Source organism: Caecibacter sp. AF58-12pH5A (genome assembly GCF_027681725.1).
Taxonomy (GTDB): domain Bacteria; phylum Bacillota; class Negativicutes; order Veillonellales; family Megasphaeraceae; genus Megasphaera; species Megasphaera hominis.
The window spans coordinates 115,344-230,686 of the sequence record NZ_JAQDBC010000001.1 but is presented as its reverse complement, the minus strand read 5'-3'; the positions used below and the strand labels follow the sequence as shown (position 1 = coordinate 230,686).

Here is a 115,343-nt window from a genome sequence, read left to right as displayed (position 1 = left end):
GTGGTGTGACGGCTCCCCATATCAGCACTATAACGGCATTATCTGTGACGGTTCCATTCGTGCCGGTAAGACGGTCGCTATGGCGCTGTCGTTTATCTTCTGGGCTATGGAGCGCTACGATCAGATGAATTTTGCCATGTGCGGAAAGACGGTAGGCGCGTTTCGCCGGAACGTCTGGAATTGGCTGTCTGGCGTTCTCAGAGCGCATGATTACATCATAGACGAACAACGTACTCTGAATCTCGCTGTCGTGCGTAAAAACGGCAAAATCAACTATTTTTACTTTTTCGGCGGCCGGGATGAAAGCAGCCAGGACTTAATACAGGGTATGACACTCGCGGGCGTCTTTTTCGATGAAGTGGCGCTGATGCCTGAATCCTTCGTAAACCAGGCGACGGGCCGTTGTTCTGTAGATGGTGCAAAGCTGTGGTTCAACTGTAACCCGGAAAGCCCGATGCATTGGTTTTTGAAGAACTGGATAAAAAAAGGCGACGTAAAGAGGCTGTTACATATCCATTTCACCATGGACGACAATTTATCACTCTCAAATAAAGTGCGGGAATGGTACAAGACCAGTTATACCGGTGTCTTCTACCAACGATTTATTCTGGGCCTGTGGGTGATGGCACAAGGCTCGATATACAAAGACTGCTGGAGCGATGAGCTGTATTTCGACGAACAGAAACGGAACTGGATATACCAAAATAAGCGCATGTTCCGGCGATACATCTCAATTGACTATGGGACGGTAAACCCTATGACATTTCTGGATATCTGGGACGACGGCGATACAGCCTGGGTAATGCGTGAATACTACTGGGACAGCCGCAAAGACGGTAACTATGAAAAGGATAACGGCCAGTATGGCGACGACCTGATGGAGTTTATCAAGGCCGGGGACCATATGCCCACGGCGGTAATTATCGACCCGTCGGCAGAGAGTTTCAAGGCAGAAATGCGCAATAGAGGATTACGGGCTAAAGAAACGGTACCGACGATTAACGCGGATAACAGCGTCTTAGAGGGCATACGCAACGTAGCAAAGCTATTAGCACGGCGCAAGATACGGATATACCGGGAAGATTGCCCTATGCTGGTACACGAAATGACGGCCTATGTATGGGACGATAAGGCCATACAGCAGACTGGCAAAGAACGGCCGCTGAAAATGGCAGACCATACCTGCGACGCCCTGCGCTATTTTGTAAACACGGTAGTGAGAACGAGGAGATTGGCGAATGCGTAAACGATATAAGCAGAAAAAAGCATACGCGGCACGAACCGCGGCAACACACCCGGTACAAGACAGCGGCGATGCAGTACGCGCAAGGGCTAACGACGTGTTTTCAAATGCGCTGGCACGTCTGGGTGCTGGTACGCCCAACCTGATGGAGGGGACCGAATACCATTTAGAGCGCCTGACGCGTAATTACGGGCTATTGACGACGCTGTACCGGGAACACTGGATTATCCGGCAGATTATCGATATTATCCCGTCGGATATGGTCAAGAACTGGATTAGTATTCAGACGGAGCTATCACCGAACCTGCTGAAACGAATCGACAAAGAAATTCGTAAAATGCAGCTGATTCAAAAGATAAAGACAGGGCTGCAATGGGGCCGGCTCTATGGCGGCGCCGTCGGTGTCATGATCGTAGCCAATCAAGGCTATGATTTATCGCAGCCGCTCGATATGACGATGCTCATGCCCGGCGACTTTTGCGGCGTCATGATTTACGACAGGTGGAACAGCGTGTCGCCAAGTACGGAGGTAGTTGATGATATCCGGGACCCGGAGTTCGGGCTGCCTAAGTACTACAACATCACGGACAACACGAACAATGTCATGGTAACAGTACATCATAGCCGCGTGTTACGGTTTACCGGCGACGATTTGCCATACTGGGAATCGGCGGCAGACCAGAACTGGGGCGCAAGCGTCATTGAAAGCGTATTCGAGGAGCTAAAGAAACGCGATAATGTATCGTGGAATATTGCACAACTGACCTTTATGGCAAGCCTGAGAGTGCTGAAAATGAGCGATTTGGGGCAGACATTAGCCGCCGTAGACGAACAGTCTAAGGATGAGCTGTACAGGACGGTACAGGCCCAAAACTGGCTCATGAGCAATATGGGCTTGCAAGTGATTGATGCGGCCGATGGCATTGAATCTCATCAATACACGTTTGGAGGCCTATCGGACGTATACCAGCAATTCATGATGGATATAGCCGGTGCCGCGCGTATTCCGCAGACAAAACTATTCGGACGCTCCCCGGCGGGGCTTAATGCTACAGGCGACAGCGATCTACAAAACTATTACGATATGATAGCGCAGGAACAGGAATCTAAATTGCGGCCGGTCCTGAATAAGCTGTTGCCGGTATTGTTCATGTCTACTTTTGGCGCGGTGCCTGATGATTTAGATTTCGAGTTTGACCCGGTAAGCGAACCGACGGACCAGGAACAGAGCGACCTTGCCAAAAGCGGCACCGAAAACGTAGTAACAGCCTTAAACGCCGGCCTGGTAAGCAAGCGGACAGCCCTGAAAGAGCTGAAACAGCAGAGTGAACGCACCGGCGTATGGACCAATATTACCGACGAGGATATCATGAAAGCGCCTGACGATATCGAAGAAGAAGGCGACATGCCCGGCGGTATGGGTGGTATGTTCGGCGGCATGGAAGAAAACGCCCCAAAAACGTCTAAAACCACAAATGACAATAACCTTTTCAGTGCAGCTTTTGATGATGCAGATTTTGAAAGCAAACATCCTCGAAGGAAGGATGGAAAATTTGGCACAGGGGGCGGCAGAAAAAGGTTTAATCCTTCTAAGAAACGTGGTACCATTAGACTTGGAAAGAAAGAGTATGCAAAGGTTATGCATGCGCTAAACACGGATTTTGACAGACTTCCAAAAGAAGAACAATTTACGAAATGCATAGACCCATACGTATATGTCATCGTCGCGCATGGTTTTGGTGAATACGAAATCTTGTTCAAAAAGAAACTGGAATGAGGATAGATAAGTATGAAATATCGACAGCCCAAAACACCCACAGAGAAAGAAATGGTCACGCTTTTAAAAGAAAAATTCAGTGACGATCCTGATTTCTTAACAGGCATTATGACATTTCTGGAAACAGAAGATGAAAGACAGTCTATGATTGATGAAATCGAAGCAGGACACGTATCTACAAGAGAACATGTAGTCATGTTTGCGGTGCAAATGGATGAAGAACGAGAGGAATGAGGGAGACCGAGATGGACAACATACGAATCATCTACAAAATCCTGCACACACTAGAGATTAGCATGGACTACGAAGAGTTCGACGATAAGATGATCTCCTCGTCGACGCTGGGCATATCAGAAGCGCGTCTTCTGTCTATTTTGCGCATGCTGCTTATAGCTGGTCTTATCGAAGGCATTGCCGTCGACACCGACGCAGCAGGAAATTTCCAGGTCAGCAAGGGTAGGCCAAGATTAACTCTCAAAGGTCTGGAATATTTAAACGAAAACGGAATGATGCAGAGAGCAATGAAAATGGCGAAAGGCATTAAGGATAGCATACCAGGTTTATAATGAGCCACTTGCAGAAATGCAGGTGGTTTTTTCATGCCCTGAAAGGAGCCATATGAATCAACGATTTAAGCCGCCGCGCCGGGTAGAACGGCAGTATGAACGGGCAATTAACCGCTTAATCAACGAGCTACGGCGACGGTTACGCGGCATCAAAAGCCCGGCGCGCATGGTAGAGGCAATACGGGGCTTTGCCCGGTCCCCGAACTTTAAAAGAGAATCCAGGAGAATTGCGATGGCCATGGTGACAAGCCTGTTCGTGGACGGCGCGAAGACGTGGCGGGAGGCCGCAGCCAAAGGGAGCAAAGGGGACCTGATCTATAAAGCCTTGAAAAAGGAGCTGAAATGGTACCCGGTCTATCATGAGATTATCGAGCGGAATAGTAAGCTCATCAAGTCATTGTCTGATAAAGCCGCAGAACGGGCCTCTAAGCTGGCGGCAGAACGGGGCCTGAACGGTGAACGGCCCGAATCCATGATAGCGGCCATCTTACAACAGGGGCCGAATTTGACACGGGCACACGCCCGGCTCATTGCCCGGACGGAAACAGCAAAGGCGGCTACAGCCTTAACCCGCGTACGCTCCGAAGGCGCCGGCATATCGTGGTATGTATGGCGCACCAGCGACGATGCCCGGGTACGGTCCAGCCATCAACACATGGATGATGTAGTATGCGCCTGGAATGACCCGCCGTCGCCGGAAAAGCTCATCCATAAAAAAAGCTATGGCAACTATGCACCGGGTGAGATTTTTAATTGCCGTTGCTATGCAGAGCCATTAATTGATGATACCGACGTGCAGTGGCCGCACAAGGTATACCGGCACGGCAAAATACAATATATGACGCTGGCACAATTCCGGCGCATCAATCAATAGAAAGGGGTGAATGACAGTTGAAAGCATTTTTTGGGAGCCGCATCAGTGACCATATGATACGCACTCCCGAGGGCTATTTAGTATGCCGCGATGTACCCATAGCCCGAACAGGTATACAGCAGTACGCCGGCTCTGAGTTTGGCGGCGAAGAGCCGGAAAAGGTCTACAACGTCAAACGCCCGGAAGAGGAAGTATTTAATAGAACGGCATTGGTATCTTTTGAAGGAAAGCCCGTCGTAGATGAACACCCGGACGAAGATATCAGTGCTGACAATGTATTAAAGTACATCAAGGGCACATGCCGCAACGTACGGCGCGGCGACGGTCCCTTATCGGACTGTATCATTGCGGATTTGATTATTTATGACAGCGACTTAATCCACAAGATAGAGGAAGGCAAGCGCGATATTTCTTGCGGCTATGACTGTTTATGGAACCCGGAAGGCGACGACGGGTACATACAACGGGAAATACGCGGCAATCATGTCGCCGTTGTAGACCGCGGCCGTGCCGGCCATAAAGTAGCCATTAGAGACGCCAATACAACACCCATTAGGAGGAAAAATATGAAAAAAGACAGCTTATTCGGCCGCATGCTGCAGGCCTTTGCAGCCGACGCAGACACAACGCCGGAAGATATGGAAAAGGCGGCGAAATTAAACCCGGATTGTGCAAAAGACGACGGTGAAGGCAATCAGCCACAGCCGCCGCAGAACACGCCACAGGACGGTAAACAGAGCGATTTAGAAGAACGCTTATCCCGTATCGAAGACGGCATCGCAGAATTGCGCAACGCCCGCGGCTTTAAACGCCCGCCGGTAGAGGATGACGACGATTGGGACGACGAAGACGACGACGGCCCGGCATACGCTCCGTATAAACCGCAACAGCAGAAGCCGGACGCACTGGACGACCTCGAACAGGAACTCAAGGGCAAAAAGCCGGCACCGCAGCCGCAGCCACCGCAGCAGGAAGAACCGGAAGATTACCAGGTGGAAGACGATGACGAAAATGTGCCGGACGATGAAGGCAACGTAAACCCGGACTATCTCAACAAAATCAACGGAGAAGCAGATGATGATGACGACGTAATCCAGCCGAACGGCGCCGTTGCAGAAAGTATCAAGAAAAACGCCCTGGAAATCATCAAGAACATCAAGCCGTTGCTGGCCGCACTCCCGCAGGAACAGCGCACGAAGGCCGCTGATTCCATGGCCGCGTTATTGCGCTCTAATTTGCCCGATACGCAGTATACATACCTGGCAAATGCGAAACGCTACGGCCACAAAGCCAAAGACAGCAAAATCATGGACGATGTAGCCTATGGCAAGATGATCCGGAATAAATTTAATCCCCATTACAACAAAAAGCACTGATTTGATATAAGGAGGCACATATAATGAGCGGTAAAGCAATCGGAATTTCTATGACCTACGGTTTCCCGGGTACCTATGCACGTACACCGGATGATATTGTCACGTCCCGGCAGTTAAAGGAAGGCTCCGCAGATGTGGCATACGGCCTGGCACTCATGGCCAACACAGACAATACCTATTCCCCGGTAGATGCAACGTTTACAGCCGATAAATTCGGCGGCGTCGCCTTGCGCGTCGTCAAACAGGCCGTAAGCTATGACACTCAGAACGAAATGGCCTATAAAGCCCTGGACCTGGTAAGCGCCATCAACCGCGGCGCCGTCGTCGTAACGTGCAATAATGGCACACCGACAGCCGGCGGCCCGGTATACGTCCGTATCAAGGCGAACAGCGACATCGTAAATGGCATTGTGGGCGGCTTTGAAGCGGTTGCCGATTCCACAAATACGGTCAAACTGACAAATGTGCAGTGGACCAACGGCTATGTAGACGCAAATGGCGTCGCAGAAATCACTATTTTGACGCGGGCTAATGCCTAACCGAAAGGAGCTACACAATGGATACCAACGCATCGTTTTTTACACCTAATTCCAGCATGTTTAATGCGGCCAACATGGCCATGAAATCCGGCGGCCGTCAGGCGTTTTACGGGAATGCCTTTGATGCCGCTGTATCGTCCGGTATGGCTTACCTCGTCGGCGAACTGGAAAAGACAGACCCCAAAGTAAGAGAACCGCTCTCGGCCGTTACATGGCAGCGTGATATTGTTGCCAAAACCGGCGGCGGCTGGGTAGAATACACGTCTACGTTTGACATGGATTACGGCACGACCGGCCCTAACGACTTGTCTATCGTCGGCACCGGTACAACAACGGTCCCTGTTATGCAGGTAAATACGAACAAAAACATGTTCAAAGTATTTACCTGGATGCATGCTATGCAGGTGCCTTTTATTGACCAGGCAAAACTGAAACAAATCGGCCGCTCCCTCGAAGACCTGCTGAATAAGGGTATCCGGCTCAACTATAACAAGACGCTGGACCTTAATGTCTATAAAGGCTTTGAAAAACTCGGCACAACCGGCCTTTTGAATGACCCGAATGTCACGATTGCCGAAGCTGCCAACGGCGCAGCCGGTACAAAGACCTGGGCCACGAAAACGCCGGATGAAATCCTCGACGACTTGAACCAGGCCATTACGGATGCCTGGGTAGCGTCGGAATATGACCTGGAAGGCATGCCGAATCATATTCTTATCCCGCCGAAACAGTATACTTTGCTTGTTACGCGCAAAGTATCCGAAGCCGGTAATATCTCCGTCCTCGAATATTTGAAGAACAACAACATCGCCAACAACCAGGGCCGTGAAATTGAAATCCAGCCGTGCCGGTGGTGTGTACAGGCCGGCGCCGGCAAGACTGATCGTATGCTTGTCTATGTCAACGACGAAGATAAGGTCAACTTTGATATCACGGTACCTATTACGCGCGCTATGACGCAGCCGGTAGTAGATAAGGCGGCCTATCTCACGCTTTATGCGGCACAGATTGGCCAGGTTAAATTTAATTACTACCAGCCGGTACGCTATGTAGACGGTATCTAAGTAAAGGAGAGAGTGCAATATGATTATTATGTCTAAAAAGAAATTCGAATTCCGCAACACGGACGGCGACGTATACACGACAAAAGGCTTTATGAACATGGAAAACGCCCCGGAATGGATTACAAAGGCCCGTTTGTACGCCCTGGCCGTCGCTGACGGTGATATTATCGCCGTGAATGGTGCCGGGACGGACAAAGACGCTGCAGAAGCTGCCGAAGCGGCAGACACTACAGAAGAACACTCAGAAGCTGCAGAAGCGGACGCAGCAGACGCAGCCGAACCGGACAAAAAGACAGCCAAAACAGGCAAATAAAGAAGGGAGGGACCGTACATGATAACAGGCATTACCGGCCAGGCATCCAATATTAAGAAGCCGGACCATCCGGCATACACTAAAGACGATTTTTTCGCCATATACCCGCAATTTAAAAGCACGATTCCCGAAGCCGTGGCCGACATGTACGTTACTCTCGGCCTGGATACGGTCAATTATACCCGGTTCGGTAAGGCCTGGCGTGTGGCTATCGGCTTATTTATTGCTCATTTTTGCACTCTTTACTTACAATCCATGCAACCGGAAGGAACAGCGGCCGCGTCCGTCATTGCGGCCGCATCTTCCGCCGGTATGATTACAGGCGAGAGCGCAGACGGCGTATCATACAGCCGGGACAACTCGGCCACGGCTGATCTGAATGGCTGGGCCGCGTTTAAAATGACAACATTCGGCTTACAATTTGCATCTCTTGCAAAAAGGTATGTGAGAGGCGGGATGTATGTATGGTAGTAAAGGCAAAGGTAGAGAAAAAAGACATAAACGGCGGCCTTGCGGGCGTCGTAAAACGGCTGTTACAGCTCAAAAAACGGCATATCTACGTCGGTGTACCGAATAACAACAACGCGCGCGAAGAAGAAGGCACGGCGGCCGATATCGGCAATGCGGAATTGGTATATATCCATACGCACGGCATCCGGGCCTGGCCTATGCGGCAAGAAATGAATATCAACATGGCTAAAGGCGCGAAATACTCCGAAGCATACAGTATGTATATTGCATCGCACGGTTCCCCGTTGTGGCAAGCACCGCCGCGGCCTATCATTGAGCCGGCCATAGAGGCCAACAAAGCCCAGATTGCGGAGAAATTCAAGAAAATCTATATTGCGGCAGAGCACAACGACCCGAAGGCCATGGACGCGGCTATAAATAGTGTGGGCTTGTATGCACAAAACAAGGTCCGCGCTTGGTTCCGGGACCCGCGCAACAATTGGGCACCGAACAGCCCATTAACCATCAAGCTAAAAGGAAGTAACCGGCCGTTGATTGATACAGGCGCACTCCGGCAGTCTATCACGTACGTAGTAAGGGAGGATTAAATGATACATTTAGGCAGTGTGGTCCATTCGGGCATGCTATCCCAGATGATCACGATAGAACGCTCTTCCGGTACGTGGGAAAACGGCGTATACACCAAAGGAGAGCCGGAAACCATCACGACGCGGGGCATCGTTACCGTTGCCAGCCCCAGACAGCTAAATGGAGTAAAGGAAGGGGACCGGCAAAGCGGCGGTATTCGTATTTTAACGACGGAACGCGTCTATGTGACCGGTGAATCCAGTGAATCCGGTTACTCTGACGTGATTGTGTGGCACGGTGAGCGGTATAAGCTCCAATCTGTTACCCCGGACAACGATTACGGCTTTTATAGGGCAATTGGTACCCGTATTCGCAAAGGGGGCTAAAAAGTGGCAAATCAGACGAAAAAAGAGCTGTTGCAAGCCGCGTATAGAGCAACCATGAAGGCGCTAGGCTACGACCCGGACAAAAATTACGGCAGTACCCCGCCGCCGGTACGGATCAGTTACCCGGCCGAAGGGCAACCGGACTGGACCGCAGACGATGACGTAGTTTTTATCGCTTTTGAGGACGTCCCAGGAGACGACACGACGCAACCGGTGCATGAAGAATGGGAAACGAAAGGCGACAAGTTACGCAAGACACACTATTCTAACCGCGTGGTACGGTTTACCTGGACTGCATACGGCCCCCATGCATACGACAATATGATACAACTCCGTCATACGCTCTTAGATGGCGCAGACGCACTCAGAAAAGCAGGACTGTATATCATCCCCAGCCCGGAAACGCCGCGGTATGTACCGGAATTATACGGCGGTTTATGGTGGGAACGTGCAGACCTGGCATTTTCGTTTAACAATATGCTGGTTTGGGACGAAACGGTAACGCCAATCGAAACGGTACCGGTAGACGTACACGACAACCCAGGCACAAGCGAACACACGATTGAAACGACGGCACAGGTGGGGCCGTATGGCATTATCATCATTGAAGATTAAAAAGGAAGGATGAATAATATGAATTTATCGCTAAAGACGATTGTCAATATATCCGTCAACCTGGCGACCCGTTCCGCGGCCCGGAAAGGCTTTAATGTAGCCTTGATACTCGGCACGTCTACAGTCATTCCGCAGGAAGAACGGGTACGCGTGTATACCTCGACGGATGCCATGATTCAGGACGGCTTTTCTGTTGACAGTGCCGAATACAAGGCGGCACAATTGTATTTTTCCGCGACCTCGTCTCCGGTTAAACTGGCCGTTGGCGCAAAATACACCGGTGATGCGGACTTACTGGCAGCCGCACAGGCATGCCGCAACAAAAACTCCGAATGGTATGTGCTGATTCCGCTCGGCGCAACTAAAGCAGAAATTCAGACGCTGGCGGCATGGGCAGAAACGGCTACACCGGATACCCTGCTTGCGTATACGACAAATGACGAAAACAATTTAAGCCTGGTAGATAAAGACAGCGCAGAAGACGATACAGACGGCATTTTTGCTTTGCTGAAAGCTAAGGGCTATCGCCGTTCGTTTGGCCAGTATTGCGGCCGGTCTGATACACCGGACGCTGTAGCGGCAACGATGGGCTATGCCATGGGACAAAACCGCGGCACGTACAATTCGGCGTATACATTAGCCTATAAGAATCTTCCGGGCGTTACCACGGACGATCTCACGGAAACGCAGGTGGAATATGTATGCGGCTCGTCTACGACAACCGGCGTCAACGGCAACGTATACATTACCCGGGCTGATTCGTACGACGTATTACAGCAGGGCCTTATGGCGGACGGCACGCATTTCGACGAAATCATTAATCTCGACATGTTAAAAAATGACATTGTATTGAGCATTATGGATTTGCTGGTTAGCACGCCCAAAATCCCGGCGACAGAAGCCGGCGTAACCGCGATTACGAATGTTATTGGCACGGCTTGCGACAAGTACGTTACAACGGGCTTTATTGCCCCGGGTGTATGGCGCGGCGGTGATGTACTGGATTTGACCAACGGGACCGCATTGGCTAATGGTTATTTGATTCAGAGCGGCTCTGTAGATGACCAGTCGGCTGCAGATCGCGATGCCCGCAAGTCGCCTCCTATTTATGTATGTGTCAAGACGGCCGGCGCAATCGAATTTGTAACCGTAGAGGTTGACGTAAACAGATAAGGAGTTGAAATAAATGGCAAAATCGACGTATTCCTTTTTGGATGTAACCGGCTCTATTCATTCTGAATTGGCAGGAGATTATATTTTTACCGGAGAAGGCGCCGGCTCTATCAGCATTTCTAAATCGACAGACCGGACCTCGCATGACGTGGCCGCAGACGGTTCTGTTATGGTATCGAAAATTGCCGGTAACAACGGCACAATTACAATCGAAGTACAGCAGACCTCCCCGCTCCACAAATGGCTCGAACAGTGGTATACACTGATCTGGAATGGGGCAACAAGCCATTGGGCAGACACTACAATTTTAATTCGTAACAGCACGATGAATATTTCCCATTACTGCACCGGCGTATCGCCACAAAAAGAACCGGACACGCCCTATCAATCGCAGGGCCAGCGCGTCACGTGGACGCTTATGTGTGCGGATATTACGAATGTACTTTTATAAGAGGTGATACTATATGGCAACTAAACCAGAAAAACCTAACAAAAAAACTAAAGTTATTGAAGTAAGCGGCAAACAGTACCGCTTAAATAAATTAGATGCTCGTTCGGCCTCGTATTTGGCCATTAAAGCAGCATCTTTATTTGCCCCTGCACTGTTTGCCGGGGAGGAAATCCCGAATCAGTTAGACGGCATTGGTACTGCATTAAACAATATTCCCCGCGCAGAGTTTGATGAAATCCAGAATATGTTGCTGGCTACGGTGTATAGACTGAATGACATTGACGGGCAACAGGTACCGGAACCTGTTATTAAATCTAACGGAGAGTTTGTTGATAGTGATATGAACTATGACGTTACCGCGGTTATCACGTTGACAGCCCAGGCATTCGCGTTTAATGTCGGCAGTTTTTTCAACGTACCCGGGTTGATGCAGGCAGTGAAAAAATAAGGTTAAATTTTAGCCCTATGTCCTATCCAACGATTGATACGTTTGCTTATGCCCCGGTAATTGCCGGAATGTGGCAACAACACGAAGTATTTGATGGAACATATGATTTAGACGATTTATTGGACGCGCATGAAATACTCTTTGTAAAAGCGGAAAATGAACGGCGGGCTATGGAGGCAAGCAAAAGTGAAAGGGGTGAGTAAATGAACCCGGGAGAAGTTATTAGTGAATATCTGGTGCGCCTATCTGCTGATATTGACAACAATTCGTTTAATTCTGCGACAACTTCACTGAAACAGTTGGAAGGGATTCTGCATAATATAAAAGGCTTTGCGGTCCCCGCGGCTGTAGTAACCGGCCTTGCGGCCGTCGCTAAGCAAACGGTAGGAATTATAAAAGGCGTTGCCGATACGGACATGCAATATCAGAAACTGGCAACGCAGATGTGGACGACTACGGAAACAGCAAAAGCCTTGAACGTTGCTATGAAGACCATGGGCGCGTCCGAACAGGATATTGCATGGGTCCCCGAACTTCGCGAACAGTTTTTCCGTTTGCGTGCAGAAATGAACGAACTAGCCACGCCGGAAGACGCGGGAGAACAACTCCGGTACATTCGTAGTATTGGCTATGAAATACAGTCATTACAAGTTAAGCTGCGGATGCTGAAAGAATGGATTACATACTATCTGATTAAGTACCTGGCTCCATTCATTAGGCAGTTTAAGGAATTTATTGAAAGTATGAACCGCGGTTTAGGGAATCGGATGCCGGAAATTGCAAAAAAAATAGCAGAAATACTATCTCGCATGTTGTCTATCGGGATATCGGCGTTCCAGGTCATTCGCTCTGTTTTTGGTGCCGTGGTTGATTTTGTAGAAAGTCTGCCAACATTGGTTAAGAAATGGGCCGCCATTTTTGCCGTTGTCGGGGCCGCGATTATGTCCGGCCCGTTCGGCTTGATGATTATGGCAATCGGCGGCGCACTGCTTTTGATTCAGGACTTTGTTTATTACATGAACGGCTGGAATTCTTCAAAGACATTAGCTCCAGTCTGGCAAAAGCTGCTTGATTTATCGAATAACAGCACTATTACAGATATAAAAAATCTGATTATACGGGCCTTGTATGAGGTTTCCTCGGCGTTGCAATGGATGTACAGCAATGTTCTCACGCCGGTCCTGCAAATGATTAAAAATATTGTTTTATGGACAGTACAGGGAATCGATTGGGAATCCATTAAGGCCACGTGGGGAGGCGCATTGCTCTCTCTTAGTGATGGCTTTGGCAAGTTGTACAAAGACGCCAAAACTTTCTTTAAATATTTGTTTGGAGTAACTGACAAGAAAACGGAAAACGGGATCAAAGGCTTCTTTAACTCGATTGGTAAGGTCATTACTATTGTTATTCGTACTCTTGGCGTGATGGCCTTTATTTTAGGCCGCGTTGCAGATGCATTAGACGCTTTGATTCATAAAGATTTTACAAGAGCGGCGCAGATTTTCGGAGATATGGCAAAAGACGTAGCAAGCGGCAAGGCTTGGGACGGCACGGCAAATGCAACCGGAGTAGGATCTGGGGAAGTTTCGACGGATGAAAAATTCAAATCCGGCAGAGCATCGACTATGATGGCAGACTTCATGGGGAATGGTTTTACCCGTGAGGGTTCTGCTGTTATGGTCGCACGGGCAATGCATGAATCGCAGTTAAAACCAGGCGCTATTTATGGTGACCCGGATAATACTACGTATGCCAAAACAGTCGATAAGGATACATTTATTAAAGACGAGGTTGCTTTTGGGTTGTTCCAATGGAAAGACTATAGAAGAAAAGCGGCATTGTGGGATTTACACGAAAAGACGGGACTACCTTTAGATAGCTATCAGTTGCAGATGATGTTTGCATTAATGGAGTTAAACGGACAATTATATAATGGTTATTACAAGCCGGCTGGTGATGAAATGCGAACACCTGGCAGTATTCGAAATAAAGCCTATCAATTTACCGCAGATTTTGAGGGAGCATCCGGCCAGGGAGAAGAAGAAACAATAGAAAATGCGAATATGATTTACAAACTCGGCGATCCTAGCTATCAAAGCACATATGGCTATAGCAATATGATTGGAAATGGGCTGGTAAGTATGGGACCGCAGCTTTACGGAAATTATAACAATAACAGCAACAGTACAAACATCGGCTCTATTACCATTAATGCTCCCGGTATTACGCAGACAGGCGAACAATTGGCGGGAGACTTGACAAGAACCTTGCAGGCACGGACTGGGAGCAATCTGGGAGGCGGTGTAGTATGAGCGTCTTAGGAACCATACGCGGGACGTTATCGTCCCTTGATGTGATAACGAACGGTGCGCTACAGGAAATTTTAGGAAAAATTGATGCCTATGAAGCGGGCGGGAAAAGTGATGTATTCGTACTAAAAGATGGCTTGTCCGGGTACCGCCCGCGACAATGGGGCATGCAACCGGTACAGCAAATGATATTATGCAAGACAAATGTAGGCGGGCTGTTTTTTGATGCGGTTTTGAAGGTTACAACAGATCATTCGGCTACAATTACATCTCATCCGGTACAGGCTGGGGCAAATATCTCTGACCATATGTACATGGAACCGATAAAAATTAATATGGAAATTGGCATGAGCGATGCAATGGCCTCTATGGCTTTCGGGCAATGGTCCGGCGCTTATACAAAATCGGTATCCGCTTATCGAATGTTAGTAAGTCTACAAGAATCACGAACGCCGTTTAGCGTGCTTACAAGGCTAAATAAATATGACAATATGGTTATTCAATCCATTTCTGTCAACGATGATGCAAACACACTGTACGGCTTACGGGCTAGTATTTCCATGCAACAAATTATCATGGCAACAGTGGCCACGGAAAAAATATCGGCTCGGGCATGGTCTACAGCTAGTAGTACAAATAAGTCAGAAGCGCAGCCGGTAGAAAAACCAACATCAGAAGCAAGGCGCATAGAAGAAGGTCTGGGGGTGTAACATGTCTTATTGTACAATTCCTATCGATACAACGCCGGATTCGATACAGACGTTTAAGCTATCCTTAGAAGGCGGCGCCCGAAACATAAACATCCGATTAAGCTTACACTATAGCGACATATTCGGTCTATGGCTTGCAAAAATCGTAGACAATACCAGCGACGCCGTCTTGCTTGATTCGTTACCGCTTGTTCCCGGTATCAATCTCCTAGGGCAGTATAAATATCTCAATATCGGAGAGGCTTACATCGTCGCAACGACAAGTACAGACTTAATGATGCCGGACAATACGACACTGGGGAGTACATTTGTTTTGGTGTGGGGTGATAACTCGTGACAATGCCAGCGGGCGCGTTATGGCTACGCAAATATAAAATACTCGTCGTAGACGCCAACGACAACGAGGCGCTTAATGTTTCGGACCTGCACTGCACATTCGAAGTACATAAAAGCCGGGCAAAAAATGGCTTTTATGCGACAGTACGTATCTACAATTTGACGGCAAAGACGGAAAACAAGCTCGTAGAAGAAGGGGACCGGCTTATTATCGAAGCCGGTTATACCGGAAAAGGTAAAAAAGACGTAAAACAGGCCGACGGGACAACCAAAGAGGAAGATGTAGACCTGCAATACGGAAAGATATTCGATGGGAAAATTGTTTGGCCCAGCCGCTCCCGTAATAGTAATACAGATTATGTGTTGACGCTCATGGCTATTGACGGCGATAATCCGTTAAACAAAAATTTCATCGCTAAAACAGTCAACCGGGGCATGAACGCCCGAAAGGTAGTAGAAACGGCAGCACAAGACGCGGAAGTAAAGACAGACGTGGGCAAAGTATCAAACGGCCTATCACAACAGAAGTTACCGCGCGGCAAAGTGTTTTTTGGCAATCCGTATAACTACATCGCGGACGTGTGCCGCGGCAATGCCGCTAATTACTATGTTGAGAATGGCACATTAAACGTCGTTAAATTGACAGACCCGTCCACAGATGAAGCGATTGTAATTTCTCCGTCTACCGGCCTTATCGGGACGCCGCAACAGGTACAATCGGGGATGAATTTTAAAATCCTGCTGAACCCGTCAATCCATTTAATGTCTATGATACAACTGAAAGATGTACAGGCGAATGAAATATCAGCAACACCCGGCCAGCCTATCATGCCGATAGATGACGAATGGATCTATCAGGTGGCCGGCCTGGTACACCGCGGCGACACGCGCGGGAATGACTGGTACACGGAGATAGAGGGAATATCCCGGTACGGAAAGGGGGCATTACCGGCGATTTTGGCCAATAGCGGACAAAATGCAAACGGTACGTAATTATGATATCAATGAACGAATTAATCCCGGTGGATGAAATCAACGAAGAGAACCGGGCCAGGTCCCGGGCGATCAATCTCCGCGTTGCATGCCCAGGCATTATCACGGCCTTTGACCCGGACGAACAGACCGTAACGGTACAATTAGCACTACGTGAAAAGCGGCGCGACGGCGACGGAAATGAACAATGGGTAGATATCCCGCAATTGGTAGATGTGCCGTTAGTATTGCCCCGCGGCGGCGGTTATGTCCTTACCTTGCCGGTACAAGCCGGAGATGAATGTTTAGTCGTATTCGGTGATGCCTGTATGGATGCCTGGTGGCAGAGCGGCGGCGTACAAAATCAGATTGATTGCAGACGCCATGACCTATCAGACGGCTTTGCTGTTTTGGGTGTATGGTCACAGCCGCAACGGGTGCCGCAGTATTCCACAACGGCGGCCGAACTCCGCAGCCTGGACGGCGGCGCTGGTATCTCTATTTCCGGCTCTACTATTACCATTCGTGCGTCAAACGTCAATATTACCGGCACAACGACAATTGAAGGCCGGAGCTTTTTGCAGCATACGCATACAGGGGTAGAAAGCGGCGGCGACAAGACGGGAGGCGTGGACTGATGATATACAGACAATTAGACGACAACGGCGATTATATCTTTGGACGCGGCAAACAGGCCTATTTATCCGGCGTGGAGGCGTGCGCCCAGGCAATTAAAACGCGGCTCTTGCTGCTGTACGCGGAATGGTGGGAAGACCTCGAAGACGGCTTACCCTTATTTGAACAGATTTTAGCGTCGCCCGGCAGTGACCGGAATATACAGGCCGTGGATCTGATTTTTAAGGACCGGATTGTAAACACGACGGGTGTGCAGTCTCTCGCATCCTATGAATCCAACTACGAGAACCGGCAATATAAATTTACATGCGTTGTAGAGACGCAGTACGGAGAATTAGTGGTATCTAACACGGGAGGTGTGTAAATGGCCTATTTTACCCCTTATATAGACGCGTCGGGCCTGCATATCCCGACCTATACTGATATTTTAAACGACATGATTGCATCGATGAAGGAGATTTACGGCAATGACATTTATCTCGAAAATGATAGTGCAGATTATCAGTTTTTATCTATACTTGCGCTTAAAGTATCCGACAGCTATCAGGCGGTCCAGTATGCGTATAATTCCCGCAGCCCGGAAACAGCCATCGGCGCGGCATTAGACAGTGTAGTCAAGTTAAACGGCATTTACCGTAAGCCGGCCGGCTATAGTACGTGCCAAGTCGTGCTGACCGGTACAGCTTTTACGGAAATCAAAAACGGCAGTGTAAAAGATACTACCGGCACTGTATGGAATCTCCCAGCATCGGTCATTATCGGCTCTGACGGGACGCTTACCACAACGGTTACATGCAGTGTAGCCGGTGCCGTGACAGCTATTGCCGGCGATATCAAAAAGATTAATACACCGACATATGGCTGGACCTCTGTAGTTAATAATGTTTCGGCCGTGCCAGGGAATGCCATTGAAACAGACGGCGAATTGCGCGCCCGGCAGACCGTATCGATTGCCAATCCGTCGCAGACCATGTTATCCGGGACGTTAGGTGCTATCCGGGCATTAGACAACGTGGAACGCGTGTCCGTGTATGAGAATGATACCAATGTATCCGACGTAGATGCAGACACCAACCCCTTTGGGCTGCCGCCCCATTCCATTACGTGCGTCGTAGAAGGCGGCGACGATACAGAGATAGCAGAGGCTATTTTGTACCATAAAGGCATCGGCTGCTACACGAACGGCACCACCGAAGTAGCCATTACAGATCAGAACGAATATATCAACAAAGTACGCTTTTATCGGCCGTCTTATGTGCCGGTACATGTCAGCCTAAAAATCAAAAAGTACACGGGCTATATATCCAGTTTAAGCCAGGATGTACGGGAGGCTATTTACACGTATTTAGAGGGCCTGGAAATCGGCCGTGATGTATCCGTGTCTATCCTGGCCGGTGTCATTGTTGGCTGTAACCCGAACCCGGCAAAGCCGCTGTTTGGTATCGCCTCGCTTACAATCGGCCGTTCCGCGGACAGCCTGGCGGCGGATGATATGACGATTAATTTCAACGAGCTTGCAAGCCCCAGTTATGACGATATCGAGGTGACGCAGTAATGGCAACGCCCGAAATCCCAGATAAAGAATACTATCGGAACCTTATCACGTCAGAATACCGGCTGGCGCCTAAATTTAATACGATGGTACGGCGCATGGTGGATTATAACTGTACCTTAGATACGCTCTTGTTGAATATGGTAGAGAAATTTGATTTAGACACTGCTACAGGGGAGCAATTAGACGTGTTAGGGGCTTGTATCGGCGTATCACGTGACTTAACATTCGAGCCGACGCCGGCGGGCCGTGGTGAGCTGATATCACCGACGGTAGACGAATTACAGGCAGATACAGACCCGTCGCAGTACATGATTTATCAGACACCGGGGAGTACTACCGTATCATACGCTGATACTATCCGGGGCTACGCGGCGGCAGATTTAAACGACGCGCCGCTTATTACAGACGATGTATACCGTATCATGATAAAAGCCCGTATCATCCAAGATATTTGGAAAGGGAACGTCCTGGACCTGTACGATATGTGGCACAATTTATTTCCTGAATCGTTAGGCATACAGATACAGGACTTGCAGGACATGTCATTTAATATCGTTCTCGTCGGCCGCTATACGGGATTGATGCAGGAACTGATTTTACACGGCTACATTATCCCGAAGCCCGAAGGCGTGCGCATCAATATGCTCTCTTTTGTCGATACGGACGGCTTGCCTATCTTTGCATACGATTACGACACACTCAATTACAGCGGCTATCAATCACACTGGTTACAGGCCAGGGAAACGGAGTAATATATGGCAACTAGTAATTTTCTCATCTTTGCCGAAAACGTCGAAGATGAAAACATGGAAACCGACACGGATTACGAGGTGGATACACAACGCATGACCGGTGTTGTGCCGGGGATTGCCGTGCCGAAAATGCATAATAAGCTGTATCGGCAGTCTACCATCATGACGGCGGCCATTGCCCAATCTATTGTACAGGCCGGTTACAATGCCTTAGACAGTGATTACAGCGGCCTTGTGGCCAACTTGCGGCGGACCTTTGCCGGCTCTGTAAATGGTGTACGGCCGGACGCAACGGGCAATATTGACCTGACAGACGTACTCAATACAATCAAAGAGTATGCAACGCCCTCTATTGGGCAAATCATCATTACCAAAGACCCGGCCAGCCCGGCGCAAAAGTACACCGGCACAACGTGGGAATTGGTAGAAGAAGGGACCTTTATCATGGCCGCAGGGAAAACAGCGGCGCCCGGCTCTACCGGCGGCAGTAATACCCATACGATTACTATCGCGGAAATACCAGAACACAACCACGGCGCCACAGAATCCCCGGCCGCTGGCCATAATCACACAGGGAATACCAACAGTGTGGATTTATCCGGCAATTTTAGGAGCCGGTCTAATATGTTTTATGATGTAAACAAAGGACCCTCTCAAACACTGGGCACCGCCAGTACAAGCGGCCGCTTTACGGTAAAAGAATCGGGACTTAGGGCAGACGGGAATGCAGACGATAATAGATCAGACTATATCGTGCACTTTGACGGCAACCACAATCACAGTTTTACCACGTCGTTTTACCCGGCCCATAAGCACGATATATCTATAAGCAACACCGGCGGCGGGCAGAGTTACGATTCCCGGCCAAAATACATGGCCTTTTACATCTGGGTTCGTACCGCGTAGAGGAGGGATACAATGGCAATTACAAATGCGCGTATACAGTTTTCGTCTGATACGGTCACGCAATGGCAGAAAGTAAATCCGAAACTCCGGGAGGGAGAAATGGCCGTTGCAAAGCGTGACAGCGGAAAATTTTTAATCAAGGTAGGTAGTGCCGGCGGCTCTACCTATAACGAATCTATCACCGTATGGGACCAAGAAACAGCAGAATCTCTGACCGCGGCATCGGCTGCATCAGCGTCCGCGGCATCGGCATCGCAGACAGCGGCGGCAGCCAGTGCCAGCGCAGCCAGTGCCATCCAGACGGCGGCTAAAGCGTCCGAAACAGCGGCGAAATTAAGCGAAACGAACGCCAAAACCAGCGAAAGAAACGCCAAAGCCAGCGAAACAGCGGCGAAATTAAGCGAAACGAACGCCAAAACCAGCGAAACAAACGCGGCGGCATCGTCTACAAGTGCCAGCGCCTATGCGTCGGCGGCAAAAACGTCTGAAACGAACGCGAAGAACTTTAGTAATTCCATTATGGCACAAATTCAAAACGCGGCATCTAGTGCGACAGAGGCCGGAGATTATGCCAACGCTGCCGGTGTATCTGCACAAGCAGCAGCCGATAGCCAGACAGCGGCATCAAAAAGCGAAATTAATGCATCCTCGTATGAACAGCAGACAAAAATCTATGCTGATAATGCCAGCGAAAGTGCTAGTGCAGCAGCTGAAAGTGCAAAATCCATTACGGAAGATAAATTTTATACGCAAGCGGAGATGGATGCTAAATATCTTATATCCAAAACAGAACCATCTAATCCGAATGACGGGAGCCTTTGGTTTGATACCGGAAATATGTTAATAAAAGCCCGTATTAATGGCGCCTGGGTTTCTTTTGGTGCTGTATATAGTGGATAAACGAAAGGATATGAAGAGATGAATCGAAAGAATAAATTTCTAAATAGAAATATTAATACGATTTTTATTATGTTAGGGAACGAATGCAATCTTAATTGTAAATATTGCTTGCAACATCCATTAGTGGAACATCCTATCTCTCACGAAATTAACCCAGATATCTATGATTTCATTGAAGAGGTTAGCAACGAAATTAGTGATGGAAATAAATTAAGATTACAATTTTTTGGAGGCGAGCCGCTTTTATTTTGGGATAATATCAAAAAAATCGTTGCTGAAACGCAAAAACGTAACTTGCCGGTCGAATATTCCGTAATGACAAATGGTAAGCTCATAACGCAGGAGATGGTGGAGTTTTTTAATCAATATGATTTTTGGGTATGTGTATCATGGGACGGGTTCAATGTACTGCAAACAAGAGGATTCGATGCGTTTGCCCCGGGATCTGAACAAAGGGAACTAATTTTAAAAATAAATCAATTGGGCGTATCCGCTGTATTAAGCGCATATGCCTATCCCATTGATATTTGTGATGCATTTCAGATGATTGAAAATGCATACTACCCAATTCATAAACATCATTTATATATGAATGTAGATGAAATTATGGATACTGGTGGCATTCCGCAAGATTTGACGCATTTTGACTATGATAGATTAGTTGCAGAGATATCAGCTCTTACTGATGAATATTTAGAAGAACGTAAAACCGGAGATGTACCGAATGATAAGTACGCGAGAAATGTATATATCCATGAGAAATACGACCGGTTACGATGGTTTTATATGAATGAATATAATAACGGTGAGTATAAGGGTATCACTTGCTGTTGTGGCAATGGGTATACTACGTATAATTTAGGATTAGATGGTTCGTTATATCCTTGTCATAATACATCTATCAAAGCAGGCTCTATTTATGATTCTTATATGAATTATATGAATAATATTATAAGCGGGGATACTACGAAAGAACGCAGAGATATATGCAAGGAATGCCCTGCTGTTGCTTATTGTTGCGGTGGCTGTAAGTTAATCTCTCATGATGCAAGACAACAGACATATTGTAAACTAAAGCGTTCAGTTTTTATTCCGGTACTCAGGAAAGTACAAGAACTGGGGAAAAAGGTGATGAGTGACGATGGCTGTTAATGGGGCAATTACAAAAACAAATTTTACAGACGCAACCAATTTAGCAACCGGTGTAGAAACGAAAGTAAAAGCCATCCATATCACGGAACTACGAACAGCAATTGCTAAATTAGAGCAGTATGCGACACATGTCGATAATTGCGGTTATGCTAACTGTTGTGAGAGCTGTCAGGATGCATGCTCCTGTCAATCTTGTCAATCCTGTCAGAGGTGTCAAAGCTGTCAGGATGCATGCTCCTGTCAATCCTGTCAGTCTACGCGGTGCCAGTCCTGTCAGCTTAGGGAATGTTGATGGTTTTAAACAAGATAACGCAAGGCGAAAGAGGTGGTATTCATGGCATACACAGACGGAACATTAAATAGCTCTGTCACAATAAAACGCACGCATGTATCGGAACTAGCAAATGAAGTAAATACAATCATATCGAATGCAAAACTAACAAGTGCCATATCTACCGGCACTATGGACTACAGCACAATAAACAAAAATAATATAACTAACTTACAAAAGGCCATTAATGCATTAGAAGGCAGCTTTAGCAATAACTGTTGTGAATCGAACCATTGTCAGACTTGCCAATCTGACCGATGCCAATCCTGCCAAGGGTGTCAAAATGCATGTACATGTCAGTCTTCTCGATGTCAAAGCTGTCAGTCTTGTCAACAAGATTGTTCATGTCAATCACAGTGTTATCCCGGTAGCTCCTGTTTCATTTCCGGTACGAAGGTTCTTATGGCAAACGGTGTATGGAAGCCTATTGAAACAATACAAATAGGCGAATATGTACAAGGACCCGCCGGTGTCAACAAGGTTATTGGTACGCAGTATACGCATCTAGGGAATAGACGTTGCATATGGACTTTTAGCGATAGGAGCATCTACTTTTCAGGGGAGCATTTATTCTGGGTACGGAAACAAGAAACCGAATTTTTCGGCGTGGCAGATATGACACAACACATATTAGAAAAAGACGTGGTGCTTTGCCCGCAATATAAAGGGCTGACGCTTAGTCAGGACGTACTTGTTATTGATCGGCCAGTTGATTATGCAGTAATAGATGGATGGAAACACGATGAACCGATGATTGCCAGAGAATACGGTACAGATACAGAATTATACGAGCTGGTAATTGATGGCAGTCATATGATGTTTGCAAACGGGTACTTAGTTGCCGCAAATGCACATGATGATGATTTTGATTACAGTACAATTTGCTGGAATGGGTTAAAAAATACCGGTAACAAGAAAGGAGTGATGTAAATGGATGAAGTTATTAAGGCAATGCATATTTTACAAAAAAATTGTTCCAGCCCTAATTGTACAAATTGCCTGTTTTATCGTCCTCCCAGATTTTTTGCAGATAATACCTGTAAAATAAACAATCCGCATACCTGGGAAGCAGAAATACCGGAACAAAAAAACAACAGGAAAGTTAAAAAATAGTAAAGGAGGTACGCATGGAGGGTTTACTGGCACTAATCCGGCACATTGTACCGGGAGAAATTGAGATCACATGGGGAGGGATAACGGCATTGGTAGGCAGTATACTAACCACGTTCCTGGGCTGGGACAAGACAATCGAGGTACTGCTATTTGCCATGGTCATTGATTACATGACGGGCGTGCTGGCAGCTTATATCAACCCCAATATGGCACTCAATAGCACAAAGGGATTTAGGGGCATTTGTAAAAAAATCATCATTCTGCTACTCGTGGCACTAGCGCACGAGCTGGACAAAATAACCGGACAACCGCTCATACAAACGATGGTTGTCTGGTTTTTTATCGGTAATGAAGGGCTTAGTATTGTCGAAAACGCAGCCAAAGCGGGCTTACCTATCCCGCAGAAACTACGTGATACATTAGAGCAATTAAGCGCAGAGAAGGGAGAAGTGAAGAAATGAAAGTATTTATTAATCCAGGACACGCACCGAACGGCAACCCGGACCCGGGCGCAGTCAACGAAACAACCGGCCTCAGAGAATCGGATGTAGCGGCTCATGTAGGCGAATCCGTCGCGCAGTACCTGGCGGCCGCCGGCGTAGATGCCGAAGTATTTCAAAGCGACGATTTGGCCACGATTTGCGCCACAGCAAATGAAAGCGGTGCTGATCTGTTTATTTCCATTCATTGCAATGCAGCTGACGCAGAAAGCGCGCTGGGTACGGAAACGTACTGTTACCCCGGTTCTAAGGCCGGCTATGCGTTGGCAAATGCCGTACAACAGCAAATTGTAACGAGCTTACACACGGTAGACCGCGGCGTCAAAGAGGCTGTACCGGGCCGTAACGGCCTGTATGTACTCAATAATACGGACATGCCGGCAATCTTGGTTGAATTAGCCTTTATCAGTAATGCGCACGACGAAGAGCTTTTATCCAAACGACAGGAGGCCTTTTCCCGTGCCATTGCTAGAGGAGTAACAGACTATCAGTGCGCGCTGTAACCGGGGGAGGTGATCTTTTTATCTGCGCGCCTTTTTACCTATTTATAAAAAACAGGAGGAAAACAGTATGAGTAAATGGACAGAAGTTCGGGATGCCCTGGTGGACGCATTAAGCGTCGAAGACGTAGCCGCAACAGCAAAGGACCAGCTGACGACAAGCCTGGCGACAGACGGCATGGAGGCTATTCAGGGCGTAGCCGACAAATTTATCACAGAGATTCAGAGCCAGGCGGCCACAGAAAGCGGTTGGTCGGCAATCCGTGACAAGATTGTATTGCCAGTATTGATTAGCGGCGGCCTTTGGATCGCAAAAGTGGTTGTTGCAAAAAGTGCAACAACCGACAACAAGGACGTACAGTAACAGTAGTAACCTATAGTAACTCAAAGTAACTCAGAGTAAGATACGGCAAAATCGGAGCCGGTATGTGCCATCGCATACCGGCTCTTTTTTTATAAAAGAAGGAGGGATATATATAAATTGGGAGAATTAAAGCCGGTCATCAGATGGGTTGGCTGCAAAGAGCGTGTTATGTCGTATATACTGGACCGTGTGCCAAAATCATATCGTACATACTGGGAACCCTTTGTGGGGGGGGCATCGGTTCTTTTAGCACTACAGCCTAACGCGGCACATATCAACGACCGCAATACACAACTAATGAACACATACAGATGTATTAAAGATTGCCCGGAAGCGCTTATCACGGCATTACAGGCATTAGCGGCCGGTGGATGCACGAAAGAAAAATACAATGCACTGCGTGCGCGATATAACGACAAGATGACGGCAGACGAAAACGACGTAGAAGAGGCGGCGCTTTTAATTTATCTAAATTTTTACTGCCATCATCGTATGTATCGGACAAATAAACGCGGCCTGTTTAACTCTTCGTATAACTACACCACGCGCGATTTCTCAGTTACCGCGGAACGAATACAGGCATTATCTCAATACATGAAAGCAAGTGACGTACAAATCAAAAACACGAATTTTGATACTTTCCTTGCGGATGTATCAGCCGGCGATTTCGTCTATATGGATCCGCCGTATTTACCAGTAACGGAATCTCTTAAATTTAACGAATACACCGCTCATAAATTTAACTATGACGACCATGCCCTTTTAGCACAGGTATTCCGCCGTCTGGATGCCATCGGTGCCTATGTCATGGTAAGCAATAGCAACGTGCCGGCAGTCTATGACTTATATAGTGGCTATAACATACAGCCGGTAACGGTGCGGCGCGTTTTCCAGGTAAAAAATCAGCGGCAAGATACAGAGCTGTTAATTACAAATTATTAAAAAGGCCGGGGCATATGCTCCGACCTTTTTGTATGTTGCTATCAGGCGCACCGCAAGACGGAAACCGCGAAGTACTCACTACTCACATAGATAGTACAAGAGTTCGCACAATAGCTCAAATGGTTCACCACATGAAACGCCTGCAGCATTTTGTTGCAGGCGTTTTTTTTTGAATAGGCGAAGCACCAAAGCTCCATAGGCTACCACCTGTGGGGATTGGGGTGCAGTTCACTCTAGGAGGCAGCAGGAGGAACGAGAAAATGGCAAAAGAACGAGATGAAGATTTGTTGTGTCCAGTTTGCAAGAAACATTATTTTGAATTTTATGGTGATTTTGATGAATGCCCTATTTGTGGCTGGACGAATGACGTTGTTCAAAAAGATAAGCCGGACTGGGAAGGTTGCGGTAACGACATGAGCTTGAACGAAGCCAGAGAAGCCTATAAGCACGGAAAAACCATAGAATGAAATGAGGCGTCGTCTATGTACAAAGAAAAGCTAAGAAAAACACTGAAAACATATCGGGACGATAAAGAATGGCTAGATGGTTTTATGGGGTTGATTGATACGGAAGATGAGGCCGAAGAACTTCTATATGCCATTGAACATGGCTGGGCTAACACACCCGGTGATATTTTAAGATATCTTGTTAGTATTAAGAATGATGCCCCATTTGTAGAAGAAGATTAATAAAATCGTAACACCGACCACCTGCAGCAATGCAGGTGGTTTTTCATGCCTTTACATTTTCCTTCTCTGTGCTATAGCAATCAATAGTTAATCAACCAAAAAAAGGTGATTGCATCAATCCATCGTGTCAGGAGTTATCCTATGCGACGTGGCGTTGAAGGGGAAACGCAGTATATACGCTCTCGTTGCCCCTTATTTTACATACTTACAGTCGTTACGGTTTGCTCTTAACGACTTTTTTTATAATATCTTTTACGATTTGCGTAGCCGGTGTGACGAATTGTTGTTTTTGCGTGGCAAGGCCGATCGTACGATACGGGTTATTTTGAATATCTAAAATTTGGATATTGCCGTGAACTAATTTTAAAACGAGAGAAGGTAATATGCTGATTCCAAGGCCGCTTTCCACTAACGCGACAATAGACGAGTCGTTGGCCAGCGTATGGGGCGAAAACAAGGGTATATGATTGGCGGAGAAGAAAGGCTGAATATCGTACGTATAACCTCCCGGCGAGGCGACGAGATTATAGTTGGAGATTTCTTCAATTGTGATGAGCCCTCCTTGTTTAAACGTATATTCTAACGGGGCAATGCAGACCATTTTATCTAAATACAGGGTTTCGTAATCCAATATATCCGTTTGTATAGGAGGCAAAAAGGAAATATCCAGCGTACCGTTTTTCATATTGCTTTCCAATTCCGGGTATTCGCCTTCATGAACGATAAGCTGTATTTCCAAGTGATTCTTTTTCAGTTCCTGGAAGACTGAGGGAAGCCAGTAGCAGCATGTACTGTTGTAGGTGCCGATATGCACTACGCCATGCTGTATATTCTGCAGGATTTCTAATTCTTTATGTATTTTTGAATGTAATGCCAAAAGATTTTGAATTTGCGGCAATATTTCCCGCCCATATGTAGTAAGGATGACATTATTTTTAGAACGGATAAATAAAGGAAATCCGACGTCTTTTTCCATTTTTGTAATGGCGTGACTGATGGCCGACGGGCTTAAATACAGGCTGCGGGCTGCTTTTGAAAAATTTCCTGTCGTTGCTACGGCGTTGAATATGCGATACGAAGAAAGTTCCATTGTATTCCTCCTATAAGAATAACGTGAATAACATTCAAATATAATGTGAATATTATGATGTTTACTCATTTATGTATTTAGGATATCATATACATACGAAATTGGAAAGCATCCAATCGAGGCGTATTTGAATGGAAATAATATTTTTATAATATCTTTCAAGGAGGTAAGGTAAGATGCGTGTAAAAAAGTATAAATCAATGGACGGTAATACGGCGGCGGCATATGCGTCGTATGCGTTTACAGATGTGGCGGCTATTTATCCGATTACGCCGTCTTCCGATATGGCGCAGCATATCGACGAATGGGCGACGGAAGGAAGAAAGAATATTTTTGGGGAAGTCGTCAATGTATTGGAAATGCAGTCGGAAAAGGGCGCATCCGGCGCGGTGCACGGTTCGCTCCAGGCTGGCGCGTTGACGAGTACCTATACATCGTCGCAGGGTTTGATGCTCATGATTCCCAATATGTTTAAAATTGCCGGCGAGCTGCTTCCGGGCGTATTTCACGTAGCGTCTCGCTTAGTCGCTTCGAATGGGTTAGGCATATTTTGCGATTATTCCGATGTACTGACGACGCGTCCTACAGGCTTTGCTCTGCTTTCATCGGCTAGCGTACAGCAAGTGATGGATTTAGCAGCAGTAGCTCATCTGAGTGCGATTAAAGGGCGGGTTCCCTTCCTGCACTTCTTCGATGGATTCCGCACGTCTCATGAAATCCAGAAAATCGAAGTCTTAGATTACGAAGACCTAAAAGGGCTGGTAGATATGGATGCTGTCAACGCGTTCCGCCGCAACTCCCTGAATCCGGATCATCCCTGCGTACGGGGCACTGTACAAAACGCGGATATTCACTTCCAGCAGCGTGAGGTTACGAACCATTATTGGAATGATTTGCCAGATATCGTCGAGCACTATATGGATGAAATCGAAAGGCTCACCGGCCGCCGGTATCATCTTTTCGATTATTATGGGGCAGACGACGCCGAACGGGTTATCATCTGTATGGGCTCTATGAGCCAGACGGCTGAAGAGGTCGTCGACGCATTGACGGCCAGAGGCGAAAAGGTAGGCGTCGTCACAGTACATCTGTATCGTCCGTTCTCGCTGAAGCATTTCTTTGCCGTTATTCCGAAAACCGTGAAAGTTATTACGGCGCTAGATCGCGTAAAAGAAATCAATGCCCAAGCGGAGCCGCTGTATATGGACGTCAAGACGGCTTTCTATAATGCCGACGTTAAGCCTATCGTAGTCGGCGGCCGTATTGGAATCGGTGGGAAAGATATCCGGCCGTCTCACATAAACGACGTATTTGAAAATATGAAGCAAGATGCGCCTAAGGATCATTTTACCGTAGGTATTATCGACGATATGAACGGCACGGGATTGCCCCATAATGAAGACGCTATTCAGATTAAGCATCCGCAAATCAGCGAATGTAAATTCTGGGGGTTAGGATCAGACGGAACGGTGGGAGCCAATAAGAGTGCCATCAAGATCATCGGCGATAACACGAATAAATACGCGCAAGCCTATTTTGCTTATGACTCTAAAAAATCCGGCGGTATTACTGTATCCCATTTGCGGTTCGGCGATATTCCCATTCGCCTTACCTATCTCGTCGACCAAGCCGATTACGTATCGTGTTCGCAGCAGTCGTATGTCTATAAGTACAATATATTGAACGGATTAAAGAAAAAGGGCATTTTCCTGTTAAATACGATTTGGAAGCCTGAAGAATTAGAGGAACGCCTTCCGGCGTCTATGAGGCGGTACCTTGCGCGGAAGGAAATACAATTTTATACGTTGAACGCCGTAGAGCTCGCCCGTGAAATCGGCCTCGGCAACCGCACGAATATGATTATGCAGGCCGCTTTCTTTACATTATCCGACATTATTCCCATTGAAGACGCCATAACGTATTTGAAAAACTCGGTGCAGGTGACGTACGGCAAAAAGGGCGACGACGTCGTGGAAATGAACTTTAAAGCGATTGAAAAGGGCGTAACGGAATTGGTAAAAATTGATGTTCCCGACGCATGGGCTGACGCTGTTGATGTGAAGCGTCCGACGGAGGAAGCTGTCCCGGCTTATGTCAAAGACTTCCTCATTCCGGTGAATCGTCTGGAAGGTGACGAGGTGCCCGTCAGCGGCATGATTCCCATGGAGGACGGCTCCTATCCCGTCGGCACGGCAGCCTATGAAAAGCGCGGCGTATCTATCTTTGTTCCCAAGTGGGATGCGGCGAAATGTATTCAATGCAATCAATGCGCTATGGTTTGTCCGCACGGTTGCATCCGCCCGATATTGCTGACGGCCGACGAAAAAGCGGCGGCTCCAAAAGCTATTGCAACGAAACAGGCCGTCGGGGCGGCAAATTATGAATTTTACATGGCGATTTCCGTACTGGACTGCACGGGATGCCAGAACTGCGTCAACGTATGCCCAGCGAAAGAAAAAGCGCTTTCTATGCAGATTCTTTCAGAAGAGAGCGAAGAAGCTGTCCTTTGGAAGTACACGGCCGGGCTGCCACAGAAGGCCAATCCGTTCAGCAAATGGACCGTCAAAGGCAGTCAATTTGAAAAGCCGTTGTTTGAATTCTCCGGCGCTTGCGCAGGCTGCGGCGAAACGCCGTATATCAAGCTGCTGACGCAATTGTACGGCGACCGCATGTTGGTAGCGAATTCTGCCGGATGCGCTCATGTATTTTCCGGCAGCGTGCCGGCCTCGCCGTATACGACAGATGCTAAAGGCCACGGACCGGCTTGGAATAGCTCGCTTTTTGAAGATACGGCGGAATTTGGCTTAGGCTTATTCAGTGGCACGCAGCAGATCCAGCGGCAGATGGCTTCGGCGGCCCGCGCTGCTATCGCGCTGCATCTCAGCGATGAGTTGGATCAGGTGTTGTCGGATTGGCTGGAGCATCAGCACGTATCGGAAGGGACGAGAGAGCGGGCTGAAAACGTATTGGCAGCTATTCGTAAAATAGAGAATTTGCCAAAGCCTTTGCAGGATTTGGCAGACAATAAGGATTATCTCGTAACACAAAGCCAATGGCTCATCGGCGGCGACGGCTGGGCTTACGACATCGACTACGGCGGCTTGGATCACGTATTGGCCCAGGGGAAAAATATTAACGCCCTCGTGCTCGATACGGAAGTCTACTCCAATACGGGCGGTCAGGCTTCCAAATCTACGCCTTTTGCAGCCATCGCCAAGTTCGCCGCCGGCGGCAAGGCGACGAAGAAGAAAGACTTAGGACGCATTTTCATGTCCTACGGCTACATATACGTCGCGCAGATCGCTATGGGCGCGGACAAGGCCCAGACCCTTAAAGCACTGGCTGAAGCGGAAGCCTATCCGGGTCCGTCTATCGTCATCGCCTATTGCCCGTGTATTAATCACGGCATCAAATCGGGGATGAACAGCAGCCAGAAAGAGCAGAAAAAAGCCGTCGAATGCGGCTATTGGTCGTTATATCGGTATAATCCTTTGCTGGCGCAGGAAGGGAAAAATCCCTTTAGCATGGATTCGAAACCGCCGACGGGAAACTTCCGCGAATTCCTGATGAACGAAGTACGCTTTGCTTCTCTCATGAAAGTAAAACCAGATGCAGCGGAAGAATTGTTTAAAAAGACAGAGCAAGACGCCATGGATAAACTCGCTTATTATCAGTCGCTGGTTTCAAAATAATAGTAAAGAAGAATCGGCGCTACCGTCGTTGCGGGATGAGGACGGCGCGCCGGTTCCCTCAGTATCGTTTGAGAGAGGATGGTATCTATGTATCACTTTGCAGATCGATGGTCGACAGAAGCCATGGAAAAGACAGGCGTTATTTTGAATAATTTATTCAGCGCTATGAGCGACCCTACGTTAGTCTCGTTTGGTGGCGGATCGCCAGCGAAGGAAGCGCTGCCCGTCGAAATTTTGCAGCGTATTTCCCAAGCTGTATTCCGACGGGAAGGCAGGGGCGTAGAAGCCTTGGCGTATGGACAGACTCAGGGATTGACGGACCTGCGCGAGATCATTGTCACGCAGTTGTTGGCGCCTAAAGGCGTGCAGACGAAGATTGAAAACGTCATGATTACCGCCGGCGGATTGGAATCTATGAATCTCATGTGTCAGGTATTCATCAATCCGGGCGACGTTATTCTGGTGGAAGATCCGACATTCGTGCACTGTACGATGATTTTTCAGATGTTTGGAGCCAAGTGCGTTCCTTGCCCGATGGATGACCATGGACTGGTAATGGAAGAGGTAGAAGAAAAAATCAAGCAGTATCATCCTAAATTTATCTATACCATCCCGACATTCCAAAACCCGACGGGCATTACGTTGTCGCAGGAACGGAGACAGAAGCTGGCCGAATTGGCGGAAACGTACGATGTCATAGTCCTTGAAGACGATCCGTACCGCGATATTCGCTACAGCGGCCATGACTTATTGCCTGTTAAATCCTTTGACAGGGTAGGAAACGTGGTGCTGGCCAATAGTTTTTCTAAGATTTTCTCGCCGGGCAGCCGCCTTGGCTACATTGTTGCCGACGAACAAATTATGGCGAAGCTGTTCGACGCTAAAATGGCGACCAATTCGCACTGCAGTAAAATTTCCGAAGTCCTTTGCGCCGAATTTTTTAAGCAAGGGTATTATCCTGAACATTTGAAGAAGATATGCCAAATATATCGGGAGCGACGCGACGCCATGATGGAAAGCCTGGATGCTTATTTCCCGGCCGGCACGAAGCATACCTATCCGGACGGCGGTTTGTTTACCTGGGTTGAATTGCCGGGAGGCATCAATACGACGGAACTCTTGGCGGAATCAGTCAGACATTGCCGCGTGGCCTTTATTGTCGGAGAAGGATTTTTTGTAGAGGGAAACGGAAAAGGCAGCAATGCCATGCGCATGAGTTTCGGTAACGTTCCTGTCGATGTTATCCGCAGTTCGATCAAGACGCTGGGAGACTATATTTGCGCGAAGTTGTAAGCTTTGATGATTTAGAATTGAGGATACCTTGTTAGCATCAAGAAAAACGCTCTATTTGTAGAAGAAGAAAATTGAACTAAATCGCAACAAAGACCACTTGCAGCGATGCAGGTGGTCTTTGTCATGCCTGACAGGGAGGCTACTGATGAACAAAACAAAAGAAAATCTCCGGCGGCTTCATGCCCTCGTTCGTGTCGGTACCCAATAGGCCCCTGATCCGAAGTATTGACGGATGATGAAGGGCGTAAAGTTGCCATTTAAACAAAATAGCAACTTTGTCATATAAAATACCTCCTCACAGTGGCTCATATGCCTGTTGTGAGGAGGTATTTTTGTTATTCTTTATTATTTTTCCATTTCATCCCGCGAGAGATTTACTTCTTCTAAGGGGATTAGCTTGGTATGGTTTTTTACCTTGTGCCAAATGAAGATGGCTAAGAATACAGGGATGCCAATGTAGGCAACACTGGCACCGTACCAGTCGATTTCAGCACCGGTAAAGGCTGAGTAATTCTGACCTGCCGTAACGATGATACACATGATGAGGGCCAGGATAGGTCCAAAGGGAAAGAGTTTTGCCCGGTAGGGAAGATCCTTCAAATCCTTATGCTGTGCCATATAGGCACGACGGAACCGGTAATGACAAATGGCAATACCAATCCAGGTAATGAAACCGGCCATGCCGCTGATGTTGACGAGCCAATCGTAAGCTTTCCCTTCACCAATGAGGGATGTCAGGAAGGCTGCCAGGCCAAAGACTACAGTGGCAAAGAGGGCATAGCTCGGTACACCGCGTTTGTTTAATTTCAGGAAGCATTTTGGCGCTTGGCCTGTTTCTGCCATTGCGTAGAGCATACGCGTAGAAACGTACAAACCGGAGTTGCCTGCCGAGAGTACTGCTGTCAGAATGACGGCATTCATGACGGAAGCGGCGGCGACGAGACCAAACCGTTCAAAGACGAGTGTAAAGGGGCTGACGGAAATGTTTTCGATTTCTGTATTGAGCAGGTTTGGATCCGTATAGGGAATGAGGAAACCGATGACGACGAAGGCACCTAAGTAAAAGAGGAGAATACGCCAGAAAATCGATTTAACTGCACGCGGCACGTTCTTTTCCGGATCTTCACTTTCACCGGCAGCGATGCCAATCATTTCCGTACCCTGGAAGGAGAAGCCGGCGACCATGAAGATGCTCAGCATGGCCGTGAAGCCACCGACGAAGGGCGCATCGCCAATGGTCCAGTTCGTAAAGCCCGGCGACGGTTCAGGCCCAAGGCCCAGGATGAGGAGGGCGCCGGCAAAGAGGAAGACGATGACCGTCAGTACCTTGATACCGGCAAAGATGAATTCGCTTTCGCCGTAGGACCGGGTGGAGAGATAATTGAGGACAAATAGGATGACCAGGAAAATAGCACTCCAGACGGCAGCCGGCGTATCCGGGAACCAGTACTTCATGATCAGGGCACCGGCTACGAGTTCTGCTGCGACCGTAATGGCCCAGTTGAACCAGTAGTTCCAGCCCAGGGCAAAGCCCAGGGACTTGTCGACGTAGCGGTTGGCATAGGTTTCAAAGGAACCACTGACCGGCAAATAGGCGGCCATTTCACCGAGACTGGTCATGAGGAAATATACCATGATACCGATAAGCGAATATGACAATAATGCACCGCCAGGACCAGCCGTACTGACAGTTTCCCCGCCAGCGACAAATAAGCCTGTACCAATGGCGCCGCCAATAGCAATCATATTCATATGACGTGCTTTTAAGCTTCGCCGCAGGCCCTTATTCTGTTGTTCTTCATTACTCATTGAATCACGACCTTATTAGATAATATAGTATATAAAGGCCAACAGGTACACCCTGTCGGCGTGTGTCTGTCACAAGGGATATTGCCCTTGTGGATCCCTGTTAAACTGGCTGCTCGTGCAGTCAGGCAGCGACAAGTGCCGGATCAGTGCTGTTGTCACTGCAGAAATAATGTATTCCTGTCACCTTCGTTCTTACTGCATAGGCTTTCTGTATCGGAAAACAGGCGTCCGGATTACGGATATTGTTTTCGTATGGTATGGATGGCCCCCGTATTCTTTGCCGGGGCCGCAGACGGCTTTGCAATAAAGTAAAATATAGGAAAATAAATATGTACTTATATATTATACCGAATGTTTAACATACTGACAATTCATACTGTATGAGTTTGTCATATTAATTAGTAAACGCCAACACTACGTCCTCCCAGTTCACGCAAGCTTTAGGGATATACAGGCTAAAAGTGCCATACATAGCGTAGCCTTGTCAGTCTCATAGCCGTAGGCATCATTCTTCATCAGATGTGTGGGGCAGGAACGGGATGCTTCCCGGAAAATATTGGCTCCTGTTTCCCAGCCTCACGCAGAGAAGACGCATAGCCTCTTATCTCTTTTTGTGATACAATCAATCATAAGGCAGACGTATGATCTGGAATGGCAGTACTACTCATGTTCCCCTGCGGTATGACTCGTTCTTGCCGCCTATCACTGATTGGACTGGAAGCAGAATTGGGAGGGACCTATGGAATCGCTATTTAAACTTGTGAAATTTTTGACCCGTTATCTTACGCTTTGGATTATTCTTTCGGCTGTCGTCGCCTTTCTTATGCCGGCACCCTTCATGCACGGCGACTGGATTCCGTATCTCATCGGCTGTGTCATGCTGAGCATGGGCCTTTCTATGACTCCCGGTGATTTTAAACTGGTATTGACGAGACCCCGTGATGTCATCTTGGGAATCATCGTCATCTCCGTCTGTATGCCTCTTGTAGGCCTGGGAATCGGCACTCTTTTGGGTCTGCCACCGATGCTGATCGTAGGCCTCATCCTGGTAGGCTGTACGCCCTCCGGAGCGACATCCAATGTTATGACGATGATTTCTAATGGCGATAAAGCTCTTTCCGTTACGACATCAAGCCTGGGTACCCTTATTTCACCGTTTGTTACACCGGCGCTGCTTATGTTTTATGTCGGCCGTTACATGCCTCTCGATGCGTTGGCTATGTTCGTAGGCATTATTAAAATCGTCATTATTCCAATCGCCCTTGGCCTTCTCATCCGCAAGGTATTTTCTAAACAAATGGATACGGTTTTAAAGCTGGCGCCTTTATTGACGGTGGCTGCCGTGGTCGTAGTTATTGCCGTCGTCGTATCCCTCAATGTGGAACGAATAAAATTAGTAGGCGTTGAAATTGCCCTGGCCTGCGCATTCTATACCATTTGTGGAATGATCATCGGTTATGTGGCAGCCCGCATCTTTCATATGGAATTAAGCCGGAGAAAGGCTATGACCTTCCTCATAGGTATACAAAATACGGCTCTTGCCGTATCTCTGGGGATTACCTATTTTGATCCCTTAGCGGCTGTACCTGGTGGTGTATTAATCGTTTGGGCTAGTGTCTTAGGTACCTTAGTGGCTTCCTTCTGGGCTGGCAAGACGCAAAACACGGTTACAGAAACGTAAAAGATTAATAATCTGCACGAAAAAAGTAAAATACCAACGTAAAACTTCCGTTGCGATAAAGTGTCTGGAAGATACTTTGAAAATTTACTTATGCCGTATAGTGACAAGCAGTTCCTTTTTTTCCTATATAGCTTGACTTATGTGTTATTTTTCTATAAAATATAACATATAATAAAATAGTTATGTGTCGATGAGGACTCATTTGTTGTACGCTTTTGTGCGCGCAAAAATGGGTCCTTTTTTCCTTAGAAAGGGAGATGATCTTATGGAGCTATTGAATTCAATTGTATCAAGTATTAATTCATTCTTATGGACGTACATTATTATTACGTTGTTGGTTGTAGCGGGTTTTTACTTTACGTTCCGCTTGCGTTTCGTGCAGCTGCGCTATTTTACCAATATGTTCAGCCTCATCGTGTCCTCTGTGAACACGAAGACCAGGGGAAATGAAATCTCTCCATTCCAGGCATTTTGCGTTAGTACGGCATCCCGTGTCGGCGTAGGGAACATTGCTGGTATTGCCATCGCTATTACGACCGGTGGTCCTGGTGCTATTTTCTGGATGTGGTTTATTGCCATTATCGGTTCGGCTACGGGTTTTGTCGAAAGTACGCTGGCTCAGATTTACAAGGTGCCGGCCAAGGGCAAACAGGGTGAAACGACCTTCCGTGGCGGCCCGGCATATTATCTAAAAAATGGTCTGGGTCATGGTATCTGGGCTGCCGTATTTGCTGTCTTGATTTCCATTACCTACGGTTTGATTTACAACTCCGTACAGGCTAATACGATTGCCTTGTCCCTCAATGCGGCTTTTGGCATTGATAAAACGATCATTGGTATTGTCGTCATGGTCCTTTCTATTGCCGTTATCTGTGGCGGCTTAGGCCGTATTGCCCGTGTAACGGAATGGATGGTACCGCTCATGGCCGGTCTTTATATTATCGTTGCCTTAGGGATCATGATTTATCATATCGATCTCTTGCCGACGGCGTTTGGTATTATCTTCCGCGATGCCTTTGATTTCCAGGCTGTCTTTGGCGGCGGCATGGGTGCTGCTGTTCTTACAGGCTTCAAGCGCGGCCTCTTCTCTAATGAAGCCGGTGAAGGTTCCGTTCCTAACGCAGCGGCTACGGCTGATGCCGATCACCCGGTCGTACAGGGCCTGATTCAGGCTTTTGGCGTTTACGTAGATACGCTCTTCATTTGCTCGGCTAGTGCCTTTATCGTGCTCCTTAGCGGTTCCTATGAAAGTTCGGGTCTGACAGGGGTAGAATTGATCCAGTGGGATCTGTCCCAGTATTTCGGCAGCATTGCACCGACGGCTGTATCAGTCCTGATTTTCCTCTTTGCCTTCAGCTCCATCATTGGCAACTACTACTATGGTGAAATCAACATCGGCCATTTAACACAGAATAAATGGGCTATGCATGTCTTCCGTTTCTTCATTGCCGTCATGATTTTCTTTGGTTCCGTTGCTGAGCTGCCCTTGGTTTGGAATCTGGCTGACTTATTCATGGCCTTCCAGGTACTGACGAACGTCACGGCTATCCTCATTCTTTTCCCGAGAGCAAAGGAAGCACTGGACGATTATGAAAGACAGCGCAAGGCTGGTGTTAAAACACCAGTATTCTTCAAGAATGCCCTTTCTAATGTTAAAGGTGTTGTTTGGTGGAATAAAGACTAATCTGACGATCTTGTTAATTGCTGTACCTGATGTAATACATCCTGAACCGCATGCCCCGGGCTTGCGGTTCAGTTTATTTTATGGGGAGCCTATAGTACGTTATGAATTACACAGCCATATAGTGAAAATACATTCTGCATTACGAAATACAAATGCGAATAATACGTATAACGCATATGCATGGTATTGGCTAGTACAAATTCATATACATCTTCTGGAAATGGTTATTTGTATACTGTGAATAGACTTGTTGCTATTTTATAATTTTATGACTATAAAACTTAACATTATGACCTCTTTTTATTTCGTTAATAAAGTGACTTTTGACGTGTAAATTAAAGAAGAGGGGCCCTCTATGAGAGGAAAATTAAATCGTCTTTATATCTCTTGACAGTGGATATGTTTGATTGTATATTGAGGGCAAAAGAAGTACCGTAGGGCGTGGCACAAACGAATAGGAGAAAGCAGAAACGGTAAACGGCTGCGCACTCATTTATTTCAATTTGTCGATTTTTAAAGAGGAGTGATGGTTGATGGAACAAGTTACGTTAAAAATGGTACAAGAAGCACAGGAACGGCTCAAAGGTGTAGCCCAGAAAACAGGCTTATCGTACTCCAATTCTGTGAGCAAGCTCTCTGACTGCAAGGTATATTTGAAAATGGAAAACCTGCAGCGCACAGGGTCCTTTAAATTACGCGGTGCCTACAACAAGGTGGCCTCCCTGACGCCGGAAGAGAGGGAAAAAGGTGTTATTGCTGCGTCGGCAGGCAACCATGCTCAGGGCGTTGCCTTAGCGGCCAGCGTCTACGGCTGCCAGTCCACGATTTGTATGCCGAAGCACGCACCTTTGATGAAGGTAGCTGCGACGAAGGGCTATGGTGCCAATGTCGTTCTCTACGGTGATTTCTTTGATGAAGCCGCTGCTAAGGCAGAAGAACTGACAAAAGAACATGGCTATACCTTCGTACATCCTTTCAACGATCCGGAAGTCATTGCCGGCCAGGGGACCATTGCCCTGGAAATCATCGAACAAATGCCTGACGTAGATGCGATTGTCGCGCCTATCGGTGGCGGCGGCCTCATTTCCGGCCTGGCTGTAGCAGCTAAGAGCGTCAATCCGAAGATTAAGGTTATCGGCGTGCAGACGGCTAACATGCCTTCTATGAAGAATTCTATCGATCACGGCAAAATCCTGACCTGTAATGGCAAGGCGACCCTGGCGGACGGTATTGCCGTTAAGACACCTGGCGATTTAACCTATGACATTTGCAGCCGCTATCTCGATGATATTGTCATCGTCGACGAAACGGAAATTGCCGGTGCTATTCTCTGGCTCCTCGAACGCTGCAAGGCTGTTTCCGAAGGTGCCGGTGCGGTCCCGGTGGCAGCCCTCATGAACGGCAAGATTTCCGGCCTTCATGGCAAGAAGGTAGCTGCCCTCATCAGTGGCGGTAACATCGACGTCAATAATATGACGCGTATCATCAACAGCGGGCTCCTGCGTTCGTGGCGGAAAGTATTCTTCTCGACGATCATCCCTGATCAGCCTGGCGAACTGGTCAAACTCTTGTCCCTCATTGCCGAAACCAATGCCAACGTTCTTTCTGTTACGCATGAACGGAGCCAGCACGGTGTCGGCATTGGCTATACGGCCGTTTCGTTTGAACTGGAAACAGCCAATGAAAAACACGTAGAACATCTGATGGAACTCCTGCGTGACCAGCACTATCAAGTCACTATTAAATAATCTACCTGCTATACCTAGTTTTATACTACTCTAACAGATAGGAGAGAAATGACTTATGGAAGAGAATGGAAAAATGGAGCGTGGTTTAAAACCGCGCCACGTAGAAATGATTGCCTTAGGCGGTACCATTGGCGTCGGCCTGTTTATGGGTTCGGCCAATACGATTATGATGGCTGGTCCGTCAGTCCTTTTGTGCTACGCATTGACGGGTGTCGTCATGTTCTTCATCATGCGCATTATGGGGGAAATGCTCTATCAGGAACCGGTAACAGGCTCCTTTGCAACGTATGGTCATAAATATATTAGTCCCTTTGTAGGGTATCTTACAGCCTGGAGCTATTGGTTTATGTGGGTCGTCGTCGGCCTTTCCGAAGTAACGGCTGTCGGCATTTACGTACACTATTGGTTCCCCGCTGTGCCACAGTGGATTTCAGCTTTTGGCGGCATGCTCATCGTTGCTATTGCCAACATGGCAGCGGTCAAGTATTATGGTGAGTTTGAATTCTGGTTTGCCCTGATCAAAGTTACGACGATTATCGTCATGCTCGTCGTCAGTGCAGCGGTCATCCTCATCGGCTTTGGCAACGGCGGCGTCCCCGTGGGCTTTGAAAATCTCTGGATCAACGGCGGCTTTATGCCTAACGGCTTTGGCGGTATGCTGGCTGCCATGTGTGTAGTTGCCGCATCCTTCCAAGGTGTCGAGCTCATCGGCATTACGGCTGGTGAAGCCCAGGATCCGAAAAATACGCTCCGCAAGGCAACGAAGAACATCGTCTGGCGTATTTTGATCTTCTATATCGGCTCTATCTTTGTTATCCTTTGTATTTATCCGTGGAATCAGGTCAGCCTCATTGGCAGTCCTTTCGTCATGACCTTTGCCAAGGTTGGTATTACGACGGCAGCGGGCATCATCAACTTCGTCGTTCTGACAGCGGCACTTTCGGGCTGCAACAGCGGTTTGTACAGTTCAGGCCGTATGCTTTATACACTGGCTCAGAATGGCCAGGCACCGAAGATTTTTGCCAAGCTCTCCAACTCCGGTGTACCCCGTAACGGCATTGGCGTCACCATTGGCTGCCTCATCGTAGGCGTAATCCTTAATTATCTCATTCCCGATTCCAAGTTGTTCCTCTATCTTTACAGCGCGTCTGTATTCCCGGGCATGATTGCCTGGTTCGTACTGGCTTATTCACAAAAGAATTTCCGTAAATACTGGGGTAAGGACGTCATGGCGGCCCATTCGTTCAAATCGCCGCTCTTCCCGTACGCCAACTGGTTCTGCATTGCCTTCCTGGTTCTCGTCACCATTGGCATGCTCTTTAATCCGGATACGCGTATGTCCCTCTTCTCGTCGTGGGCTTATATCGCCGTCATTACAGCAGCCTATTTCCTGAGTGGCTGCAACAAGAAAAAGTACGATCGTGACGGCCATCTCATTACGGAACCGGTACAACAAGAAGTGATGCATCAAGACGTGATTGAAGATTAAGGTATCCATTCCCAGCCGGCCTGTATGGCCGGCCGGGGATTATGTCTGATGGCAGGGTGGAAAATTATGCCGTTATGACATATAATAAATATATACTAAAATTATTTGATGAAGGAGATGTAGTGTATCATGGCAGTAAATGTAATCAGTACAGAAAAAGCACCAGGTGCAGTAGGCCCATATTCACAGGCTATTCAGGCAGGGGATTTCCTCTTTGCCTCCGGCCAGATCGCCATTGACCCGGAAAAGGGTAAAGTCGTTGGTGGCGGCGTCGTCAACCAGGCTGAACAGTGCATGAAAAACGTTGGCGCAATCCTGGCAGCTGCCGGTGCTTCCTATGATAACGTCGTAAAGACGACAGTGTACATTACTAATATGAATTTCTTTGGCGCTGTAAACGAAGTATATGGCAAGTATTTCCAGAAAATGCTGCCGGCCCGTTCCTGCGTAGAAGTAGCTTCCTTACCGAAGGATGCGTTAGTTGAAGTAGAAGTAACAGCGTACCTCGGCAAATAAGTGGCCGTATATAAAAAGGTAGTACCGTGGCAATAGTATTGTCATGGTACTACCTTTTTAATTTTGTCTTAGTCCGCTGCCGGAGCAGCTTCTTTGGGCCGGATAATAGGCAGTATTTTGCTGCCTTCGTCGAGTAAGCGGGCCCGGCCGTTCGTACTGTTCGTCAGGGCCTCTTGAAAAGCGGCGGCTTTTTCTTCCGGTACCTGCATGGTAAAAGTCACGTCGGCACCGAACGAGCGGTCCGTAATGGTGCCACTGTAGCTTTCCATGAGCCGTTCGATGGTGCTGATGTAGGGATAGCCAAATTCGTAGATCAGGACTGTATAGGGGAGGTAGTCGGCAATATCAGCGGCGTCTAAGGCGACGATGACACTGTGGCCGTAGGCACGGATGAGGCCGCTGGCACCGAGTTTGACACCGCCGAAATAGCGGGTTACGACGGCGACTGTATTCGTAAGGCCTCGCTTTTTCAACGTTTCCAGTATAGGCTTGCCGGCTGTACCGGCTGGTTCACCGGCATCGTTTGATTTTTGGACTTTGCCGCCTAGGCCGATTTGCCAGGCATAGCACGTGTGATTGGCATCCCAATATTTCTTCTTTAGCTCTTCTACGTAGGCGGCGGCTTCGTCTTCACGCCGGACTTCTTTGACATGGGTGATAAAGCGCGATTTCTTGATGACGTATTCTGCCTCGGCACTGCCATAGACAGAGGTGATATGCGGTGCTGTCACGACGATCCCTCCCTGTATAAAAAAAATCCGCCGAGTAATCGGCGGATATACATTCAATGGTGGGAATAGTTGAATTCGAATCAACGACCTTCACGATGTCAACGTGACGCTCTAACCAACTGAGCTATACCCCCATGCGACTATATAAATATATCATAAGATAGAGCACTTGTCAACAGAATAATTAAAAATAATGCCGTTCAGGCAGAGCGTTTTTTTTGCAATGTAAAAATGATGCGGCTCGGGACCTGGGCTGAAAAGATACCGATGGTCATGAGGACGCAGCCCAGGAGCTCCCGGGGCGTCATGGTTTCACCCAAGAAGGCATAACCTGCAAGGGCACTAAATATCATTTCAAAGCTCAGGAGAAGGGATGCTTCCGTAGGCGGTACCTTGCGCTGCCCGAGAATCTGAAAGGTATAGCCGACGCCGCTGGAAAAAATACCGCAGTAGAGGATGGGAATGGCCGAAGCGGCGATAGCAGACCAGGTCAGCGTTTCTCCTGCTACGGGCACGGAGAGGAAGCTGTAGAGGCCGCAGAAGAAGAATTGCCCTGCTGCCAGGTAGACGCCAGAAAAATAGCGGACGAAGCGGTCGATGACCAGGATGTGGAGCGTCCAAAAGACAACGCTGACGAGGATGATGAAATCGCCCGTACGAAGCAGCTCGCCGCTGCCGTGCCAGGCCAGGAGCCAGACGCCGAGGAGGGCCGTCAGGCAGCCCGTAATGTGGGTCAGGCGCAGGGGATTGTGAAAGAGGATGCCCACGAGGGGGACGGCGACGATATAGAGTGCCGTAATAAAGCCGGCCTTGCCGGCTGTCGTATAAAAAAGACCCAGCTGTTGCAGACTGGAACCGGCGAATAGGACAAAGCCTAAAATAGCACATGCCAGGGGCAGGGAAAGCCAGGCTGGCCGATCCGGTGCTTCGTCAGATTTGGTCTGTCTGCGGATCCATAAGGCGACGGGCAAGACAGCCAGCGCACCGAGCCAAAAACGGAGACCGTTGAAGGCAAAGGCACCCATCGTGTCCGTACTGACCCGCTGGGCCACGAAGGCGCAGCCCCAAAAGACAGTAGCCGCCAGGAGAAATAAGCGATCTTTTATCATTTGTATCGTCCTCGCTTGATATATAGTATATAAGAAAAAAACAAAAGCATTACAAGTTTTTTCATTATAACACAGGTGGAGAAAAAAAGAAGCCATTAGGAGAAAAATATACTGTTTTCCTGTCATGACAGACGTCAATGTACATTGTCAAGAATTACGAGAATATTCGTTGGCGTATACTACTTTTTAATGTTATAATAGGTACAATATGAGTGGGAGGCGAGACTATTGTATACGAATGCTTTGCTGACTGATTTATACCAGCTGACAATGATGCAGGGCCTGTATTTTGAAGGAAAACACAGCCAGGCCTGTGTGTTTGACCGTTACTACCGGCATAATCCTTTTTCCGGCGGCTATACGGTCGTAGCCGGTTTGGATCATCTGATTGAGTACGTCAAAAATATTCACTTTTCTGACGACGATCTGGCTTATTTAAAGAGTACTGGGAACTTCCGCGATGAATTCCTGGATTACTTGAAGAAGTTTCACTTTACAGGCAGCATTTATGCCATGCCCGAAGGCACCGTTGCCTTTCCGCAGGAAGTGTTGCTGCGCGTAGAAACGACGAAAAATGAATCACTGCTTTTGGAAACCTGCATGTCTATGATCATGAACCACGAAAGCCTCATTGCGACGAAGGCCCGCCGTGTACGCTGTGTAGCCGGTACACAGGATACGCTTATGGAATTCGGCCTGCGCCGGGCACAAGGTGCTTCGGCCGGTGTCTACGGCGCCCGTTCGGCTATGATTGGCGGGTTTAACGGTACGAGTAATATGCTGGCCGGCGCCAGGTTTGGCATTCCCGTCATGGGTACTATGGCGCACAGCTGGATTATGAGCTTTCCGACAGAGCTGGAAGCATTCCGCTGCTATGCAAAGCATTATCCGAACAGCCTGATCCTTTTGGCTGATACGTATAATACGCTGAAGCAGGGCGTCCCCGACGCGATTACGATTTTCCAGGAAATGAAAGATGCCGGCACGCTGCCGCCTTTTTATGGTATCCGTCTCGATAGCGGTGACCTGGCTTACCTTTCTAAAGAAGCCCATAAGATGTTTGCCGCTGCCGGCTTTCCTGATGCGGTCATTGCCGCGTCGAATGATCTCGACGAAAACCTTATTGCCCAGCTGAAGCTGCAGGGCAGTACGATCAGCTCCTGGGGTGTCGGTACAAATCTGATTACGGCCAAGGACAGCCCATCTATGGGTGGTGTCTTTAAAATGGCCGGCCAATATGAAAACGGCACGTTTGTACCGAAAATTAAGATGAGCGATAATGCCGAAAAAATTTCTAACCCTGGCCGTAAGAACGTTCTGCGTATTTACGATAAAGTGACGGGCAAGATGAAGGCAGATATTATCGTTCTCGAAGGCGAGACGATCGATGAAAGCCAGGATTTACGTTTATCCAGTGATATTACGCCGTGGCGTTTCCGTATTATCCCGGCCGGCTCCTATACAGTACGGACTATGCTGCAGCCCATTTTCCTGCAAGGGGAACTCGTCTACCAGCAGCCGACACTAGCGGAAATCATCGACTATGCCAACGACGAAATCGACACGCTCTGGCCGGAATACAAGCGCCTTGTCAATCCGGAAATGATGTGGGTACAGCGCAGTGAAACCTTGTCGAAGCTGCGTCATGAAGTGCTCTCGGCCGAAGCGGCCCATTTCCAATAAGGCGCAAAAATAAGCAAAAACCATTGCAGTTTATAAAACAAGTAAATATAATGAACGTATAAAGGAAAAAGCATAAGGGAATTGCCTTTATGCTTTTTCTTATTTTAAGAAGGAAGTGACCTCTATGAATTCACTCATCAGCCCTGACAACACGTGGATGCTCCTGTCGATCATGCTCATTGCTGTTGCTGTATCTGTTTATTTGGAACAGAAGTACGTCTGGGCTTCGAAGCTTTCCGGAGCCATCATTGCCCTGATCTTTGCCCTGGTATTGGTCAATACGAACGTCATTCCCTCCCATGCGCCTGTTTATGACGATATCATCTGGGGCTACGCCGTGCCTATAGCCATTCCGCTCTTGCTCCTGCAGGCCAATATGAGCAAAATCTGGCGGGAAACGGGGCGGCTCCTGTTTATTTTTCTCATCGGTGCAGCCGGCACGGTATGTGGCGCTGTCGTCGGTACGCTCCTTTTGGGCGGCTACGTAGAAGGGTTGCCTAAAATCGCGGCCATGATGACGGGCTCGTATATTGGTGGCGGTGTCAATTTTACGGCCCTGGCCGATGCTTTCAAGCCCAGCGGCAGTCTTGTGTCAGCGGCGACTGTAGCCGATAACCTGAACATGGCCATATATTTTCTGGCTCTTTTAGGCATTGCGGGCAACGCCTTTTTCCGCCGCATTTACACGCATCCTCATATTGACGACGTAGAAAAAAACGGCATTAGCGACGAAGGCAAAACCTTGGCGGCGGCCTATTGGGGACGCAAGAATATTTCCTTGAAGGATATTGCCATGAACATGATGTACGCTGTTGTCGTCGTTACCGTATCGAAATTGATCGGCGACGCCTTGACGGCAGTTATTCCAATGGACAATGGCTTCCTAAAAATGTGCAACACCTTCTTCGGCAGCCAGTATGTATGGATTACCCTTATTTCTATGGTCTTTGCTACGTATTTCGATAAACAGGCAGCGGCTATGAATGGGGCCCAGGAAATCGGTACCTTTTTTATTTATATGTTCTTCTTTGTCATTGGCGTACCAGCGTCGATCATGAGCATTATCATGAATGCGCCACTCCTCTTCGTGTTCTGCCTTTTCATGGTCATTGTGAACATGCTTTTTTGCCTCATTGGCGGCAAGCTCTTTCATTTCGACCTGGAGGATATTATCATTGCTTCTAACGCCAACATTGGTGGCCCGACGACGGCGGCAGGTATGGCCATTTCTCAAGGCTGGACGAAGCTCGTCGGACCGGCGATGCTCGTCGGTACCTTTGGTTACGTGATCGGCACATATTTGGGCATCATTGTGGGCAGTCTCTTAGGAGCATGATATATGTCATAGAATGATATTCAATTATGTATATGATAGATATTAAACGGTGTTTTCCGCTTTTTTTATCGCATCTATGTATGCTATAATAGGAACGATTCTAATTTGCTGTCTAAAACGGAAGGTGGCCAGGCCATGCTTTGGGGAACGATTATTGGTGATCTTGCAGGCTCTCTCTATGAAGCTGAGTGCGCCAATGGCACAAAGGTTGTGCCGCCACCGGAAGCACCCTTGTTTCCGGCAGGCGCGCATATCACAGACGACACGGTGACGACGCTGGCCGTTGCTGCGGCAATCAGGGAAAGCAAAGCCACAGCTGACGGACTGACGACGTGCGTTGCCCGGCAGCTGCGCTATTGGTGCCACCGCTATCCCGGTATTGGCTATGGGCCCTTATTTATCCGTTGGTACGAATCTGATACGGCCGGACCCTATGGCAGTCTTGGTAATGGTGCTGCTATGCGCGTCGCTCCGGCGGCCTGGGCCGGCCAGTCTCTCAGAGAGGTGCTGGCCTTGGCAGAATTGACGGCTGTTGTGACGCATAATCATCCGGAGGCCATCCGCGGTGCCCTGGCCGTGGCTGCGGCCATTTATCTGGCCAGAAAGGGTACGTCACAGCGTGATCTGCGTACGTACTTACAGCACTATTATCCCTTGCAAACGCCCTTGGCAGCGATTAGAAGGGACTATCATTTTTCGGCTTGTACTGCTGACAGCGTGCCAGAGGCGCTGGAAGCCTTTTTAGCAAGCCACAGCTTTGAGGACGCTATCCGCAATGCCCTTTCCCTCGGTGGCGACACGGATACGCAGGCTGCCATTGCCGGCAGCATTGCAGAGGCATACTACGGTGTGCCTCTGGCGCTTAAGACCGAGGCTGCTTCCTTTTTGCCTGATCCGTTAGCACAGGAGCGGCAGCGGTTTGAATGCTTCATATAAAATAATAAATGAAAGAAGAGGATACACATGGTAACAGCGGAAACGAAAGAACGCTACAATAAACTACGCACAATACTGAAAGACATGGGCAGTGTAGTCATCGGTTTTTCCGGTGGCGTAGACAGCACCTTCCTTTCTTATACAGCCCATGATGTACTGCATGATAAAGCCTTGGCTGTAACGGCGGTCTCGCCGACGCTGCCGCACAGCGAAGAAGAAGATGCCGTTTCTATGGCCAAACAAATCGGCATCCATCACCTCGTCGTCCATTCGACGGAGTTTGATGATGAAGAATTTGTCAAGAATCCTATGGACCGTTGCTATATTTGCAAGAAAATCCGTTTTTCAGCTCTCGTAGAGCTGGCAAAGCAGCAGCATTACCAGTGGGTTATCGATGGCGGTAACGTCGATGACTTGGGTGATTTCCGTCCAGGCATGAAGGCCCTGGAAGAACTGTCTGACGCTGTGCGCAGTCCCATGATTGAAGCGGGCCTCACCAAGGCTGATATCCGCGCTCTGTCGAAAGAGCTGGGCCTGCGTACGTGGGATAAGCAAAGCGCCGCCTGTCTCGCCAGCCGCGTGCCTTATGGTGTCGAACTGACGCCGGAACGGCTGCACATGGTAGATGAAGCAGAAAGCGTTATAGCTCCGTACATCAAAGGCTCCCTGCGCGTACGCTATCACGGTGATATTGCCCGCATTGAAGTGGGTGAAGACGAACTGCCTGTAATCTTAGAACACCGCCAGGAAATTGTACAAAAATTGCGTCAATGCGGATTTGTCTACGTTACTTTAGATTTGGGCGGCTATGAAATGGGCAGCCTGAATGAGGTCATTGATACAAACGAGGCGAAATAAATGAAAGTGACCAAAAAAGTGAAGGACGAAATGCTCCAGCGCTTTCAAGACCAGTACGGCATTATGAAGCCAGCCCTGCATTACTCCACACCCTTTGAGCTCATGATTGCCGTTATCTTGTCAGCTCAATGTACGGACGAACGGGTTAACATCGTTACGGCTCAGCTCTTCCCGGAATACAGCAGCCCTGAAAAGATCCTTACCCTGGGTCTTACGGGACTGGAGGAAAAGATCAAGACCTGTGGTCTCTATCACAGTAAGGCCAAGAATATCCTGGCAAACTGTGCCATCCTCTGCGAGCAGTATGGTGGGGAAGTGCCACGGACCTTTGACGAACTGGTTAAGCTCCCCGGCGTAGGCCGCAAGACGGCGAACGTACTCGTGAGCATTCTCTTTGATACGCCGGCCATTGCTGTAGACACGCACGTGTTCCGTGTGGCGAACCGTTTGCAGCTGGCCACGGGTAAGACACCCCTCGAAGTAGAAAAGGGATTGCAAAAGGCCATCCCTAAGGAATGGTGGAGCCGTGCCCATCACTGGCTCATTTGGCATGGCCGCCGCGTCTGCAAGGCCAGAAAACCCTTGTGCGACCAGTGCTTTTTAGCCGATTTATGCCCTGGTAAAGAAGGGTCTTAAGGCCTATGCCGGGAGTGCAAACGCTGACAACGGTATGCTATATGCGTATTTGACAAAGACCTTATATTTATGTAGTATAGAAGGGCGCAGTATTTTCTGGGCGCACGTTACTTTATAAGGGCGGAGGGTTCAGTCATATGAGCTTACAATATGTAAAAGGCAGTTACATGGATGAAATCATGTTTGGTGATAAACCTGTGTTATTTACGCTGGAAGGGCTGGACGAGAAGGACCATGATGAAGCTGTCCGTTACAGTAAAGAAATTTGGGACTGGATTTTACAGCATCATGCCCGCGTCTTGGCTCATGCGCCGCTTATTGCAAACTTTAAAAATAAGAAATGGCGCTCTGATGGTGAACGGGAAATCTCGGCTGATGAGATCAGAGGCTATTTAAATCAGATTAATTCCGTATATGTAAACTATAAGGGCGGCTTCGATATTTTCTTCGATACGAATGAGCTTTTTCAGGAACGATCCATCGTTGTCCGCGTAGGAAGAAATTTCGTTTTTGAAGGCTTCAGCCTTTTGTAATTGTTGTAGAAAGTACGTTTCTATGGTACAATAAAATCAGTTCTAATGAAGAGGTGAATACCATGGCAAAACACATCATTACAATCAATACAGAATCGATTCAGAAAACTGTACAGCATGCAGGCTGCAGCGAATGCCAGACATCCTGCCAGTCCGCTTGCAAAACATCCTGTACTGTAGGCAATCAGATCTGCACGAAGTAAGAATGAAATGACATAAGGGGACGCCCTTTACCGGAAGGTAAAGGGTATTCTTTTTGTATGGAGGAACTATGGCTAAGATACAACCAATGATTCATAAATATTGCCAGAATGGCACATATATGCTGCTCGACGTCAACAGCGGTATTATTAACGTCATCGATAAAATTACGTACGACATCCTCGATACCTATAAAGGGGACAACAAGGATGACGTCTACGCAGCCCTTGACGGCACGTACAGCCGGCAGGACCTGGATGAATCCCTGGCAGAACTGGATGAACTCATTGCCAAAGAAATGCTCTTTGCACCGATGTGTGAAACCTTCAAGGTCGTCGCAGAAGAAGAACCGGTCATTAAATCGCTCTGTCTTAACATTGCCCACGACTGTAATCTGCGCTGCCAGTACTGCTTTGCGTCCCAAGGCGACTACGATACGCATCGCCGGGAGCTCATGAGCTTTGACGTAGCCCGCCGTGCTGTCGATATGCTCATTGAAAGCACCAAGGGCAAGCGTCAGCACTGCGAAATCGATTTCTTCGGCGGCGAACCGCTCATGAACTTCGACGTAGTCAAGCAGACCATCGAATACATCCGGGAACAAGAAAAGATCCACGACAAGGTATTTAAACTGTCTCTGACGACGAACGGTATGCTCCTCGATCCGGCAAAGGTGAAATATTTGACGGATAATCACATCAGCCTCATCTTGAGTCTCGATGGCCGTAAGGAAGTACACGACCGCATGCGTCCTAATGCAGGCGGCCAGGGTTCGTACGAAACGTGTGCCCGCAACCAGGTCTATGCAGCCAAGCACCGCAACGGCGAAGAATATTACGTACGTGGCACGTACACCAAATACAACCTGGATTTTACGAAGGACGTAGAACACATGGCTGACCTGGGCTTTGAAGGGCTTTCGATGGAACCGGTTGTTGGCGATGATCTGTCCTATGCGATTACGGAAGAAGACCTGCCGCGCATCTTTGCGGAATATGAAAACCTGACGGACCTCTACCTGAAACGCCAGCTCGAAGGCCACCCGTTCATTTATTATCACTTCATTATGGATCTCTACCGCGGCCCCTGTATTGCTAAGCGCCTGCGTGGTTGTGGTGCCGGTCATGAATACATGTGCGTTGTACCGAACGGTGACATTTATCCGTGCCATCAGTTTGTTGGCCAGGATGGCTACGTTATTGGCAACGTCTATGACGGCGTGACCAATACGCAGCTGCCGGCCCTCTTTAGGGACATGCACGTTCTCAATAAACCGGAATGCTGTAAGTGCTGGGCGAAGTTCTTCTGCAGCGGCGGCTGTCATGCCAACAACATCAAGTACGGCGGTGATATCCGGACGCCATATGCGTTGAGCTGCCAGATCCAGAAAAAACGTATTGAATGTGCCATGTACATTCAGGCCACGCTGGCCCTGCAAAAACAGCAGGCGCAAGAGGCAGACGCATGACACGCAAGATCAATATTTTTCTCTGGTGTGTTGTTTTTTTCTATCTCATATATGCCATTGCTGTGGAAGGACCGACGGCGAAGCTACTCGTGTTATTGCTCTTAGCCGTCTTCGCTGCGGCAGGTCAGCTGGTCCACAGTAAAAGAAAAAGGTAAGCCTGGGACTGCGCATGCGCAGTCCCTTTTTACGCCAATTTGTTTTTTTAGAAAAAAATAGTCAAATAGCACCAAAATAGTTGACTTTAACTGCATAATGGAGTAACCTTATGTGTAGTTAAAAAGTATACATTTACAATATACCAGGCTCGGAAACGAGTAGTCTCATAGGAGTGATAAAAATGAGTGAATTATTAAGAGTAGAAGGATTACATGTTGCTGTAGAAGGCAAAGAAATCCTCAAAGGACTCGACATAACGATCAATACGGGGGAAACACACGTTATCATGGGCTCGAATGGCGCTGGCAAGTCTACCTTGTTCAATGCTATTATGGGCAATCCTAAATATGTAGTCACAGCCGGGAAAATCTTCTTTGAAGGCCAGGATATTACGGAAGCACCGGTCAATGAACGTGCCAAAGCCGGTATCTTCATGGCCTTCCAGCAGCCTATTGCTGTACAGGGGATTTCTGTAGAAAACTTCATTCGCAACGCGAAGAGCACCGTTTCCGGTGAACAGCAGCGCATCATGCCGTTCCGCAAAAAGCTTCACAAACAGATGGAACAGCTGCGCATGGACCGCTCCTATGCCGAACGCTATGTCAACGATGGCTTCTCCGGCGGCGAACGGAAAAAGACAGAAATTCTCCAAATGTGTATGCTTGAACCGAAACTGACCATGCTCGATGAAATAGACTCGGGTCTCGACGTCGATGCTGTCCGTATTGTTTCTGAAACGGTCGAACAGTATCACAATGAAACCAATTCGATTCTCGTTATTACGCATCACAGTGAAATCCTGCAGAATCTGAAACCTGACTTCGTTCATGTACTCATTGACGGCAAGATCGTTAAGACCGGCGATGCCTCCCTGATCCAGGTCATCGAAGCCAACGGGTACGATGCATTCAGAGGACAGGCCTGATAGGAGGTACGACTATGGCTGATGAAAGAGAAAACATCATTGAAGAACGGGAAAAGAAATTAAATGACGAACGCCAGAAAATAGAAACCTTTTCTGACTTCGGCAATATCTATAACTTTAAAAATGATTTTACCTATTCCTATAAAACAGATGCCGGCCTGACGCCGGAAATTGTCCGCGAAATTTCGGAAAAGAAACATGAACCGCAGTGGATGCTCGATTTCCGTCTGAAATCGCTGGATTTGTTTTATCGCATGAAATTCCCTACGTGGGGGCCCGATATTAGTGAACTCGATATGGATAATATCGTCACCTACGTCCGCCCGAACTCGCAGATGCAGGGCAAGTGGGAAGACGTGCCGGAAGATATTAAAGACACGTTCGACCGCCTGGGTATTCCGGAAGCAGAAAAGACATCCCTCGCCGGTGTCGGCGCCCAGTATGACTCGGAAGTTGTCTACCACAGCATTCAGGACGAACTGGTAGAGCAGGGTGTTATTTATACGGACTTTGATACGGCTCTGGAAAAATACGAAGACGTCGTTAAAGCTCACTTCATGAAGCTTGTACCGCCGTCGGACCATAAGTTTGCAGCCCTCCACGGTGCTGTCTGGTCTGGTGGTTCCTTCGTGTACGTGCCGGCCGGCGTCGATGTTTCTATCCCCTTGCAGAGTTACTTCCGTCTTAATGCACCAGGGGCTGGACAGTTTGAACACACTATGATTATCGTCGAAAAGGGTGCAAAGGTACACTTTATCGAAGGCTGTTCCGCACCGAAATACAATGTAGCCAACCTGCACGCCGGCTGTGTTGAATTGTTCGTCGGCGACGACGCTACGCTGACCTATTCGACCATTGAAAACTGGTCCAAAAATATGTACAACCTGAATACGAAACGGGCTATTGTCGGCAAGAACGGTACGATCAACTGGGTTACCGGGTCCTTCGGTTCCCATACGTCCTGCCTCTATCCTATGAGTATCCTTCAGGGTGAAGGCGCACACTGCGAATTTACAGGTGTTACTTTTGCCGGTGCCGGCCAATATCTCGATACAGGCTCTAAGGTCGTACATAATGCACCGCATACATCGAGCAATATTAACTCCAAATCCATCAGTAAGGGCGGCGGCGTCAGCATTTACCGTGGCTGTGTCGTCATCAACCCGAGAGCAGAAGGAGCCAAAGCCAACGTCAGCTGCGAATCCCTGATGCTGGACGAACAGTCCCAGTCCGATACGATCCCGGCTATTGTCGTCAAGAACGACAACATTGACCTCGGTCATGAAGCCTCTATCGGCCGTATTTCTGATGAAGCAATTTTCTACCTCATGAGCCGCGGCCTTTCCGAAGACGAAGCACGGGCCATGCTCGTACGGGGCTTCGTAGAACCGGTATCCAAGGCACTGCCTCTGGAATATGCCGTAGAAATGAACAATCTTATCAATCTCGAACTTAAAGGTTCGTTGAAATAAGGGAGGAGGAGCAGAATGAGAAAAGATAAGCCTGTTATTGAATATAACCAACTCCCGCGTCCAACCTTTCGCTGGATGAAAGTCAATCATCTGGAACTCGATCCGCTGGCTGCCGGAGCTGTAACTGCCTATACGCCGGCAGAACGCCACGAAGGGGACGTCAGCGTTTCCTTCTATGATGGCAATGGCGTACCCGATTTAGGAGACTTCCAAGGGGCTAACCCGGAAGAACTGCAGCGCGCCCTTACACAAAGTGAAACAGGCTGTGCTGTAAAGACCGCAGCCGGCCAGACCGGTTCCGTTTGGCTCACATATACACTGTGCGATGATCAGCCGCAGCTCACAGGCCAGCTGACTGTCGAAGCCGGTGCCGGCAGTGACCTGCACGTATACCTTCTCTTTGAAGGCGGCAGCGAACAGGGGGCCGTCAACTTCCTGACCTACGTCAAGACAGAAGAAAAAGCCCATGTCAAAATCAGCAAGGTACAGCTCCATGGCGAAAACGTGCGCCACGTAGAACACCGCTACGCCGATGCCGGCAAGGAAAGCGTCGTCGATTATGTGAACGCTGAACTGGGCGGCAAAACGGCCATTTCCTACTACAAGACGGACCTCATGCATGACGAAAGTACCTTTAACAGCAAAGCCATGTATTTAGGCGACAAGGACCAGGTCGTAGACTTTTCGTACTGGGTACCGACGCAGGGCGTCAAAACCAATACGGACATCGTTACCTCCGGGGCTCTTCTCGATACGTCGAAAAAATATTTCCGCGGCACGATTGATTTTCTCCGCGGCGGCAAAAAGGCTGTAGGCTCCGAATCGGACACGTGTATCCTCTTGAGCCCGCAGGTACATTCCATTTCTGTGCCGCTTCTCTTGTGCAAGGAAGACGACGTCGTCGGCAACCATGCCTCCAGTGCCGGCCAGATCGACAAGGATAAACTGTTTTATCTCATGAGCCGTGGCTTTAACGAAGCCGGTGCACAGCTGATCATCGTCGAATCGAACATCCGCCCCATCATCGATGCATTGGGCGATAAAGATTTGGAAAATAAAGCCCTCCAGGCGTTCCGTGAAAAAATGCAATTTTGTCAGAAGAAAGGTGATTGCAATGCTAAATGTACGCAGAGATTTCCCCATCTTGACTAAAGTCCATAACGGACATCAGATCGTTTATTTTGACAACGCAGCGACAACGCAGAAGCCGTACCAGGTTATTCACGCTATCGTAGATCTCTTGGAAAACCACAATGGCAATCCCCATCGTGGCGCCCATGTCCTGAGCATTGAAGCAGGCGAACTGTACGATGAAGCCCGCGAAGCAGTACGCCGCTTTATCAATGCAAAATCGACGCAGGAAATCGTCTTCGTTCGCAATACGACGGAAGCCTTGAACCTCATTTCCCGCAGCTATGGGGAAACACATCTCCATAAAGGCGACAAGATTGTCATTCCCATTTCGGAACATCATTCCAACCTCGTTACGTGGCAGCGTGTCTGCCAAAAGACCGGTGCTGAACTGGACTACATGTATCTCGATGCAGAAGGTCATATTACAGAAGCAGACCTGGCCAAGATCGACGACCGCACGAAGATCGTTTCCTTCGCCGCCGTGAGCAACGTCTATGGCATGAAACGGCCGGTTAAAGAAATCGTAGCCCGTGCTCATGCAGTCGGTGCCGTGGCCATTGTCGACGGGGCCCAGTCCGTACCGCATATGAAGACGGACGTTCAAGATATAGATTGTGATTTCTTCGTCTTCTCAGGCCATAAGATGTGCGGCTCTGCCAGCACAGGCGTCCTCTATGGCAAAAAAGCCATTCTGGAAGATATGGAACCGTTCCTTTTGGGCGGCGATATGATCGAATACGTACAGGAACAGTCGACGACCTTTAACGAACTGCCCTTCAAGTTTGAAGCCGGTTCCCAGAACGTCGAAGGTGCTGTAGCCCTGCACGCAGCTATCGATTACCTGGAAGACCTGGGCATGGATGCCATTGAAGAACACGAACACGAACTGACCACGCGCTGCCTTGAAGGGATGAAAAAAATCCCCCATATCCATATTATCGGCAGCACGGATCCGGCAGAAAAGACGGGCGTCATTACCTTCACCATCGATGGCGTACATCCCCATGATGCGGCTACCATTCTCGACAGCTTTGGTATCGCCATCCGTTCCGGCCATCACTGCGCCCAGCCTTTAGGCTGCCACCTCGGCGTCGAAGCGTCGAACCGGGCCAGCTTCTATATCTACAATACACTGGATGAAGTAGACTATTTCCTGGAAAAACTGCCCCTCGTACGAAAACAGATGGGCTTTAAAGATTAAGGAGCGTCGACGATGGAAAACATGAATGAATTGTACTCTGACATCATTCTGGAACATAACCAGTGTCAGGAAAACAAACACCCCCTGGATCAGGCTAATCTGCAGGAACACGGTCATAACCCGAGCTGTGGCGATGACATTACGCTGCAGGCCGATATCCAGGACGGTATCATTAAAGATGCTGCCTATACGGGCCATGGCTGTGCCATCAGCCAGGCTTCGGCAGACATTATGATCGATCTCATTAAAGGCAAGAGCGTAGAAGAAGCGCTGCGCCTGGTTGACCTCTTCCTCGATATGATCAAACGGGAAGTAACGGATGATGATGAACTGGAAGAACTGGAAGACGCCATTGCCCTGAAAAACATTTCCAATATGCCGGCCCGCGTAAAATGTGCTGTTCTCGCCTGGCATACGCTGAAGGAAGCGTTGGAACGGGATCAGAAATAAAAAACATACGTAAAAAAACACCTCATCGGAATGCCCGCAAGGGCTGCCGGTGAGGTGTTTTGTATGTCTGGGCGCTTAGGCGTTCTTATCTTCCAGGGCTGGTGTGCCGGGCTGAGGCGGTTCGTCTGCGCTGCCTTTGAAATGCAGGTAGATAAAGACGGCTGCCGCAATGACAAAGGCGATGACGCTGGTCATTTGCGCTGATTTCAGACCCAGCGTAAGGGACACGTAGTCTCCGCGCAGGAATTCCAGGAAGAACCGTTCTACGGCGTAGAGCATGACATAGAGGCAGAAAACCTGTCCTTTCTTATGGGGAAAGGAGCTGTAGAAGAGGAGTGCTACGAAAGCCAGAATATCGAGCTGGCCTTCCCACACTTCAGCCGGCCAGAGGGGCTGATTGCCATACGTATGGTAGGCTAACGTCGTTTCCGGGTAGAGAATGCCGAAGTTACCGCCTGTAGGATGGCCGAAGGCATCACCATTCATGAGGTTGGCCATACGGCCAATGGACTGGCCCAGGATGATGGCCGGTGCCAGGAGATCGGCAAAGGCCCATGTATCGATATGGTGATATTTCGTGTAGGCAATGCCGGCAATGGCACCGAAGAGAAGACCTCCCTGGATAGCCATGCCGCCTTGCCAGACGAAGGGGATTTCCAGGAGGTGATTGTGATAGTACGGCCAATCGAAGAAGAACACATCCCAGAGACGGCCGCCGACGATACCGGCGAGACCACAATACATGGTAAAGTCAAATATATGGGTGTGCCAGCCACGGCCGTCGCGTTTCATAATATAGTAGCCCGTAATGCCGGCTGAGACGATGCCCAGCATAAAGAGCAGGCCATAGGCACGGATGGGGAAGGAACCAATAAAAAATAGATATTGATGCATAAAAGAGCGCCCCTTTGTGATATAATAAAAGTCACTGTATAGAAAATTACAGTCGTTTTATTATACAACGGGGCTGTCAATTAGGGAAGTCAGTACCTCTAAGGCGGCAGCCCCCTCGTTTGTAAGGAGATATGCATGGTATATAAAGGTATTGCAAAGAAATTAGCACTCCTGGCGGTGTTGGTCATGACGACAGGCAATGCTGTCTGGGCCGCCCAAAGTGATAGTGCCGGCAAGGAGGCAGATCCGGCTTTTTCCGTGCCGGTTGTACAAAACCCCATAAAAAGTGACACGATTAAAGATTTGCAGATTGTCGACGATGGCCAGCGCTGGCTCGTCACGGACAAGGCTCTGGAGCAGTATGGCGTCTATGCCAATCCCGATAAAGAAGGGCAGTATTGGTTCCGCCTGCCGCAAAACGCGACGGCCGAAAAGGTTCTCGGCCAGGACCGTAACGTGAGCCTGACCCTGCCGGGCGCGAAGAGTAAGGAAGGCCGTAACATCAGCATTGGCCGCATACGCCGCCCTTTGGGTATCAGCTATGTTTTGGACGGTGAAACGAAATCCCTTTTGCCGCCTGCTAAGGCTAAGCGTACGGCGGCAGAGCTGAAGCAGTCTGCCCAGTCTGCTCCGGAAATCACGAAAAAAGGTAATTTGGGAATGGTCCTTTTCTGGGACCCGGTTATGGATGAAAAGAGCCCTATTCCGGAATTAAAGACCAAACAGCCCGTCCTTTCGCCGTGTGCCTTCCGCCTTTCCAGTAAGGGCATTGTCCTGCGCAATCCCGATCTGGATACGCTCATTACGTCGTGGCAGGAAAAAGGCTATGCAGTATGGCCCCTCGTCGATAATGACTTTAGCCCCAAGCTGACCCATGAAGTCTTGTCCCAGCCGAACCTGCGCAAACAGCTTATTAAGGAGCTCATCGGCTACAGCATCCTCTATGACTTTGCCGGCTACAATATCGATTTTGAAAACGTCAACTATAGTGATAGAGACCTCCTGACACAGTTCGTCCGGGAATTTTCCGACGTAGCCCATGCCTACGGCCTGAAAGTTTCCATGGATGTAACGGCTCCGTCGGATAGTCCCAATTGGTCTATGGTATATAATCGCCAAGCCCTCGGTAAAAGCCTTGATTACGTCATGCTCATGGCCTATGATCAGGTAGGCCGCACGAGCCCGGTCGCCGGGCCTACAGCGACGCTGCCCTGGGTAGAAACGTCCATCAAAAATACACTCCAGTCCGTGCCGGCTGAAAAGGTTATTCTCGGCATGCCGCTCTACATGCGCGTATGGTATGAAGCGGCTAATGGCAAGGACCTGCCCAAAGACCTGGCAGACTGGCCGGCAGCTGTAACGGAGACAACTGTAGAAGCTGGCGCCGGTACGAAACCGGCGGCTGCAGCTAAGACAGCCGCCAAGAAGCCCAAGCTCTTCGTGCGCACACTGACCCTTGCTGACAGCCAGGCTGTACGCAACAAATATAAGTCGTCTGTCGTCTGGGACAATGCCCTGGGCCTTTATAAGCTCGACGTACAGCTGCCGGAAGGACGCCTCAAAATCTGGTTTGAAGATGATAAATCCCTTAAAGAAAAAGTAAAACTGATTCCTCAGTACCATTTGGGCGGTGCCTCGTTCTGGCGCAAAGGCTTTGAACCAGCTAATTTTTGGCAGGGATTTGCCAAACATGAATTGACTTGACGTGTTACGACAATTATAATAAAAAAGTCAACAACTTTACCTGCAATACATTTTTAAGATACGGGGGTCGTGCTATGGAAAAATACATTCCACAGGAAATAGAAAAGAAATGGCAGCAAAAATGGCTGGACGAAAAAGTGGATAAATGTCCGGACGAAAGTGATAAACCGAAATATTACGTATTGGAAATGTTCCCGTATCCGTCGGGCAACCTGCACATGGGCCATGTACGTAACTATGCTATTGGCGATGTCATTGCCCGCTACAGAAGAATGCTCGGTTATAATGTCATTCATCCCATGGGCTTTGATGCCTTTGGCATGCCTGCCGAAAATGCGGCGATTCAGCACAACATCCCGCCGGCAAAATGGACCTATGACAACATTGCCAACATGGAACGGCAGCAGAAATCGTTAGGCCTCTCGTATGACTGGGATCGTGAAGTTGCTACGTGCCATAAAGAATACTATAAATGGACGCAGTGGATGTTTGAACTGATGTACAAACGGGGGCTGGCCTATCGTAAGGAAGCCAAGGTTAACTGGTGCGAACATTGCCACACGGTTTTGGCTAACGAACAGGCTGAAGGCGGCATTTGCTGGCGCTGCGACAACCCGGTAGTCAAAAAGGACCTGAAACAGTGGTTCTTCAAGATTACAGACTACGCTGACCGGCTCCTCGACGACCTCGATAAGCTGCCGGGCTGGCCGGAACGCGTTAAGACCATGCAGCGCAACTGGATTGGCCGCAGCGAAGGGGCCAACTTCTTCTTTGAAATTCCGGAAATCAGCGAACGGGTAGAACTCTTCTCGACCCGTGTCGATACGATTTTTGGTGCCAGCTTCGTCGTCCTCGCGCCGGAACACCGCTTTGTCGAACGCATCATCAAAGGCAAACCGAACGAAGCTGAACTGCGTGCCTTTATTGAAAAGATGCGCAACCAGAGCGATATGGAACGGACGTCGGAAGACGTGGAAAAAGTCGGTATGTTTACCGGTGCCTACGCCGTAAATCCGCTCAATAACGAACAGGTACCAATCTGGATTGCTAACTACGTCCTCGTCGATTATGGTACAGGCGCCGTCATGGGCGTTGCCGGCCACGATCAGCGTGACTTCGAATTCTGCAAAAAATACAATATTCCTATCCATTACGTCATTCAGGATACGGAAGGCAAGATCGATTACGAACACGATGAAATTACAGAAGCCTATAAAGGCGAAGGCTATTTGATCAATTCCGGCGAATTCAACGGTCTTTCTATTGAAGAAGGGAAGAAAGCTATTACCCAGTGGCTCGTCGATCACAACTGTGGCAAAGCAACGGTTAACTTCCGTCTGCGCGACTGGCTCATTTCCCGTCAGCGTTACTGGGGTGCGCCTATTCCGGTTGTCTACTGCGAAAAATGTGGCGAACAGCTCGTACCGGAAGAACAGCTGCCGGTTGAACTGCCGGAAGATGTTCAGTTTACAGCCGGCGCTACGTCGCCTCTCGAAACGAGTGAAAAGTTCCTGCACACGACGTGCCCGAAATGCGGTGGTCCTGCTATCCGCGAAACTGATACGATGGATACGTTCCTGTGCTCGTCGTGGTACCACCTGCGCTATACGGATCCGCGCAATACAAAACAGCCCTTCGATCCGAAGAAAGCTAATTACTGGATGAACGTCGACCAGTACATTGGCGGCATCGAACACGCTATTTTGCATCTTATTTATGCCCGTTTCTTCATGAAGGTCCTCCATGATGCGGGGTATGTCGATAAGGTAGAACCGTACGAACGCCTGCTCACACAGGGCATGGTACTCCTCGATGGCAGCAAGATGAGTAAATCCAAGGGGAACGTCGTATCTCCAGAAGAAATCGTTGCCAAATACGGTGCTGATACGGCCCGTCTCTTCATTCTCTTCGCGGCCCCGCCGGAACGTGATCTGCCTTGGTCCGAAACGGGTGTAGAAGGCTCGTACCGCTTCCTCAACCGCGTATGGCGTATTGTCGAACAGTACCTGGATCTGGCGAAAAACGGCGAAGCAGCAGACCGTCCGTATACGGCGGCCGAAAAAGATCTGCGTTTCGTCGAATATACGTCTATCCGTAAGGTAACAGACGACGTTCGTGGCAGTGATGGTCATTATGCCCTCAACACGGCTGTCAGCTCCATCATGGAATTTGTCAACGCCATGTACAACTACGTCGACAAGAACCAGACCATCCGTCGCGATGTAGCTGAAGAAGCCATGCAAAACCTGCTCAAGGTACTGGCTCCGTTTACGCCGCATATTGCAGCCGAACTGTGGCAGCAAGCGGGCTTCGACGGTGATGTACATCAGCAGGAATGGCCGCACGTCGATGAAACAGCCCTTCAGGTCGATGAAATCGAACTGCCGATCCAGGTCAACGGCAAGGTCCGCGACCGCATTACGGTACCTGTCGAAATGGACCAGGACAAGCTGCGTGAGCTGGCTCTGGAACGGCCGCACGTTAAAGCCTTTGTCGAAGGCAAACAGGTCGTTAAATTCATTGTCGTACCAAAGAAGATTATCAACATTGTCGTTAAATAAATACATGCTAAAAGGGGATGCCATCGTGCATCTCCTTTTTCCCATAAGGAGGAGATGGCCATGGAAGAACGGTTGAGCCCGACGCGCCACGTCAAGGCCCTCCATTGTTTAAATAATATACCTTGTGCCGTCCTGCTGCCCGTCGTCACAGTAGACGGAGAAGAACACGTGCTCTTTGAAGTACGCAGCAGCAAACTGGCTTGGCAGCCCCGGGATATTTGCTTTCCCGGCGGTAAAATAGAAGCAGCTGATGCAAACGCCCAGGACGCGGCTATCAGGGAAACGGAAGAGGAACTGGGCATAGCGAGAAGTGCCATAGAAATTCTGGGGCCTCTGGATTATTTGGAATCTATGGTAGGTGTTACGGTCTGGCCCTTTGCAGCACGCTTACACAGCCTTGATTTTTCAATTAGCAGGGATGAACTCGATGAAGTCTTTACCGTGCCCCTGGCCTGGCTGCGCCAGTATCAGCCGGAAGAAAAGCGCATGGAAATTGCCACCCGGCCGGGCCCGGATTTCCCGTCTGATTTATTGCGTAGTGCTGCACCGGATACGACGAGCGAATGGCGGCGCCGCAAGACCTATTCGGTCTACATTTACCGCTATGAAAATCATGTGATATGGGGTATTACAGCCCATATTTTGCGCCATTTCCTGAGCTTATACTAAGTCCTGGCAGATGCGCTATGATAAAATAAATAAGGCATAAACATGCAAAATAATAGAACCTGATAGTCATTATTTGTTAGGGCATAACTGCGGTTTTAGATTTATTTTATTATTTGTGGGAACTATTTGCTATGAGTAAACGGAATGGATATATTGTATAAAGTGCTGTTTTTTCTATTGATTAAATACGTGAAAAGTTGTACAATGCAAATGTAAGAACTTGCAGGCTCTATCCGTTTGTCCTGTAGCAGTACGGATGATATATCCGGTACCCGCGTGTGGGTAAAAGGCCGTACAGCTCGCCTATGTTGTACCGCTATTTCAGCCCGGATGTATGAAGTTTTTGCATACCATGTGTTAAGGAGAGTGTAAACCAAATGGATTTTAACTTGACAGACGTACATCAGGAATTTATCAATCTCGCAGCTGATTTTGGCAAAAAGAAATTGGCTCCGACGATCACAGAACGTGACCACCAGGGTATTTTTGACGAAGATCTCGTCAGCGAAATGCTCGGCCTCGGCCTCTGCGGCGCTTATTTTGAAGAAAAATACGGCGGTGCAGAATGCGACGTATTGAGCTATATCCTCGCTGTAGAAGAATTGGCTAAATATGACGCAGGTATGTCCATTACCCTGTCGGCTACTGTTTCCCTCTGCGCAAACCCGATTTGGCAGTTCGGTACAGAAGCTCAGAAAGAAAAATACCTCACCCCGTTGGTTGAAGGTACAAAACTCGGCGCTTTCGGCCTGACAGAACCGAATGCCGGCACGGATGCTTCCGGCCAGCAGACGGTAGCTGTTAAAAACGAAGACGGCTCGTATACGCTGAACGGCTCCAAAATCTTCATCACAAACGGTGGCGCAGCCGATATTTATATCGTCTTTGCTATGACTGACAAAACCCAGGGCAACCACGGCATTAGTGCTTTCATCGTAGAAAAAGGCATGCCTGGCTTCACCTTTGGCAAAAAAGAAGACAAACTCGGTATTCACACGTCCCAGACGATGGAACTCGTTTTCCAGGACGTAAAGGTTCCTGCTGAAAACCTCCTCGGCCAGGAAGGCAAAGGCTTCAAGATTGCTATGATGACCTTGGATGGCGGCCGTATTGGCGTTGCTGCCCAGGCTCTCGGTATTGCTGAAGCAGCCCTCCAGGATGCCGTTGAATATTCCAAACAGCGTGTACAGTTCGGCAAACCGCTTTGCAAATTCCAGTCCATTTCCTTCAAATTGGCTGACATGAAGATGAAAGTCGAAGCTGCACGTTTCCTCGTATACAAAGCTGCCTGCAAGAAACACGAAGGCCAGCCGTTCACAGTAGATGCTGCTATTGCCAAGAGAGTTGCTTCTGACGTAGCTATGGAAATCGCTACGGAAGCCGTTCAGATCTTCGGTGGCTATGGCTACAGCGAAGAATACCCGGTAGCTCGTCATCTCCGCGATGCTAAGATCACGCAGATCTACGAAGGCACCAACGAAGTACAGCTCATGGTTACAGCAGGTGCACTTCTCCGCTAATTTATGGTATGCTATTGACGCAGACATTAGTTCTGCTGATATAAAATTATATTTAGGAGGCAACAGAAATATGGAAATATTGGTATGTGTCAAACAGGTTCCAGACACAGCAGAAGTTAAGATTGATCCCGTAAAACATACCGTCATTCGTGCCGGTGTACCGAACATCTTCAATCCGTTCGACCAGAACGCTTTGGAAGCTGCTCTTCAGTTAAAAGATAATCAGGGCGCAAAGGTTACCTTGCTTTCCATGGGGCCCCCGCAGGCAAAAGACGTTCTTCGCGAAGGTTTAGCTATGGGCGCTGATGAAGCATATCTCCTGACCGACCGTAAAGTCGGTGGTTCCGATACTCTTGCTACAGGCTACTGCATTGCACAGGCCATCAAGAAAGTAACTGAACTCAAAGGTATTGAAAAATTCGATATCATTCTTTGCGGCAAACAGGCTATCGATGGCGATACAGCTCAGGTTGGCCCGCAGATCGCTTGCGAACTCGGCATTCCGCAGATCACATACGCTGCTGATCTGAAAGTCGAAGGCGACACCGTTACTGTTAAACAGCAGAACGAAGAAGGCTATATCGTAACAGAAGCTAAATTCCCTGTTTTGATCACGGCTGTAAAAGAATTGAACGAACCACGCTTCCCGACCATCCGTGGTACGATGAAAGCAAAACGCCGCGAAATTCCTGAACTGTCTGCTGACGACGTAAAGGCTGATGAATCTAAGATCGGTTTGAGCGGTTCGCCGACAAAAGTTCGTAAGATTTTCACACCGCCTCAGAGAACTCAGGGTCTCGTAATTCCTGTCGAAGATGACAATTACCAGGCAGCAGTTGACACATTGATGGAAAAACTGACTGAACAGAAGATCATTTAATTCTAAGGAGGAAAAGTGAAAATGGATTTAGCAGAATACAAAGGCATATATGTAATTGCTGAACAATTCGAAGGCAAATTACGTAACGTATCTTTCGAACTGTTGGGCCAGGCTCGCGTTTTAGCTGACACCATCGGTGATGAAGTAGGTGCGATCCTCATTGGTCATAACGTAAAACCGTTGGCACAGGAACTGATTGCTCATGGCGCTCACAAAGTATACGTATATGATGACGAAAAACTCGAAAACTACAATACGACGGCATATGCAAAAGTTATTTGCGACTTCTTCAACGAAGTAAAACCGAACGTATTCCTCGTTGGCGCTACGAACATCGGCCGTGACCTCGGCCCGCGTGTTGCCAACTCCCTGCAGACTGGCCTTACGGCTGACTGCACAGGCCTCGCTGTTGACGACGACAACAAGACGATCGTTTGGACTCGTCCGGCTCTCGGCGGCAACATCATGGCTGAAATCATTTGCCCGGATAACCGTCCGCAGATGGGTACTGTTCGCCCGAACGTATTCAAAAAACCGGAAGCTGATCCGAGCGCAACTGGTGAAGTTATCGAAAAGACGGCTAACCTCACAGATGCTGACTTCATGACGAAATTCGTTGAACTCATCAAAATGGGCGGCGAAGGCGTTAAAATCGAAGAAGCTGACGTTATCGTTTCCGGCGGCCGTGGCATGAATGGTCCTGAACCGTTCACAGGCATGCTGAAAGACTTGGCTGATCTCCTCGGCGGTGCTGTTGGTGCTTCCCGTGCAGCTGTTGATGCTGGCTGGATCGACGCTCTCCATCAGGTAGGCCAGACAGGTAAAACTGTAGGTCCTAAGATCTACATTGCTTGCGGTATCTCCGGCGCTATCCAGCATCTCGCTGGCATGAGCGGTGCTGATTGCGTTATCGCTATCAACAAAGACGAAGATGCTCCGATCTTCAAAGTATGCGACTATGGTATCGTTGGCGACGCATTCAAAGTCGTTCCGATGCTCACAGAAGCTATCAAAAAAATCAAAGGCTAATTGATTCGTCAAGACGCTTAAAAGACCTGTCTCGTAAGAGACAGGTCTTTTTTTGGGCTCTTTGTATAGGCTAGCCCTTCCTGTTAACGAAGTTCCTTCCAATCCTTTACATAAGGGCCGGCCGGCTTTCTTTCGTCAACAAGGCCTACTAAATAATCAATGGACGTTTCATAGAAACGAGCCAAAATGGCCAGGCGGGCAATAGAAATTTTTCTCTTTCCTGATTCATACAGGCTGTATGCAACCTGTGTGCAATGCAGCATGTCTGCAATTTCCTGCTGGGAACGTCTGGCTTCATACCGTAATTCTCTCAGTCTGCCGTATTCTTGCATAGGTCATCTCTCCTGTCGGTGGTGCAAAACCTGAGATATCGTATATAAACTGCAGAGGTAGAAGCTTCCGCGTTTTATATCAATATTAAATATTTTTTCTACTATCATTATACCACGTTATATACCAAAATATAATGTTTCTTGAGAAAAAGGTAGTAATAATTACTAATTAATATAAATTACTAGTATAAAATCTCTAAAAGTAATTATGAAACAAGACAAATTGTTTTAAAAAATTAACCCCTTCCTTTCTAGGATGCTGTCATCCTCAGCAATAATAGAAGAGCAGACATATCTAAAAAAATAACCGGTGCATAACAAAATAATATTCATGTATTCAATCTTGACTTTTATGAAAAAGAGCCGTATACTGAACAAGTAAATTGAAGTTGATAAAGGCTTTGATAAGGACAAGATCATCGGTCACTTTATGCAGAGAGGGATACATATGCTGCGAGTATCCTATAGAGAAACGATGCATTACCACCTTGGAGCTGATCATTGGAACAAAGTACAGTGATACGGTCGTACCGTTACAGCGCTTGAGTACATGAAAGGCCTGGCCTTCCATGAACTAGGGTGGAACCACGTGAGTATGCTCTCGTCCCTTGCGGACGAGAGCTTTTTGTTTACAAAGGAGGATTTTTTATGGCAGAATTAATTTTGAAAGATGGCACAAAGAAATCATTTGCCGATGGTATTTCGTTGCAGGAAGCTGTGAAACAGCTGAGCAACAGCTTGGCGAAAAAAGTACTCGTCGCAAAGGTCAATGGGGAAGTAACGGATTTGCGCGAAACGATTATAGATGGTTCGACAGTTGAATTCCTGGGCGCTGATACACAGGAAGGCAAGGATACCTTACGCCATACGGCTGCCCATATTATGGCGCAGGCCATTCAGCACCTTTTCCCGGGCGTCAAATTTGCGATTGGCCCGTCCATTGAAAATGGCTTCTACTACGATATGGATACGGAACACCGCTTTACACAGGAAGATTTCGCAGCCATCGAAGCCGAAATGGCCAAAATCGTCAAGGAAAACCTGCCTCTCGAAAAAGAAGTGATCAGCCGCGACGCTGCTCTTGATATGTTCAAGAAAGCCGGCCAGGATTACAAGGTAGAACTGATTCAGGATCTGCCGGCAGACGTACAGATTTCCCTCTATCGCCAAGGCGACTTCGTTGACCTCTGTAGAGGGCCTCACGCAGCTTCTACAGGCGCTGTCAAGGCCTTTAAGCTGCAGACTGTTGCCGGTGCGTACTGGCGCGGTGATGAACACAACAAGATGCTCCAGCGTATTTATGGGACAGCTTTTGAAAAGAAATCGGAATTGGAAGACTATCTTCACATGCTTGAAGAAGCCGAAAAACGTGATCATCGTAAACTGGGCAAGCAGATGGATCTCTTCAGCTTCCACGAAGAAGGCCCGGGCTTCCCGTTCTTCCATGCTAAAGGCATGGTACTCCGTAAGACACTGCTGAAATTCTGGTATGAACTTCATTCGGAAGCCGAATACGATGAAATCAGCACACCGACGATCCTCAGCCGTCATCTGTGGGAACAGTCCGGCCACTGGGATCACTATCGTGACAACATGTATTTCACCACCATTGATGATGAACCGTATGCAATCAAACCGATGAACTGCCCAGGCGGTATCCTCGTATATAAGAGCAACGTCCACAGCTATCGTGATTTCCCCATGCGGATGGCAGAACTGGGCCTCGTTCATCGTCATGAATTGCACGGTGCCCTGCACGGTCTCTTCCGCGTCCGCTGCTTTACCCAGGATGACGCACACATCTTCATGCTGCCGAGCCAGATGAAATCGGAAATCCGCGGCGTTATGGATCTTTTCGATAAAGCCTACAAGGTATTCGGCCTGGACTATCACGTAGAACTGTCCACTCGTCCGGAAGACTCCATGGGCTCCGATGAAATTTGGGACCTCGCTACCAATACCCTGCGTGAAGTCATTGAAGAACGGGGGATTCCTTATCAGATCAATGAAGGTGACGGCGCGTTCTACGGCCCGAAACTGGACTTCCACGTTAAGGATTCCATTGGCCGTACGTGGCAGTGCGGTACAATCCAGCTCGATATGCTCATGCCGGAACGCTTCGACATGACCTACATCGGCGAAGATGGCCAGAAACATCGTCCGGTCATGGTACATCGTACCTGCTTCGGTTCGGTTGAACGGTTCTTGGGCATCCTCATCGAAAACTATGGCGGTGCCTTCCCAGTATGGCTCGCTCCGGTACAGGTCAAATTCCTGCCGATTTCGGACAAACACTTGGAATATGCCAAAGAATTGCGTAAGAAATTCAAGAAACTCGGCATCCGCGTAGAAGTAGACGAAAGCAACGAAAAGATTGGCTATAAGATCCGCAAAGCCCAGATGGAAAAGGTTCCGTACATGGCTATCATTGGCGATAAGGAAATGGAAAGCCAGACTCTCTCCATCCGCGATCGTTCTAAAGGTGATATTGGCGCCAAACCGATCGATGAATTCATTGCCCACATTCAGGATCTCACGGAATCCCGTAAAGGCTAAGTATAACGTAATATAGAAAAGAGAGAAGGCGTACGGCTCACACAGGCCGTACGCCTTTTGTCATATAAGATAACAAATAAATAATAAAAAGGAAAATTATTTGCTGGTTTAACGTTTACCTTAAAATAAAATCAGAAAATAGCCTTGACTTTGGGGGAGTTTCCTGTATAATAATACTCAACAACAAGATAAGTTAAAAGTTGTGATGGAAAAAAGTAATACTGCTTATATCTCTCAGAGAGCCGGTGGTCGGTGCGAACCGGTGGGTGCCGCAGTGTGAAGTTCGTTCCTGAACTGTGCGATTGAAATACGAGTAGGTTGCATCGGAGTAGCTGCCGTTACACAGCCATGAGTTGATCTGATTCGAGATAAGCAGGGTGGTACCGCGGATATAATTCCGTTCCTGAGGTACTGCTCTTTTTTTATACTCTAACCGGATAAGCAGGGTGGTACCGCGAGACAATCGTCCCTCTATGAGGGACGATTTTTTTATTTATTCATTTTGATGTATAGAAAGGGGTTTTACACATGGAGACGACATGGATTCAAGTGCTTATTATTTTAGCTTATATTGGTGTCCTCTTTGGTATTAGCTGGTATGTAAAACGGCGCGCTGCCGGATCGACGGAAGAATACGTCCTGGCCGGCCGCAAACTGACGACACCGCTGATTACCGTTTCAATCGTCGGTCTGGCAGTCGGCGGCGCGTCTACGATTGGCGTAGCCGAACAAGCGTATAAGGTTGGTCTGTCGGCCGGCTGGTATACAGCCGCCTGGGGCATTGGCGCCGTCGTCATGGGCCTGACAGTAGCTAAGAAATACCGTCAGCTCAACATTACGACCATCCCGGAATTGCTCGAACGCTACTACGACCGTCCGGCGATGATCGCCGGCATTGCCTGTCAGATTCTCGTGCAGCTCGTCATTATGAGCCTGCAGTACGTCGCCGGCGGCGCTATCTTAGCTGCACTCATGCCGGACATCTTCACACCGCTTACGGGCATGCTCACGAGTGCCGTCGTTTTCATCGGCATTACGCTCATCGGCGGTATGTGGTCGGCAAGCCAGTCTAACGTCCTCAATGTAACCCTCCAATATATCGGCATTACCGTCGCCGCCTTCCTCATTCTGGCTATGGCCGGCGGCATCGACACGGTCGCCATTCAGGCACCGTCGGTCACGTCCCTTGATTTCATTTCCGGTGTCGGTCCCATGACCATTGTTACGTGGATTGTCGTCTTGGTTACGGTTAACATTTCGCTGCAAGCCATCATTCAGATTTCCCTGGGTGCCAAGAACGTACAGACCGCCCGCCGTGGCTTCATCATCGGCGGTTTGATCATGCTTCCGGTCGGCTTCATCGCCGCTCTCCTCGGCGTCATTGCCGCAGAAATGTATCCTCAGATTTCTCCGACGTCGGCGTTGCCGCAGCTGATCATGGGCCTCAATCCCTGGATCGCCGGTATCACTTTGGCCTCCCTCTGGGCCGCAGATGTGAGTACTGCCTGTAACCTGCTCCTTTCGGCAGCAACGCTCTATTCCCACGATATTCACAAACAGTTCATCAGCCCGGATATGTCCGATGCCAAATATATGAAGGTGACCCGCGTATCTGTCCTCCTCTTGGGACTCTTGACATTAGGCTTCGCCCTTACCATTAGCGGCATCATTTCGACCCTCATGGCGGGTCTTTCCCTCATGACAGCCTTTGCTGTTATCATCCTCATGACCATGTACGCACCGAAATATTGTGCCAAGAAGGCAGCTTTCTACACGCTCATGGCTTCCATTATCGTTCTCGTTCTCTGGATGCTCGTTCCGGAAGTACGCGTACTGCCGCACGTCATTTATGCAGAATGGATCGTCTGTGCCCTCGTCTTCGGCGGCACGAGCCTCTTATCCCGCAATGTTATCGTAACGGAAGAAGCGGCAGAAAAAGCAAAACCCGTGACAGCTCCTGTACAGCACTGAATCCGTCATGTCGTTTCCTGACCGGCCTGTTTCCCACTTTAAGGTGAGACAGGCCGGTTCTTTTGTCTCGCCGAATAAATATGGTATACTTAAGAATAAGGCCAATGCAGGGCCTCTGCAAGAGTCACAGAAAGGTGGAAGAAATATATGATTATCAACTGGTTCCCCGGCCATATGGCCAAGGCCCGTCGTTTAATAGAAGATAACCTGAAGGTCATCGATGTGGTTATTGAGCTCGTCGACGCGCGCATACCTTTGAGCAGTACGAATCCCATGATTGCCAAGCTCATCGGCCAGAAGCCGTCTATCGTCGTCCTTAATAAGTCTGACCTGGCCGATCCGGAATGCCTCAAGGAATGGATGGCCTGGTATAAGCAGCAAGGCCGTCTGGTCATCGCCATGGACAGCAAGGGCGGCAAGGGGGTCAAACAACTGACAGCATTGGCTCAGCAGCTGGCTAAGCCGAAGCTCGATCACTGGAAGGCCCGGGGCTTGAAGACGCGCTCTGTGCGGACCATGATCTTAGGTATACCGAACGTAGGCAAATCGACGCTGATCAATAAATTATCGCACCGCAATGTAGCCAAGACGGCTGATAAGCCCGGCGAAACGAAGGGTAAACAATGGGTGCGTATTGGCAATCAGCTGGACCTCCTCGATACGCCGGGTGTTCTCTGGCCCAAGCTGGAAGACCAGGTCAGTGCGTACCGTCTGGCTGCCACAGGTGCCATTTCCGATACGGTCTTTGATATGGAAACGGTTATGACCCAGCTCATTACGGAGCTCAGCCGCTGGTATCCCCAGGCCCTCATGACACGCTATAAATTGACAGAGCTCTCAGACGACCCACTGGTCACGATCGACATGATTGGCCACAAACGGGGCTGTATCGTCGCCGGCGGCGTAGTCGATTTGGAAAAAACGTACAAGCTTATCTTAAAGGAATTCCGCGAAGGAAAAATCGGCCCTATCTCGTTGGACCGGGTCACTGAGATGACAGAAGGGGCGAAGTAAGATGGATATTAGCCAATTAAAGGTAGCTCAAATCAAGGCTCTCCTGAACGCAGACGAAACGGATGTGCCGCAGCTTCTGGAAGCCATGCAGCATGACAAGCGTGTATCCGTCCAAAAGGAGGCAGCTGCCTTCATGCGCCGTAAAGTAAAGGAAGAGGAGGAGCGGGAACGGCTGCTCCAGATGTACGCGTATGAGACGCAGTATTACAATGAAAATATCTACCATGTTGCCGGTATCGATGAGGCAGGCCGCGGACCGGCAGCCGGCCCGGTCATGATTGCGGCGGTCATCCTGCCGCCGTACTGGGAATGTCCCGGCCTGAACGACAGCAAAAAGGTTTCGCCGGCCAAACGGGACCTCCTTTACGATAAGATCATGGAGGAAGCCGTGGCCGTTTCCTGTATTGCCAAGTCGGAAAAGGAAATCGATGCCCTCGATATATATCATGCTACACAGCAGGGCATGTATGACGCTGTCGCCGCCTTGAAGGTCCGGCCCGAAGAGGTATTAGTCGATGCCATGCCATTGCCGGACCTGGCCATACCCCATCGCTCTCTCGTGCACGGCGATGCCCTCAGCGCGTCCATTGCCGCCGCCTCTATCATTGCCAAGGTGACACGAGACAGGCTAATGGTAGCCTATGATAAAGAATACCCGGAGTACGGATTTGCTGTTCACAAGGGGTATTTGACGCAGGCCCACATGGATGCCTTACAGCAATACGGACCGTGTCCTATTCACCGGCGCAGCTTTGAGCCGATTAAAAGCATGGTCCAGACATACACGAAAGGGTGAAAGAAATGACGAAAATTGGTTTTATCGGCTTAGGGATCATGGGTGTGCCAATGGTCCGCAATTTGGTGCGAGCACACATGGATGTAACGATCATTGACAATGGGCACGGTAATCACGCAGCTATTGCCGAATTAAAAGGCCAGGGCGTAAAGGTCAAGGCCACAGCCAGGGAAACAGCTGCCAATCAGGACGTAGTCATTACCATGCTGCCCAATGGTTCCGTTGTGGAACAGGTCCTGACCGGTCCGGATGGCGTCTTGGCCGATATCTCGCCGGGCACAATCCTCATCGATTCCAGCTCCGTTTCGCCGGCGGAATCGCAGCACTTTGCTGCCTTAGCAGAAGCGAAGGGCTGTTCCTTCCTCGATGCCCCCGTAAGTGGTGGTGAACCTGGTGCCATAGCGGGCACGCTGGCCTTCATGATTGGCGGCGATGCAGACGTAGCCAGACAGGCAGACCCGGTCTTTCAGGCTATGGGCGCTACAGCTGTCGTCACGGGCCCGAACGGTGCCGGCTCGGTGACCAAGCTTTGCAATCAGATCATTTGCTTTATTAACATTGCCGCCGTATCGGAAGCCTTGGTTTTGGGACAAAAGGTCGGTGCCGACCCAAAGAAGGTCTATGAAGCCGTACGCAGCGGCCTGGCTGGCAGTGCCATTTTGGAACAAAAGGCACCGCGTATCTATGCGCGTGATTTTGCTCCCGGCGGCTTCTTGGAAAATCAGATGAAGGACATTAATAATGCCATGGAAACAGCGAAAAATCTGGATGTATCATTGCCTCTGGCTGGTTTGGTGCAGCAGATGACGGCCAGCCTCATGCAGGCCGGTCACGGCCGGGAAGACAATGCCTGCTTCGTGAAATTTTATGAAGCCATTTCCGGTGTGGAAGTTAAAACGTCGTTATAAGATACGCAAAAAGAGCCCGTTCCGCAGGTGGAACGGGCTTTTATCCGTAGTGGTAACGCGCACTATCAAAAGAGATCTTTCTTCCAAAGCATGTAGATGGCGATGCATGAGCAGAGAATGGCCAGGCCGATGACGATGGGAAAACCTAAGGGACTGTCGGCCAGTGGTACTGGTACGTTCATCCCCCAGAGGCTGAAGAGGTTAGTGGGTACGGCCAGAATAATCGTAATAGAGGCTAAAAATTTCATGACAATACTCAGGTTATTGGAAATGATGGAAGCAAATGTATCAGACGTACTCATAAGAATATTGGAATACATTTCAACCATTTCAATAGCCTGTTTATTTTCGATAATGACGTCTTCCAGAAGGTCTTCGTCTTCTTCGTACATCTTTAAGAGATGGTGCAGGGACGTGTTGCGGCGCAGACGCATGAGCTTTTCCATAACCGTGCCGTTACTGCGCAGGGCCGATGTGAAATAGGTCAAGGATTTCTGTAATTCCAGGAGAAGAAAGAATTCCTTGTTTTGCATGGAGTGGCGCAGGTCCTGTTCAATATCGTCTGTGCGGTGATTGATCTGCTGCAAATAGCGCAGGAAGAGCGTAGCTGTACGATAGAGGATCTGAAAGAGGAAGCGCGTCTTCTTAAAGGTATAGAAAAGAGGGTATTTATTTTCCGTAAACGTCCGCATGACTTCTGTTTCCTGAATGCAGAGCGTAATGATAAAATCGGGCGTAATGAAAATGCCAAGAGGCAGCGTGTCGTAGCTGTCCGTTTCCATAATAATAGGAATATTAATAACGACGAAAATGTATTCGTCTTCCAGTTCCACGTGGGAACGTTCTTCCGTATCCAGTGAGGTTTTCAATACATCTGTGGGGATTTCCGTAACCATGGAAACGAGCTGTAAATCTTCGGAGCTAGGATTTACGACGTGAATCCACGATCCCTTCTCTGCAGAAGCCAGGGAAATATCGTCATCGAGGTGACCATTGTTGTGCTTATAAACCTGAATCATGGCGGCAGCCCTCTTTCCTGGTGTGATGGGTAAGAATAAAGTCCAAAGTACAATATAATCATAAATAGGGAGTAAGTCAAGGGAAAACGGGAAATTCCCTGTCATAGGTATGTAAAATTTACCTCCAGGCCGCTTTCTCACTCATTTCCTGGCAGAGAGAGGGGAAGTTTGCTATAATAATAGCTATCAGCGTGAAGTGAGGAGTGTTAACCAGCATGATTGCAATCATTATTAACGGCGTTACGGCGTCTCTAGGCGCCTTGTTGGGGTTTTTCCTCAAACGGGGCATTTCAGAAAAATATACGAAGGCCATTTTTGGCGTCATTTCCTTATGTGTTGCCATTATGGGCATCCAAAGCGCCGTGCAAAGCCAGAATTTGCTCCTCGTCCTGGCGAGCCTCATCGTCGGTACTCTTTTGGGGACGATCATCGGTATTGAAGACCGCATGCAGCAGTTTGGTGAGTTTTTGAAACGGCGCATGCAGCGGCCAGGTGAAGACAACACCTTTGTCAAAGGCTTTGTCACCTTGTCGGTCATGCAGGTCGTCGGCGCCCTGGCTATTCTCGGCCCCATTCAGGCCGCCCTGGGCAGTAATGACCTTCTCTACTTTAAGAGTGTCCTCGACTTTACGTCGGCCTTCATTTTCGGTACTATTTACGGTCTGGGCGTCGTTCCCGTCGGCCTGGTCAACCTGGTCTATGAAGCCTTTTTCTTTCTCTTAGCCAGCTTTTTTATGCCCCTCATGACACCGGACGTTATCCGCGAGCTCAATGCTGTGGGCGGCGTTATGATCCTTGGCATTGCCCTTAATATGTTCCGCGTAACGGAATTGAAGGTAGCCGATTTTCTGCCGGCCCTGTTCATTCCTATTTTGTATTACCATCTTTTCGTCTGAAAGAGTAAGCCGTTTATCCCGGGTACGCCGGCGTAAACGGTTTTTTTATTTTTATCCCGCCGCCGGTCATGGTATGTCGCTCTGAAGTATGATATTATATGTATGTTATTATTGCTTGCACTATGTTCTCAAGCAGATAATAAATGGATGATGTAAAGGAATGCTGACAAAATATGCAGGTATTAAAAATGGAACTGCAGGGATTTAAATCCTTTGCAGACAGGACAACCTTGACCTTTGCCCATGGCATTACGGCCATTGTCGGCCCTAACGGGAGCGGCAAAAGTAATATTTCCGATGCCGTGCGCTGGGTCATGGGCGAACAGAATGTGCGTCACCTGCGGGGACAAAAGTCGGAAGATATTATCTTTGCCGGTACGGAAAAGAGACGTCCCCAGGGGGCTGCAGAAGTATCCCTGTATTTTGACAACAGCCAGCACGAGCTGGACGTAGATTTTACGGAAGTAGTCATTACGCGGCGTATTTTCCGCTCCGGTGAGAGTGAATTTTTTATCAATAAACGGCCGTGCCGTTTAAAGGATATTCATTTGCTCTTTGCCGATACGGGGATCGGCCAGGATTCCATGGCCGTCATCAGTCAGAACCGGGTAGATGCTATTTTAAACAGTAAACCGGAAGAACGGCGTCTCATCTTTGAAGAAGCGGCCGGTATTAGCCGCTACAAAAGCCGTAAACAGGAAGGACTGCGAAAAATTGCCGAAACAGAGCATAATCTGGAACGCATTCACGATATGATGGGCGTCCTGGAAGAACAGCTCGTGCCGTTAAAAGCCCAGGCTGAACGGCTTACTGCCTTTAGGGCCCTCGACAGTGAGCGCATTTCCTATGCGGGAACGCTGTCACTGCAGGAATTACGTAATGCCGAACGGCTCCTTTCTAAGGCTGAAAATAACCGCATTGCCGCTACCAGCGAGTACCGGGCCCTGTCACGGCAGACGGAAGCGACAGAAGCGGCTAAAAAAGAATTGCTCGCTGTCATGGAACAGGAAAGTGCCGATCTGCGCCGCCTCGATGAAGAAACCCTGACCGTTCATAATGAACTGGATAGCATGAAAAGCCGTCAGGAAGCATTTGTGACACGCCAGGAAGAACTCCTTCGTGCGCACGTTCAGATGCAAGAAGAAGAAGCGGAAACGAAAAAGAAACAGGCCCATATTCAGGCCCAGCAGGAACAGAGCGTGCACGACCTGGCCCAGCGCCAGGCCGCCTGCGAAGCGGCTCGTCAGGGCTTTAACCTGACCCAGTCCGTCTTAGCCGAAGCGGAAGAGAAGGTTAGCCGCATGCAGGCTGCCTTGTCTAAGGTGCAGGCAGAAAACACGGAAAAGGCCCAGAACCTCTTCATCCTGAAACGAGATATAGAAGACCTGCGGCGCCGTCTCGATGAAAACAGGCAGCGCGCAGAGGAATTGGAACGGCAGCAGACAGAAGAAAAGGAAAAAGCAGCGCAGGCCCAAAGCCGCCAGCACGAAGGGGAAAGAAGCCTGTGTGAAGCACAGGAAAAACTGCAGACCTGGCAGGCCGAGCTGGAAAAGGTAATGCAAAAGCAGCAGCTCCAGAGCCGCGAAACGGCCCGGGCTGAGCAGGAATATCGTCAGCTCAAAGGCCAGGCGGCAGCCTTGCAGCAGCGTATTCACGTACTGGAAAGTATGGAACAGGAACACGAAGGCGCCGGCCTGGCAGCCAAGACGGTCCTCGAAGCACGGGCAACCTGGCAGGCCGATATTTGCGGTCTTGTAGGCGAGCTGTGTACCTTGCCGGCAGATTATGTGACGGCTATGGATATCGCCTTAGGCGGTGCATCCCGCTACATCGTCACGCGTACAGAAGAAACGGCCAAAGAAGCTATTGCCTACTTGCGCCAGCGGCGGGCTGGCCGGACGACCTTCCTGCCCCTCGATACGGTGAAAGAACGGCGGCGCACAGCCGATGAATTAGCAGCAACCAAGGAAAAGGGAATCCTGGGCTTTGCCAGTGACCTCATTCAATACGATGCAGCATATGCCCGGATTTTTTCGTCCCTGTTGGGGAAAACTCTCGTAGCCGAAAGCCAGGCAGACGCGTCGCAAACGGCCCGTAAATACGGACACCGCCTGCGTATCGTCTGTCTTGATGGTACCTTGTTTAATGCCGGCGGTTCCCTTACCGGCGGTAGCAACAAGAACCGGGAAGGCTCCCTTCTCAGCCGGCGGGCGACGATCCAATCCCTGCAGGTCCAGTGGCACGATACAGACCAGCGCTTGCAGGCCCTTACTAAGGAAGGCGAAGTCTTGCGGCAACAGCTTACGGACGCTGCCAGCCAGGCCGAAGCAGTGCGCAAAGCCGTACAAGAAGGGCAGCTGGCAGTACAGCAGCTGACGTGGCAGCTGGAACAGGCAAAAACGGCAGCTGCTGAGGCCAGCCAGACCAGCAGTCAGGCCAGTCAGCAGCTACAACACCTATATGACAGCCGCTCGGAAATACAGGCGGCCTTATGGGCTAAGGAAGAAGAACTGACGACCCAGGCTGCACCGGTTGCGGCTGATACAGAAAAACTGGAAGCCAGCCTGAGCCAGGCCCAGGCAGAATTGGCAAGCTGCCGCCAGGCTCTGACGGAACGGCAGGTCGCCTTGGCGACGCTGCAGGAGCAGGTGCGGCATATACAGGCCCAGCAGCAACAGCAGCAGGATCTGGCCGATCAGGCTGCTGGTGAATGGCAGCGCCTCTCTGAGCGGCGCCACCAGCTGCAGCAGCGCCAGGCCGAAACAAAACAGCTCCTGCAGGAATTAGCAACGAATATAGCGGCAAAAGAGCAGGAAACGGCAGCGAAGGATCAGGAAAAGAAGGCCTTCTATGCTGCGCGGGAAGCCAATTTCCATAAAAACCAGGAACTGGATCAGCAACTGTCTTCCTTGCGGGCAGATCAGGAAAAGTGGAATCATCAGGTCCATGCAGCCGAAATGCAGGCAGAAAAGTACCGCAGTGAAATCTCCCGCAGTGAAGAACACCTGGCCCGCCAGGGCTTGACGCGGGAGCAGGCGCTGGAACGGCGGCGCGAAGGCTCCTTAAAGGAATTGACGGAGCACCTGGCCCGCCTGCAGGAACAGATGGCCGCTTTAGGGCAGATCAATCCAAACGCCGATACAGACTACGAGCAGGCTGTAGCCAAGCAGCAGTTTTACCGCACCCAGTGTGATGACCTGCTGGAATCACGCAAACGCCTGCAGACGGTGGTCGCGGAAATTGACGACGCCATGAGCCAGCAGTTTACCCAGGCCTTTGGCGTCATTGGCGGTCATTTCCAGCGAATTTTCAGCCAGCTCTTTGGCGGCGGCAAGGCCCAGATCAGCCTTACCGATAAAAGCGACGTCCTCAACGCCGGTGTCGAAATTACGATTCAGCCGCCGGGCAAGAAGCAGCAGACCCTGACCCTCCTTTCCGGCGGGGAACGGGCGCTTACGGTTATTGCCCTGCTCCTGGCCTTTCAGGCCTACCATCCGGCACCGTTTATTCTCTTTGACGAAGTCGACGCTGCCTTAGATGAAGCTAATGTCATCCGCATGGCCGATTATATGAAAAAATACAGTCAAACGACACAATTTATCGTCATTACCCACCGCCGTAAAACGATGGAAGCTGCCGATACACTGCAAGGTGTGACCATGGAAGAAAAGGGCATTTCCCGCCTTTTGACGGTAAAAGTAGATGATGTAATGCAGAAAGGAAGTTAAGTATGGGATTTTTTTCGCGCTTGCGCAAGGGCCTGGAAAAGACGAAGGGCTCACTCATTAAGAATATTGAAACGGTTGTACGGGGGTACGCCAAAATCGATGAAGATATGTACGATGACCTGGAAGCCGTCATGCTCACCGGGGACATGGGTGTTGAAACGACAGAATATCTCCTCGACCAGATCCGCACAGGTGTTAAATCGCGGCAGATCAAAGATGGCAACGACGTCGTGCCCTATTTGGAAAAGTGCATTGTCGAACTCCTCGAAGAAAATAACGAACCTGTACCGGATTGCACGGGTACGACGCGGGTTATTTTTATCGTTGGCGTCAACGGTGTAGGCAAGACGACGACCATTGGCAAATTGGCCAAATATTATAAAGAACAGGGCCAGTCGGTCATGGTTGCCGCTGGCGATACGTTCCGTGCGGCTGCGTCTGAACAGCTCACCATCTGGGCTGAACGGACAGGTGTACCTATCGTGAAGCACCAGGAAGGTGCCGACGCTGCGGCTGTCGTCTTCGATGCCACGGCGGCTGCCAAGGCCCGTCATATTGACGTTCTTCTCGTCGATACAGCCGGCCGTCTCCACGTCAAGGCCAACCTCATGGAAGAATTGCGCAAGATGGCCCGCGTTGCCGGCAAGAATATTGATGGCGCACCGCAGGAAACGCTCCTCGTCCTCGATGCGACGACAGGGCAGAACGCCGTCAGCCAGGCCAAGCTCTTTGGCGAAGTCGTACCCCTGACGGGCGTCGTCCTGACGAAGCTCGATGGTACGGCCAAGGGCGGCGTTATCCTGTCGGTCAAACGGACCTTGGGTGTACCGGTTCGCTGGGTCGGTGTCGGCGAAGGTGTCGATGATCTGCGGCCCTTTGATGCGGCCCAGTTTGCCGATGCTCTCTTTGACCGCAACGTTGAAGCCCACGAACAGGAAGAAGACTAAAAAAAACAGCCTGTTTCCGAGGAAACAGGCTGTCCTGCCTAAAGGGGCATTAATCCAAATAGGCGTCCGTAATCTTGGCGACGTAAATCGTGTGTTCCGTATCGCCTGTGTACCATTTGTCTTTTAATTCCGGTGCCAAGGCGTCGACATCCATGAGACGTTCGTAGAGGACTGTGCATTCAAGCTGCAAGAGGCCCTTGCCGTCGATGACCGGTGTCGTACCGGCCTTGGAAGCTTTGCATTTCAGGCCGGCAGCTGCGAATTTGTCCAGATCGCGGCCCGATTTTGTGCCGCACAGGGCAATGGCGTCTTTATAGGAATCATCAACCGGTACGGAAATGGTGAAGCTTTTGACCTGGTTCAGGTTTTCTTTGGTCAAACGGGTCTGACGGACCATGACCGTAACCGTCGGGATGGCCCACATGTAGCCTACGCTGCCCCAGCCGATGGTCATCGTATCGGCTTTTTGGCCATCACAGGTCGTGAGGAATGCCCCTTTGGCAATGCGGTCGGCAAAAATTTTTGCATATTCTTTAGCTTCTAACATACTAGGTACCTCCTAAATAGCTGTATAATATATAACATATATATTATAACATAGATTGTAAAAGTCGAAATCAGTTTTATCAGTATAGGAAAGAAGGATTTATATGTATGTAGGCAATATTCAACAGTGGAAAGAAGACACCTCTATGGTGCCGTCGTTCTTACAGCCGTGGGTAGAAAAATTGGCTGAACTGGCCCTGCTGCCGCCGGAAATTTTGACCACCGGCCGTCATGACCTGACGGGGCCCCATTATTTTAACGTTGATGAATCACAGACCGCGCCGGCTGCCGACCGGCCTATCGAAGCACACCGGCAGTATGTGGATATCCAGTTTCTCCTGGAAGGGGCCGAAGACATTGGCTGGCAGCCACTTTTTGACGCAGGCCATGTGCAGTCATCCCAGCCGGAAAAGGATCTTTGGTTTTACGACGGTTCGCCGGAAAAGGATGCAGTCATTCATATGACGCCCGGCACCTTTGCTATCTTTTCGCCGGCCGACGGCCATCGCACGCTCTGTGCACCGGACGGTACGGGTGCAGGCGTGCGCAAGATCATTATGAAAATACACGTATAAAGGAGCCGCACCTATGGATGTATTACACGCAGCCGGACAGGCTCTCACCACATTGCGGGCCCGGCGGCCTCTTATTCATCAAATTACGAATGTCGTAACGGTCAACGATTGTGCCAATGCTACCTTGGCTATTGGCGCGTCACCGACCATGACCTGGGCTCCGGAAGAAGTAGAAGATATGGCCCGGGCCGCACAGGCTCTGGTGCTCAACTTAGGTACCCTCCAGCCGTGGACGCTGACGTCCATGCTGCGCGCCGGCAAGGCCGCCGCTAAGGCAGGCGTGCCGGTTGTCCTCGACCCTGTCGGCGCCGGCGGCACGGCGTACCGTACGGCAGCAGCACGGGAGCTCTTGCAGGAAATCCCGGTCAGTGTCATTCGTGGTAACCTAAGCGAAATAACCTGCCTCGTCCAGGGACGGAGCGGCATCAATCCCGGCGTAGATAATCACGCCAAAGGCCAGGTCACGGCAGCCCTGATTACCCAAATGGCCCAGGCCCTGGGGACGACCGTCGTCATTACCGGCGCCGTCGATGCTATGTCCGATGGGACCCAGTCTCTCCTTCTGGCAAATGGCACGCCCCTGCTGACCTACGTGACCGGCACAGGCTGTATGACTACGTCGCTTATCGCGTCCTTTGCAGCCGTAACGTCGCCTTTTGTAGCGGCCGTGGGCGGTGTCCTTTCTATGGGCCTGGCCGGTGAACAGGCGGCCAGGAAGAGCCAGGGACCGGGCACCTTTCATCAGCAATTATTCGATTCGTTATATAGTTTGCAAGCTGACATGTATGCCAGCTTGGGAAAGGTTTGGCATAGCTATGAATGATCAGGCAATTCAATTAAAAAAACTCACCTTAACAGCTCTTTTTATCGCACTTGGCGTCCTCTTGGCACCGTTCGTTTCCTTTCCGTTCGGCGGCGCCCGCGTCTTTCCCTTGCAGCATTTGATCAACGTGCTCCTGGCCGTGCTCTTGGGCTGGCGCTATTCTACGGCAGGCGCCTTTTGTATTTCGTCTATCCGTATTGCCATGGGCGTCGGTACGATCCTGGCCTATCCGGGCAGCATGATCGGTGCCTGCCTTTCGGGGATCCTCTATAAAAAGACCGGCTCCATTTGGGGTGCCGTCGTTGGTGAAATCATCGGCACAGGTGTCTTAGGCGGCCTCATCGCTTATCCGCTGGCAGCCTTCATCCTCGATTCCAAGGCCGTTGCTTTGTGGTTTTTTATCGTAGCTTTCCTGCCTAATACGTTCATCGGCTCCATTTGCGCCGCTGTGCTCTTAAAAATCCTGCCCTTAAAAAAACTGGCAGAAGATTTACTGAAACGATAAACAGTGTTTCCCGTCACGAATTTTGCTGTCAAAGCCCTATTTGCATTGACTAATGACGCCTGGTATATTAAACTATAAACTGGTACTGAGTTTTCGATTCTAGTTTTTATGTAGGGGATGAAGATCAGGTGAGGCTATGGGCAATGAATTAGTAGACGAGAAACGACAAACTATGACAGAACAACAGGAGACGCGCTGTACCATGCGCAAGCGGTCGCGTCAGGATATACGACAGGATATTCTGAACGCAACACTCGATGAAATTGAAGTACAAGGGCCTGATTTCCATATGGACGACCTGGCTCGCAAGATGTGTATCAGCAAGAGGACATTATACGAATATTTTTCATCAAAACAAGAAATCATCAAGGAAGCACTGATATCCATGATGGACGCCATTTATGACCGGCATTTGGAATTATTGCAGGATCCAAACCTTTCGGCAGAAGAAAAGCTCGTCGGTTTTTTCAAGATTCGCACGCGTACGACAGGCGTATTTTCCATGCGCAGGGCCAATCAGATTTTTACCAAAATGCCTGAGATTTGTGCCGGCCTGGATGAATACTCCCAGCGGGACTGGAGCCTTTTGGAACGGCTTTTTGAAGAAGCTCAGGAAAGTGAAGAGTTTCAGGAATTCGATCAGCAGTTGCTTATGCACATGCTGCGCAGCGCTTCTGATGGTGTTTTGGATTATGTAGAACAAACGAAAGATGATTTCTCTTACCCGGAATATATGGAAAAATGCATCCGTATCATTCTTTATGGAATAAAAAAAGACAGGGGGCTAGTATTGCATGATACAGAAACGTAAATTAGGGACATTAGGCATCGCCTTACTGACGGTGGTTGCCTTATTGGCCGGCTGTGGCTCACAAGAGGGGGCACAAAAGGCAGCCGTAAAGGTTAACACGTATAAGGTACAGGCAGAAGATATGCCCGTAGCTGCTGAATACAGCGGTACCGTAACGGCTACGGAAAAGGTGCCTGTACAGCCAAAGATTTCCGGCCGTGTCGTAGAAAAATATGTACAAGGCGGGCAGAACGTATCACAGGGACAGGCCCTGTTTCGTTTGGACAGCCGCCAGTATGATGCAGCTTTAGCTCAGGCTAAGGCTACACAGGCTCAGGCTGCTGCCAACCTGGCTAACCAGCAGCTCAATTTGCGCCGCTATCAGGAATTGGCCAGCCAAGATGCTATTTCCCAGCAGACCGTAACCGACCAGGCAGCTGCTACAGCGCAGCAGCAGGCCGTTCTCGAAGCGAACGCTGCACAAGTAGATGCAGCCCAGGATAACGTTGACGATACCATCGTCTATGCGCCTTTTTCAGGTAAATTAAATGTCGACGATGTTCCTATCGGCACCTATGCTACAGCCGGCTCGACGGCACTGGTCACCATTTCCTCGATGAATCCGGTCTACGTAGAATTCTCGGTCAGTGAAGCAGAATATCTGCAGATGACCAAACAGGGGACCGGCAATATGCCTAATAACTGGGGCAGCCACCTCATGCTGCGCCTGAGTGATGGCACTATGTATCCCTATGAAGGCCACGTCACACAGATCAACCACGGCATGGACGGCACGTCCGGCTCCATTATCGTCAAGGCTGTCTTCGACAACCCCGATAATGTCCTCATTCCGGGCCTCTATGCAACGGTCGTTTCCGATACGCAGGTACAGCGCAACGCCTTAGCCGTACCGCAACGGGCTGTACAGCAGACACTTGGCAAATATTACATTACTGTCATCGACGGCAATGGCCAGGCCCAGACGAAGGAAGTCACACCGGGCCAGAAAGTCGGTAACTTCTGGATCATTACGAGCGGCCTCAACGATGGCGATACGATCATCGTCGACGGCTATCAGAAAGCCAAAGGTGCAACGCTTGAGCAGAACCTGCTGACCAAAGCCGAACTCGAAAAGGATTCGACTGCTGCAACAACGACGTCTAAATAGAGGAGGCTACATCGTGTTATCTAAGTTCTTTATAGACCGGCCTATCTTTGCCGTCGTTATTGCCCTGGTTATTTCTATCCTCGGGGCTTTGTCGATGGTAACCTTGCCGGTGGCAAAATATCCTAGCGTAACACCGCCGCAGATTCGGGTATATACGACGTACGTTGGGGCTAATGCCGATGTTTTGGGCACGACCGTTGCCAGTGTTATCGAACGCCAGATGATTGGCGTCGACGGCCTGGTCAACATGTCCAGCTCCAGTAACGATAACGGCGTTTACTCCATGACGGCGCAATTCGAAACCGGCACGGATGACGACATGGACATGGTCAACACGCAGAACCGTGTCAGCCAGATTACGTCTACACTGCCGTCAGAAGTTACGCAGACCGGCGTTACCGTAGAAAAGTCGACCAGTTCGACGGCTATGGTTTTCGCCCTCGTTTCCCCAAATGGCACGTATGATGCCACGTTCATGAAGAACTATGCAACACAGTTCTTTATGGATGCCTTGAAATCCGTCCCCGGTATTGGGAACGTACAGGAATTCGGCGCTGACTACGCTATGCGTATTTGGCTCAATCCTATGAAGATGAGCATCCTCAAGGTTACGCCAACGGATGTCATCTCAGCTATTCAATCCCAGAATACACAGGCTGCTATCGGCAGTATCGGCTCCCAGCCGACGCCGAACGACCAGACCTACCAGTATACGCTGCGTACGGATGGCCGTCTGCAGACAGCAGAACAGTTTAAAAATATCATCGTTCGCAAGAATAGTGATGGTTCCATGGTTCGTGTCGGCGATATTGCCGATGTCAACCTGGGCAAGAAGAGCTATGACATTTCCAGTGACTTGAACGGCCAGAACGCGGCCAGCTTCATGGTCAGCCTGACGGCTGATGCCAACGCCATGCAGAGTGTCACCGGCGCTATGAAGGTCCTGGAAAATGCTAAGAAATCCTTCCCGAATGACCTCGATTATGTCGTCGTTTACGATAGCACGAAGTTCGTCCGGGCCTCTATTGAAGAAGTTATTCAGACCTTCATCGAAGCCTTGCTCCTCGTTGCCTTCATCGTTTATCTTTTCTTGCAGAGCGGCCGTTCGACACTCATTCCGTTGATTGCTGTTCCTGTATCCCTTTTAGGTACCTTTGCCTGCTTCAAGGTCCTCGATTTTTCTATCAACACGCTGACCTTGTTCGCTATGGTTTTGGCTATCGGCCTTCTCGTCGATGATGCTATCGTCGTTATTGAAGCCGTTGAATACGAAATAAAATATAACGCCAAGAGTCCGCGAGAGGCGACGATCATCGCCATGCAGAACGTACAGAATCCGGTTATCGGTGTTGCCTGCGTTCTTTCGGCCGTATTTATTCCGGTAGCCTTCCTGAGCGGCATGAGCGGTATCCTGTACCGACAGTTCGCCCTCACCATTGCCGTGTCGGTCATCATTTCGGCCTTCGTCGCACTGACACTGACACCGGCCATGTGCGCATCCCTCTTGAACGTCCATAAGCCCAATGAAAATCCAAAGGGCATTTACAAGTTCTTCCAAAAGTTCAACCTGGCTTTTGACCGCCTCATCGACTGGTACGGCATACGCCTGGCTCACCTGCAGCTGCACCTGAAATGGGTCGTAGCCTTCCTGCTCGTTCTTTGTGCTCTCACAGGCGCCGTCTTCCGCGTTATGCCGACGAGCTTCGTGCCGTCAGAAGATAACGCCTTCATGATGGTCAACGCGACCTTGCCGGAAGGGATTTCCCAGACGGAAACACAAAAAGCGGCAACGCAGATCAGCAATTGGCTCCGCCAGCAGCCTGGCGTCAACAATGTCATGAACGTTACAGGCTTTAGTATCCTCGCCGGCGGCGTTAAGTCCAACGGCATGACGGCCTTCGTCAGCCTCGACGACTGGAGCAAACGTACGACTAAGGATCTTTCCGTCGATACCCTCGTCGGTAAGACTATGGGCGTGGGCTCCCAGATGCCGCAGGTACAGCTCATGGCTATGAACCCGCCGCCAATCGACGGCATGGGCACATCGTCTGGCTTTACCATCCAGATTGAAGACCGCGGTGGACACACGACGGCTGAGCTGAATGATACGGCTCAGAAATTCATTGCCGCTGCCCGCCAGCGTCCGGAAATCGGCTCAGTCTACACGGCCTTCGCTGCCGATACGCCGGGCTTCCAGTTCGACATCGACCGCGACCAGGTTGCCAAACAAGGCGTTACCCTGAGCACGCTGTACTCGACACTCCAGTCGTACTACGGCTCGTACCAGGTCAACGACTTTACTATCTTCGGTCGTAACTTCAAGGTTATCATCCAGGCAGCACCGCAGTTCCGCCAGACCGTGGATGCCAATAACCACATTTATGTACGCAATGCCAATAATGACCTCGTCTCGGTGGCTAACTTCGTTCGTCCAAAGCCAATCGGCTCGGCGTCGATCATCAACCGTTTCAATGACTACCCGGCCATTACGGTCCAGGGCAGCCCGAGTGCCGGCGCCAGCTCTGGTGACGCCCTGAAAGCGCTTCAGGAAGTGGCTGCAGATACGCTCGGCGAAGGCTACGCGTACGAATGGAGCGGCATGAGCCGTGAAGAAATTGAAGCCGGCAACAAGACAATTTACGTCTTCATCCTGGCTCTGCTCTTCGTCTTCCTCGTACTGGCTGCCTTGTACGAAAGCTGGAAAGTACCATTTGCCGTGCTCTTCAGCGTACCAGCTGGTCTCTTTGGGGCATCCTTCTTTGCCTATATCCTGAGCCAGCAAAACAACATTTACTTCCAGATCGGCCTTCTCGCCGTTATCGGCCTGGCCGCCAAGAATGCCATCCTGATCATCGAATACGCCAAGGTGCGTGTCGATAATCGTGGTATGGACCCTGTTTCGGCTGCCATCGAAGCGGCAAAGATCCGTCTCCGCCCGATTATCATGACGTCCCTGGCCTTCGTCGTCGGCTCTGTACCGCTGGCCCTGGCAAGCGGCGCCGGCGCGGCTTCCCGTGTTACCATGGGTGTCACCGTCGTCTTCGGTACGTCTATTGCGACGATTTTTGGTGTATTCATCATCCCCATGCTTTTCATCATCATTGAAAACCTGGGTAGTGGCAAGAAACACCATGCGCCGAAACATCCCCAGACCGTAGGTCACCTGCGGGACATGGACTAAATCGCACAACTACATAGGCTTTGGCCAGTAACGTAATAACTCCGCCTTGGTACTACCGGGCGGAGTTATTTTTGGATAAAAACAAGCCTCTATAAGGTTTCTTCCTCATAGGGGCTTGTTTCTGTGTAAGGGCTCTTAGCCTTGTTTCAATATTTGTGCTTTCAGTTCTTCATAACGCGTCGTATAATATGGCGTGAGCTGGGCTTCGCGCAGGTCGTAGCCAAAAGACCGGCGGCTCACGGAAAGGAGCGGCGGGCTCTGAATACGTTTGGCTACGGCAAAGCCGGCAATGAGGCGCCACCACTTTTCCAAATCGGCAATGAAGTCAGCCGGTGTGGCAAAGAGGTCGGCCACCTTGACGGTACAGCCCAGGTTTTCTTCCAGCGTGCCTGCAAGATACCATTCGAGAATCGTCTGCGGTGTTGCCCGCTGCCAGCGTTCGATAAAGGCGCGGAAGAGATAGTCATGGTACGGATAGACCAGAGGATCGCCCTGGCCCTTAGTAACGTCCTGTTTGGACGATAATTCCGCACTCGGTACAATATCGATACTGCCTTGAGGGACGACTTCCCGTCCGAAGACGGTTTCGTTCAAATAGCGGGCCAAATCGTAAACCTGATGCTTCCAAAGGTCGGCTGTTGCCGCCAGGAAACCGGCACTGTCGCCGTAAAGTGTAGCATAGCCGACGGAGAGTTCGGCCTTATTGGCGTTGCACGTAAAGACGCCGCCAAAGGCTGCCGCAGCGGCTGCGAGGATTCGGCTCGAACGGTCGCGGGCCTGAATGTTTTCTTCAATGAAGTCACTCAGTTCCAAGTGGCCTGCAGGCTGATCCTTTTGGGTCAGTTCGGCTGCAGCAAACTGGCGCCGTGTCAATTCCAGACTGTCCTGGACGGGGATGACCGTATAGAGGCAGCCAATGTTATCGGCCAGCTCCTTGGCCAGGCTTTTGGTCATATCCGAATTATAGACACTGGGCATATTGACGAGGAGAATATTTTCCGGTGGCAAGACCGTCGCATAGAGAGCAGCATTGACGGCCGAATCGATACCGCCTGATACGCCGAGCACTACTTTTTTTAAACCTGTGCTTTCCAGGAAAGACTGGAGACCATAATGGAGACTGGCGTAGATTTCACCGGCTTCTGCCTGAGGTTCATTCCTCTTTACAGGTGAAACGAAGGCATGAGCGTCCTCATCGAAGTCGACGATGGCCAGTTCCTCCTGAAAGAGGTCGCATTCGTATTGCAGAGAACCGTCTTTGTTGTAAGCGCCACTGGCACCGTCAAAGGTAAAAACGTTTTTACCGTTGTTTTGGATGCCCGTGCAGTTGACGTAGAGGGCCGGTGCCTGCAGGTCGTCAATGGCCTTGCCAAAGAGACGGTGCCGGCGCTGGGGCTTGCCCAGAGTAAAAGGCGAGTTGGAAATGTTGATGAAGAGATCGACACCGTATTGTTTTTGTAAATACTGCATGGGCTTGAAGGAGTAGTTGTCATCCCAGCTATCTTCACAGATGAGCGGACCGATTTTAAGCGTCTTGCCGCCCGGCAGGGGGAGTGCAACTGGTGCGACCAGGTCTTCCGCAAAGACGAGATCTTCCTGGGCCACTTCGAGGAGTGACGTAAAATAACGCGTATCGCTGAATTCCCGGTAGTTTGGCATGAGTGTCTTAATATAGAACGGATAAGGGAAGTTAGCCGGTGCCAGGAAATTGCCGCCCTGGGCAATGAACATGGCATTGTACTTGCGCTGCCGCCCGTCGGGGTTGATGCGTTCCGGATCGGTTGCAACATTGCCAAAGATAATCGTTATATCCTGGGATAAGTCTTTGATCTCATCGCCTAAGCGGACACATTCGTTAATAAAATCGGGCTGGTCCCATATATCGCCAATCAAATATCCCGGAACGGCAAGCTCCGGGAAAATAATGAGCTGGCAGTGCTTTTCTTTGGCCTGGCCGATATAGTCCCTCATGACCGTGACGTTACGGCGTGGGTCGCCAGGATAAACTTTCATTTGGGCAAGTGCTATTTTTAGCATCTAAAAGCCTCCCTACATAAAAATGTTATATAATGTTACTTTTATAGTATCATATTTAGGGACGCATTGCACCTGAGTAAAACAAAAAAAGGAAGTCCCCAGAGGAACTTCCTTAACTGACAGGTTCAAAAGAAACGGCCGAAGAACGGTACGCGTGCTGCATCTTCCCGCGTGACACCACCGCAGAGCGCCATGAGGCCCAGGTAAACGGCAGAGCCGACGATAGTCGTAACGGCCAGGCTGATGAAGAGGCCGATTGAACCGATGGCGGCGTAGAGGAAATACATGACCACGCCCATGATGACAGCGCAGACGACGTTGCGCAGGATAATCTTGACGTCGATGATGTAGCCTGTCTTGCGGTAAATGAAGAAGAGGTTGAGGCCGGCAGCGACGCCGATATCGGCAACGGTGGCATAGGACGCGCCGGTGATCCCTAAAGCCGGAATGGCGACGAGGAACCAGTTGCAGGCAACCTTGACCAGGCAGGCAATACCCATGTTGATAACCGGGATTTTCGGCTTTTTGAGACCCTGCAGGATTGCTGTCGTAATCTGGTGCAGGCCGAGAAAGCAAATGGCAATTGATACAGCCCGCGTAGCTTCCGTAGCTGCCGGCGCGTTGTAAATAAAGGTAACTACCGGTTCAGCCAGGACGTAGAGCATGACGGAAAAGGGAATCGTTACGAGGAGGGCCACGCGCATAGCGCCGGCGGTCTTACCGTAGATTTCCACCTTATCGCCTAAGGTAAAGCTGTGGCTAATGGCCGGTACGAGGCTCATAGCCATAGCCGCCGTAAGGATCGTTGCCAGGTTGACGAGCGGTACGGACATGCCCGTGAGATAACCGAAGAGCTCTGTCGCCTGGTGTGTCGCATAGCCGGCTACTTCCAAGCGGCGCGGTACGATGAGCAGATCCAGATTAGAGACGACAGGGAGCATGATGCTGGCCAGGGAAATCGGTACGGCCAGGACGATAAGCCGTTTTAGGATGTGCGTAATGCTTTCCTGCGGGAATACAGGACCGTCCTTAGGCAGACCCCGTTTCAGCTTATAGTAATAGTAAATGAGGACAAACCAGGCGGCCAGGCCTCCGGCACCGGCACCAAGGCTGGCGCCGCCGGCGGCATAGGCCAGGCCGTATGGCATGAGGAGCGCTGCAAAGCCGAGCATGACGACGACGCGGACGAGCTGTTCCACAATCTGGGAAATCGCCGTCGGTGTCATGTGCTGCCAGCCTTGCAGGTAGCCGCGATAGCCGGCGATAATGGTCGTGAAGAAAATGGCCGGTGCCAGGGCGATGAGAGAATAGTAGGCCCGGCTTTCACGGATAATGTGATAATCGATGAGCAGGCGCGAGCCGAAAAAGACGAGGATACTCAGGATCAGTGCCGTCGTACAGAGCATAGACAGGGAAACGCGGAAAATCCGCTGGGCCCCGCCATAATCCAGGCGGGCTACCTTTTCCGCCGTAATAATTGAAATCGCAATCGGAATACCGGCACTGGAAATTTCTAGCGCCAATAAGTAAATAGGGAAGGCCATCTGGTAAATACCAATACCTTCACCACCCAGGATACGGGAAAGAATAATCCAGTTGATACTGCCGATGGCTTTGACGACAAAGCCGGAGAGTGTCAGGATGAGTGTCCCGGAGACGAATTTATTTGCCATTGTACAACCTCTTTTTACGCTGCTCACAGACGAGCATATCAAAATTTTATTATGCAATAAACAATTAATTTTATCATACCTATAGAGAAAAAGATAGAGAAAGGACTACGTAAAATCTAGGCTGTATAGGGATAAAATCTGTTTTTATTGCAGTACATATGCTATACTAATACCGATTTATAAAGGAGGGACATCGCTTGCGTATTGTAATAATTGGCGCCGGCAAGCTAGGATATAGTATTGCTGAGCTATTGTCAAACGAACAGTATGATGTAGTAGTAGTAGACCAGAATAAGGATCGGTTGGAAAACGTCAAGAATAACCTTGATGTCTTGACGATTCAGGCCAATGGCGCCAGCCCGATTACCATGAACGATCCGGATATCCGCAATTCGGATATCCTCGTCGCCGTTACGGCTGTAGACGAAGTAAATATGATCGCCTGTATTTTAGCGAAAAAACATGGCATCCGCTATACGGCAGCGCGGATCCGCGATATGCAGTTCATGTCGGAAGCCAAAGATTATTTGCGGGAAAATTTCGACATCGACCTCATGCTCAATCCGGAATTGATTACGGCCCGTGAAATTGACCGTATCCTTATGATGCCGGCAGCTCTCGACGTAGAAGATTTTGCCAACGGCAAGGTCCGTCTCTTTGAAACGAAGGTACGCCGCCATTCGCCCTTGGCCAATATTCCCTTAAAAAATTTGGAAATGCCAAAATCTATTCTGGCCGGCATGATCTTCCGGGACCACCGCATGATCATCCCGCACGGCGATGACTGTCTCTTGCCTCACGATAATGCCTATTTCATTGGCGATCCCAAAGCCATTGAAAAATTCAGCGCCAACTTCGTCCCCAGCGGCACGAAAAAGGTTGAACGGGTCATGATTATCGGCGCCGGCCGGACGGGCCGCTCTTTGGCAGCCATGCTCGACGATCAGGACGTCAATGTAAAGGTCATCGAGAAGGACCGCGAACGCTGCCGCCTCGTTGCCGATCATTTAAACAGCGGCATTGCCATCTGTGGCGATGGCACGGATATCGACCTCCTCGTCCAGGAAGGTGTAGCCGATGCGGACGTAGTCATCTGTATTACAGAAGATGACAAGCTGAACCTCATGCTGGCCCTCATTGCCAAGCATTTTGGTGCCAAAAAGACGATCGTCCGTGTAGCCCGCATCGAATATGTAGACCTCATGCAGAAGGTCGGTGTCGATATCGTTCTTTCGTCCCGTCTCCTTTCTGCCAGTGAAGTGCTGGCCTTCGCCCGCCGTGGCGGTGTCGTATCCGTATCACTTCTTGAAGGGGCCAAGGCTGAGGCCGTAGAAGTCATCGTCCAGGCGGGCGCGCCTGTCGCAGGCAAACGCCTTATGGATGTACGGCTCCCAAGGGAATGCCTGGTCTGTGCGTACGTGCGCGATGACGTGGCCCACATTCCGGACGGCAGTTCTGTCCTCGAAGCTGGTGACCGGACGATCCTCTTTATCCAGACAGAACACTCCAAAACGGTTATGCGTTATTTTAAAGGCAGGGACTAGTCATGAGTATACGCCTTTATCTGTTCATTATGGGACGGATGGCTTTGCTGAACGCGGCGGCCTTGGCTATACCCCTGGTCTGCGCAATGCTCTGGCAGGAGAATACGGAACTGTCCTACGCCATGCCCTTAGTAGTGACGTTGGCGTTAGGGGTCTTTCTCGAACGGACTGGCCACGTGCATAAGAAACAACTTGGCGTAGCTGAAGGTGCCGTTTACTTGCTTTCTGTCTGGTTTCTCCTGGGCTTTATCGGCATGACGCCGTATATTTTACAGGGCCTCCTGGCGCCGGCAGACGCATTTTTTGAAAGTATTTCTGTCTATACGACGACAGGCCTCAGTTTTCTCGATTACGATGTGGTCCCCGATTCTATCCTCCTTTGGCGCAGTATGATGGAATGGATGGGCGGCCTCAATTTTATCATCCTCGTCGTAACTATCATACCGCAGGTCAGCGGCGGTTTCGGCATCGTCCTGTCGGTGCACCAGAGTATCGCTTTTAGCCCTATGCTGACGCGCATGGACAATGCAGCCATCCAGACTGGCAAGGTCTATATTGCCATTACGGTATTATCCTTTGTCTTGTACTTTCTGGCCGGCCTGGCGCCGACCGATGCCCTTGCCTGGTCGATGGATACGGTTTCTACGAGTGGTACCCTCATGTCCCTCGATGTCGTAGGCAACGGCAACATTTTCCTCGAGCTGGCGGCCATCCTTTCGATGATCGTAGCGAGCTGCAATTTTCTCTTCATTTGGAAGGCCTTTGCCCGGAAACGCTGGCTGGAAATTTTCCGCGATCACGAGCTGCGCACCTTCCTGGGAATTATCGCTGTCGTAGGGATCTTGATTTCTTTTCACCTTTGGCATACGCACACCTTTGATGGCCTGGCAAGCCTGCGCTATGGTTTCTTTGCAGTTATTTCCTTTATCAGTACGACAGGCCTTTCATCTACCCAGTTTACAGGCTGGCCTGAATTTGACCGCTACGCCTTGTTTCTCCTGGTATTCGTTGGCGGCTGTATCGGTTCGGCCACAGGCGGCCTCCGGGTTATGCGTATTATTGTCCTCTTTCGTATGGCCATTAAGGAAATGCAGCGCACGCTCCACCCGCAAATGGTCATTAGCCTGAAAATCGATAATGTGCCTGTGCCCATGCGGATTATTAGCCGTGTCCTTAGCTTTTTCTTTTTATATATGTCTGTCTTTTTCCTGTCCATGCTGATTATTTCCTTATCCGGCGTGACCTTGCTCCAAGCCATGGGCCTGGCTGCAGGCTGCCTTTCCAGTGTCGGCTCGACGGCAGCGCTGTATGGCCTCGATGCATATGCGACACTGCCTGTATGGACCAAATTGTATTGCAGCCTGGTCATGATTCTGGGACGGATAGAAATCTTTTCCTTCCTCGTCGTCATACAGACTGTGATTTCCCAATTTCGCAGCAAATGGTAACCACTGTGGCCTGAGACAGCACAGTAGAAAGAGAGAAGTGCACTATTCATGGATATACGTGTAGTATTGTATTTTTTGGGCCGCATTGCCAAGGCGCTGGGCTTGGTTCTCCTTATTCCGGCGGCGGCGACGGCAGCTTATTATTTCTGTGGCATGAGTTTTCTCGTCGCTCTGGATCATGCTTTTTCAACCATCGCTACAGGCGGTTTTTCGCCGTATAACGACAGTGTGGCCCATTTTGACAGTCCCCTCATTGAAGGCTGGATTACCTTTTTCATGATCATTTCCAGCGCCAACTTCGGCATGTACGTCGCTGCCTGGCGCAAGGGCCCTAAGGTGATTTTGAAGGACGCAGAGTTCCGCCTCTACGTGTGCCTCGTATTCGTGACGACGGCCCTCATGGCCTGGAATCTTGTGAGTGACCTCTCCTATGCACCGGTAGAGGCTTTCCGGCAGTCCCTTTTTCAGGCGGCATCCATTTCCTCATCTACAGGCTTCGTGTCGGCTGATTTCGATACGTGGCCGGCCTTTTCCCGGGCCCTCCTGTTGTTTCTCATGTTCTGCGGCGGCTGTGCCGGTTCGACTGCCGGCGGCCTGAAAATGACGCGGTTGCAGCTGCTGGTAAAATCTATATACACGCTCGTGCGGCAAAAGCTGGCGCCGCGCAGCGTTCTCGTCGTCCATTCTAATGGTTCCGATTACAGTGAAGATGTGTTATACGGCGTCATGCGTTTTTTTGTCATGTATGTATTCCTCGATACGCTCTGGTCGGTCCTTTTTATCTGGGATGGTGTCCCCACGCTGGATGCCATTGGTCTCAGCGTTTCTACCATGGGCAGCTGTGGTCCGGCCTTCGGCATGGTAGGCCCGACTTGTACCTATGCGGACCTGCCTGTTCTCAGCAAGATCGTCGTTTGTATTTCCATGCTTCTCGGCCGTTTGGAAATGTATCCCATACTGGCTCTTCTCATGCCTGCCTTTTGGCGGCGCAGCGGCTGGTAATTCCTAAGGAAACGTACTATCAATTCTGCGCAAAAGAGGTGAGTCTATGGATTATCGTGTTGTCTGCCGCTTCCTGGGACAGATTTCCCTGGCTGAGGCCGGTGTAACCTGTGTGCCCCTGCTCATGGCACTCGTATATTGGGAAGACGATCTGATTTATTTTATAATTTCGGCTGCCATCATGGCCTTGTGTGGCATCGTTCTTTTGCGCATTGGCCGCATTCGTACGAAGCGTCTCACTATGCGCGAAGGCATTGCCATTACGGGCCTGGGCTGGCTCCTGGCAACCTTCCTGGGCATGCTGCCTTACGTCGTCGGCGGCTACCTCAATCTATTGGACGGCGTCTTTGAAAGCATTTCCGGGTTTACCGGTACGGGGGCGACAGTCATTGAAGACCTGGAAGTTCTGCCTTTTAGCATCCTCTTTTGGCGCAGCCTGACTCACTGGCTCGGCGGCCTGGGGATCGTCGTCATCTTCATTGCCATCCTGCCTGAATCGGGGCAGCATACGGTCTTCATGCATAACGCCGAGGATACGGGCCCGACAGCGGACCGGCTCTTGCCGCGCCTGCGCGATACGACACACATGCTTTTTCGCATGTACATGCTCTTTACGGTCGTGGCGATCATCGTCTTTTATCTCTGCGGCATGGACTTTTTCAGCGCTCTCAACCACGCCATGTCGACTATTTCTGCCGGTGGCTTTTCTATTTATAATCAAAGTGCCGCCCATTTCGACAGTCCGGCTATCGAAGGGTGGATGACCTTTTTCATGGTCCTCGCCGGTGGTAACTTTGGTCTCTATTACCAGTTTTACCGCAAGGGCTTTAGCGTCGTCCGCAGAAATACGGAATTTAAGGCCTACCTGTTCATCCTCGGCCTGGCTACGGCCTGCATTGCCGCCGATTTGCTGCAGGCCTTTCCTATCGATATCTTTACGGCCATCCGCTATGCATCCTTTCAGGCCGCATCCATTGCCACGACGGGCTTTGTCTCGGCCGATTACGACCAGTGGCCGGGGTTTTCCAAGGGCATCCTCATGCTGCTCATGATCAGTGGCGGCTGTACGGGCTCGACGGCGGCAGGTGTTAAGATTTCCCGTGTCGTTATCCTGTGCCGTTCTCTGTGGACCTTGGTCTTCCAGCGCGTTCATCCGTGCATGATTGCCGAAGTGCGTGTCAATAATAAGCGCGTCAACGAAGATACGGTCATCCGCGTGAGCCAGTTCTTTTTTCTGTATTGAGCCTTCATTGCCTTTTGGGCCCTCCTCCTCACGTGGGATGGTATCAATATTTTCGATGCCATCGGCATCAGCGTGACGACCATGGGCTGTATTGGCCCGTCCTTTGGCATTACTGGCGCAACGAGTACCTATGCCGGCCTTTCGGTCTTTTCCAAATCTATTCTTTGCATTTCCATGCTCCTCGGGCGGCTGGAACTGTTTACGGTACTGGCTATGCTGCACCGCAGCTTTTGGAAAAGCAAGGGGAATTGGTAGGACAATTTGCAGTCATTCCAACAGGGCAAAGAATATGGCCGCCTTTGTAGCAGTATGCTATAATATACCCATACCTATACTGTTTCCTATTCATGCTCTGTTTCTTTTTTGTTTTAGATCGTTTCTACACGGAAAAACAGCTTCTGACGCTTTATGCGCCGGAAGCTGTTTTTTTTGAAAAGGAGGAACCTATGAAAAAGCTGCTCGTCATCCTGTTTTTCCTGGCCTTTGCAGCCTGGCAGGTCCTCGGTACGTCCTTAGGGGAACTGACGGCTGACCGTACGGCCGCAGTACCGCGCGTAGAGGAGCCCCAGCCATCTGATTTGTACGTCTATATTACCGGAGCCGTGCGCAAGCCTGGCCTCTATACCTTTGCCAAGGACGTAACCGTCGGTGAAGCCGTCCAGGCCGCAGGGGAAGCCTTGCCCTATGCCAGTGCTGATGCTGTAAATTTTGCCGCCCGCGTGCACGATGGCATGCACGTCCACATTCCCTATAACCTCGACGGTATTCCTGCCGGGGCCGCTGTAGACGATGGCACCATCAATATCAACGAATCCGATGCCAAAAAGCTGGCGGAACTGCCTGGCGTCGGTCCGGCCATGGCCGAACAAATTCTGACCTATCGCGAAGAACACGGCAGCTTTACCTCTATAGAAGAACTGCAGCAGGTCAAGGGTATTGGCCAGGCTAAATACGACAAACTCAAGGATAAGGTTTCTGTATGAAGCTCTATCTCGGCCTGGCCACGGCGGTGGCCTTCGCCTGTGGTATTGCTGTAGCCGATGCTTTCCTTTTGCCCTGGTATGTCTGGCTTGCTTTGGCCGTACTTTGTGCGCCCCTTAGCTGGCTGGCCCGGCAAAAGTCACATCTCTTTTTGGCCCTGCTCCTCATAGCCGTCTTTTTTTGCGGTGCCGGACGTATGCAGTGGGATGCCCGGCACTATGCGTTATTACCGGTGCACCTGGCCGGCAAAACCTGGTACATAGAAGGAACGGTTGTAGAGAAGAAGAACTCCTACAGTACGGACGAAGGGACCCTGACCCGCTATGTCCTTACCTTGGACCGCCTGGCCTATAGCGCTGCCGGTGCTGCCGTTTTGGACGAGCCCACGGGAAACCTGTACGTGACGCTGCCGGGCAGCAAAGAGTACATCCCGTCTACACGTCTGGCCGTGACGGCGGCTGTACGGCCCATACGCTATTACGGCAACGAAGGTCTTTACGATGCCAGGCACCGTGACCGGGAAGGGGACATATTCCTCAAAGCCTACGCCAAGGCCGATACGCCTGTACGTATCCTTGCGCCGCCACGGGGACTTTCCCTGGTCGTCTATTCCCTGCGCGAGCGCTTGGTAGCGTTCTATGGGACTGTCCTTTCCAGAGATCAGGCAAACATGCTGAGCAGCCTTCTCTTTGGCGGCCATTACGATGAACTGCCACCGGCCCTCCTGGAAAGCTTCAGTACGACAGGGATTATCCATATACTTTCTGTATCGGGTTCCCACGTAGCTCTCTTGCTGTCCCTGATCCAGCTTCTGGGACGGTCCTTGAAATTACGGGAAGCGGCGCTCTTTTCTCTTTCCGCTGTGGTCGTTCTCTTTTATGGAGCCCTGTCGGATTTTACGGCGCCCGTCGTGCGTGCAGCAGCCATGGGCATCATCGCTGCCGGCAGTCTCGTTGCCCGCCGTGACTATACGGCCTTTCACGCCCTGGCCCTGACATCCCTGGTTATGCTCATCTATAGTCCCTGCCTGCTCTTTGATTTGAGTTTCCGCCTGTCCTATGGTGCTTCTGCCGGCATCATCCTCCTGCGCCAGCCTATAAGCCGGGTCCTCACGGCCTTGCCACCCTTTTTGCGTGACGGTATTGCCGTCTGCGTGAGTGCACAGCTCCTGCTCGTACCCTTGCTCCTGGCCAGCTTTTCCTCCTTGCCGGTCTATTCGGTCTTTGCCAATATTCTCGTCGGCCCCATCCTTGATCTGGTTATTTTGCTGGGCCTGGCCGCATCCGTCGCAGGCCTTCTCTTTCTGCCCCTGGGCCAGGTACTACTGGCAGTCATTCAGCCTTTCATGGAGCTGGCCGTCAAGGGCAATTATTTTCTCGCCTCCTTGCCGCACAGCCGCTGGTGGCTCGGCGCCCTGCCCTGGTATAGTGCTGCTGCCTACTATCTCCTCATCGGGGCCATCTTCTTCTTGCCGGGAAAACGCCGCCTGCTCATGCCGCTGGCGGCACTGGTTTTTCTCGTGCCGTCGTGCTATGCGTGGTGGCAAAAACCGGAGCTTACGGTCTATATTTTCGACGTAGGAAACGACAAGGCTACGTGCGTCGTCTATGATGATAGTTCGGCGTACTTGTGGTATAATAAGAGCCGATGGTCTAATCCCGAACAGGCTGCCTGTGTCCTTGTACCGGCCTTGCGCTATCACGGCATCTTTGCCTTAGAAAGCGTCACTATAAGCGGTGAAAATACAGGCCCTACGGCGACGCAGCTGTGCAGCAATCTGGCCGTGCAGCAGGTCATCGAAGCAGGTGAAAAGGCGGGGCCTTATACGGCCGCAGCCGTTTCTCTGCCTTATTATGTCTATGATACGATTCCCCATACAGACTGGCCGCCCATGGCCTGCCTGGAAGTACGGTCCCTGCAGGGAATTTCGCCGGAGGCCTTTCCCAAAGAGGCGGCGGCTCTCGTCGTCTACGACAGCGGCCAGGCCTTTTCCAATCGGGACTGGAAAGAGTGGCGACGCTTGGGCCGGGTCTATGGCATCCCCTGTTTTACACCGGCGTTGGACGGTGCCATTACGGCAACGTGGCGCCAGGGAACCTGGTCTTATACGACAGCAGGAGGCACCGCTCATGAAGCATAGCAATATTAAGTGTATATACGGTAATGAACCGTACCTCATGGAACGGGAAGAACGCCGCTTTCTCACAGCCTGCCAGCAGCGGGCCGGGGAAGCGCCGGAACAGACGGTTTTTGAAAAAGACGTACCTGTAGCCACGGTGGCTGAGGCCTTTCAGGCATCATCCCTTTTTGGCGGCAGCGGCCTGGTCATTTGGAAGGATTGCCCTTTACTGCCCATCAAGCATGGCGGCCGTTCGCGCAGTAAGCTGACGAAGGAAGAAACGTGGTTTCTCGCGCAAATGGATAATATACCAGAAACGAATGGTCTCCTTTTTATTACCAAGCTGCCCAAAGAAACGAGCAAGCTCGATACGGGCTGTGTCTTTTTCAAGGAAATATCTAAGCTGGCCGACGTGGCAGAATGCCGCCCTGTCGATAACAAATCAGTCATGACCTACGTCAACGACTACCTTGCGCAGCATCAGCTTTCCCTAACCAACCGGGGCGACCGCTATTTGCGGGCCCTCTTTCAGACGTGGGAAACCATTCCCCTGATGTACGTCTTTTCCGAACTGGATAAGCTGCAGATCATGCTTCCCGATGGCACGAAGCAGATCGACGCGAAGGACTTGACGTCCCTCTTTGCCGGTTCTATGGAAAAGAATCTTTTTACCTTTACCGATTATTTTCTCCAACGCGATGGGGCCCATACCTTGCCCTTTGTAGATGGCCTCTTTGCCAAGCAGGATGCCTTTCTGAAGAATACGGGGTATGTCATTACGCGCCTGCGGCTCTTACGGGCCTATAAGGAATTATTAGCCGCCCATTGTCCGCCCCGGCAGTGTGATGAAATCCTTACCAGCATCAATCGGGGAAAATCTGTAAAATATGCGTTATATAGCTTGAAAAAAGTGATTTCATATTGGAAAATAGAAGAACTGGATGAACTCATCAGCCAGATATTTACACTACAGCTCAATATTCGCAGAGGTATGGCTGCGCCCATCGATATGGAACAGCTTATTTGCTTATATTGTCAACATAAAGGCAGGGCTTAACGTTGCAGGATGAAGAAAAAGCAAGAAAAGAGAGAATGAAAGACTACCGCCGTCGCTATCGCGAAAGCCACGGCATCAAGGAACATAAACGGCCTTGGAAAAAAATACTCGCCGGCGTAGCCGTCCTCTGTGTCGTTGGCGGTGGCACCTTCTTTGCTGCCCAGACCAAGGCAGCTTCCTTGGTAACCATTGACGGCCAGGAGGCAGCCAATCTGACGGAAGACGATATTAATGCGTACTTGGACGAACGGGAAGGGGAGCTGGGCAAAAAAACGCTGGCCCTCCAGGCAGACGGCGTCAATGAAACCCTGGCTTTGGAGAAACTCGATGGCCATTTCGACAGGGAACGCATTATGGACGAAGCCTTGCTCGTCGGCCGCACGGGTACACCATGGCAGCGCGTAGCCGATGTCGTGCAGACCTTGCGCTTTGGCAAGGACGTACCCCTTTCCATTGCCGTCGATGACGAGAAGCTGACGCAGGCTATCGGCGAGATCCATGATTCCTATAATGCAGAGCCCCAAGACGCCTATGCCTCGCCGACGGGCAAGGGTGGTGTAGAAATACATAAAGAAAAAGCGCAGATCACCATTGATGCGGACGCCTTAAAGCAGCGCGTCGTAGATGAACTGCACCAGGGCAGTACGGCTGCCGTCGCTGTGCCGGTCACAGCACGTACAGAAGCCAAGGTCAAAGAAGCTGATCTGAAGGATATCGATACGGTCCTGACGTACTATACGACCCATTTTGACGGTGTCAACGGCAATCGCGATGAAAACATCAATATTGCCCAAAAGCTCCTCAATCATACCCTTGTGGCAGCCGGCAAGGATTGCTCCTTTAACGATACAATCGGCACGCGTACACGCGATAAGGGCTACAAAGACGCACCGGTTTATTTCGATAATAAAGTCGTCCTCGATGCCGGCGGCGGTGTCTGCCAGGTGAGTACGACCCTCTTTAATGCAGCCCTGCGTTCGGGCATGATTATCGCCAGCCGTTCGCCCCATTACGCACCGGCCGGCTACGTACCCGTCGGTATGGATGCGACAGTAGCCGATAACTCGCTGGATTTCGCTTTTACTAATCCGTTTAAACATCCCGTGTATATTTGCACGGAGATGAACCAAGGCTCCCTGACCGTCTATATTCTGGGGAATCACGCCGATACATGCAACGTGTCTTTTGCCACGGTTTCGCAAAAAACACTGCCTCACCGCGTCATCCATCGTCATGACGATTCCGTCACAGAAGATAAACGTGATCAGGAAGGCTACGACGGCCACGATATTACAATCCGCCGCACTGTGGCTTACGCCGACGGCGATCATTATACCGATACGATCATTTCCCATTACGACCCTAACTCGGAAATCATCCTCACGCCGGGACCGTCGTCAGAAGAAACGGTACAGACGACGAACCTCGACGGCGAACAGCCACAGGATGCCATGCTCAATGCACCCCATGACCCGACGCAAATCCCGGAAGCCCCGGCCGAAGAAGCCGTGGCCCCGTCTGCAGCTGGTGACGCAGACGCCGGGGAGAGTGAATGACCGTTAACCATATAGAAAGGAATCCCTATGAGAATTTTGCACATTGTTCCGAAAACAGAGTTTTCTCTGCCCATTGCAGAAAATAAGTATCTTCTGGTACAGGAAATCTGTGCGGAAGAACAAGGCCGGCACTGGCACGTGCGGACACGGACTGATTGGAACGTAGAAGATGCAGCAGCTCTGAAACAAGCAGTCGTATCACATCTTTCCCTGCCCGGTGAGGTTACCGTTGAAAACCGTGTGGAATTTCTCCATCACGGCGGTGATATGCCCCTCAGTCAGACCGATGCCGATCTCAATGCCATAGCCAACGTTGATTGTCAGGATATGGAAGGCTATGATATTCCCCATGAAGATATATATGACCAGGAAGAGCCGGATGATTCCTTGCGCAACGATCCGGCGTACATCAAAGCTTGCATGGCCGTAGCTAATGAAGCTAAGGGTGGCAGCTCGGGCAGTACGAAAGCATCCCGTTCTTCCGGCAGTACGACGAAGGACAGCCGCGTTTGGCTGGGCAAATACGTCAAGGGTGAAGTAACGCCTATTAATGACGTTATTGGTGAAGAACGGCCGGATGTACTGTTCCAGGGAGACGTCGTCAAGGTCGAATTCCGGGAAACGAAGACCAAGCGCATTATCGTCAATTTTCAGCTGGCCGATAAGACCAATGGCATTTCAGCCCAAAAATTTTTGGATGTAGCCAAGGGCAATAGTAAATTCCGCCGCCGCAACACAGTGACCCAGGAAGAACTGGATGATCTGCAGGCCAACCTGAAGGTCGGCACCAGTGTAAAGGTGCACGGCGACGTCAAGTACAGCAATTATCTCAATGATTATGTCCTCAACGTAGACAGCATCATGCCGGCGGCTAATACGACGACAGAACGGGTCGATACGAATCCGACACCCCGTGTCGAACTGCACCTGCATACGGTCATGAGCGATATGGATGCCCTCATTACGGTCAAGGACCTCATCAAAACCGTCAAGAAATGGCATCATCCTGCCGTTGCCGTGACGGACCATGGTGTCGTCCAGTCGTTCCCGCTCTTACAGGACGTCTCGACGAACAAAACCAACAACGTCAAGGTTATTTATGGCATGGAAGGGTATCTCTTCGATACGAAAATAGACGAATCGTACCACATCGTTATCCTGGCGAAAAACCAGATCGGCGTGCGCAACCTGTATAAGCTGGTCAGTATTTCCCACCTGAAATATATTTATCGCGGCCGTCCCCGTATTCCCCGGGCTGTCCTCAACGAATACCGCGAAGGACTTATCCTCGGCTCGGCCTGTGAAGCTGGCGAGCTGGTCCGCTCTATGGTGCAGAAGAACCTGCCCTATGAAGAGCTGAAGAAGATAGCTTCGTATTACGACTACCTGGAAATCCAGCCTATTACGAATAATGAGTTTCTCGTCCGTGAAGGCCTCGTGTCGGACGACGAAGGGCTGCGCGATATTAACCGTAAAATCCTGCGCATCGGTGATGAACTGGGCAAAAAGACCGTCGCTACGTGTGACGCCCATTTCATGAATCCTGAAGACAAAATCTATCGGGAAATTCTCATGACCGGCAAGGGCTTTAAGGATGCCCAGCACCAGCCGGATCTCTATTTCCGTACGACCGATGAAATGCTGGAAGAGTTTTCCTACCTCGGTGAAGAACGGGCCCGGGAAGTCGTCATTACGAATCCGAACGCTATTAACGATGAAATCGATTACGTCCGGCCTATTCCTAAGGAAACCCTCTATTTCCCGCGCATTGCCGGCTCTTCGGAAGCCCTGAAAAAGATGTGCTATGAAAAAGCCCACAAGATTTACGGCAACCCGTTGCCACAGATCGTCGAAGACCGCCTGACCGAAGAGTTTACATCCATTTTAGGACATGGCTTTGGCGTGCTCTATTACATTGCCCATAAGCTTGTAAAGCACTCCAACGACGATGGCTACCTCGTAGGCTCCCGTGGTTCTGTCGGCTCTTCCTTCGTAGCGACAATGTCCGATATTACAGAAGTCAATCCCTTGCCGCCACACTACGTGTGCCCTGAATGCCAGTACAGTGAATTCTTTACGCATGGCGAATACGGCGGCGGCTTCGATTTGCCCGACAAGAAATGCCCTCATTGCGGTGCAGAACTGCAGAAAAACGGGCACAACATTCCTTTTGCTATTTTCTTAGGCTTCGATGGCGATAAAGTTCCGGATATCGACCTCAACTTCTCTGGCGAATACCATCCGAAAGCCCATAAATACACGGAAGAACTCTTTGGTAAGGATAACGTTTTCCGTGCCGGCACGATCGGTGTCGTCAAAGACAAGACGGCTTACGGCTACGTTATGAAATGGGCCGACGCCAAGGGGATTAAGGTCAACGATGCCTTTGTCAACAGCCTGGTCAACGGCTGCATGGGTGTCAAGAATACGACGGGCCAGCACCCGGGCGGCGTCATGGTTATTCCCCGTGATATGGACGTCCATCACTTTACGCCTGTCCAGTATCCGGCCAATAAGAAGGATACGGGCATTATTACGACTCACTTTGACTATCACTCCATCGAAGGCCGCCTGGTCAAGCTTGATATCCTCGGTCACGATGATCCGACGGTTATCCGCATGCTCGAAGACATGACCGGCGTAGATGCCAAGTCCATTCCCTTTGATGATCCGGCGACGATGAGCCTCTTTAGCTCGACGAAGGCCCTGGGCCTGACACCGGAAGAACTGGGTTCACCTGTAGGCAGCCTGGGTATTCCCGAATTCGGTACGCCCTTTGTCCGGCAAATGCTCGTCGACACGAAGCCCAAGAACTTCTCCGAACTGGTACGTATTTCCGGTTTCTCCCACGGTACAGATGTATGGCTGAACAACGCCCAGGATTTGATCCGTAACAAGGTCGTACCGCTGAAAGAAGCCGTTTCTACCCGTGATGACATCATGAACTATCTGATTCAGCACGGTATCAAGCCTAAGACGAGCTTCAAGGTCATGGAAAATGTCCGTAAAGGCAAGGGTATTGACAAGCCGAACAAGCTGGGCCAGAAGACGACTGATTATGAAGGCGAATTGCGGGAAGGGCAAATTCCCGAATGGTTCATCGAATCATGCCTGAAAATCGGCTACCTCTTTCCCCGTGCCCATGCCGTGGCCTACGTTATGATGGCCTTCCGCATTGCCTGGTTCAAGATCAATTATCCCCTGGCTTACTATGCGGCGTACTTTACGATCCGCGCCAAGGCCTTTAAGCTTTCGGCCATGGTACACGGCCTGGAAGGACAGGAGCAGGCTATGAAGGAAATCAAAGCCATGGGCAAGAGTGCCTCCAAAATCGACCAGGATCTCTATTCGGCCCTGGAACTGGCGAAGGAAATGAGCCTGCGCGGCTATTCCTTCCTCAATGTCGATATTAACCGCTCCGATGCGATGAAGTTTACCATTTGCGATGGTAAAATACTGCCGCCCTTTACGGCTATTGACGGTCTTGGCGAAAACGTTGCCGAACAGATTGTAACGGCCCGCAATGAACGTCCTTTCACATCCAAAGCGGACCTCAAGCTGCGCGGTAAAGTAGGCAAGACCATGCTGGACCTGATGAGCGAATATGGCTGCCTCGGTGATTTGCCTGAAGACGAACTGCTCGATCTCTTTGCTATGTAAGGAAGTGGTGCCGGACCTTGTGTCCGGCCCTTCCTTTTTCAGGTATCGACAGGAGACCCGTTCTGAGCTATAATAAAGAGAAAAGATTTACTATGTTAAAGCATGAAAGTAAACGAGGTGTCCATATGGCAGTCAATGAAAAACTGAGAGATCATCTGCATGACCAGCTTTTTGCAGCAGTATTGGAGCTCCAGTCCATAGATGAATGTTACGAGTTTTTTGAAGATATTTGCACGATTCAGGAAATGCGGGCCATTGCTGTGCGCCTGGAAGTAGCGCGCATGCTCAAGGCCGGCGATATTTACGAAGACATCGTCAAACAGACCGGCGCCAGTACGGCAACCATCAGCCGTATCAAACGGTGCCTCAATTATGGCAGCGGTGGTTATGGGAAAATCCTCGACCGCATGGCGAAAAAGAATCCTGACTTGTTAAAAATCGGTATTAAGAAGAAATAAGCATTGCAATTTAAAATGAGATATTGTACGATAAGGAGAGAATCATTTTAAATTATAATGTTAGGAGTGATGGACATGGGATTTTTTAAAGAATTTAAAGAGTTTGCCATGCGCGGCAGCGTCATTGATATGGCCGTCGGCGTTGTTATTGGCGGTGCTTTTGGCAAAATCGTCACATCCCTGGTTAATGATATCATTATGCCTCCTATTGGTGTTCTTCTCGGTGGTATCGATTTCTCGGATTTCTTTATTCCCCTCAGCTTGACCCAGCATGTAGAAACGCTGGCCGATGCTAAAGCGGCAGGTATTCCTGTCATTGCCTATGGGTCGTTTATCAACGTATTGATCGAATTCCTGATCATAGCCTTTGCTATCTTTCTCGTTATCAAACAGATCAATCGCATGCGTCCGGCCCCGGCACCCGCTCCGGAACCGCGTCTTTGCCCATACTGTAAACAGCCTGTAGCCGATGACGCTACACGCTGCCCCCATTGCACCAGCGAACTGCCGCCGCTTCAGTAAGCGCGGTACACTAAGAGCTCCCGGCTTTTCCGGGAGTTCTTTTAAGTTACAGACTATTAATAAAACCTATTAGAAAATAAATCATATACAGAGAGGAGACAGACACGGTGGTCCCTTAGGGCCGCGCGCTGTCAAAGTCTATGAAAGCGAAGATAGGCATTACCATTTTTGGCAGCGGAGACGTAGATATTCTCCGCAATTCCATTCACGAGGATTTATGGCGGGATTACCGCTTTTTCTTTAAGAAAGCCGCTGCTCACGCAGCCAAGGGACACAAGAAAAATAAACTCCTGGCCCAGCGCTATGAACGGGCAGCAGCTATGTCCTTATATACCTTTTTTACGAGTGTCGTCATGACCTGGCTCTCCCGCCTGGGGCAGAGTGAAGACGTGCGCTCTGTACCATCCCTGTGCACCCTCTACGACGTACTTATGCGGGCTGTTTTTGGTACGGCTGCCCATACAGAATTTACCCATCTTCGCGCCCTTTTGTGCCGTTACGACCAAAACGTACCGGCCCTCCTGGAAAATCTCAACGAAGACAGCTTGCAGGACATGGAAGACAGTATCTGCGAATTCCTCAGCTACATTGAAGGCAATTCAGACCTGCGCCGTTTTCCGCCGGTGGAAACGTCGACGACAGGCGTTATGGAAGAGCTCATGAGCCGCTTGTAATTTTACTTTATGCATGATATAATGTAATGCAAGTGTTTTGAAATACACAATCTATATATCGTTTAGTCTTTAGGGCATGGTGCGAAAGGGAATCCTTTCAATTCCTGACCGGCGGTGATAGTCCGCGACCTCCTGCAGGGGAGCCGAATCGATGCAATTTCGATACCGACAGTATAGTCTGGATGGGAAAAGACGAAAGCCGGGACAGGTGCAGACCGTCCGGGTATATTTCCTTTGACATGAAAAGACTGGCGATGCCAGTCTTTTTTTATTACAGAAAGAAGGCGCAGAATTGGAAAAAAAATATTATCTCGGCTTTGATGCCGGCACACAAAGCGTAAAGGTCGCCGTCTATGACGACCAGATGCAGGAAGTCGCCATGGCGACAGCCCAGACGACGCTCAACTATCCCCAGCCGGGCTGGGTGCAAATGGACGTAGGCGAATATTACCAGCTTATCAAGCAGTGCATGCGTGAATGCAGCCGCCAGATGGCCGCCAAGAATCTGGACGTACGTGGCGTACGGGCCATCATGGGTGACGGCATCATTTGCGGCATTGCCTGCGTCGATGCAGACGGCAACGCCATTACACCGTATATTAATTACCTCGATAGCCGTACAGCTGACGACGTAGAAGCAATGAAAGCGCAGCACCTGGCTATTTGGGGTGAAGAAACAGGCAATGCCGAACCAAACGTCATGTTTCCGGCCATGTTTGCCCGCTGGTTCCTGAAGAATTTACCTGAAGTGAAGGAAAAAGGCGTCAAGTTCGTCCACAACTGCCCGTACATCCTCATGCACCTGGCCGGTCTTTCCGGGGCCGATGCCTTCATCGACTGGGGCACCTTGTCGGGCTGGGGCCTGGGCTACAACGTCGTCTCCAAAGAGTGGTCGCCTAAGCAGCTGGAAATCCTGGGCATCGATAGGAAGTACTTGCCCCGCGTCGTCAAGCCGTGGGATATCATTGGCACGCTCTGCGCGGCTGACGCGGCCGAAACGGGTTTCCCCGCAGGCATTCCCATTTGTGCCGGAGCCGGTGATACGATGGAATCCATGATGGGCAGCGGCATCTTAGAAGCCGGCCGCGCCGTCGATGTAGCCGGTACGTGTGCCATGTTCTGCGTTGCTACGGACGGTATCATTCCGGAACTGTCATCGCCTGGTATGGGTCTCATCTTCAATTCCGGTACCCTGCCGGATACATATTTCTACTGGGGTATGGTACGTACAGGCGGCCTGGCCTTGCGCTGGTTTAAAGACAGCATTGCCCGCAAGGAAACGGACGATACGTATTACGGTGAAATGGACCGCCTCGCCAGCCGTCATCCTGCCGGCTGCGAAGGTGCCATGTTCATTCCGTACCTGACCGGAGGCAATGGCGAATTCCCGCACGTACGCGGTACCTTTACAGGCCTGACCCTCGATTCGGACCAAGGCGCTCTCTGGCGCTGCGTCCTCGAAGGTATTGGCTACGACTACATGGAAGTAACGGACCGCTACCGCGCAGCCGGTATCGACCTCAATCAGCTCACGGTCACTGAAGGGGGCAGCCGCGATGCCCTGTGGAACCAGATCAAGGCCGATATGCTTTCGACACACGTCCAGACCTTGCAGGTAGCCGGCGGGGCCGTGCCGACGAACTGCCTCGTCGCCGCCCGGGCCGTAGGCGATATTACGAATTTGAAGGCTGTCCTGCAGCAGCGTCTGGCCGTAAAAGACAGCTATGAACCTCATGCAGAACTGACGACCTTATACCGCAAGCAATATGAAAAACGCCGTCATATATTAGCGGCTCTCAATAGCACGGAAACGGTGTAAGAGTTCGTGAATGTGCACAAATTCACAAATAGGAACTGGTGTAATATAACCAGTTCCTATTTATTTTCATTCTAAAATGGTATAAAACGTTATAAATAGTACAAGCTACCTTGGCGGCCTAACAGAATATACGGAATCATCATAGAGTAGAAATAATCATTACACTAAGTCATAAACATCGATATATAAGTAAATAAAAAGCATAAATAATGCATTTTCTGCATATAGAAGCACAGAAATTTATAAAATATATCTATTTTTTAGTGGACTTTTTTTGCAAACGTGTTATACTATGAATGTAAGCAGTGCATCTTAATTATTGTCAAATGTGATTTTTTTTTGATCACAAAAGTGAAAAAAATCACGCTAATAAAAGGAGGAGTTTCACATGTTCAAAAAAGTAATGGTTATTGGTGCAGGCACAATGGGTTCCGGTATTGCTCAAGTATTCGCTGAACACGGCGTAGATGTAGTTCTTAACGATATCAAACAAGAATTCATCGACGGCGGCATGAAAAAAATTGACAAACAGCTGACGAAAAAAGTTTCCAAAGGCAAAATCACGGAAGACCAGAAAGCTGAAATCCTTGGCCATTTCGAAGGCATCGTAGAAATTACGGAAGAAAACATGAAAGACGTAGAACTGGTTGTTGAAGCAGCTATCGAAGACTACAAGATCAAGAGCCAGATCTTCAAAAACCTCGACGAAAAATGCCCGGCTAACACGATTCTCGCTTCCAACACATCTTCCTTGCCGATCACGAAAATTGCTACAGCTACAAACCGTCCGGACAAAGTTATCGGCATGCATTTCTTCAACCCGGCCCCTGTTATGAAACTGATCGAAGTTATTAAAGGCCTGGCTACTTCTGATGAAACCGTTAAGACGGTTGTCGACGCTGCTAAAGAATTGGGCAAAGAACCTGTTGAAGTTGCTGACTTCCCGGGCTTCGCTGCTAACCGTATCGTTGTTCCTATGCTGAACGAAGCTATCTATGCTTTGATGGAAGGCGTAGCTACAAGAGAAGGTATCGACGCAGTTTGCAAACTCGGTTACAATCATCCAATGGGACCTTTGGCTCTGTGCGACCTCATCGGTAACGATGTTGTTCTCCACGTTATGGACGTTCTTTATGAAGGTTATGGCGATCCTAAATATCGTCCGTGCCCGCTTCTCCGTAAATATGTTGCAGCTGGCTACCTCGGCATGAAGACTGGTAAAGGCTTCTACGACTACAACAAATAATAGGCTGACAAGCATATTTAAGGAGGTCACATCATATGGAATTCGAAAACATCATTTTCAAAGTAGAAGACGGTATTGCTACCTTAACGATCAATCGCCCGAAGGCTTTGAACGCTCTCAATAAAGCAACTGTAGAAGATATCGAAAAAGCTGTTGACTACATTGCTGAAAGCAAAGACATCCAGGTTGTTATCATTACCGGTGCTGGTGAAAAATCCTTCGTTGCTGGTGCTGATATCAAAGAAATGGCTAACTATGGCCCGGCTGAAAGCGGCAAATGGGCTGCTTATGGCGCAGGCGTCATTACGAAGATCGAAAAATTACCGCAGCCTGTTATCGCTGCAGTAAACGGCTTCGCTCTGGGCGGCGGCTGCGAAATCTCCATGGCTGCTGATTTCCGGTATTGCTCCGAAAACGCTATCTTTGGCCAGCCTGAAGTAGGCCTCGGTATTATCCCTGGCTTCGGCGGCACACAGCGTTTGGCCCGCCTCGTTGGCCTTGGTATGGCTAAAGAAATCATTTACAGCTCTAAGAACATCAAAGCTGATGAAGCCCTGCGTATTGGCCTCGTCAATAAAGTTGTTCCGCAGGCTGAATTGATGCCGGCTGCTATCAAAGCTGCTAAGAAAATCATGGCTCAGGGACCTGTAGCCGTTCAGATCGCTAAAAAAGCTATCAACAACGGTATCAATGCAGATATCATTACGGGCCTTGCTTTCGAAAGCAACGTCTTTGGCCTTTGCTTCGCAACGGCTGACCAGAAGGAAGGCATGAAAGCCTTCATGGAAAAACGTAAACCTGAATTTACGGGTAAATAAGGTTTACCTCATTTCACTGTGATTCCTAGTCATAGGGATTTCTCCTTAATTGGGTACGGCGGCATACATATGCCGCCGTACTTTTTGTGTATTAAAAAAAAGACATATTATATATGTATATAAACAAAAGCCGGCCCGGAAAAAAAGACAAAATCGAAAAAAAATCTTTGACTTTTTGACTAATTTACCTTTTTTCCATTGACAAATGGCTTTAATCATGCTATCTTTTATATAGTTATTAGCACTCAAATAAAAAGAGTGCTAATGCTAAACGGCATAGAGGTGAGACGTATGGATTTGGATGAAAGAAAACAGAAAATACTGCAAGCTATCATTCAGGATTACATCACATCTGCCGAACCTGTCGGATCCAGAACGATTGCGCGTAAATATGATTTAGGTGTCAGTGCAGCGACGATCCGTAATGAAATGTTTGATCTTGAAATGATGGGCTATCTCGAACAGCCGCATACTTCGGCGGGACGGATTCCTTCCATTAAAGGCTATCGTTTTTACGTAGACTGTCTCTTGCAGCCGGCAAAGATTACGAGCGATGAAAAACGGTTCGTAGAAGCCTGGTTTGAGGACAAGATGAGCGATGTCGATCAAATATTCCAGTCCACGGCACAAGGCCTGGCACGGATTACGCACAATGTCACGCTGGTCATGACATCTCAGCAAACGAGTTCGAAATTGAAGTATATACGCTTTCTGCCCTTAGATCACCGCCGGGCGATCATGATCGTCGTCACGGATACAGGACAAATTGAAAACTGTATTTATGCGAAACCGGATGGCGTAGATGTAGATGATCTGAACGTCGTAGCTGAAAAATTAACACGCTGCCTTGCAGGAGTGCCCTTATCGGAAATCAACATGGACGTTCTGGAAAAATTCCGGGGAACTGTTGTAGACGACCTCGACTTATACCGGACGGCATTCCGTTCCTTGCATAAGGCGTTTCGGAAGAAACAACAGTTGTATAAAGGCGGCACGATGGAGCTTCTTAACAAGCCGGAATTCAAGGATGTAGATAAAGCCAAAGGCTTATTTACCATGCTGGAAGAGCAGGATGTAGTCGCTAACCTGCTGCACGACGAAGGTGAAAAGGGCAACCGTCCTGTAACGGTACGCATTGGTGAAGAAACCAAGCTTTCGCCCATCAACGATTGCAGCATCATCGAAGCCACGTTCACGGCCAATGATATGGTCCTCGGTAAAATCGCTGTATTAGGCCCGACGCGTATGGAATATGCGAAAATCATCAGCCTTCTGGATTTTATGAAGCAGCATGTAACAAATATCCTGGAACATTACCACGACGATAAATAGGAGGGATGCAGGCAATGAGTGAAGAAGAAAAGACGACGACAACGGCTGCAGAGGAAACGACGCAGGCCGCTGATGAAGTAATAGCAGAAGAAACGCCGGCAGAAGAAACGGACGAAGCAGCTGAAGCAAAGGCTGCCTCTGATGCAGAAGCTAAAGTAGAGGAAATGAAAAACCGCTACCTGCGGCTTCAGGCCGATTTCTCGAATTTCAAGAAACGGACAGCCGGTGAAAAGCTGCAGATTTCTGAAGTCGTAAAAATGGAAGTACTCCAGAACATCCTGCCCGTCATCGACAACTTCGAACGGGCCTTACAGGCCCCGCAAGATGCCATGACAGACGAAATGAAGTCCTTTGTAGACGGGTACGACATGATCTACAAACAACTCATGGGCGTTCTGGAAAAAGAAGGTGTTACGAAAATTGATGCTGTAGGCAAACCGTTTGACCCGAATTATCACCAAGCCGTCATGCGCGTAGAAAGTGAAGAATTCGACAATGATATGGTCGTGGAAGTCCTGCAGGAAGGGTACTTGCTGGGCGACAAGACCTTGCGTCCGGCAATGGTAAAAGTTGCATTTAACGGTTAAACATCGTAGAAAGTATAGGATTGGAGGAATTTTACTATGGCTAAGGTTATAGGTATTGACTTAGGTACAACAAACTCGGTAGTCGCTGTTATGGAAGGCGGCGAACCGACAGTAATTACGAACACGGAAGGCTCCCGTCTCACACCGTCCGTTGTCGGTTTTTCGAAAACAGGCGAACGCCTCGTAGGCCAGCTGGCTAAACGTCAGGCTGTTTCCAACCCGGAAAACACAATCGCTTCCATTAAACGTCACATGGGCGAAAATTACACCGTAACGATTGGTGACAAAAAATACACACCGCAGGAAATTTCCGCTATGATTCTGCAGAAACTGAAAGAAGACGCAGAAAGCTATTTGGGCGAAAAAGTAACCCAGGCCGTTATTACCGTACCGGCCTACTTTAACGACAGCCAGCGTCAGGCTACAAAGGACGCCGGTAAAATTGCCGGTCTCGACGTTCTCCGTATCGTCAACGAACCAACGGCTGCAGCTCTGGCATATGGCCTCGATAAAGGCGGCGACGGCAAGATCCTCGTCTTCGACTTGGGCGGCGGTACATTCGATGTATCCATCCTCGAACTGGGCGATGGCGTCTTCGAAGTAAAAGCAACAAATGGTAACACCCACCTGGGCGGCGATGATTTCGATAACGCTGTCATGAACTGGATGGTTTCCGAATTCAAATCCCAGACCGGTATCGACCTCTCGCAGGATAAGATGGCTGAACAGCGCCTCAAGGAAGCTGCTGAAAAAGCTAAGATTGAACTTTCGACAGTTCTTTCCACAAACATCAACCTGCCGTTCATCACAGCCGATGCAACAGGCCCGAAACACTTGGACCTCACGCTGACCCGTGCTAAATTCAACGAACTCACAGAAAGCCTCGTACAGGCTACGATGGAACCGACCCGTAAAGCCATTGCTGACTCCGGTCTCTCCATCAACGAAATCGATAAAATCATCCTCGTCGGCGGTTCCAGCCGTATCCCGGCTGTTCAGGAAGCTATCAAGCAGATCCTGGGCAAAGAACCGAGCAAAGGCGTCAACCCTGATGAATGTGTAGCCGTTGGTGCTGCTATCCAGGCCGGCGTCCTCGTAGGCGACGTCAAAGACGTATTGCTCCTCGATGTTACACCGCTTTCCCTCGGCATTGAAACTTTGGGCGGCGTCTTCACAAAGATCATCGACCGCAACACGACGATCCCGACATCGGGCAGCCAGGTATTCTCCACAGCTGTCGATAACCAGCCGTCCGTTGACGTACACGTCCTCCAGGGCGAACGTGAAATGGCTGCTGACAACAAGACACTGGGCCGTTTCGAACTGACCGGTATTCCGGCTGCTCCCCGTGGCGTACCTCGTATCGAAGTTACCTTCAACATCGATGCCAACGGTATCGTTAACGTAACGGCAAAAGACCTCGGCACTGGCAAGGAACAGAAGATTACCATCAAATCCTCGTCTGGCCTCGACAAGAGCGAAATCGACCGCATGGTCAAAGAAGCCGCTGCTCACGAAGCAGAAGATAAGAAACGTAAAGAAGGCATTGAAGCCAAGAACAACGCCGATTCCCTGATTTATCAGGCCGAAAAGACGATTAAAGACCTCGGTGACAAAGCCGATGCATCGAAGGTTTCGGAAATCAAATCGAAGATTGCCGACCTGAAAGAAGCTGTAAAGACTGACGATGTAGAAAAGATCAAAGCTGCATCGGAAGCCTTGACGAAACCGCTCTACGACCTGACCAGCGAAATGTACAAGCAGGCTGACGCACAGCAGCAGGCTGGTGCCCAGCAACAGGCCGGTGCACAGCAGCAGGCAGGCGCACAGCAGAGTGGCCAGAGTGATGAAAAAGTAGTTGACGCTGACTACAAAGTAGTCGACGACGACCAGAAGTAAGTAGATAAAGAGGGGCTGCCCATATGAGCAAAAGAGATTATTATGAAGTACTTGGCGTTCCCAAAGATGCCAGCGAAGCGGATATTAAGAAAGCCTTCCGTAAATTGGCTATAAAGTACCATCCTGATAAAAACCGGGACAACCCTAAGGCTGCAGAAGAAAAGTTCAAGGAAATCAACGAAGCCTACAGCGTCTTGTCTGATAAGAACAAGCGCGCCCAGTACGACCAGTTCGGCATGGATGCCTTCCAGAATGGCAACGCTTCCGGTGCCGGCCAGGGCTTTGGTGGCTTCGG

Annotated in this window: 104 protein-coding genes, 1 tRNA gene, 1 pseudogene, 1 riboswitch and 2 other annotated features (2 of these 109 cut by a window edge); of the genes and pseudogenes, 95 read left to right on the top strand and 11 right to left on the bottom strand. The window is 49.7% G+C overall.

What is annotated here, in order from left to right:
- From PGX44_RS01115 to PGX44_RS00940, 36 genes are all read left to right on the top strand, one after another.
- Positions 1-1,246 carry the 3' portion of a PBSX family phage terminase large subunit gene (locus tag PGX44_RS01115; protein ID WP_498853902.1) on the top strand. Its footprint begins 71 nt before the window's first position, so only the last 1,246 of its 1,317 coding nucleotides appear in the window; its start codon lies beyond the left edge, outside the window; it ends in the stop codon at positions 1,244-1,246.
- Positions 1,239-3,020, top strand: coding sequence for a phage portal protein (locus tag PGX44_RS01110; protein WP_498853901.1), 1,782 nt, complete (start codon positions 1,239-1,241; stop codon positions 3,018-3,020). Before PGX44_RS01115 ends, PGX44_RS01110 begins: the two co-directional genes overlap by 8 nt.
- A 12-nt stretch (positions 3,021-3,032) precedes the next feature.
- The gene (locus PGX44_RS01105; RefSeq protein WP_498853900.1) at positions 3,033-3,254 is read left to right on the top strand and encodes a hypothetical protein; all 222 of its coding nucleotides are present in this window, start codon (positions 3,033-3,035) and stop codon (positions 3,252-3,254) included.
- Positions 3,251-3,586, top strand: a complete 336-nt coding sequence (locus tag PGX44_RS01100) for a YjcQ family protein (protein ID WP_498853899.1) — start codon at positions 3,251-3,253, stop codon at positions 3,584-3,586. Before PGX44_RS01105 ends, PGX44_RS01100 begins: the two co-directional genes overlap by 4 nt.
- A 52-nt stretch (positions 3,587-3,638) precedes the next feature.
- Complete coding sequence (locus tag PGX44_RS01095; RefSeq protein ID WP_498853898.1) at positions 3,639-4,460, top strand: phage head morphogenesis protein; 822 nt, start codon at positions 3,639-3,641, stop codon at positions 4,458-4,460.
- A 17-nt stretch (positions 4,461-4,477) separates the two neighbouring features.
- Positions 4,478-5,836: a DUF2213 domain-containing protein gene (locus PGX44_RS01090; RefSeq protein WP_498853897.1), complete on the top strand. Its 1,359-nt coding sequence runs from the start codon at positions 4,478-4,480 to the stop codon at positions 5,834-5,836.
- A gap of 23 nt (positions 5,837-5,859) precedes the next feature.
- Positions 5,860-6,375 carry a structural cement protein Gp24 gene (locus PGX44_RS01085; protein WP_498853896.1) on the top strand — a complete coding sequence of 172 codons (516 nt, stop codon included), beginning with the start codon at positions 5,860-5,862 and terminating at the stop codon, positions 6,373-6,375.
- A 17-nt stretch (positions 6,376-6,392) separates the two neighbouring features.
- Entirely contained in the window at positions 6,393-7,439 is a 1,047-nt protein-coding gene (locus PGX44_RS01080; RefSeq protein ID WP_498853895.1) for a DUF2184 domain-containing protein, read from the top strand.
- A 19-nt stretch (positions 7,440-7,458) separates the two neighbouring features.
- Complete coding sequence (locus PGX44_RS01075) at positions 7,459-7,752, top strand: hypothetical protein (RefSeq protein ID WP_498853894.1); 294 nt, start codon at positions 7,459-7,461, stop codon at positions 7,750-7,752.
- 18 nt (positions 7,753-7,770) lie between these two features.
- Positions 7,771-8,223 (top strand): DUF4054 domain-containing protein, encoded by a 453-nt coding sequence (locus PGX44_RS01070; RefSeq protein ID WP_498853893.1) that lies wholly within the window; start codon positions 7,771-7,773, stop codon positions 8,221-8,223.
- A complete protein-coding gene (locus PGX44_RS01065; RefSeq protein ID WP_498853892.1) occupies positions 8,217-8,810 on the top strand; it encodes a phage virion morphogenesis protein in 594 nt (197 codons plus the stop codon). Before PGX44_RS01070 ends, PGX44_RS01065 begins: the two co-directional genes overlap by 7 nt.
- On the top strand, positions 8,811-9,176 hold the full coding sequence (locus PGX44_RS01060) for a hypothetical protein (protein ID WP_498853891.1): 366 nt from the start codon (positions 8,811-8,813) through the stop codon (positions 9,174-9,176).
- A 3-nt stretch (positions 9,177-9,179) separates the two neighbouring features.
- Positions 9,180-9,791 carry a phage neck terminator protein gene (locus tag PGX44_RS01055; RefSeq protein WP_498853890.1) on the top strand — a complete coding sequence of 204 codons (612 nt, stop codon included), beginning with the start codon at positions 9,180-9,182 and terminating at the stop codon, positions 9,789-9,791.
- A gap of 18 nt (positions 9,792-9,809) precedes the next feature.
- Positions 9,810-10,964, top strand: coding sequence for a DUF3383 family protein (locus PGX44_RS01050; protein WP_498853889.1), 1,155 nt, complete (start codon positions 9,810-9,812; stop codon positions 10,962-10,964).
- Positions 10,965-10,977: 13 nt separating this feature from the next.
- Positions 10,978-11,415 carry a tail tube family protein gene (locus tag PGX44_RS01045; protein WP_498853888.1) on the top strand — a complete coding sequence of 146 codons (438 nt, stop codon included), beginning with the start codon at positions 10,978-10,980 and terminating at the stop codon, positions 11,413-11,415.
- A 13-nt stretch (positions 11,416-11,428) separates the two neighbouring features.
- Positions 11,429-11,863: a phage tail assembly chaperone gene (locus tag PGX44_RS01040; RefSeq protein WP_498853887.1), complete on the top strand. Its 435-nt coding sequence runs from the start codon at positions 11,429-11,431 to the stop codon at positions 11,861-11,863.
- A 17-nt stretch (positions 11,864-11,880) separates the two neighbouring features.
- The gene (locus PGX44_RS01035) at positions 11,881-12,066 is read left to right on the top strand and encodes a DUF6889 family protein (protein WP_498853886.1); all 186 of its coding nucleotides are present in this window, start codon (positions 11,881-11,883) and stop codon (positions 12,064-12,066) included.
- A complete protein-coding gene (locus tag PGX44_RS01030) occupies positions 12,067-14,175 on the top strand; it encodes a phage tail tip lysozyme (protein ID WP_498853885.1) in 2,109 nt (702 codons plus the stop codon).
- The gene (locus tag PGX44_RS01025; protein WP_498853884.1) at positions 14,172-14,882 is read left to right on the top strand and encodes a phage baseplate protein; all 711 of its coding nucleotides are present in this window, start codon (positions 14,172-14,174) and stop codon (positions 14,880-14,882) included. Before PGX44_RS01030 ends, PGX44_RS01025 begins: the two co-directional genes overlap by 4 nt.
- 1 nt (position 14,883) lies before the next feature.
- Positions 14,884-15,219, top strand: a complete 336-nt coding sequence (locus PGX44_RS01020) for a phage baseplate plug family protein (RefSeq protein ID WP_498853883.1) — start codon at positions 14,884-14,886, stop codon at positions 15,217-15,219.
- 2 nt (positions 15,220-15,221) lie between these two features.
- A complete protein-coding gene (locus tag PGX44_RS01015) occupies positions 15,222-16,211 on the top strand; it encodes a phage protein (RefSeq protein ID WP_498853933.1) in 990 nt (329 codons plus the stop codon).
- Positions 16,212-16,222: 11 nt separating this feature from the next.
- The gene (locus PGX44_RS01010) at positions 16,223-16,828 is read left to right on the top strand and encodes a Gp138 family membrane-puncturing spike protein (RefSeq protein ID WP_498853882.1); all 606 of its coding nucleotides are present in this window, start codon (positions 16,223-16,225) and stop codon (positions 16,826-16,828) included.
- Positions 16,828-17,190, top strand: a complete 363-nt coding sequence (locus PGX44_RS01005; protein ID WP_498853881.1) for a contractile injection system sheath initiator — start codon at positions 16,828-16,830, stop codon at positions 17,188-17,190. The genes PGX44_RS01010 and PGX44_RS01005 overlap by 1 nt, the downstream gene beginning before the upstream one ends.
- Positions 17,191-18,381, top strand: a complete 1,191-nt coding sequence (locus PGX44_RS01000) for a baseplate J/gp47 family protein (RefSeq protein WP_498853880.1) — start codon at positions 17,191-17,193, stop codon at positions 18,379-18,381. It abuts the gene before it with no gap.
- Positions 18,381-19,133, top strand: a complete 753-nt coding sequence (locus PGX44_RS00995) for a baseplate wedge 1 family protein (protein ID WP_498853879.1) — start codon at positions 18,381-18,383, stop codon at positions 19,131-19,133. Before PGX44_RS01000 ends, PGX44_RS00995 begins: the two co-directional genes overlap by 1 nt.
- Positions 19,134-19,136: 3 nt before the next feature.
- A complete protein-coding gene (locus tag PGX44_RS00990; protein WP_498853878.1) occupies positions 19,137-20,039 on the top strand; it encodes a phage baseplate protein in 903 nt (300 codons plus the stop codon).
- A gap of 12 nt (positions 20,040-20,051) precedes the next feature.
- Entirely contained in the window at positions 20,052-20,939 is an 888-nt protein-coding gene (locus tag PGX44_RS00985) for a hypothetical protein (RefSeq protein ID WP_498853877.1), read from the top strand.
- A gap of 18 nt (positions 20,940-20,957) precedes the next feature.
- On the top strand, positions 20,958-22,091 hold the full coding sequence (locus PGX44_RS00980; RefSeq protein WP_498853876.1) for a radical SAM protein: 1,134 nt from the start codon (positions 20,958-20,960) through the stop codon (positions 22,089-22,091).
- Between the two features lie 733 nt (positions 22,092-22,824).
- The gene (locus PGX44_RS00975; protein WP_498853875.1) at positions 22,825-23,352 is read left to right on the top strand and encodes a hypothetical protein; all 528 of its coding nucleotides are present in this window, start codon (positions 22,825-22,827) and stop codon (positions 23,350-23,352) included.
- Entirely contained in the window at positions 23,353-23,535 is a 183-nt protein-coding gene (locus PGX44_RS00970) for a hypothetical protein (RefSeq protein WP_498853874.1), read from the top strand.
- 14 nt (positions 23,536-23,549) lie between these two features.
- Entirely contained in the window at positions 23,550-23,996 is a 447-nt protein-coding gene (locus tag PGX44_RS00965) for a phage holin family protein (RefSeq protein ID WP_498853873.1), read from the top strand.
- Positions 23,993-24,538: an N-acetylmuramoyl-L-alanine amidase family protein gene (locus tag PGX44_RS00960; RefSeq protein WP_498853872.1), complete on the top strand. Its 546-nt coding sequence runs from the start codon at positions 23,993-23,995 to the stop codon at positions 24,536-24,538. The genes PGX44_RS00965 and PGX44_RS00960 overlap by 4 nt, the downstream gene beginning before the upstream one ends.
- 67 nt (positions 24,539-24,605) lie before the next feature.
- Positions 24,606-24,899, top strand: a complete 294-nt coding sequence (locus tag PGX44_RS00955) for a hypothetical protein (protein WP_498853871.1) — start codon at positions 24,606-24,608, stop codon at positions 24,897-24,899.
- Between the two features lie 117 nt (positions 24,900-25,016).
- Complete coding sequence (locus tag PGX44_RS00950; protein ID WP_498853870.1) at positions 25,017-25,841, top strand: DNA adenine methylase; 825 nt, start codon at positions 25,017-25,019, stop codon at positions 25,839-25,841.
- A 260-nt stretch (positions 25,842-26,101) separates the two neighbouring features.
- Positions 26,102-26,308 (top strand): CPCC family cysteine-rich protein, encoded by a 207-nt coding sequence (locus tag PGX44_RS00945; protein WP_498853869.1) that lies wholly within the window; start codon positions 26,102-26,104, stop codon positions 26,306-26,308.
- A 15-nt stretch (positions 26,309-26,323) separates the two neighbouring features.
- Positions 26,324-26,530 (top strand): hypothetical protein, encoded by a 207-nt coding sequence (locus PGX44_RS00940; protein ID WP_498853868.1) that lies wholly within the window; start codon positions 26,324-26,326, stop codon positions 26,528-26,530.
- 214 nt (positions 26,531-26,744) lie between these two features.
- On the opposite strand, the gene PGX44_RS00935 is transcribed toward PGX44_RS00940, so the two are convergent.
- Positions 26,745-27,620, bottom strand: coding sequence for a LysR family transcriptional regulator (locus tag PGX44_RS00935; protein WP_289001694.1), 876 nt, complete (start codon positions 27,618-27,620; stop codon positions 26,745-26,747).
- Positions 27,621-27,796: 176 nt separating this feature from the next.
- On the opposite strand from PGX44_RS00935, the gene nifJ reads away from it, so the two are divergent.
- Both nifJ and PGX44_RS00925 read left to right on the top strand, forming a co-directional pair.
- On the top strand, positions 27,797-31,312 hold the full coding sequence (gene nifJ, locus PGX44_RS00930; RefSeq protein WP_498853867.1) for a pyruvate:ferredoxin (flavodoxin) oxidoreductase: 3,516 nt from the start codon (positions 27,797-27,799) through the stop codon (positions 31,310-31,312).
- A gap of 87 nt (positions 31,313-31,399) precedes the next feature.
- The gene (locus tag PGX44_RS00925) at positions 31,400-32,605 is read left to right on the top strand and encodes an aminotransferase-like domain-containing protein (RefSeq protein WP_498853866.1); all 1,206 of its coding nucleotides are present in this window, start codon (positions 31,400-31,402) and stop codon (positions 32,603-32,605) included.
- A 345-nt stretch (positions 32,606-32,950) separates the two neighbouring features.
- On the opposite strand, the gene PGX44_RS00920 is transcribed toward PGX44_RS00925, so the two are convergent.
- Positions 32,951-34,414 (bottom strand): amino acid permease, encoded by a 1,464-nt coding sequence (locus PGX44_RS00920; protein WP_498853865.1) that lies wholly within the window; start codon positions 34,412-34,414, stop codon positions 32,951-32,953.
- 739 nt (positions 34,415-35,153) lie between these two features.
- Between PGX44_RS00920 and PGX44_RS00915 the strand changes: the two genes are divergently transcribed.
- From PGX44_RS00915 to PGX44_RS00895, 5 genes are all read left to right on the top strand, one after another.
- On the top strand, positions 35,154-36,095 hold the full coding sequence (locus tag PGX44_RS00915; protein ID WP_498853864.1) for a bile acid:sodium symporter family protein: 942 nt from the start codon (positions 35,154-35,156) through the stop codon (positions 36,093-36,095).
- A 265-nt stretch (positions 36,096-36,360) separates the two neighbouring features.
- Positions 36,361-37,779: an alanine/glycine:cation symporter family protein gene (locus tag PGX44_RS00910; RefSeq protein WP_498853863.1), complete on the top strand. Its 1,419-nt coding sequence runs from the start codon at positions 36,361-36,363 to the stop codon at positions 37,777-37,779.
- A 533-nt stretch (positions 37,780-38,312) separates the two neighbouring features.
- On the top strand, positions 38,313-39,527 hold the full coding sequence (ilvA, locus tag PGX44_RS00905) for a threonine ammonia-lyase (protein ID WP_498853862.1): 1,215 nt from the start codon (positions 38,313-38,315) through the stop codon (positions 39,525-39,527).
- Positions 39,528-39,582: 55 nt separating this feature from the next.
- On the top strand, positions 39,583-41,016 hold the full coding sequence (locus tag PGX44_RS00900) for an amino acid permease (protein WP_498853861.1): 1,434 nt from the start codon (positions 39,583-39,585) through the stop codon (positions 41,014-41,016).
- 129 nt (positions 41,017-41,145) lie between these two features.
- Complete coding sequence (locus tag PGX44_RS00895) at positions 41,146-41,532, top strand: RidA family protein (protein ID WP_186503892.1); 387 nt, start codon at positions 41,146-41,148, stop codon at positions 41,530-41,532.
- A gap of 68 nt (positions 41,533-41,600) precedes the next feature.
- On the opposite strand, the gene PGX44_RS00890 is transcribed toward PGX44_RS00895, so the two are convergent.
- From PGX44_RS00890 to PGX44_RS00880, 3 genes are all read right to left on the bottom strand, one after another.
- Positions 41,601-42,263, bottom strand: coding sequence for a YigZ family protein (locus PGX44_RS00890; RefSeq protein ID WP_498853860.1), 663 nt, complete (start codon positions 42,261-42,263; stop codon positions 41,601-41,603).
- 57 nt (positions 42,264-42,320) lie between these two features.
- Positions 42,321-42,397 (bottom strand) — tRNA-Val (locus tag PGX44_RS00885).
- 66 nt (positions 42,398-42,463) lie between these two features.
- Entirely contained in the window at positions 42,464-43,372 is a 909-nt protein-coding gene (locus PGX44_RS00880; protein WP_289001701.1) for a DMT family transporter, read from the bottom strand.
- Positions 43,373-43,600: 228 nt separating this feature from the next.
- On the opposite strand from PGX44_RS00880, the gene PGX44_RS00875 reads away from it, so the two are divergent.
- From PGX44_RS00875 to sufU, 13 genes are all read left to right on the top strand, one after another.
- Positions 43,601-45,055, top strand: coding sequence for a nicotinate phosphoribosyltransferase (locus PGX44_RS00875; RefSeq protein WP_498853859.1), 1,455 nt, complete (start codon positions 43,601-43,603; stop codon positions 45,053-45,055).
- 124 nt (positions 45,056-45,179) lie between these two features.
- Positions 45,180-46,391, top strand: a complete 1,212-nt coding sequence (locus PGX44_RS00870) for a DUF819 family protein (RefSeq protein WP_498853858.1) — start codon at positions 45,180-45,182, stop codon at positions 46,389-46,391.
- Between the two features lie 105 nt (positions 46,392-46,496).
- The gene (locus PGX44_RS00865; RefSeq protein ID WP_498853857.1) at positions 46,497-47,327 is read left to right on the top strand and encodes an ADP-ribosylglycohydrolase family protein; all 831 of its coding nucleotides are present in this window, start codon (positions 46,497-46,499) and stop codon (positions 47,325-47,327) included.
- A gap of 27 nt (positions 47,328-47,354) precedes the next feature.
- The gene (gene larE, locus PGX44_RS00860) at positions 47,355-48,185 is read left to right on the top strand and encodes an ATP-dependent sacrificial sulfur transferase LarE (RefSeq protein WP_186503882.1); all 831 of its coding nucleotides are present in this window, start codon (positions 47,355-47,357) and stop codon (positions 48,183-48,185) included.
- Entirely contained in the window at positions 48,186-48,821 is a 636-nt protein-coding gene (gene nth, locus PGX44_RS00855; protein ID WP_498853856.1) for an endonuclease III, read from the top strand.
- A 137-nt stretch (positions 48,822-48,958) separates the two neighbouring features.
- Positions 48,959-49,354: a hypothetical protein gene (locus PGX44_RS00850; RefSeq protein ID WP_186503879.1), complete on the top strand. Its 396-nt coding sequence runs from the start codon at positions 48,959-48,961 to the stop codon at positions 49,352-49,354.
- Between the two features lie 62 nt (positions 49,355-49,416).
- The gene (scfA, locus tag PGX44_RS00845; protein WP_186503878.1) at positions 49,417-49,557 is read left to right on the top strand and encodes a six-cysteine ranthipeptide SCIFF; all 141 of its coding nucleotides are present in this window, start codon (positions 49,417-49,419) and stop codon (positions 49,555-49,557) included.
- Between the two features lie 68 nt (positions 49,558-49,625).
- Positions 49,626-51,023, top strand: a complete 1,398-nt coding sequence (gene scfB, locus PGX44_RS00840) for a thioether cross-link-forming SCIFF peptide maturase (RefSeq protein WP_186503877.1) — start codon at positions 49,626-49,628, stop codon at positions 51,021-51,023.
- Positions 51,024-51,360: 337 nt separating this feature from the next.
- Positions 51,361-52,104: a Fe-S cluster assembly ATPase SufC gene (gene sufC, locus PGX44_RS00835; protein ID WP_288201230.1), complete on the top strand. Its 744-nt coding sequence runs from the start codon at positions 51,361-51,363 to the stop codon at positions 52,102-52,104.
- A 14-nt stretch (positions 52,105-52,118) separates the two neighbouring features.
- Positions 52,119-53,576: a Fe-S cluster assembly protein SufB gene (gene sufB, locus PGX44_RS00830; protein ID WP_222433662.1), complete on the top strand. Its 1,458-nt coding sequence runs from the start codon at positions 52,119-52,121 to the stop codon at positions 53,574-53,576.
- A 15-nt stretch (positions 53,577-53,591) separates the two neighbouring features.
- Positions 53,592-54,728, top strand: coding sequence for a SufB/SufD family protein (locus tag PGX44_RS00825; protein ID WP_498853855.1), 1,137 nt, complete (start codon positions 53,592-53,594; stop codon positions 54,726-54,728).
- On the top strand, positions 54,691-55,911 hold the full coding sequence (locus PGX44_RS00820; protein WP_222433661.1) for an aminotransferase class V-fold PLP-dependent enzyme: 1,221 nt from the start codon (positions 54,691-54,693) through the stop codon (positions 55,909-55,911). The genes PGX44_RS00825 and PGX44_RS00820 overlap by 38 nt, the downstream gene beginning before the upstream one ends.
- A gap of 12 nt (positions 55,912-55,923) precedes the next feature.
- Positions 55,924-56,361 carry a Fe-S cluster assembly sulfur transfer protein SufU gene (gene sufU, locus PGX44_RS00815; protein WP_186503872.1) on the top strand — a complete coding sequence of 146 codons (438 nt, stop codon included), beginning with the start codon at positions 55,924-55,926 and terminating at the stop codon, positions 56,359-56,361.
- Positions 56,362-56,436: 75 nt separating this feature from the next.
- Here sufU and lgt read toward each other — a convergent pair whose 3' ends face one another.
- Positions 56,437-57,255, bottom strand: a complete 819-nt coding sequence (gene lgt / locus PGX44_RS00810) for a prolipoprotein diacylglyceryl transferase (RefSeq protein ID WP_498853854.1) — start codon at positions 57,253-57,255, stop codon at positions 56,437-56,439.
- A 135-nt stretch (positions 57,256-57,390) separates the two neighbouring features.
- Here lgt and PGX44_RS00805 point away from each other — a divergent pair, with 135 nt between their 5' ends.
- The 6 genes from PGX44_RS00805 to PGX44_RS00780 all read left to right on the top strand — a co-directional run bounded on the left by PGX44_RS00805 (position 57,391) and on the right by PGX44_RS00780 (position 65,618).
- The gene (locus PGX44_RS00805) at positions 57,391-58,959 is read left to right on the top strand and encodes a glycosyl hydrolase family 18 protein (protein ID WP_498853853.1); all 1,569 of its coding nucleotides are present in this window, start codon (positions 57,391-57,393) and stop codon (positions 58,957-58,959) included.
- A gap of 74 nt (positions 58,960-59,033) precedes the next feature.
- Positions 59,034-61,520, top strand: coding sequence for a leucine--tRNA ligase (gene leuS / locus PGX44_RS00800; protein ID WP_498853852.1), 2,487 nt, complete (start codon positions 59,034-59,036; stop codon positions 61,518-61,520).
- A gap of 60 nt (positions 61,521-61,580) precedes the next feature.
- Positions 61,581-62,189 carry an NUDIX hydrolase gene (locus PGX44_RS00795; RefSeq protein WP_498853851.1) on the top strand — a complete coding sequence of 203 codons (609 nt, stop codon included), beginning with the start codon at positions 61,581-61,583 and terminating at the stop codon, positions 62,187-62,189.
- A gap of 377 nt (positions 62,190-62,566) precedes the next feature.
- On the top strand, positions 62,567-63,709 hold the full coding sequence (locus PGX44_RS00790; protein ID WP_498853850.1) for an acyl-CoA dehydrogenase: 1,143 nt from the start codon (positions 62,567-62,569) through the stop codon (positions 63,707-63,709).
- A gap of 70 nt (positions 63,710-63,779) precedes the next feature.
- Positions 63,780-64,589, top strand: coding sequence for an electron transfer flavoprotein subunit beta/FixA family protein (locus tag PGX44_RS00785; RefSeq protein WP_186503861.1), 810 nt, complete (start codon positions 63,780-63,782; stop codon positions 64,587-64,589).
- Between the two features lie 21 nt (positions 64,590-64,610).
- Positions 64,611-65,618: an electron transfer flavoprotein subunit alpha/FixB family protein gene (locus tag PGX44_RS00780; protein ID WP_289001707.1), complete on the top strand. Its 1,008-nt coding sequence runs from the start codon at positions 64,611-64,613 to the stop codon at positions 65,616-65,618.
- 83 nt (positions 65,619-65,701) lie between these two features.
- Here the strand turns inward: PGX44_RS00780 and PGX44_RS00775 are convergent, their stop codons facing one another.
- Positions 65,702-65,950: a helix-turn-helix domain-containing protein gene (locus PGX44_RS00775; protein WP_186503859.1), complete on the bottom strand. Its 249-nt coding sequence runs from the start codon at positions 65,948-65,950 to the stop codon at positions 65,702-65,704.
- A 392-nt stretch (positions 65,951-66,342) separates the two neighbouring features.
- Positions 66,343-66,562, top strand: a binding site (T-box leader).
- A gap of 36 nt (positions 66,563-66,598) precedes the next feature.
- Here PGX44_RS00775 and thrS point away from each other — a divergent pair.
- The 5 genes from thrS (at position 66,599) to PGX44_RS00750 (ending at position 73,195) form a co-directional block, all read left to right on the top strand.
- Positions 66,599-68,506 carry a threonine--tRNA ligase gene (thrS, locus tag PGX44_RS00770; RefSeq protein ID WP_498853849.1) on the top strand — a complete coding sequence of 636 codons (1,908 nt, stop codon included), beginning with the start codon at positions 66,599-66,601 and terminating at the stop codon, positions 68,504-68,506.
- A gap of 193 nt (positions 68,507-68,699) precedes the next feature.
- Positions 68,700-68,914 (top strand) — a binding site (T-box leader).
- Between the two features lie 120 nt (positions 68,915-69,034).
- A complete protein-coding gene (locus tag PGX44_RS00765; protein WP_498853848.1) occupies positions 69,035-70,477 on the top strand; it encodes a sodium:solute symporter family protein in 1,443 nt (480 codons plus the stop codon).
- Positions 70,478-70,624: 147 nt separating this feature from the next.
- Positions 70,625-71,491: a ribosome biogenesis GTPase YlqF gene (ylqF, locus tag PGX44_RS00760; protein WP_498853847.1), complete on the top strand. Its 867-nt coding sequence runs from the start codon at positions 70,625-70,627 to the stop codon at positions 71,489-71,491.
- A 1-nt stretch (position 71,492) separates the two neighbouring features.
- Positions 71,493-72,287: a ribonuclease HII gene (rnhB, locus tag PGX44_RS00755; protein WP_498853846.1), complete on the top strand. Its 795-nt coding sequence runs from the start codon at positions 71,493-71,495 to the stop codon at positions 72,285-72,287.
- A 5-nt stretch (positions 72,288-72,292) separates the two neighbouring features.
- Positions 72,293-73,195, top strand: coding sequence for an NAD(P)-binding domain-containing protein (locus tag PGX44_RS00750; RefSeq protein ID WP_498853845.1), 903 nt, complete (start codon positions 72,293-72,295; stop codon positions 73,193-73,195).
- Between the two features lie 65 nt (positions 73,196-73,260).
- On the opposite strand, the gene PGX44_RS00745 is transcribed toward PGX44_RS00750, so the two are convergent.
- Entirely contained in the window at positions 73,261-74,214 is a 954-nt protein-coding gene (locus PGX44_RS00745) for a magnesium transporter CorA family protein (protein WP_498853844.1), read from the bottom strand.
- 215 nt (positions 74,215-74,429) lie between these two features.
- Here PGX44_RS00745 and PGX44_RS00740 point away from each other — a divergent pair, with 215 nt between their 5' ends.
- The 3 genes from PGX44_RS00740 to ftsY all read left to right on the top strand — a co-directional run bounded on the left by PGX44_RS00740 (position 74,430) and on the right by ftsY (position 79,785).
- Positions 74,430-75,110, top strand: a complete 681-nt coding sequence (locus tag PGX44_RS00740; RefSeq protein WP_498853843.1) for a DUF554 domain-containing protein — start codon at positions 74,430-74,432, stop codon at positions 75,108-75,110.
- A 173-nt stretch (positions 75,111-75,283) separates the two neighbouring features.
- Positions 75,284-78,838 carry a chromosome segregation protein SMC gene (gene smc, locus PGX44_RS00735; RefSeq protein WP_498853842.1) on the top strand — a complete coding sequence of 1,185 codons (3,555 nt, stop codon included), beginning with the start codon at positions 75,284-75,286 and terminating at the stop codon, positions 78,836-78,838.
- A gap of 2 nt (positions 78,839-78,840) precedes the next feature.
- Positions 78,841-79,785, top strand: coding sequence for a signal recognition particle-docking protein FtsY (ftsY, locus tag PGX44_RS00730; RefSeq protein WP_186502235.1), 945 nt, complete (start codon positions 78,841-78,843; stop codon positions 79,783-79,785).
- Between the two features lie 49 nt (positions 79,786-79,834).
- Here ftsY and PGX44_RS00725 read toward each other — a convergent pair whose 3' ends face one another.
- Positions 79,835-80,332 (bottom strand): flavin reductase family protein, encoded by a 498-nt coding sequence (locus PGX44_RS00725; RefSeq protein ID WP_289001712.1) that lies wholly within the window; start codon positions 80,330-80,332, stop codon positions 79,835-79,837.
- A gap of 103 nt (positions 80,333-80,435) precedes the next feature.
- Between PGX44_RS00725 and PGX44_RS00720 the strand changes: the two genes are divergently transcribed.
- From PGX44_RS00720 to PGX44_RS00695, 6 genes are all read left to right on the top strand, one after another.
- Positions 80,436-80,906, top strand: a complete 471-nt coding sequence (locus PGX44_RS00720) for a NanQ anomerase/TabA/YiaL family protein (RefSeq protein WP_498853841.1) — start codon at positions 80,436-80,438, stop codon at positions 80,904-80,906.
- A 13-nt stretch (positions 80,907-80,919) separates the two neighbouring features.
- Entirely contained in the window at positions 80,920-81,729 is an 810-nt protein-coding gene (gene thiM / locus PGX44_RS00715) for a hydroxyethylthiazole kinase (protein WP_498853840.1), read from the top strand.
- On the top strand, positions 81,722-82,234 hold the full coding sequence (gene thiW, locus PGX44_RS00710; RefSeq protein WP_186502227.1) for an energy coupling factor transporter S component ThiW: 513 nt from the start codon (positions 81,722-81,724) through the stop codon (positions 82,232-82,234). The genes thiM and thiW overlap by 8 nt, the downstream gene beginning before the upstream one ends.
- Before the next feature lie 136 nt (positions 82,235-82,370).
- Positions 82,371-83,045 (top strand): TetR/AcrR family transcriptional regulator, encoded by a 675-nt coding sequence (locus tag PGX44_RS00705; protein WP_498853839.1) that lies wholly within the window; start codon positions 82,371-82,373, stop codon positions 83,043-83,045.
- The gene (locus tag PGX44_RS00700; RefSeq protein WP_498853838.1) at positions 83,029-84,192 is read left to right on the top strand and encodes an efflux RND transporter periplasmic adaptor subunit; all 1,164 of its coding nucleotides are present in this window, start codon (positions 83,029-83,031) and stop codon (positions 84,190-84,192) included. The genes PGX44_RS00705 and PGX44_RS00700 overlap by 17 nt, the downstream gene beginning before the upstream one ends.
- Before the next feature lie 13 nt (positions 84,193-84,205).
- Positions 84,206-87,373, top strand: coding sequence for an efflux RND transporter permease subunit (locus PGX44_RS00695; RefSeq protein ID WP_498853837.1), 3,168 nt, complete (start codon positions 84,206-84,208; stop codon positions 87,371-87,373).
- Positions 87,374-87,508: 135 nt separating this feature from the next.
- Here the strand turns inward: PGX44_RS00695 and nadE are convergent, their stop codons facing one another.
- Both nadE and PGX44_RS00685 read right to left on the bottom strand, forming a co-directional pair.
- A complete protein-coding gene (gene nadE / locus PGX44_RS00690; RefSeq protein ID WP_498853836.1) occupies positions 87,509-89,410 on the bottom strand; it encodes an NAD(+) synthase in 1,902 nt (633 codons plus the stop codon).
- 125 nt (positions 89,411-89,535) lie between these two features.
- Positions 89,536-91,083, bottom strand: coding sequence for a putative polysaccharide biosynthesis protein (locus tag PGX44_RS00685; protein ID WP_289001717.1), 1,548 nt, complete (start codon positions 91,081-91,083; stop codon positions 89,536-89,538).
- A 197-nt stretch (positions 91,084-91,280) separates the two neighbouring features.
- Between PGX44_RS00685 and trkA the strand changes: the two genes are divergently transcribed.
- From trkA to dnaJ, 19 genes and pseudogenes are all read left to right on the top strand, one after another.
- Positions 91,281-92,627 (top strand): Trk system potassium transporter TrkA, encoded by a 1,347-nt coding sequence (gene trkA, locus PGX44_RS00680; RefSeq protein WP_289001718.1) that lies wholly within the window; start codon positions 91,281-91,283, stop codon positions 92,625-92,627.
- Positions 92,628-92,629: 2 nt separating this feature from the next.
- The gene (locus tag PGX44_RS00675; RefSeq protein WP_498853835.1) at positions 92,630-94,075 is read left to right on the top strand and encodes a TrkH family potassium uptake protein; all 1,446 of its coding nucleotides are present in this window, start codon (positions 92,630-92,632) and stop codon (positions 94,073-94,075) included.
- 48 nt (positions 94,076-94,123) lie between these two features.
- A complete protein-coding gene (locus tag PGX44_RS00670; RefSeq protein ID WP_498853834.1) occupies positions 94,124-95,077 on the top strand; it encodes a TrkH family potassium uptake protein in 954 nt (317 codons plus the stop codon).
- Positions 95,078-95,123: 46 nt separating this feature from the next.
- A pseudogene (locus PGX44_RS00665) lies at positions 95,124-96,575 on the top strand (TrkH family potassium uptake protein).
- Positions 96,576-96,766: 191 nt separating this feature from the next.
- Positions 96,767-97,303, top strand: coding sequence for a ComEA family DNA-binding protein (locus tag PGX44_RS00660; RefSeq protein ID WP_498853833.1), 537 nt, complete (start codon positions 96,767-96,769; stop codon positions 97,301-97,303).
- Complete coding sequence (locus tag PGX44_RS00655) at positions 97,300-99,441, top strand: ComEC/Rec2 family competence protein (RefSeq protein WP_498853832.1); 2,142 nt, start codon at positions 97,300-97,302, stop codon at positions 99,439-99,441. The genes PGX44_RS00660 and PGX44_RS00655 overlap by 4 nt, the downstream gene beginning before the upstream one ends.
- Positions 99,431-100,477 (top strand): DNA polymerase III subunit delta, encoded by a 1,047-nt coding sequence (gene holA / locus PGX44_RS00650; protein ID WP_498853831.1) that lies wholly within the window; start codon positions 99,431-99,433, stop codon positions 100,475-100,477. The genes PGX44_RS00655 and holA overlap by 11 nt, the downstream gene beginning before the upstream one ends.
- Positions 100,478-100,512: 35 nt before the next feature.
- A complete protein-coding gene (locus tag PGX44_RS00645; protein ID WP_498853830.1) occupies positions 100,513-102,033 on the top strand; it encodes a VanW family protein in 1,521 nt (506 codons plus the stop codon).
- A gap of 27 nt (positions 102,034-102,060) precedes the next feature.
- Positions 102,061-105,693 carry a PolC-type DNA polymerase III gene (locus tag PGX44_RS00640; protein ID WP_498853829.1) on the top strand — a complete coding sequence of 1,211 codons (3,633 nt, stop codon included), beginning with the start codon at positions 102,061-102,063 and terminating at the stop codon, positions 105,691-105,693.
- A 125-nt stretch (positions 105,694-105,818) separates the two neighbouring features.
- Entirely contained in the window at positions 105,819-106,151 is a 333-nt protein-coding gene (locus PGX44_RS00635) for a YerC/YecD family TrpR-related protein (protein WP_498853828.1), read from the top strand.
- A 75-nt stretch (positions 106,152-106,226) separates the two neighbouring features.
- Complete coding sequence (mscL, locus tag PGX44_RS00630; protein WP_186502192.1) at positions 106,227-106,673, top strand: large conductance mechanosensitive channel protein MscL; 447 nt, start codon at positions 106,227-106,229, stop codon at positions 106,671-106,673.
- Positions 106,674-106,813: 140 nt separating this feature from the next.
- The gene (locus PGX44_RS00625; RefSeq protein WP_498853827.1) at positions 106,814-107,347 is read left to right on the top strand and encodes a hypothetical protein; all 534 of its coding nucleotides are present in this window, start codon (positions 106,814-106,816) and stop codon (positions 107,345-107,347) included.
- Between the two features lie 61 nt (positions 107,348-107,408).
- Positions 107,409-107,545: riboswitch (FMN riboswitch) on the top strand.
- A gap of 94 nt (positions 107,546-107,639) precedes the next feature.
- Positions 107,640-109,166: an FGGY-family carbohydrate kinase gene (locus tag PGX44_RS00620; protein ID WP_498853826.1), complete on the top strand. Its 1,527-nt coding sequence runs from the start codon at positions 107,640-107,642 to the stop codon at positions 109,164-109,166.
- Positions 109,167-109,554: 388 nt separating this feature from the next.
- Positions 109,555-110,412: a 3-hydroxybutyryl-CoA dehydrogenase gene (locus PGX44_RS00615; RefSeq protein ID WP_186502187.1), complete on the top strand. Its 858-nt coding sequence runs from the start codon at positions 109,555-109,557 to the stop codon at positions 110,410-110,412.
- Positions 110,413-110,447: 35 nt separating this feature from the next.
- Positions 110,448-111,230 carry an enoyl-CoA hydratase-related protein gene (locus PGX44_RS00610; protein ID WP_498853825.1) on the top strand — a complete coding sequence of 261 codons (783 nt, stop codon included), beginning with the start codon at positions 110,448-110,450 and terminating at the stop codon, positions 111,228-111,230.
- A 291-nt stretch (positions 111,231-111,521) separates the two neighbouring features.
- On the top strand, positions 111,522-112,562 hold the full coding sequence (gene hrcA, locus PGX44_RS00605; RefSeq protein WP_498853824.1) for a heat-inducible transcriptional repressor HrcA: 1,041 nt from the start codon (positions 111,522-111,524) through the stop codon (positions 112,560-112,562).
- 14 nt (positions 112,563-112,576) lie between these two features.
- On the top strand, positions 112,577-113,149 hold the full coding sequence (gene grpE, locus PGX44_RS00600; RefSeq protein ID WP_498853823.1) for a nucleotide exchange factor GrpE: 573 nt from the start codon (positions 112,577-112,579) through the stop codon (positions 113,147-113,149).
- Between the two features lie 36 nt (positions 113,150-113,185).
- The gene (gene dnaK / locus PGX44_RS00595; RefSeq protein ID WP_186502179.1) at positions 113,186-115,048 is read left to right on the top strand and encodes a molecular chaperone DnaK; all 1,863 of its coding nucleotides are present in this window, start codon (positions 113,186-113,188) and stop codon (positions 115,046-115,048) included.
- A gap of 23 nt (positions 115,049-115,071) precedes the next feature.
- Positions 115,072-115,343 carry the beginning of a molecular chaperone DnaJ gene (gene dnaJ, locus PGX44_RS00590; RefSeq protein WP_186502166.1) on the top strand. 955 nt of this gene lie beyond the right edge of the window, so the window shows 272 of its 1,227 coding nt (coding positions 1-272); it begins with the start codon at positions 115,072-115,074; its stop codon lies off the right edge, out of view.

Bases quoted from the DNA above. Each gene is read 5' to 3' on its own strand.
- PGX44_RS01110 (WP_498853901.1), top strand. From the start codon at position 1,239: ATGCGTAAACGATATAAGCAGAAAAAAGCATACGCGGCACGAACCGCG.
- PGX44_RS01105 (WP_498853900.1), top strand. From the start codon at position 3,033: ATGAAATATCGACAGCCCAAAACACCCACAGAGAAAGAAATGGTCACG.
- PGX44_RS01100 (WP_498853899.1), top strand. From the start codon at position 3,251: ATGAGGGAGACCGAGATGGACAACATACGAATCATCTACAAAATCCTG.
- PGX44_RS01095 (WP_498853898.1), top strand. From the start codon at position 3,639: ATGAATCAACGATTTAAGCCGCCGCGCCGGGTAGAACGGCAGTATGAA.
- PGX44_RS01085 (WP_498853896.1), top strand. From the start codon at position 5,860: ATGAGCGGTAAAGCAATCGGAATTTCTATGACCTACGGTTTCCCGGGT.
- PGX44_RS01080 (WP_498853895.1), top strand. From the start codon at position 6,393: ATGGATACCAACGCATCGTTTTTTACACCTAATTCCAGCATGTTTAAT.
- PGX44_RS01075 (WP_498853894.1), top strand. From the start codon at position 7,459: ATGATTATTATGTCTAAAAAGAAATTCGAATTCCGCAACACGGACGGC.
- PGX44_RS01070 (WP_498853893.1), top strand. From the start codon at position 7,771: ATGATAACAGGCATTACCGGCCAGGCATCCAATATTAAGAAGCCGGAC.
- PGX44_RS01065 (WP_498853892.1), top strand. From the start codon at position 8,217: ATGGTAGTAAAGGCAAAGGTAGAGAAAAAAGACATAAACGGCGGCCTT.
- PGX44_RS01060 (WP_498853891.1), top strand. From the start codon at position 8,811: ATGATACATTTAGGCAGTGTGGTCCATTCGGGCATGCTATCCCAGATG.
- PGX44_RS01050 (WP_498853889.1), top strand. From the start codon at position 9,810: ATGAATTTATCGCTAAAGACGATTGTCAATATATCCGTCAACCTGGCG.
- PGX44_RS01045 (WP_498853888.1), top strand. From the start codon at position 10,978: ATGGCAAAATCGACGTATTCCTTTTTGGATGTAACCGGCTCTATTCAT.
- PGX44_RS01040 (WP_498853887.1), top strand. From the start codon at position 11,429: ATGGCAACTAAACCAGAAAAACCTAACAAAAAAACTAAAGTTATTGAA.
- PGX44_RS01035 (WP_498853886.1), top strand. From the start codon at position 11,881: ATGTCCTATCCAACGATTGATACGTTTGCTTATGCCCCGGTAATTGCC.
- PGX44_RS01030 (WP_498853885.1), top strand. From the start codon at position 12,067: ATGAACCCGGGAGAAGTTATTAGTGAATATCTGGTGCGCCTATCTGCT.
- PGX44_RS01025 (WP_498853884.1), top strand. From the start codon at position 14,172: ATGAGCGTCTTAGGAACCATACGCGGGACGTTATCGTCCCTTGATGTG.
- PGX44_RS01020 (WP_498853883.1), top strand. From the start codon at position 14,884: ATGTCTTATTGTACAATTCCTATCGATACAACGCCGGATTCGATACAG.
- PGX44_RS01015 (WP_498853933.1), top strand. From the start codon at position 15,222: ATGCCAGCGGGCGCGTTATGGCTACGCAAATATAAAATACTCGTCGTA.
- PGX44_RS01010 (WP_498853882.1), top strand. From the start codon at position 16,223: ATGAACGAATTAATCCCGGTGGATGAAATCAACGAAGAGAACCGGGCC.
- PGX44_RS01005 (WP_498853881.1), top strand. From the start codon at position 16,828: ATGATATACAGACAATTAGACGACAACGGCGATTATATCTTTGGACGC.
- PGX44_RS01000 (WP_498853880.1), top strand. From the start codon at position 17,191: ATGGCCTATTTTACCCCTTATATAGACGCGTCGGGCCTGCATATCCCG.
- PGX44_RS00995 (WP_498853879.1), top strand. From the start codon at position 18,381: ATGGCAACGCCCGAAATCCCAGATAAAGAATACTATCGGAACCTTATC.
- PGX44_RS00990 (WP_498853878.1), top strand. From the start codon at position 19,137: ATGGCAACTAGTAATTTTCTCATCTTTGCCGAAAACGTCGAAGATGAA.
- PGX44_RS00985 (WP_498853877.1), top strand. From the start codon at position 20,052: ATGGCAATTACAAATGCGCGTATACAGTTTTCGTCTGATACGGTCACG.
- PGX44_RS00980 (WP_498853876.1), top strand. From the start codon at position 20,958: ATGAATCGAAAGAATAAATTTCTAAATAGAAATATTAATACGATTTTT.
- PGX44_RS00975 (WP_498853875.1), top strand. From the start codon at position 22,825: ATGGCAAACGGTGTATGGAAGCCTATTGAAACAATACAAATAGGCGAA.
- PGX44_RS00970 (WP_498853874.1), top strand. From the start codon at position 23,353: ATGGATGAAGTTATTAAGGCAATGCATATTTTACAAAAAAATTGTTCC.
- PGX44_RS00965 (WP_498853873.1), top strand. From the start codon at position 23,550: ATGGAGGGTTTACTGGCACTAATCCGGCACATTGTACCGGGAGAAATT.
- PGX44_RS00960 (WP_498853872.1), top strand. From the start codon at position 23,993: ATGAAAGTATTTATTAATCCAGGACACGCACCGAACGGCAACCCGGAC.
- PGX44_RS00955 (WP_498853871.1), top strand. From the start codon at position 24,606: ATGAGTAAATGGACAGAAGTTCGGGATGCCCTGGTGGACGCATTAAGC.
- PGX44_RS00945 (WP_498853869.1), top strand. From the start codon at position 26,102: ATGGCAAAAGAACGAGATGAAGATTTGTTGTGTCCAGTTTGCAAGAAA.
- PGX44_RS00940 (WP_498853868.1), top strand. From the start codon at position 26,324: ATGTACAAAGAAAAGCTAAGAAAAACACTGAAAACATATCGGGACGAT.
- PGX44_RS00935 (WP_289001694.1), bottom strand. From the start codon at position 27,620: ATGGAACTTTCTTCGTATCGCATATTCAACGCCGTAGCAACGACAGGA.
- nifJ (WP_498853867.1), top strand. From the start codon at position 27,797: ATGCGTGTAAAAAAGTATAAATCAATGGACGGTAATACGGCGGCGGCA.
- PGX44_RS00925 (WP_498853866.1), top strand. From the start codon at position 31,400: ATGTATCACTTTGCAGATCGATGGTCGACAGAAGCCATGGAAAAGACA.
- PGX44_RS00920 (WP_498853865.1), bottom strand. From the start codon at position 34,414: ATGAGTAATGAAGAACAACAGAATAAGGGCCTGCGGCGAAGCTTAAAA.
- PGX44_RS00915 (WP_498853864.1), top strand. From the start codon at position 35,154: ATGGAATCGCTATTTAAACTTGTGAAATTTTTGACCCGTTATCTTACG.
- PGX44_RS00910 (WP_498853863.1), top strand. From the start codon at position 36,361: ATGGAGCTATTGAATTCAATTGTATCAAGTATTAATTCATTCTTATGG.
- ilvA (WP_498853862.1), top strand. From the start codon at position 38,313: ATGGAACAAGTTACGTTAAAAATGGTACAAGAAGCACAGGAACGGCTC.
- PGX44_RS00900 (WP_498853861.1), top strand. From the start codon at position 39,583: ATGGAAGAGAATGGAAAAATGGAGCGTGGTTTAAAACCGCGCCACGTA.
- PGX44_RS00895 (WP_186503892.1), top strand. From the start codon at position 41,146: ATGGCAGTAAATGTAATCAGTACAGAAAAAGCACCAGGTGCAGTAGGC.
- PGX44_RS00880 (WP_289001701.1), bottom strand. From the start codon at position 43,372: ATGATAAAAGATCGCTTATTTCTCCTGGCGGCTACTGTCTTTTGGGGC.
- PGX44_RS00870 (WP_498853858.1), top strand. From the start codon at position 45,180: ATGAATTCACTCATCAGCCCTGACAACACGTGGATGCTCCTGTCGATC.
- larE (WP_186503882.1), top strand. From the start codon at position 47,355: ATGGTAACAGCGGAAACGAAAGAACGCTACAATAAACTACGCACAATA.
- nth (WP_498853856.1), top strand. From the start codon at position 48,186: ATGAAAGTGACCAAAAAAGTGAAGGACGAAATGCTCCAGCGCTTTCAA.
- PGX44_RS00850 (WP_186503879.1), top strand. From the start codon at position 48,959: ATGAGCTTACAATATGTAAAAGGCAGTTACATGGATGAAATCATGTTT.
- scfA (WP_186503878.1), top strand. From the start codon at position 49,417: ATGGCAAAACACATCATTACAATCAATACAGAATCGATTCAGAAAACT.
- scfB (WP_186503877.1), top strand. From the start codon at position 49,626: ATGGCTAAGATACAACCAATGATTCATAAATATTGCCAGAATGGCACA.
- sufC (WP_288201230.1), top strand. From the start codon at position 51,361: ATGAGTGAATTATTAAGAGTAGAAGGATTACATGTTGCTGTAGAAGGC.
- sufB (WP_222433662.1), top strand. From the start codon at position 52,119: ATGGCTGATGAAAGAGAAAACATCATTGAAGAACGGGAAAAGAAATTA.
- PGX44_RS00825 (WP_498853855.1), top strand. From the start codon at position 53,592: ATGAGAAAAGATAAGCCTGTTATTGAATATAACCAACTCCCGCGTCCA.
- PGX44_RS00820 (WP_222433661.1), top strand. From the start codon at position 54,691: ATGCTAAATGTACGCAGAGATTTCCCCATCTTGACTAAAGTCCATAAC.
- sufU (WP_186503872.1), top strand. From the start codon at position 55,924: ATGGAAAACATGAATGAATTGTACTCTGACATCATTCTGGAACATAAC.
- lgt (WP_498853854.1), bottom strand. From the start codon at position 57,255: ATGCATCAATATCTATTTTTTATTGGTTCCTTCCCCATCCGTGCCTAT.
- PGX44_RS00805 (WP_498853853.1), top strand. From the start codon at position 57,391: ATGGTATATAAAGGTATTGCAAAGAAATTAGCACTCCTGGCGGTGTTG.
- leuS (WP_498853852.1), top strand. From the start codon at position 59,034: ATGGAAAAATACATTCCACAGGAAATAGAAAAGAAATGGCAGCAAAAA.
- PGX44_RS00795 (WP_498853851.1), top strand. From the start codon at position 61,581: ATGGAAGAACGGTTGAGCCCGACGCGCCACGTCAAGGCCCTCCATTGT.
- PGX44_RS00790 (WP_498853850.1), top strand. From the start codon at position 62,567: ATGGATTTTAACTTGACAGACGTACATCAGGAATTTATCAATCTCGCA.
- PGX44_RS00785 (WP_186503861.1), top strand. From the start codon at position 63,780: ATGGAAATATTGGTATGTGTCAAACAGGTTCCAGACACAGCAGAAGTT.
- PGX44_RS00780 (WP_289001707.1), top strand. From the start codon at position 64,611: ATGGATTTAGCAGAATACAAAGGCATATATGTAATTGCTGAACAATTC.
- PGX44_RS00775 (WP_186503859.1), bottom strand. From the start codon at position 65,950: ATGCAAGAATACGGCAGACTGAGAGAATTACGGTATGAAGCCAGACGT.
- thrS (WP_498853849.1), top strand. From the start codon at position 66,599: ATGGCAGAATTAATTTTGAAAGATGGCACAAAGAAATCATTTGCCGAT.
- PGX44_RS00765 (WP_498853848.1), top strand. From the start codon at position 69,035: ATGGAGACGACATGGATTCAAGTGCTTATTATTTTAGCTTATATTGGT.
- ylqF (WP_498853847.1), top strand. From the start codon at position 70,625: ATGATTATCAACTGGTTCCCCGGCCATATGGCCAAGGCCCGTCGTTTA.
- rnhB (WP_498853846.1), top strand. From the start codon at position 71,493: ATGGATATTAGCCAATTAAAGGTAGCTCAAATCAAGGCTCTCCTGAAC.
- PGX44_RS00750 (WP_498853845.1), top strand. From the start codon at position 72,293: ATGACGAAAATTGGTTTTATCGGCTTAGGGATCATGGGTGTGCCAATG.
- PGX44_RS00745 (WP_498853844.1), bottom strand. From the start codon at position 74,214: ATGATTCAGGTTTATAAGCACAACAATGGTCACCTCGATGACGATATT.
- PGX44_RS00740 (WP_498853843.1), top strand. From the start codon at position 74,430: ATGATTGCAATCATTATTAACGGCGTTACGGCGTCTCTAGGCGCCTTG.
- smc (WP_498853842.1), top strand. From the start codon at position 75,284: ATGCAGGTATTAAAAATGGAACTGCAGGGATTTAAATCCTTTGCAGAC.
- ftsY (WP_186502235.1), top strand. From the start codon at position 78,841: ATGGGATTTTTTTCGCGCTTGCGCAAGGGCCTGGAAAAGACGAAGGGC.
- PGX44_RS00725 (WP_289001712.1), bottom strand. From the start codon at position 80,332: ATGTTAGAAGCTAAAGAATATGCAAAAATTTTTGCCGACCGCATTGCC.
- PGX44_RS00720 (WP_498853841.1), top strand. From the start codon at position 80,436: ATGTATGTAGGCAATATTCAACAGTGGAAAGAAGACACCTCTATGGTG.
- thiM (WP_498853840.1), top strand. From the start codon at position 80,920: ATGGATGTATTACACGCAGCCGGACAGGCTCTCACCACATTGCGGGCC.
- thiW (WP_186502227.1), top strand. From the start codon at position 81,722: ATGAATGATCAGGCAATTCAATTAAAAAAACTCACCTTAACAGCTCTT.
- PGX44_RS00705 (WP_498853839.1), top strand. From the start codon at position 82,371: ATGGGCAATGAATTAGTAGACGAGAAACGACAAACTATGACAGAACAA.
- PGX44_RS00700 (WP_498853838.1), top strand. From the start codon at position 83,029: ATGATACAGAAACGTAAATTAGGGACATTAGGCATCGCCTTACTGACG.
- nadE (WP_498853836.1), bottom strand. From the start codon at position 89,410: ATGCTAAAAATAGCACTTGCCCAAATGAAAGTTTATCCTGGCGACCCA.
- PGX44_RS00685 (WP_289001717.1), bottom strand. From the start codon at position 91,083: ATGGCAAATAAATTCGTCTCCGGGACACTCATCCTGACACTCTCCGGC.
- PGX44_RS00675 (WP_498853835.1), top strand. From the start codon at position 92,630: ATGAGTATACGCCTTTATCTGTTCATTATGGGACGGATGGCTTTGCTG.
- PGX44_RS00670 (WP_498853834.1), top strand. From the start codon at position 94,124: ATGGATATACGTGTAGTATTGTATTTTTTGGGCCGCATTGCCAAGGCG.
- PGX44_RS00660 (WP_498853833.1), top strand. From the start codon at position 96,767: ATGAAAAAGCTGCTCGTCATCCTGTTTTTCCTGGCCTTTGCAGCCTGG.
- PGX44_RS00655 (WP_498853832.1), top strand. From the start codon at position 97,300: ATGAAGCTCTATCTCGGCCTGGCCACGGCGGTGGCCTTCGCCTGTGGT.
- holA (WP_498853831.1), top strand. From the start codon at position 99,431: ATGAAGCATAGCAATATTAAGTGTATATACGGTAATGAACCGTACCTC.
- PGX44_RS00645 (WP_498853830.1), top strand. From the start codon at position 100,513: ATGAAAGACTACCGCCGTCGCTATCGCGAAAGCCACGGCATCAAGGAA.
- PGX44_RS00640 (WP_498853829.1), top strand. From the start codon at position 102,061: ATGAGAATTTTGCACATTGTTCCGAAAACAGAGTTTTCTCTGCCCATT.
- PGX44_RS00635 (WP_498853828.1), top strand. From the start codon at position 105,819: ATGGCAGTCAATGAAAAACTGAGAGATCATCTGCATGACCAGCTTTTT.
- mscL (WP_186502192.1), top strand. From the start codon at position 106,227: ATGGGATTTTTTAAAGAATTTAAAGAGTTTGCCATGCGCGGCAGCGTC.
- PGX44_RS00625 (WP_498853827.1), top strand. From the start codon at position 106,814: ATGAAAGCGAAGATAGGCATTACCATTTTTGGCAGCGGAGACGTAGAT.
- PGX44_RS00615 (WP_186502187.1), top strand. From the start codon at position 109,555: ATGTTCAAAAAAGTAATGGTTATTGGTGCAGGCACAATGGGTTCCGGT.
- PGX44_RS00610 (WP_498853825.1), top strand. From the start codon at position 110,448: ATGGAATTCGAAAACATCATTTTCAAAGTAGAAGACGGTATTGCTACC.
- hrcA (WP_498853824.1), top strand. From the start codon at position 111,522: ATGGATTTGGATGAAAGAAAACAGAAAATACTGCAAGCTATCATTCAG.
- grpE (WP_498853823.1), top strand. From the start codon at position 112,577: ATGAGTGAAGAAGAAAAGACGACGACAACGGCTGCAGAGGAAACGACG.
- dnaK (WP_186502179.1), top strand. From the start codon at position 113,186: ATGGCTAAGGTTATAGGTATTGACTTAGGTACAACAAACTCGGTAGTC.